The sequence below is a fragment of the Pseudomonas wenzhouensis genome, from assembly GCF_021029445.1.
Lineage (GTDB): Bacteria > Pseudomonadota > Gammaproteobacteria > Pseudomonadales > Pseudomonadaceae > Aquipseudomonas > Aquipseudomonas wenzhouensis.
Genome location: NZ_CP072610.1, coordinates 2976836 through 3090883, shown reverse-complemented (window position 1 = coordinate 3090883; position 114048 = coordinate 2976836). Strand labels below are relative to the sequence as shown.

Annotated in this window: 108 protein-coding genes and 3 pseudogenes (2 of these 111 only partly in view); 87 read left to right on the top strand and 24 right to left on the bottom strand. The window is 62.5% G+C overall.

What is annotated here, in order from left to right; genetic code table 11:
* The 4 genes in view from cyoB to cyoE are tightly spaced (at most 2 nt apart) and all read left to right on the top strand, a layout consistent with a single transcriptional unit that may run on beyond the window.
* A protein-coding gene (gene cyoB / locus J7655_RS14245) for a cytochrome o ubiquinol oxidase subunit I (protein WP_230925007.1) crosses the window boundary here: on the top strand, window positions 1-620 show its end. Its footprint begins 1369 nt before the window's first position; the window shows 620 of its 1989 coding nt (coding positions 1370-1989); its start codon lies off the left edge, out of view; its stop codon occupies window positions 618-620.
* Between the two features lie 2 nt (window positions 621-622).
* The gene (gene cyoC / locus J7655_RS14240; RefSeq protein ID WP_072426019.1) at window positions 623-1249 is read left to right on the top strand and encodes a cytochrome o ubiquinol oxidase subunit III; all 627 of its coding nucleotides are present in this window, start codon (window positions 623-625) and stop codon (window positions 1247-1249) included.
* The gene (gene cyoD, locus J7655_RS14235; RefSeq protein WP_230925006.1) at window positions 1249-1584 is read left to right on the top strand and encodes a cytochrome o ubiquinol oxidase subunit IV; all 336 of its coding nucleotides are present in this window, start codon (window positions 1249-1251) and stop codon (window positions 1582-1584) included. Before cyoC ends, cyoD begins: the two co-directional genes overlap by 1 nt.
* Window positions 1584-2540 carry a heme o synthase gene (gene cyoE, locus J7655_RS14230; protein ID WP_230925005.1) on the top strand — a complete coding sequence of 319 codons (957 nt, stop codon included), beginning with the start codon at window positions 1584-1586 and terminating at the stop codon, window positions 2538-2540. Before cyoD ends, cyoE begins: the two co-directional genes overlap by 1 nt.
* A 148-nt stretch (window positions 2541-2688) precedes the next feature.
* Here cyoE and J7655_RS14225 read toward each other — a convergent pair whose 3' ends face one another.
* Entirely contained in the window at window positions 2689-3243 is a 555-nt protein-coding gene (locus J7655_RS14225; protein ID WP_230925004.1) for a nucleotidyltransferase family protein, read from the bottom strand.
* Between the two features lie 216 nt (window positions 3244-3459).
* Here J7655_RS14225 and J7655_RS14220 point away from each other — a divergent pair, with 216 nt between their 5' ends.
* On the top strand, window positions 3460-4929 hold the full coding sequence (locus J7655_RS14220; RefSeq protein ID WP_230925003.1) for an alpha/beta hydrolase: 1470 nt from the start codon (window positions 3460-3462) through the stop codon (window positions 4927-4929).
* A gap of 56 nt (window positions 4930-4985) precedes the next feature.
* Here J7655_RS14220 and J7655_RS14215 read toward each other — a convergent pair.
* A pseudogene (locus J7655_RS14215) lies at window positions 4986-5342 on the bottom strand (methyl-accepting chemotaxis protein); the annotation flags it as partial.
* Between the two features lie 110 nt (window positions 5343-5452).
* On the opposite strand from J7655_RS14215, the gene J7655_RS14210 reads away from it, so the two are divergent.
* Both J7655_RS14210 and J7655_RS14205 read left to right on the top strand, forming a co-directional pair.
* Window positions 5453-5980: a DUF3087 domain-containing protein gene (locus J7655_RS14210; protein ID WP_230925002.1), complete on the top strand. Its 528-nt coding sequence runs from the start codon at window positions 5453-5455 to the stop codon at window positions 5978-5980.
* 145 nt (window positions 5981-6125) lie between these two features.
* Window positions 6126-7439 (top strand): CitMHS family transporter, encoded by a 1314-nt coding sequence (locus tag J7655_RS14205; RefSeq protein WP_230925001.1) that lies wholly within the window; start codon window positions 6126-6128, stop codon window positions 7437-7439.
* A gap of 74 nt (window positions 7440-7513) precedes the next feature.
* Here J7655_RS14205 and J7655_RS14200 read toward each other — a convergent pair whose 3' ends face one another.
* The 3 genes from J7655_RS14200 to J7655_RS14190 all read right to left on the bottom strand — a co-directional run bounded on the left by J7655_RS14200 (window position 7514) and on the right by J7655_RS14190 (window position 10113).
* Window positions 7514-8071 (bottom strand): COG3904 family protein, encoded by a 558-nt coding sequence (locus J7655_RS14200; protein ID WP_230925000.1) that lies wholly within the window; start codon window positions 8069-8071, stop codon window positions 7514-7516.
* A 65-nt stretch (window positions 8072-8136) separates the two neighbouring features.
* On the bottom strand, window positions 8137-9336 hold the full coding sequence (locus tag J7655_RS14195) for an MFS transporter (protein WP_230924999.1): 1200 nt from the start codon (window positions 9334-9336) through the stop codon (window positions 8137-8139).
* 75 nt (window positions 9337-9411) lie between these two features.
* Window positions 9412-10113, bottom strand: a complete 702-nt coding sequence (locus tag J7655_RS14190) for a glutathione S-transferase N-terminal domain-containing protein (RefSeq protein WP_230924998.1) — start codon at window positions 10111-10113, stop codon at window positions 9412-9414.
* 176 nt (window positions 10114-10289) lie between these two features.
* On the opposite strand from J7655_RS14190, the gene J7655_RS14185 reads away from it, so the two are divergent.
* Both J7655_RS14185 and J7655_RS14180 read left to right on the top strand, forming a co-directional pair.
* Entirely contained in the window at window positions 10290-10727 is a 438-nt protein-coding gene (locus J7655_RS14185; RefSeq protein ID WP_230924997.1) for an HIT family protein, read from the top strand.
* Between the two features lie 116 nt (window positions 10728-10843).
* Window positions 10844-11269 (top strand): 3-isopropylmalate dehydratase, encoded by a 426-nt coding sequence (locus J7655_RS14180; RefSeq protein WP_230924996.1) that lies wholly within the window; start codon window positions 10844-10846, stop codon window positions 11267-11269.
* A gap of 47 nt (window positions 11270-11316) precedes the next feature.
* On the opposite strand, the gene J7655_RS14175 is transcribed toward J7655_RS14180, so the two are convergent.
* Window positions 11317-12927: an FMN-binding glutamate synthase family protein gene (locus tag J7655_RS14175; protein ID WP_230924995.1), complete on the bottom strand. Its 1611-nt coding sequence runs from the start codon at window positions 12925-12927 to the stop codon at window positions 11317-11319.
* Window positions 12928-13164: 237 nt separating this feature from the next.
* Between J7655_RS14175 and J7655_RS14170 the strand changes: the two genes are divergently transcribed.
* From J7655_RS14170 to J7655_RS14135, 8 genes are all read left to right on the top strand, one after another.
* Window positions 13165-14286, top strand: coding sequence for a beta-ketoacyl-ACP synthase III (locus J7655_RS14170; protein WP_026041970.1), 1122 nt, complete (start codon window positions 13165-13167; stop codon window positions 14284-14286).
* 71 nt (window positions 14287-14357) lie between these two features.
* Window positions 14358-14960: an RNA polymerase sigma factor gene (locus tag J7655_RS14165; RefSeq protein WP_230924994.1), complete on the top strand. Its 603-nt coding sequence runs from the start codon at window positions 14358-14360 to the stop codon at window positions 14958-14960.
* Window positions 14954-15187, top strand: coding sequence for an anti-sigma factor family protein (locus J7655_RS14160; protein WP_041977963.1), 234 nt, complete (start codon window positions 14954-14956; stop codon window positions 15185-15187). Before J7655_RS14165 ends, J7655_RS14160 begins: the two co-directional genes overlap by 7 nt.
* A 217-nt stretch (window positions 15188-15404) precedes the next feature.
* Window positions 15405-16385 (top strand): IS5 family transposase, encoded by a 981-nt coding sequence (locus J7655_RS14155; RefSeq protein WP_230924993.1) that lies wholly within the window; start codon window positions 15405-15407, stop codon window positions 16383-16385.
* A 1165-nt stretch (window positions 16386-17550) separates the two neighbouring features.
* Window positions 17551-17844 (top strand): HvfA family oxazolone/thioamide-modified RiPP metallophore, encoded by a 294-nt coding sequence (locus tag J7655_RS14150; RefSeq protein ID WP_112210593.1) that lies wholly within the window; start codon window positions 17551-17553, stop codon window positions 17842-17844.
* 20 nt (window positions 17845-17864) lie between these two features.
* On the top strand, window positions 17865-18707 hold the full coding sequence (locus J7655_RS14145) for an HvfB family MNIO-type RiPP peptide maturase (protein ID WP_230924992.1): 843 nt from the start codon (window positions 17865-17867) through the stop codon (window positions 18705-18707).
* Window positions 18704-19414, top strand: coding sequence for an HvfC family RiPP maturation protein (locus J7655_RS14140; RefSeq protein ID WP_230924991.1), 711 nt, complete (start codon window positions 18704-18706; stop codon window positions 19412-19414). Before J7655_RS14145 ends, J7655_RS14140 begins: the two co-directional genes overlap by 4 nt.
* Before the next feature lie 5 nt (window positions 19415-19419).
* Entirely contained in the window at window positions 19420-20019 is a 600-nt protein-coding gene (locus tag J7655_RS14135) for an HvfX family Cu-binding RiPP maturation protein (protein WP_230924990.1), read from the top strand.
* Here the strand turns inward: J7655_RS14135 and gliR are convergent.
* Window positions 20016-21050 carry an AraC family transcriptional regulator GliR gene (gene gliR, locus J7655_RS14130; RefSeq protein WP_230924989.1) on the bottom strand — a complete coding sequence of 345 codons (1035 nt, stop codon included), beginning with the start codon at window positions 21048-21050 and terminating at the stop codon, window positions 20016-20018. The genes J7655_RS14135 and gliR overlap by 4 nt on opposite strands.
* Before the next feature lie 125 nt (window positions 21051-21175).
* Between gliR and J7655_RS14125 the strand changes: the two genes are divergently transcribed.
* The 3 genes from J7655_RS14125 (at window position 21176) to J7655_RS14115 (ending at window position 26269) form a co-directional block, all read left to right on the top strand.
* On the top strand, window positions 21176-22771 hold the full coding sequence (locus tag J7655_RS14125) for an FAD-binding oxidoreductase (RefSeq protein WP_230924988.1): 1596 nt from the start codon (window positions 21176-21178) through the stop codon (window positions 22769-22771).
* A 2-nt stretch (window positions 22772-22773) separates the two neighbouring features.
* Window positions 22774-24357: a glycerol-3-phosphate dehydrogenase/oxidase gene (locus J7655_RS14120; protein WP_230924987.1), complete on the top strand. Its 1584-nt coding sequence runs from the start codon at window positions 22774-22776 to the stop codon at window positions 24355-24357.
* A 352-nt stretch (window positions 24358-24709) separates the two neighbouring features.
* Window positions 24710-26269, top strand: a complete 1560-nt coding sequence (locus J7655_RS14115) for an FGGY-family carbohydrate kinase (RefSeq protein WP_230924986.1) — start codon at window positions 24710-24712, stop codon at window positions 26267-26269.
* A 120-nt stretch (window positions 26270-26389) separates the two neighbouring features.
* Here J7655_RS14115 and J7655_RS14110 read toward each other — a convergent pair whose 3' ends face one another.
* Window positions 26390-27088 (bottom strand): pirin family protein, encoded by a 699-nt coding sequence (locus J7655_RS14110; protein WP_230924985.1) that lies wholly within the window; start codon window positions 27086-27088, stop codon window positions 26390-26392.
* Window positions 27089-27265: 177 nt separating this feature from the next.
* Between J7655_RS14110 and yegS the strand changes: the two genes are divergently transcribed.
* The 3 genes from yegS (at window position 27266) to J7655_RS14095 (ending at window position 30147) form a co-directional block, all read left to right on the top strand.
* Complete coding sequence (gene yegS / locus J7655_RS14105; protein ID WP_230924984.1) at window positions 27266-28183, top strand: lipid kinase YegS; 918 nt, start codon at window positions 27266-27268, stop codon at window positions 28181-28183.
* A gap of 150 nt (window positions 28184-28333) precedes the next feature.
* The gene (locus J7655_RS14100) at window positions 28334-29266 is read left to right on the top strand and encodes a chemotaxis protein CheV (protein ID WP_230924983.1); all 933 of its coding nucleotides are present in this window, start codon (window positions 28334-28336) and stop codon (window positions 29264-29266) included.
* A gap of 74 nt (window positions 29267-29340) precedes the next feature.
* Window positions 29341-30147 (top strand): MOSC domain-containing protein, encoded by an 807-nt coding sequence (locus tag J7655_RS14095; protein ID WP_230924982.1) that lies wholly within the window; start codon window positions 29341-29343, stop codon window positions 30145-30147.
* 56 nt (window positions 30148-30203) lie between these two features.
* Here J7655_RS14095 and J7655_RS14090 read toward each other — a convergent pair whose 3' ends face one another.
* A complete protein-coding gene (locus J7655_RS14090) occupies window positions 30204-32132 on the bottom strand; it encodes a transglycosylase SLT domain-containing protein (protein ID WP_230924981.1) in 1929 nt (642 codons plus the stop codon).
* A 235-nt stretch (window positions 32133-32367) separates the two neighbouring features.
* Between J7655_RS14090 and J7655_RS14085 the strand changes: the two genes are divergently transcribed.
* Both J7655_RS14085 and J7655_RS14080 read left to right on the top strand, forming a co-directional pair.
* Window positions 32368-34293 (top strand): ATP-binding cassette domain-containing protein, encoded by a 1926-nt coding sequence (locus J7655_RS14085; RefSeq protein WP_230924980.1) that lies wholly within the window; start codon window positions 32368-32370, stop codon window positions 34291-34293.
* A gap of 18 nt (window positions 34294-34311) precedes the next feature.
* On the top strand, window positions 34312-34998 hold the full coding sequence (locus J7655_RS14080) for a DUF6901 family protein (protein WP_230924979.1): 687 nt from the start codon (window positions 34312-34314) through the stop codon (window positions 34996-34998).
* 63 nt (window positions 34999-35061) lie between these two features.
* Here J7655_RS14080 and J7655_RS14075 read toward each other — a convergent pair whose 3' ends face one another.
* Window positions 35062-35502 carry a universal stress protein gene (locus J7655_RS14075; RefSeq protein ID WP_230924978.1) on the bottom strand — a complete coding sequence of 147 codons (441 nt, stop codon included), beginning with the start codon at window positions 35500-35502 and terminating at the stop codon, window positions 35062-35064.
* 134 nt (window positions 35503-35636) lie between these two features.
* The gene (locus J7655_RS14070; protein WP_230924977.1) at window positions 35637-36458 is read right to left on the bottom strand and encodes a hypothetical protein; all 822 of its coding nucleotides are present in this window, start codon (window positions 36456-36458) and stop codon (window positions 35637-35639) included.
* A gap of 466 nt (window positions 36459-36924) precedes the next feature.
* On the opposite strand from J7655_RS14070, the gene fadB reads away from it, so the two are divergent.
* The 6 genes from fadB (at window position 36925) to J7655_RS14040 (ending at window position 44225) form a co-directional block, all read left to right on the top strand.
* Window positions 36925-39072 carry a fatty acid oxidation complex subunit alpha FadB gene (fadB, locus tag J7655_RS14065; RefSeq protein ID WP_230924976.1) on the top strand — a complete coding sequence of 716 codons (2148 nt, stop codon included), beginning with the start codon at window positions 36925-36927 and terminating at the stop codon, window positions 39070-39072.
* 30 nt (window positions 39073-39102) lie between these two features.
* Window positions 39103-40278, top strand: coding sequence for an acetyl-CoA C-acyltransferase FadA (gene fadA / locus J7655_RS14060; RefSeq protein WP_230924975.1), 1176 nt, complete (start codon window positions 39103-39105; stop codon window positions 40276-40278).
* Window positions 40279-40351: 73 nt separating this feature from the next.
* Complete coding sequence (locus tag J7655_RS14055) at window positions 40352-40594, top strand: DUF1653 domain-containing protein (protein WP_230924974.1); 243 nt, start codon at window positions 40352-40354, stop codon at window positions 40592-40594.
* Window positions 40595-40701: 107 nt separating this feature from the next.
* Window positions 40702-43308 (top strand): type I DNA topoisomerase, encoded by a 2607-nt coding sequence (topA, locus tag J7655_RS14050; RefSeq protein WP_230924973.1) that lies wholly within the window; start codon window positions 40702-40704, stop codon window positions 43306-43308.
* A gap of 81 nt (window positions 43309-43389) precedes the next feature.
* Window positions 43390-43908 carry a DUF6586 family protein gene (locus J7655_RS14045; RefSeq protein ID WP_230924972.1) on the top strand — a complete coding sequence of 173 codons (519 nt, stop codon included), beginning with the start codon at window positions 43390-43392 and terminating at the stop codon, window positions 43906-43908.
* 80 nt (window positions 43909-43988) lie between these two features.
* Window positions 43989-44225, top strand: a complete 237-nt coding sequence (locus tag J7655_RS14040) for a hypothetical protein (RefSeq protein WP_012018126.1) — start codon at window positions 43989-43991, stop codon at window positions 44223-44225.
* A gap of 67 nt (window positions 44226-44292) precedes the next feature.
* On the opposite strand, the gene sulA is transcribed toward J7655_RS14040, so the two are convergent.
* Window positions 44293-44766 carry an SOS-induced cell division inhibitor SulA gene (sulA, locus tag J7655_RS14035; protein WP_230924971.1) on the bottom strand — a complete coding sequence of 158 codons (474 nt, stop codon included), beginning with the start codon at window positions 44764-44766 and terminating at the stop codon, window positions 44293-44295.
* A gap of 9 nt (window positions 44767-44775) precedes the next feature.
* A complete protein-coding gene (gene lexA, locus J7655_RS14030; RefSeq protein ID WP_230924970.1) occupies window positions 44776-45390 on the bottom strand; it encodes a transcriptional repressor LexA in 615 nt (204 codons plus the stop codon).
* 228 nt (window positions 45391-45618) lie between these two features.
* Between lexA and J7655_RS14025 the strand changes: the two genes are divergently transcribed.
* Genes J7655_RS14025 through nagZ form a run of 3 tightly spaced genes read left to right on the top strand, consistent with a single transcriptional unit; the run spans window position 45619 to window position 47913 of the window.
* Window positions 45619-46326, top strand: coding sequence for a TetR/AcrR family transcriptional regulator (locus J7655_RS14025; protein WP_230924969.1), 708 nt, complete (start codon window positions 45619-45621; stop codon window positions 46324-46326).
* Between the two features lie 49 nt (window positions 46327-46375).
* A complete protein-coding gene (locus tag J7655_RS14020; RefSeq protein ID WP_230924968.1) occupies window positions 46376-46903 on the top strand; it encodes a L,D-transpeptidase in 528 nt (175 codons plus the stop codon).
* An 11-nt stretch (window positions 46904-46914) separates the two neighbouring features.
* Complete coding sequence (gene nagZ, locus J7655_RS14015) at window positions 46915-47913, top strand: beta-N-acetylhexosaminidase (protein WP_230924967.1); 999 nt, start codon at window positions 46915-46917, stop codon at window positions 47911-47913.
* 23 nt (window positions 47914-47936) lie between these two features.
* On the opposite strand, the gene J7655_RS14010 is transcribed toward nagZ, so the two are convergent.
* Together J7655_RS14010 and mfd are read right to left on the bottom strand one after the other, a co-directional pair.
* Window positions 47937-48461 carry a CsiV family protein gene (locus tag J7655_RS14010; RefSeq protein WP_230924966.1) on the bottom strand — a complete coding sequence of 175 codons (525 nt, stop codon included), beginning with the start codon at window positions 48459-48461 and terminating at the stop codon, window positions 47937-47939.
* Window positions 48462-48472: 11 nt separating this feature from the next.
* Complete coding sequence (mfd, locus tag J7655_RS14005; protein ID WP_230924965.1) at window positions 48473-51910, bottom strand: transcription-repair coupling factor; 3438 nt, start codon at window positions 51908-51910, stop codon at window positions 48473-48475.
* A 131-nt stretch (window positions 51911-52041) separates the two neighbouring features.
* On the opposite strand from mfd, the gene J7655_RS14000 reads away from it, so the two are divergent.
* The 10 genes from J7655_RS14000 to sthA all read left to right on the top strand — a co-directional run bounded on the left by J7655_RS14000 (window position 52042) and on the right by sthA (window position 62395).
* Complete coding sequence (locus tag J7655_RS14000; RefSeq protein WP_230924964.1) at window positions 52042-53508, top strand: glyceraldehyde-3-phosphate dehydrogenase; 1467 nt, start codon at window positions 52042-52044, stop codon at window positions 53506-53508.
* Between the two features lie 288 nt (window positions 53509-53796).
* Window positions 53797-55134 (top strand): Na(+)-translocating NADH-quinone reductase subunit A, encoded by a 1338-nt coding sequence (locus J7655_RS13995; RefSeq protein WP_230924963.1) that lies wholly within the window; start codon window positions 53797-53799, stop codon window positions 55132-55134.
* Between the two features lie 3 nt (window positions 55135-55137).
* Window positions 55138-56349, top strand: a complete 1212-nt coding sequence (locus J7655_RS13990) for an NADH:ubiquinone reductase (Na(+)-transporting) subunit B (protein WP_147812037.1) — start codon at window positions 55138-55140, stop codon at window positions 56347-56349.
* Window positions 56342-57130 (top strand): Na(+)-translocating NADH-quinone reductase subunit C, encoded by a 789-nt coding sequence (locus tag J7655_RS13985; RefSeq protein ID WP_230924962.1) that lies wholly within the window; start codon window positions 56342-56344, stop codon window positions 57128-57130. Before J7655_RS13990 ends, J7655_RS13985 begins: the two co-directional genes overlap by 8 nt.
* Window positions 57127-57801 (top strand): NADH:ubiquinone reductase (Na(+)-transporting) subunit D, encoded by a 675-nt coding sequence (locus J7655_RS13980; protein WP_230927730.1) that lies wholly within the window; start codon window positions 57127-57129, stop codon window positions 57799-57801. Before J7655_RS13985 ends, J7655_RS13980 begins: the two co-directional genes overlap by 4 nt.
* Window positions 57801-58409, top strand: coding sequence for an NADH:ubiquinone reductase (Na(+)-transporting) subunit E (nqrE, locus tag J7655_RS13975; RefSeq protein WP_230924961.1), 609 nt, complete (start codon window positions 57801-57803; stop codon window positions 58407-58409). The genes J7655_RS13980 and nqrE overlap by 1 nt, the downstream gene beginning before the upstream one ends.
* 15 nt (window positions 58410-58424) lie before the next feature.
* A complete protein-coding gene (nqrF, locus tag J7655_RS13970) occupies window positions 58425-59648 on the top strand; it encodes an NADH:ubiquinone reductase (Na(+)-transporting) subunit F (protein ID WP_230924960.1) in 1224 nt (407 codons plus the stop codon).
* A 2-nt stretch (window positions 59649-59650) separates the two neighbouring features.
* Window positions 59651-60676, top strand: a complete 1026-nt coding sequence (locus tag J7655_RS13965) for an FAD:protein FMN transferase (protein WP_420850885.1) — start codon at window positions 59651-59653, stop codon at window positions 60674-60676.
* Window positions 60673-60903, top strand: coding sequence for a (Na+)-NQR maturation NqrM (nqrM, locus tag J7655_RS13960; protein WP_230924959.1), 231 nt, complete (start codon window positions 60673-60675; stop codon window positions 60901-60903). Before J7655_RS13965 ends, nqrM begins: the two co-directional genes overlap by 4 nt.
* A 97-nt stretch (window positions 60904-61000) precedes the next feature.
* Complete coding sequence (gene sthA / locus J7655_RS13955; RefSeq protein WP_230924958.1) at window positions 61001-62395, top strand: Si-specific NAD(P)(+) transhydrogenase; 1395 nt, start codon at window positions 61001-61003, stop codon at window positions 62393-62395.
* A 261-nt stretch (window positions 62396-62656) separates the two neighbouring features.
* On the opposite strand, the gene J7655_RS13950 is transcribed toward sthA, so the two are convergent.
* The 3 genes from J7655_RS13950 to J7655_RS13940 are packed head-to-tail and all read right to left on the bottom strand — an operon-like array spanning window position 62657 to window position 64267.
* A complete protein-coding gene (locus J7655_RS13950) occupies window positions 62657-63376 on the bottom strand; it encodes a glycerophosphodiester phosphodiesterase (protein ID WP_230924957.1) in 720 nt (239 codons plus the stop codon).
* A complete protein-coding gene (locus J7655_RS13945) occupies window positions 63373-63681 on the bottom strand; it encodes a phosphodiesterase (RefSeq protein ID WP_230924956.1) in 309 nt (102 codons plus the stop codon). The genes J7655_RS13950 and J7655_RS13945 overlap by 4 nt, the downstream gene beginning before the upstream one ends.
* Before the next feature lie 19 nt (window positions 63682-63700).
* Window positions 63701-64267: a PilZ domain-containing protein gene (locus J7655_RS13940; RefSeq protein ID WP_230924955.1), complete on the bottom strand. Its 567-nt coding sequence runs from the start codon at window positions 64265-64267 to the stop codon at window positions 63701-63703.
* Window positions 64268-64557: 290 nt separating this feature from the next.
* On the opposite strand from J7655_RS13940, the gene J7655_RS13935 reads away from it, so the two are divergent.
* The 3 genes from J7655_RS13935 to J7655_RS13925 are packed head-to-tail and all read left to right on the top strand — an operon-like array spanning window position 64558 to window position 67755.
* Window positions 64558-65805, top strand: coding sequence for a lipoprotein-releasing ABC transporter permease subunit (locus J7655_RS13935; RefSeq protein ID WP_230924954.1), 1248 nt, complete (start codon window positions 64558-64560; stop codon window positions 65803-65805).
* A 19-nt stretch (window positions 65806-65824) separates the two neighbouring features.
* Complete coding sequence (gene lolD, locus J7655_RS13930) at window positions 65825-66511, top strand: lipoprotein-releasing ABC transporter ATP-binding protein LolD (protein WP_187272882.1); 687 nt, start codon at window positions 65825-65827, stop codon at window positions 66509-66511.
* The gene (locus J7655_RS13925; protein WP_230924953.1) at window positions 66511-67755 is read left to right on the top strand and encodes a lipoprotein-releasing ABC transporter permease subunit; all 1245 of its coding nucleotides are present in this window, start codon (window positions 66511-66513) and stop codon (window positions 67753-67755) included. Before lolD ends, J7655_RS13925 begins: the two co-directional genes overlap by 1 nt.
* 157 nt (window positions 67756-67912) lie before the next feature.
* On the opposite strand, the gene J7655_RS13920 is transcribed toward J7655_RS13925, so the two are convergent.
* Window positions 67913-68437 carry a DUF2062 domain-containing protein gene (locus tag J7655_RS13920; RefSeq protein ID WP_230924952.1) on the bottom strand — a complete coding sequence of 175 codons (525 nt, stop codon included), beginning with the start codon at window positions 68435-68437 and terminating at the stop codon, window positions 67913-67915.
* Window positions 68438-68575: 138 nt separating this feature from the next.
* On the opposite strand from J7655_RS13920, the gene J7655_RS13915 reads away from it, so the two are divergent.
* The 8 genes from J7655_RS13915 to murB are packed head-to-tail and all read left to right on the top strand — an operon-like array spanning window position 68576 to window position 75358.
* Window positions 68576-70789: a DNA internalization-related competence protein ComEC/Rec2 gene (locus J7655_RS13915; protein WP_230927728.1), complete on the top strand. Its 2214-nt coding sequence runs from the start codon at window positions 68576-68578 to the stop codon at window positions 70787-70789.
* A 56-nt stretch (window positions 70790-70845) separates the two neighbouring features.
* Entirely contained in the window at window positions 70846-71478 is a 633-nt protein-coding gene (locus J7655_RS13910; protein WP_037000321.1) for a MotA/TolQ/ExbB proton channel family protein, read from the top strand.
* A complete protein-coding gene (locus J7655_RS13905) occupies window positions 71475-71903 on the top strand; it encodes an ExbD/TolR family protein (protein ID WP_230924951.1) in 429 nt (142 codons plus the stop codon). Before J7655_RS13910 ends, J7655_RS13905 begins: the two co-directional genes overlap by 4 nt.
* Window positions 71904-72905, top strand: coding sequence for a tetraacyldisaccharide 4'-kinase (lpxK, locus tag J7655_RS13900; RefSeq protein ID WP_230924950.1), 1002 nt, complete (start codon window positions 71904-71906; stop codon window positions 72903-72905).
* 22 nt (window positions 72906-72927) lie between these two features.
* The gene (locus tag J7655_RS13895; protein WP_003245207.1) at window positions 72928-73113 is read left to right on the top strand and encodes a Trm112 family protein; all 186 of its coding nucleotides are present in this window, start codon (window positions 72928-72930) and stop codon (window positions 73111-73113) included.
* Window positions 73114-73878, top strand: a complete 765-nt coding sequence (gene kdsB, locus J7655_RS13890; RefSeq protein WP_230924949.1) for a 3-deoxy-manno-octulosonate cytidylyltransferase — start codon at window positions 73114-73116, stop codon at window positions 73876-73878.
* Window positions 73878-74342: a low molecular weight protein-tyrosine-phosphatase gene (locus tag J7655_RS13885; RefSeq protein ID WP_230924948.1), complete on the top strand. Its 465-nt coding sequence runs from the start codon at window positions 73878-73880 to the stop codon at window positions 74340-74342. Before kdsB ends, J7655_RS13885 begins: the two co-directional genes overlap by 1 nt.
* Window positions 74339-75358: a UDP-N-acetylmuramate dehydrogenase gene (murB, locus tag J7655_RS13880; RefSeq protein ID WP_230924947.1), complete on the top strand. Its 1020-nt coding sequence runs from the start codon at window positions 74339-74341 to the stop codon at window positions 75356-75358. Before J7655_RS13885 ends, murB begins: the two co-directional genes overlap by 4 nt.
* A gap of 116 nt (window positions 75359-75474) precedes the next feature.
* On the opposite strand, the gene rne is transcribed toward murB, so the two are convergent.
* Window positions 75475-78519, bottom strand: coding sequence for a ribonuclease E (gene rne / locus J7655_RS13875; RefSeq protein WP_230924946.1), 3045 nt, complete (start codon window positions 78517-78519; stop codon window positions 75475-75477).
* A 578-nt stretch (window positions 78520-79097) separates the two neighbouring features.
* On the opposite strand from rne, the gene rluC reads away from it, so the two are divergent.
* Genes rluC through sppA form a run of 3 tightly spaced genes read left to right on the top strand, consistent with a single transcriptional unit; the run spans window position 79098 to window position 81706 of the window.
* Window positions 79098-80051 (top strand): 23S rRNA pseudouridine(955/2504/2580) synthase RluC, encoded by a 954-nt coding sequence (gene rluC, locus J7655_RS13870; RefSeq protein WP_230924945.1) that lies wholly within the window; start codon window positions 79098-79100, stop codon window positions 80049-80051.
* Window positions 80044-80739 carry an HAD-IA family hydrolase gene (locus J7655_RS13865; protein ID WP_230924944.1) on the top strand — a complete coding sequence of 232 codons (696 nt, stop codon included), beginning with the start codon at window positions 80044-80046 and terminating at the stop codon, window positions 80737-80739. Before rluC ends, J7655_RS13865 begins: the two co-directional genes overlap by 8 nt.
* Window positions 80729-81706 (top strand): signal peptide peptidase SppA, encoded by a 978-nt coding sequence (gene sppA, locus J7655_RS13860; protein ID WP_230924943.1) that lies wholly within the window; start codon window positions 80729-80731, stop codon window positions 81704-81706. The genes J7655_RS13865 and sppA overlap by 11 nt, the downstream gene beginning before the upstream one ends.
* Before the next feature lie 65 nt (window positions 81707-81771).
* Here sppA and J7655_RS13855 read toward each other — a convergent pair whose 3' ends face one another.
* Entirely contained in the window at window positions 81772-82353 is a 582-nt protein-coding gene (locus J7655_RS13855; protein ID WP_230924942.1) for a Maf family protein, read from the bottom strand.
* A 110-nt stretch (window positions 82354-82463) separates the two neighbouring features.
* Between J7655_RS13855 and J7655_RS13850 the strand changes: the two genes are divergently transcribed.
* From J7655_RS13850 to plsX, 3 genes are read left to right on the top strand one after another with little or no spacing between them, the layout of a single operon-like run.
* A complete protein-coding gene (locus J7655_RS13850) occupies window positions 82464-82991 on the top strand; it encodes a YceD family protein (protein ID WP_230924941.1) in 528 nt (175 codons plus the stop codon).
* A 13-nt stretch (window positions 82992-83004) separates the two neighbouring features.
* Entirely contained in the window at window positions 83005-83187 is a 183-nt protein-coding gene (rpmF, locus tag J7655_RS13845) for a 50S ribosomal protein L32 (protein WP_003245185.1), read from the top strand.
* Between the two features lie 3 nt (window positions 83188-83190).
* The gene (gene plsX, locus J7655_RS13840; protein ID WP_420850882.1) at window positions 83191-84201 is read left to right on the top strand and encodes a phosphate acyltransferase PlsX; all 1011 of its coding nucleotides are present in this window, start codon (window positions 83191-83193) and stop codon (window positions 84199-84201) included.
* A 54-nt stretch (window positions 84202-84255) separates the two neighbouring features.
* Here the strand turns inward: plsX and J7655_RS13835 are convergent, their stop codons facing one another.
* A complete protein-coding gene (locus tag J7655_RS13835; protein ID WP_230924940.1) occupies window positions 84256-84489 on the bottom strand; it encodes a hypothetical protein in 234 nt (77 codons plus the stop codon).
* On the opposite strand from J7655_RS13835, the gene fabD reads away from it, so the two are divergent.
* From fabD to J7655_RS13785, 10 genes are all read left to right on the top strand, one after another.
* On the top strand, window positions 84488-85426 hold the full coding sequence (fabD, locus tag J7655_RS13830; protein ID WP_230924939.1) for an ACP S-malonyltransferase: 939 nt from the start codon (window positions 84488-84490) through the stop codon (window positions 85424-85426). The genes J7655_RS13835 and fabD overlap by 2 nt on opposite strands.
* A 15-nt stretch (window positions 85427-85441) precedes the next feature.
* Complete coding sequence (fabG, locus tag J7655_RS13825) at window positions 85442-86185, top strand: 3-oxoacyl-ACP reductase FabG (protein WP_230924938.1); 744 nt, start codon at window positions 85442-85444, stop codon at window positions 86183-86185.
* Window positions 86186-86413: 228 nt separating this feature from the next.
* Window positions 86414-86650, top strand: coding sequence for an acyl carrier protein (gene acpP / locus J7655_RS13820; RefSeq protein WP_003245177.1), 237 nt, complete (start codon window positions 86414-86416; stop codon window positions 86648-86650).
* 244 nt (window positions 86651-86894) lie between these two features.
* The gene (gene fabF / locus J7655_RS13815) at window positions 86895-88139 is read left to right on the top strand and encodes a beta-ketoacyl-ACP synthase II (RefSeq protein WP_230924937.1); all 1245 of its coding nucleotides are present in this window, start codon (window positions 86895-86897) and stop codon (window positions 88137-88139) included.
* On the top strand, window positions 88139-88954 hold the full coding sequence (gene pabC, locus J7655_RS13810; protein WP_230924936.1) for an aminodeoxychorismate lyase: 816 nt from the start codon (window positions 88139-88141) through the stop codon (window positions 88952-88954). The genes fabF and pabC overlap by 1 nt, the downstream gene beginning before the upstream one ends.
* Window positions 88955-88957: 3 nt before the next feature.
* A complete protein-coding gene (gene mltG / locus J7655_RS13805) occupies window positions 88958-90013 on the top strand; it encodes an endolytic transglycosylase MltG (protein ID WP_230924935.1) in 1056 nt (351 codons plus the stop codon).
* A gap of 9 nt (window positions 90014-90022) precedes the next feature.
* Window positions 90023-90655, top strand: a complete 633-nt coding sequence (gene tmk, locus J7655_RS13800) for a dTMP kinase (protein ID WP_230924934.1) — start codon at window positions 90023-90025, stop codon at window positions 90653-90655.
* Window positions 90648-91640 (top strand): DNA polymerase III subunit delta', encoded by a 993-nt coding sequence (locus J7655_RS13795; protein WP_230924933.1) that lies wholly within the window; start codon window positions 90648-90650, stop codon window positions 91638-91640. The genes tmk and J7655_RS13795 overlap by 8 nt, the downstream gene beginning before the upstream one ends.
* Window positions 91641-91765: 125 nt before the next feature.
* Entirely contained in the window at window positions 91766-92122 is a 357-nt protein-coding gene (locus J7655_RS13790) for a PilZ domain-containing protein (RefSeq protein ID WP_003245164.1), read from the top strand.
* Window positions 92123-92235: 113 nt separating this feature from the next.
* Complete coding sequence (locus J7655_RS13785; RefSeq protein WP_230924932.1) at window positions 92236-93018, top strand: TatD family hydrolase; 783 nt, start codon at window positions 92236-92238, stop codon at window positions 93016-93018.
* Window positions 93019-93324: 306 nt separating this feature from the next.
* Here the strand turns inward: J7655_RS13785 and J7655_RS13780 are convergent, their stop codons facing one another.
* On the bottom strand, window positions 93325-94458 hold the full coding sequence (locus tag J7655_RS13780) for an aminotransferase class V-fold PLP-dependent enzyme (protein WP_230924931.1): 1134 nt from the start codon (window positions 94456-94458) through the stop codon (window positions 93325-93327).
* A gap of 75 nt (window positions 94459-94533) precedes the next feature.
* Between J7655_RS13780 and J7655_RS13775 the strand changes: the two genes are divergently transcribed.
* The 5 genes and pseudogenes from J7655_RS13775 (at window position 94534) to J7655_RS13755 (ending at window position 99250) form a co-directional block, all read left to right on the top strand.
* The gene (locus J7655_RS13775; protein WP_230924930.1) at window positions 94534-95157 is read left to right on the top strand and encodes a TetR/AcrR family transcriptional regulator; all 624 of its coding nucleotides are present in this window, start codon (window positions 94534-94536) and stop codon (window positions 95155-95157) included.
* 317 nt (window positions 95158-95474) lie between these two features.
* Window positions 95475-96369: pseudogene (locus J7655_RS13770) on the top strand (radical SAM protein).
* Between the two features lie 71 nt (window positions 96370-96440).
* Complete coding sequence (locus J7655_RS13765; protein ID WP_230924929.1) at window positions 96441-97043, top strand: DUF4823 domain-containing protein; 603 nt, start codon at window positions 96441-96443, stop codon at window positions 97041-97043.
* Between the two features lie 198 nt (window positions 97044-97241).
* A complete protein-coding gene (locus J7655_RS13760) occupies window positions 97242-97811 on the top strand; it encodes a DUF1285 domain-containing protein (protein WP_230924928.1) in 570 nt (189 codons plus the stop codon).
* Window positions 97812-98110: 299 nt separating this feature from the next.
* Window positions 98111-99250, top strand: coding sequence for an acetyltransferase domain-containing protein (locus J7655_RS13755; protein ID WP_230924927.1), 1140 nt, complete (start codon window positions 98111-98113; stop codon window positions 99248-99250).
* A gap of 673 nt (window positions 99251-99923) precedes the next feature.
* On the opposite strand, the gene J7655_RS13750 is transcribed toward J7655_RS13755, so the two are convergent.
* Entirely contained in the window at window positions 99924-101984 is a 2061-nt protein-coding gene (locus J7655_RS13750; RefSeq protein WP_230924926.1) for a TonB-dependent receptor, read from the bottom strand.
* Between the two features lie 315 nt (window positions 101985-102299).
* Between J7655_RS13750 and J7655_RS13745 the strand changes: the two genes are divergently transcribed.
* From J7655_RS13745 to aruF, 11 genes and pseudogenes are all read left to right on the top strand, one after another.
* The gene (locus tag J7655_RS13745) at window positions 102300-103955 is read left to right on the top strand and encodes a sensor domain-containing diguanylate cyclase (protein WP_230924925.1); all 1656 of its coding nucleotides are present in this window, start codon (window positions 102300-102302) and stop codon (window positions 103953-103955) included.
* 28 nt (window positions 103956-103983) lie between these two features.
* Window positions 103984-104729, top strand: a pseudogene (locus J7655_RS13740) (phytanoyl-CoA dioxygenase family protein).
* A gap of 172 nt (window positions 104730-104901) precedes the next feature.
* On the top strand, window positions 104902-105543 hold the full coding sequence (locus J7655_RS13735) for a Suppressor of fused protein (SUFU) (RefSeq protein ID WP_230924924.1): 642 nt from the start codon (window positions 104902-104904) through the stop codon (window positions 105541-105543).
* Between the two features lie 182 nt (window positions 105544-105725).
* On the top strand, window positions 105726-107426 hold the full coding sequence (locus J7655_RS13730) for an amidase (protein ID WP_230924923.1): 1701 nt from the start codon (window positions 105726-105728) through the stop codon (window positions 107424-107426).
* A 518-nt stretch (window positions 107427-107944) separates the two neighbouring features.
* A complete protein-coding gene (locus tag J7655_RS13725) occupies window positions 107945-108718 on the top strand; it encodes an ABC transporter substrate-binding protein (RefSeq protein WP_197855872.1) in 774 nt (257 codons plus the stop codon).
* A gap of 163 nt (window positions 108719-108881) precedes the next feature.
* Window positions 108882-109571 carry an ABC transporter permease gene (locus J7655_RS13720; protein WP_230924922.1) on the top strand — a complete coding sequence of 230 codons (690 nt, stop codon included), beginning with the start codon at window positions 108882-108884 and terminating at the stop codon, window positions 109569-109571.
* Between the two features lie 10 nt (window positions 109572-109581).
* Window positions 109582-110280 (top strand): ABC transporter permease, encoded by a 699-nt coding sequence (locus tag J7655_RS13715; protein ID WP_230924921.1) that lies wholly within the window; start codon window positions 109582-109584, stop codon window positions 110278-110280.
* A 28-nt stretch (window positions 110281-110308) separates the two neighbouring features.
* Window positions 110309-111073 (top strand): ABC transporter ATP-binding protein, encoded by a 765-nt coding sequence (locus J7655_RS13710; RefSeq protein ID WP_230927726.1) that lies wholly within the window; start codon window positions 110309-110311, stop codon window positions 111071-111073.
* Between the two features lie 55 nt (window positions 111074-111128).
* Window positions 111129-112109, top strand: coding sequence for a transcriptional regulator ArgR (gene argR / locus J7655_RS13705; RefSeq protein WP_230924920.1), 981 nt, complete (start codon window positions 111129-111131; stop codon window positions 112107-112109).
* 350 nt (window positions 112110-112459) lie between these two features.
* A complete protein-coding gene (locus J7655_RS13700) occupies window positions 112460-113680 on the top strand; it encodes an aspartate aminotransferase family protein (RefSeq protein WP_230924919.1) in 1221 nt (406 codons plus the stop codon).
* A 164-nt stretch (window positions 113681-113844) separates the two neighbouring features.
* Window positions 113845-114048, top strand: the 5' portion of a protein-coding gene (aruF, locus tag J7655_RS13695; RefSeq protein ID WP_230924918.1) for an arginine/ornithine succinyltransferase subunit alpha. It continues 813 nt past the right edge of the window; 204 of the gene's 1017 nt are visible here — the first part of the coding sequence; the start codon lies at window positions 113845-113847; the stop codon falls past the right edge of the window.

The following is a 114048-nucleotide window of genomic DNA, read 5'->3' as shown; positions in this document are numbered from 1 at the left end:
TCTGGTGCTGGCTGCTGGGCTTCTACTTCGCCTTCATGCCGCTGTACGTGCTGGGCTTCATGGGCATGACCCGTCGCCTCAACCACTTCGACAACCCGGCCTGGGTGCCATGGGTGCAGGTGGCCGTGGTCGGTGCGGTGCTGATCGGTATCGGCATCGTCTTCACCGTGGTGCAGTTCGTCACCAGCTACATCAAGCGCAAGGACAACGTCGACGTCACCGGCGACCCGTGGGATGGCCGCACCCTGGAGTGGGCAACGTCCTCGCCGCCACCGTTCTACAACTTCGCGGTCATCCCGACGGCGGACAAGATCGACGCCTTCTATGAGGCGAAGAAGAACGGTGTCGAGCTGATGCCAGCGCCGGAGCACTACGAGCCGATCCACATGCCGAAGAACACCGGCAATGGCCTGATCGTCTCGGCGTTTGTCATCGCCTTCGGCTTCGCCATGATCTGGCACATCTGGTGGCTCGCCATCGCCGGTCTGGTCGGCGCTGTGGTCAGCTTCATCGTGCGTTCCTACGACGAAGACATCGACTACTACGTGCAGCCCGAAGAGATCGCGCGGATCGAGCAGGCGCACCACCAAACCAAAGCCAACGCAGTCGTACAGGCCTAACCATGACCGCTTACGAACCCCATTTTCCACATGACGCTCATGGCCACGGCCATGAGCACCACCACGACACCAGTGGAATCAAGCTGTTCGGCTTCTGGGTTTACCTGATGACCGACCTGCTGATCTTCGCCACGGTGTTCGCCACCTTCGCGGTGCTGAGCAACTCCTTCGCCGGTGGCCCCACCGCGAAGGAAATGCTCAGGCCGGGCCTGCATCTGGTGCTGGTGGAAACCTTCGCGCTGCTGTTCTCCAGTATCACCTACGGCATGGCCATGCTCGCCACCTACCGTGGCGACAAGGGCGCGGTGCTGCGCTGGCTGGGCATCACCTTCCTGTTCGGTGCGGCCTTCATCAGCATCGAGCTGTACGAGTTCCGCCACCTGATCCATGAAGGTGCCGGGCCTCAGGTCAGCGCCTACTGGTCGGCGTTCTTCACCCTGGTCGGCACCCACGGCCTGCACGTCAGTGCCGGTTTGCTGTGGATGCTGGTGCTGATGTTCCAGGTTGGCAGCCGTGGCCTGACCGACACCAACAAGACCCGCGTCGGGCTGCTCAGCCTGTTCTGGCACTTCCTCGACGTGGTGTGGATCTGCGTGTTTACCGTCGTCTACCTGATGGGGGTGCTGTAATGGCTCACCAAGACAATCACGCCGCTCACGCTGTGGGCTTCAAGGATTACCTGATTGGTTTCATCCTGTCGGTGATCCTCACCGTGATCCCTTTCATGCTGGTCATGCATCCTGACGTGCTGGGCCTGAGCCGTGGCGCAACCCTGATCACTGTGGTGCTGTTCGGCCTGGCGCAGGTGCTCGTCCACCTCGTGTACTTCCTGCACATGAAGACCGACGCGGAAGGCCGCTGGAACGTCGTTTCGATGATCTTCACCGTGTTGATCATCGCGTTCGTGGTCGGCCTGTCGGTCTGGATCATGTGGAGCATGCACTATCACATGATGATCAACTGATGCTGGCGCTCCTGAAGCAGTACCTTAACCTCGCCAAGCCGGGCATCGTCTTCGGCAATCTGATTTCCGTGACGGGTGGTTTCTTCCTGGCTTCGCGTGGCGATGCCGACCTGGCGCTGTTCCTCGCGACAGCGCTGGGGGTTTCCCTGGTGATCGCCTCAGGCTGCGTGTTCAACAACTACATCGATAGGGACATTGACCAGAAGATGGAGCGCACCCGTAACCGGGTGCTGGCGCAGGGGTTGGTGTCCCCTGTGCACGCCATCGTCTATGCCTGCGTGCTCGGGGTAGCGGGGGTGGCGTTGCTGTACGCCGCCACCAACACCCTGGCGGTGATGCTGGTGCTGATGGGTTTCATGGTCTATGTCGGCCTCTACAGCCTGTGGCTCAAGCGTGGCTCGGTGTACGGCACCCTGGTCGGCAGCCTGTCCGGGGCGGCGCCGCCCGTGGTCGGCTACTGCGCGGTGAGCAACGAGTTCGATGCTGGCGCGGCCATCCTGTTGTTGATCTTCAGCCTGTGGCAGATGCCGCATTCCTATGCCATCGCCATCTTCCGTTTCAATGACTACCAGGCCGCGAACATTCCGGTGCTGCCCGTCATCAAGGGGATCTCGGCTGCCAAGCGGCAGATCGTGCTGTACATCGCCGCCTTCGTGGTCGCGACCCTGATGCTGACGCTCAGCGGCTACGCCGGTTACAGCTACTTCGTGGTCGCCGCGCTGAGCGGTGCCTACTGGCTGTGGATGGGCGTATCGGGCTACAAGGCCGTCGATGATCGAGTGTGGGCGCGCAAGCTGTTCACCTTCTCCATCGTCACCATCACCATGCTCAGCGTGATGATGTCGGTGGATTTCATCTCCTCGCCCGAGCAGGTATTGGTGACTTCCATCAATCACCTGTGCAGCCAGTTCGCCGGCAGCGCGCAGGGCTTCTGCGCGGTGGTCGCCGGTATCTGACCTTGGCTCTGTGGGAGAGGCTTCAGCCTCGATTGTCGCCGCTGAAGCGCCTCGCACGGAACCACGCCTTATCGACCGTAGGAGCCCCGCCCCGGGGCGAAGCTTTGCTGACACCTGCCAGTCTGTCGCTACTGAAGCCCGATCTACCCTACGCAATCACCTGCAACTTTGGCCAGGTGGCCAGCCAGTTCTTGTCATGCAGGCGCTGTTGGTAGATCTGACTCTTCTCGTTCTGAAAGCGCCCGGCCGGGCGCACGATAAGGCCGAACAGATCCTCAAGGCCGAGCGGCGCGGCGACTTCCAGCCTGTCTTGTTCATCGAGCCTTACGGCCACCGCCGTCGCGGTTTCCGGCCAATGCCGCATCGCTTCGGTAGCCGAGGCGTAAGGCGCATCGCCATTGCGCAGATGCATGCGCGCTTGATTCTTCACCGACCACTGCAGCGATTCGTCTCTGTGGCGCAGGATCGTCTCCAGTTCAGCGTCGCGAGCGGGGGCGGTTTGGCTGCGGTCGAACCAGATCACGTCGATATCTTCCGGCAGCGGGGATGGTGTGCGTTGGTGCAGGTGATCCCAGACTGCGCTGCGCACGAAACCAGCGGCCACCCAGCAATCGGGCAGGTCGAGCTCGCGCACCTGCTGCAGGATGCGCAGACGCTGTGGGTCGCTGGCAATGAGTATCTGGAGTTGAGCGGCGAGATTCATGTGCGCAGCCTATCAGCGGTGCCCGTTGCTTGCCTGCTCAGTTCATCCAGCGCTTCTGGCCTGCTTCCAGATCACGCAGCCTGCTGAATCGCATGGCACTGATACTGACCTTAAAGGCCAACCCAGTGGTGGTGGGGCGTCGCTTTGCACTACAGTCCCCCGAGCCGGTCGCCGGGACGGTTTTCCCGGCCAGAGATTTCCTTGGGGAGGCGCTGGATGCGTTTACCGCGCATGCGTGATGTGATTGCCTGGACGCTGGTGGTGTTATTGCTGATCGTGGCGGCCCTGCTGGGCATCCGCATCGCCGGGCTGTCAGCGTTGCCCGAGCTGGAGCCCTGGCACCGTCTGGTGCCGCAGGAGCTGGAGACTGGCGAGCTGGACGAGGGCGATTGGCAGACCTATGTGGCTGCCGAGGCGGCCCTGTTCAAGCGCCTGCAGGGTGAGTTGATCGAGCCGGTCACGACCTCGGGTACGGCGCCGTATAGCCGTTACGCCAGCGACAGCCCGGTCTATCCCGGCAATCTGCCGCGTGACTGGAACCGCTCCTTTATCCTGCAGCCGCCAGGTACGGCGCGTGGCGTGGTGGTGGTGCTGCACGGCCTCACCGACTCACCCTACAGCCTGCGCCATATCGCCCGGCACCTGAGCGAGCAGGGCTTGCTCGCGGTGGTACCGCGCATGCCTGGACATGGCACGGTGCCGGCGGCGCTCACCGCTGCGCACTGGGAGCAATGGCTGGCCGCCACCCGTCTGGCTGTGCGCGAAGCGCGGCGCCAGGTGCCAGACGGGCCGCTGTATCTGATCGGTTATTCCAATGGTGGGGCGCTGGCGCTGCGCTATAGCCTGGCGGCGCTGGAGGACGAGCGTCTGGCCATGCCGCAACGCCTGGTGCTGATTTCACCGATGATCGGTGTCACCAGCTACGCGCGTTACGCAGGCTTGGCTGCCTTGCCAGCCGTTTTACCGGCCTTCGCCAAATCGGCGTGGATGAGCGTGCTGCCGGAGTTCAATCCGTTCAAGTACAACTCCTTTCCGGTACACGCGGCGCGGCAGACCTACGAGCTGACGCGCGAGGTGCAGAATGCTTTCGATGCCGCCGAGGCCGATGGCCGCTTGTCCCGACTGCCGCCGGTGCTGGCCTTTCAGTCGCTGGCCGACAATACGGTGAGCACGCCGGCCGTGGTACGCAATCTGTTCCAGCGTTTGCCGGCCAATGGCAGTGAGCTGGTGATCTTCGACATCAATCGTTCGCAGGCGGCCGGCTCGTTGTTGCGCGCCGACATGAGCGGCTTGCTGGAACAGCTATTACCCCCGGCCAAGCGTGACTACGATCTGACCGTGGTCGTTGTGGCGGCTGAGCAGGGCCGTGCGGTCGAAGCCCGCCGCATCCCCGCCGGCAGCCAGCAGATACAGCGTGTATCGCTGGGCGTGGAGTACCCGAGCCAGCTGTTTTCGCTGTCGCATGTCGCCTTGCCGTTCCCGCCTGACGATCCGCTGTATGGCAGTGATCCGGCCGCGGGTGAGACCTACGGCGTGGCGCTGGGTACGCTGGCACCGCGAGGCGAGCATGGCGTGCTGGTGGTGGGGCTGGACAGCCTGCAGCGGGCGACGTCCAACCCCTTCTATGACTACCTGCTGCAGCGCATCGACGAGGATCTGTTGGTGCGCTCTGCCAGGTCGCAATAGCGTCCCGGTTACAGCCGGAATCGCCCGACCAGATTGTCCAGTTGCATCGACAGCGCGCTTTGTCGTTGGCCCTTGGCCATGGCCTCGACGGCTGAGCGTGACTCGTTTTGCAGACGATCGATGACTTGCTGGATTTCTTCGGTGGAGGCGCCGAAGCGGCTGGGCAAGGTACGTACCTCATCGGCCACCCCGGCGAAGCCTCGGCCCTGTTCACCAGCCCGCGCCGCCTCGATGGCGGCGTTCTCGGCATTGCGGGCGATTTCGTTGACGATCGAGCCCAGCTCGTTGATCGCGGTGGCCACCTGCACTGTGCGGTCGCTTTGCGTCAGACGCGCGCGTGCGGTCACGTCACGGGCCATTCCCAACAGTTGCTGCGAGTTGTCGGTGAGCTGGCCCAGGCTGCTCTGCACCTCCATATCTAACTCCAGAGGTAATGTCGTGAACGATAAAGACGATGGACAGGTATGGCCTTGCGCCCTATAAGGCTTTCCCCACCACCTGCCATCATCGGAAGCCTTTGCGCATGTTCGAGATTCAGCCTATCGATCCGTCCTTTTACCGTCAGCAGACGCGTCGCAGCACGCTGATCATTGCCCTGATTTTCTTGGCGTTGGCAATGCTCTGCGCCACCGCCAGCACACAGGTATTCGGCACGCCAGGCGGCGATAACTTCACATGGAACCTGCTCGGGGTACTCGTCGGCCTGGGCCTGACCATCGCCCTGGTACGCCAGCAACTCTGGTCGCGGCCGTTCATGGCGCCTGCCGTGTATGGCTGGCGTCTCAAACGCAGCCTGATGCGTGTCACCAATGTCATGCATCACGTCAAGGCGGGTGTGGAGCAGGGCGATGAAAGCGCGATGAAGCTGCTGCGCTTCTATCACCTGGGGGTGACCCAGATGCACCAGCTCGATGGCAACTCCAGCGAGTTGAGTCAGATGGTGCGTGAGATCGACAGCCATCGCGAGGCAATGCAGCAGCAGGGGCTGGACATCGAACAGACGCGGCTCGATCCAGCCTGGCTGGAACGGGTCAAGGCGTTCAAGGGGTAGGCCAGCCTCCTGCTTGCGCGCACGTAATATCCCCTGACATTTACCCCAGCCCGGTGGTCAACGCCTAAAGGTTACTGAAAGGTTCGCCTCTTAGCCTCCGCACGCGCCTTTCGCGTGCCTGACAAGAAAAAGAGGAGAAAGCGGTTTGTTGACTCTAATCGGTCTGTTGACCATCGGCTGCCTGGTTGTGCTGCTGCTCGTCGGGCGTATGTCGCCCGTTCTGCCGTTGATCGTGGTACCACTGCTGGGCGCCTTGGCCGCAGGTTTTGGCCCCGAGGCGATTTCCGGTTTCTTCACCGATGGCATCGGCCGTGTGACGGCCATCGCCACCATGTTCGTGTTTGCCATCACCTTTTTCGGCGTGCTGCAGGACACCGGACTGTTCCGCCCGCTGATCAATGGCATGGTGCGTCTGACCCGTGGCAATGTCATTGCTGTGACCGTGGCCACGGCCATCATCGGCATGCTGGCGCACCTCGACGGTGCCGGCGCCACCACCTTCCTGCTGACCATTCCTGCATTGCTGCCGCTGTACAAGCAACTGCGCATGAGCCCTTACCTGATGCTTCTGCTGCTGGCGCTGGGGGCGGGCATCTTCAATATGCTGCCCTGGGCCGGCCCGCTGGGCCGCGCTGCGGCGGTGACCGGTATCGAAGTCACCGAGCTCTGGCGTCCGTTGATCATCATTCAGGGCCTCGGCGTGGTGTTGTTGATCGCCCTGGCAGTCTTGCTGGGCTGGCGTGAGCAGCGCCGTATCGCCGCTGGCAAGGCAGGTGATGATGAAGGCGTACTGGTAGAAACCGTCAGCACCCTGCACGCGCCGAGCGCCGAGGAGCTAGAACTGGAGCGCCCGCGCCTGCTCTGGGTCAATGCCGGGTTGTTCCTGACCGTATTGGTGTCGCTGTTCTCGGGCGTATTGCCGGCCGGCTATATCTTCATGATCGGCCTATGCCTGGCGCTGCTGATCAACTACCCCGGTGGCAAGGTGCAGATGCAGCGCATCTCGGCGCACGCACCCGCGGCCTTGAGCATGGGCATGATCATCCTGGCGGCGGGTTCGATGCTCGGCATCTTCGCCGGCACCGGCATGCTCACCGCCATCGCCCAGGATCTGGCGCAAGTACTGCCTGAGCCGATGGTCGGGCAGATGCATATCGTGCTGGGCCTGTTCGGCTTGCCGATGGAGCTGTTGCTGAGCACCGACGCCTATTACTTCGGCCTGCTGCCGGTAACCCTGGAAGTGGTCGGCGCGCAAGGCGTCGAGCCGGCCAGCGTGGTCTACGCGCTGATGATCGGCAATATCATCGGCACCTTTATCAGCCCGTTCTCGCCCGCGCTGTGGCTGGCGCTGGGCCTGGCCGGGCTGGATCTGGGCCGGCACATCCGTTACTCGCTGTGGTGGATGTGGGGCTTCTCCCTGGTGCTGTTCGGCGCAGCCTGGGGGCTGGGGCTGTTCTAGCCACCCATGCCTCACGGGCAAACCAGAACGCCGCAAGCCTTGCAGGGCCTGCGGCGTTTTTCTTGGCGGTGACCTTAGCGCAGGCGATAGCGCGCCAGATCCTCTTTGCTCAGCAGATGCAAACGACCGGGCGGGGCCTGGTAGATCGCTTCGGCCAGGCGCACGTCGACGCCCATGTCGCGAAAGTACGTGGCCGGGCTGAACGGTTGGCGGCCATGGGCGGCCTGCGCCAATGCCGAGTCTCCGGCCGGGAAGGGCGGGCGGCGCAGGGCGACATGGCCGTTGATGGTGCGCTTTTTGCCGGCAGCCAGCAGGTAGATGCAACTGCCCTGGCATAGGCCACCGGAGGGCACCAGCACCTCGAAGCCGGTTTCGCGCAGCAGGCGACCCATGCGGATGGCCTCCGGCGCGCTGCCGCCGATGCTGTCGAGCAAGGCGACCTTGCGCTTGTGCTGGCCCGGGTTGGCGCGCAAGCCCTGCAGTAGTTTTTCGTAATCGCCCGGCACGATTTCTTCGGAAATCTTCACGGCCAGCAGGCCGGCATTGGCTTCGACCTCTACCTGTGCCTGGACGGTCATAGCGCTGAATAGAGTGGTGGCGATCAGGGCGACGCGTAAACGCTGAACAATCATCGGGCGGGTTCGTTGGTGGCTCGGGAGGTAGAAGATACCTTGCCCGAGACACCTCACGCACCTGTTCAGATCGCTGCGTTTTTCTGCTGCACCTGCCACGCCCAGACAAACAAAATCAGGCCGCCGATGGCTGTGGCAGCGCCGATGTACCCGGTCACCGTCCAGCCCATACCGGCGCTGATGGCCAGGCCGCCGAGCCAGGGGCCGAGCGCGTTGGCGACGTTGAACGCGGCGTGGTTGGAGGCGGCAGCGAGCGTCTGCGCGCCAGTGGCAACGTCCATCAGGTGAGTCTGCAGCGCCGGGCCGAGGGCGATCATCGTGCCGAGGGCGAAGATCGCTGGCAGGATGGTCCACAGGCTGTGCGCGGCGAACGGGAAGACCAGCAGCACCAGCGTGCTCCAGGCCAGAATCCAGGCCACGGCGCGCAGGCGCAGGCGGTCGAACAGCCAGCCGCCAGCGCTGTTGCCGACGATGCAGCCGGCGCCGAACACGCCCATGGCCAGCGGAATCCAGCCGGGGCCGACCTGGGTGACGTGGAGCAGGGTCGGTGCCATGTAGCTGAACACGCAGAACATCCCGGCAAAGCCGATGGCGCCGATGCCCAGCGCCAGCCAGATCGGTGCACGGTTGAAGGCGCGCAGCTCGCCCAAGGGGCTGCTGCGCTGCTCGTTGGGGTCAGCCGGGAGGAAGATCGCCACCATGGCGATGGTGCTGATGGCGATGATGCCGACCAGGGCAAAGGCGTAGCGCCAGCTCATGAACTGGCCGAGCCAGGTGGCCAGCGGGTTGCCGATCAAAATGGCCACGGTCAGACCGGCCAGCACCCGGCTCACCGCCTTGGCGCGCTTGTGCGGCGGCGCCATGGAGGCGGCCACCAGCATGGCGATGCCGAAGTAGGCGCCGTGCGGCAGACCGGCGATGAAACGGAAGATCAGCAGCGGCTCGTAACTCGGCGCCAGGGCGCTGGCGAAGTTGCCGAGGGCGAAGCAGCCCATCAGCAACAGCAGCAGGATGCGCCTGGGCAGGCGCGCACCGAGCAGGGCCAGCAGCGGTGCACCGACCACCACGCCGAGGGCATAGGCGCTGATCACGTGGCCGACCTGCGGCTCGCTGACGCCAAGATCGGCGGCGACGTTGGGCATCAGGCCCATGATGGCGAACTCGCCGGTGCCGATGGCGAAGCCGCCGAGGGCCAGGGCGAGTTGAATGAGAAGGATCGCGCCCGGCGACAACGCGGCCGCAGGGTTGGAGGAAGGAGGACTCATGGTAAACCTGAATGGACGAGCGGGCGCCGAATTATAGGCCTCCGGCGCCTCGGGCGAAGGCGTTATCTGGGTGAATCAGTCGCGTGCGGGAATGTTCAGGCCGCGCTGCACTGCCGGCCGCGCGAGGAAGGCATCGAGTACGCGGCGTACGTTGCCGAAGCGTTCGAATTGCACCAGCTCACCGGCCTTGTAGAAGTCCACCAGGCAGCGAATCCAGGGCAGCACGGCAATATCGGCGATGCTGTACTCACCCATGATCCAGTCACGCCCCTGCAGGCGTTGATCGAGCACGCCGAGCAACCGTGCGGATTCGGCGACGTAGCGGTCGCGCGGGCGTTTGTCCTCGTACTCGGCTCCCGCGAATTTATGGAAGAAGCCGAGCTGACCAAACATCGGCCCGACTCCGCCCATCTGCCACATCAGCCATTGAAGGGTCTCGTAGCGGGCAGCGGCATCCTGCGCCAATAGCTGGCCGGTCTTCTCCGCCAGATAGAGCAGAATCGCCCCGGACTCGAACAACGCCAGCGGCTGGCCGCCCGGCCCGTTCGGGTCGAGGATGGCGGGAATCTTGTTGTTCGGCGTCAGCGAGAGAAACTCGGGGCTGAACTGCTCGTTACGCTCGAAACTGACCAGGTGCGCCTCATAGGGCAGGCCGGTTTCTTCCAGCATGATCGACACCTTGACGCCATTGGGCGTGGGCAGCGAATACAGCTGCAGACGCTCGGGATGCTGGGCGGGCCATTTGTGGATAATGGGGAAGGAGCGGATGTCGGTCATGGCGATTCCTGGTCGAATGGGCCGAAGAAGTGGCAATCAGAGCACGAGTGGACTGCGCTCGGGAAATCGATGCCACTGCTAATAGTCATCGACTTGGACAATCCTGCCTGGTTCCCTGTGTGCGAGCGAGGCGGTATGGTGCGAGTTTTCTTCCACCCGGCACGGAGCCCATCGGCATGAGCCTGCATGGTACTTACGATTCCCAGAACATCTTCGCCCAGATCATTCGCGGCGATCTGCCCTGCTACAAGCTGTACGAAGACGACGATGTATTGGCCTTCCTCGATCTGTTCCCGCAGTCCAGGGGGCATAGCCTGGTCATTCCCAAGCGTGCTGCTGCGCGCAACATTCTCGAGATCGACGATGCCAGCCTGGCCAAGGTCATGGCCGTGGTGAAGAAGGTCGCCCAGGCCGTGGTCGACGAACTGCAGCCGGCTGGCGTGCAGGTTGCGCAGTTCAACGGCGCGCCTGCCGGGCAGACAGTGTTTCATATCCACATGCACGTGATCCCGCGTTTCGAGGGCGAGGGGCTGGGCATTCACGCCGCCAGCAAGGCCGACCCGGTCGAGTTGGAGGCGCTGCAGGCGCGACTGATCAAACGCCTGCAGGGCTGAGGCGCGTGTGCCCTGGCCGAGCGCTCGGCTCAGGGCTGATGCAGGCGGGTTTGTCTTGCCCGCCGGCTTTCCTGCACCAATACTCAGGCGGCACTCATTTACCCATGGAGGGCTTCATGCGCTCGCTTCTTATCGCACTACCGTTGCTGCTGCTGACGGCTTGCTCGTCGTATCGCGGGGATCCCGAACACGTCAAACCCGTGCCGGATGATCGCCTGCTGGCGTTTCAGCAGGCGCCGGCCAATGGTGCGCAGATCGTGGTCAACCGCGACTTCGGCATGATGGGCGGCGGTTGCTACGTGGCCATCGAGGTGGATCGCAAGGTCGCTGCGCGCATCGGTGTCGGCGAGGTCGCGACCTTCCAGGTGCCGCCTGGCACGCGCGTCGTCGGCATCACCCCGGATCGCATGGACGACACCCTCTGCGGTATGGGCCGCCTGCTGCGTGAAGTCGCGGTGCCGGTAAAAGCCGGGGAAACCCAGTACCTGCGCATCGTCAGCCAGAACAAGGGCGGCTTCGACATTCGCCCCGATACGCCCTGATCCACGCGCTGCGCGGGTCAGCACCGGCAACCTGTGTCAGTGCCCCGTCAGGCCGGTGCCGGCTCGAAACTGTCGGCGCGGGCCATGCGCCACATGCGCTGGTAGAACTCACCGCCGATCTCGCCGCTGAGCAATTCACCCGGCGCGAGGAATACGTGCTGTTGGGCGAACAGCTTGATCTCGGTCGCTGACAGGCGCTGCACCAGATGCTTGGCATCGATCTGTGAAGGATGGTCGAGGCCGGCGGCGGCGAGCATCTCGGCCAGCGCCTTGAGCGTGTTGCGGTGGAAGTTATAGACGCGCTGGGCCTTGTCCTCGACCACCAGTGCGCGCTGGCGCAGTGGGTCCTGGGTCGCCACACCGGTCGGGCACTTGTTGGTGTGGCACGACTGCGACTGGATGCAGCCGATGGCGAACATGAAGCCGCGCGCCGAATTGGCCCAGTCGGCGCCGATGGCCAGCACGCGGGCGATATCGAAGGCACTGACGATCTTGCCGCTGGCGCCGAGTTTGATCTTGTCGCGCAGGTTGCTGCCGACCAGGGTGTTGTGCACGAACAGCAGCCCTTCGCGCAGCGGCACGCCGAGGTGATCGGTGAACTCCAGCGGCGCCGCGCCGGTACCGCCTTCCTTGCCATCAACGACTATGAAGTCGGGCAGGATGCCAGTCTCCAGCATGGCCTTGACGATACCCATGAACTCCCAGGGGTGACCCAGGCAGAACTTGAACCCCACCGGCTTGCCGCCTGAAAGCTCACGCAACTGGGCGATGAACTGCAGCAGCTCGGTCGGCGTGGAGAAGGCGCTATGGCGTGACGGCGAGATGCAGTCCTCGCCCATGGGCACGCCACGGGTGTTGGCGATTTCCTCGGTGACCTTGTGCTTGGGCAGGATGCCGCCGTGGCCCGGCTTGGCGCCCTGGCTGAGCTTGATCTCGATCATCTTCACCTGCGGGCTGGCTGCCTGCGCGGCGAAACGCTCGGGGTCGAAGCGGCCGTCCGAGGCGCGGCAGCCGAAGTAGCCGCTGCCCAGTTCCCACACCAGATCGCCACCGTGCTCCCGATGGTAGGGGCTGATGCTGCCCTCGCCGGTGTCATGGTAGAACTCGCCGAGCTTCGCCCCCTCGTTGAGGGCGCGAATCGCATTGGCGCTAAGCGAGCCAAAGCTCATCGCCGAGATGTTGAACAGGGAGGCCGAATACGGCTGACTGCATTGCGGCCCGCCGATCTCCACGCGAAAACTGCACGGATCGGTGAGCGGCGCCGGGCGCATCGAGTGGCTGATGAACTCGAAGCCGTTCTGGTACACGTCGCTCAGAGTGCCGAAGGGTTTGTCCGAACCTTCGTTCTTGGCGCGGGCGTAGACCAGCGAGCGCTGGGCGCGGGAGAAGGGCAGCTGTTCGGCATCGCCTTCGAGCAGGTACTGGCGAATCTCCGGGCGGATGCCTTCGACCAGATAGCGGATATTGCCCAGGATCGGGTAGTTGCGGCGCACCGCATGGCGGGTCTGCAACAGATCGCCGATACCGATCAGGCTGAGCACGCCGCCGAGCAGGGTGAACGGCCATATCCATTCATGAGCGAGGAAGGGCAGGCTGGCCAGGGTGAACAGCACGCAGAACGCAAAAAATGCATAGCGGCTGAGCAGAGAAAGGTTCATTCAAGCTCCAGGTAGGTAGATCGAGATAAGACTTTAGACCAAACGGCTATATCGGGTCATGTTCTGTCCATATAGACACTCGTGAGGGCTGAGGACGAACCCCTTTGCCCTGTGGCACACTCAGGGGCCCGGAGCCAACCATCGTCAGAGCTTGGCCCTAGTCCCCCGATTTTCGGCCGGTGCCATTGTCGCCGGCCTACTGCCTGAGGCCGCCAGCGGCCAAGAAGAGGAATGACCGTGCATAACGTCGTGATCAGTGGTACCGGCCTGTACACCCCGGCCAACAGCATTTCCAACGACGAGCTGGTGGCGTCCTTCAATGCCTACGTGCAGCAGTTCAACGCCGACAACGCCGAGGCCATCGCCCGTGGCGAGGTCGAGGCGCTGAGCGAATCGAGCACGGCCTTCATCGAAAAGGCGTCGGGCATCAAGAGCCGCTTCGTCATCGACAAGGACGGCATTCTCGACCCGCAGCGCATGGTGCCGCGCATTCCCGAACGTGATAACGAGCAGTGGGGCATCCTCTGCGAGATGGCTGTGGGCGCTGCCAAGCAGGCGCTGGAGAGGGCCGGCAAGACCGTTGCCGATATCGACGGGGTGATCGTCGCTTGCTCGAATCTGCAGCGCGCCTACCCGGCGGTGGCCATCGAAGTGCAGGCTGCGCTGGGCATTCAGGGCTGGGGCTACGACATGAACGTCGCCTGCTCGTCGGCCACCTTCGGCATCCAGGCCGCGACCACCGCAATCCAGACCGGCCAGGCCCGCGCCATCCTGATGGTCAACCCGGAAATCTGCACCGGCCATCTCAACTTCCGTGACCGCGACAGCCACTTCATCTTCGGTGATGCCGCCACCGCCGTGATCATCGAGCGTGCCGACCAGGCCACCTCTAAGCACCAGTTCGACGTGGTCGGCACCAAGCTGCTGACTCAGTTCTCCAACAACATCCGCAACAACTTCGGCTTCCTCAACCGCGCGGCGGAAGAGGGCGTGGGCGCGCGCGACAAACTGTTCGTGCAGGAGGGCCGCAAGGTGTTCAAGGACGTTTGCCCGATGGTCGCTGAGCTGATCGCCGCACACCTGGCGGAAAACCAGCTCAACGTCGCAGATGTGAAGCGCTTCTGGCTACACCAGGCCAACCTCAATATGAACCTGCTGATCGCGCGCAAGCTGCTGGGGCGCGACGCCGAGCCGCACGAGGCGCCGGTGATTCTCGACACCTACGCCAACACCAGCTCGGCCGGCTCGGTGATCGCCCTGCACAAGAACCAGGACGATCTGCCGGCGGGCAGCCTGGGTGTTCTAAGCTCCTTTGGTGCCGGTTATTCGATCGGCAGTGTAATTTTGCGCAAGCGTTGAACTCTCTGTAGGAATGCCTGACATGCACGGGGCGTTCGGCTTCGTGCGCAGGCTTGACCTACGGGAGTTCCATGTCCGATTCCGATCTCTTGGGCCGCCTGCTCGCCGGCGAGCAAAAGGCCTACCGCGAGCTGGTGGCTCGTTATCAGGGTGCGATGCGGGCGGTGGCCTACGCCATCGTCGGCAGCCGCCATGCCGATGAGGTGGTGCAGGATGCCTGGTTCGCCGTGGTGCGCAACCTGGCAGGTTTTCAAGGCCGCGCCAGCCTCAAGACCTGGCTGCTGACCATCACCGCCAACACCGCCAAGACCCGTCTCAAGCACAACCGTCGCGAGGTACTGCTCGACGACCTGGCCGCGCCCCATGGCACGGTAGGCGAAGAGCGTTTCTCCGATGACGGCCACTGGCTGCTGGCGCCACATGCCTGGCATCAGGACAGCCCCGAAGCCCTGCTCACCGAAGACGAATTGCGCGAGTGCCTGGAGCACACCCTGGCCAGCCTGTCCGAGTTGCAGGCCAGCGTGCTGGTACTGCGCGAGCGTCAGGGCCTGGAGTTGGAGGCGATCTGTAATCTTCTCGACATCTCGCTCTCCAATGCCCGTGTGCTGCTGCACCGGGCACGCCTGAAAGTCTTTGCCACCCTGGAACATTTCGAGGAGACAGGCCAATGCTGACCTGCAAGGAATTGGTCGCTCATTCCAGCGATTATCTCGACGGCCAACTGACCCTGCGCCAGCGCCTGGCCGTACGCGCGCACCTAGCCATGTGCGGCAACTGCCGGCGTTTTATCCGCCAGATGAAACTGACCCAGGCGGTGATCCGGCAGATGCCGGATGAGGAGTTACCCGAACTCGACGCCCTGGCCGAGCGCCTGGCGCAGGATCGGCGTAATCAGGGGTGAGCCGTGTGCTTGCTGGACGGCTTGGTTGCGTTCTCAGGCGTAGGGTGGATCGGGGCGCGTAGCCGACGCTTTTTTCATCCACCGTTTGCGGTGGTTGTTCGGGTTGCTTGCTGTGCCATAAATAAATCTGTCCTCTTTTCCTGCATTGTTAGGGAAACCCTGAAGAAGACTCCCCGTTTCTGGTGAAATACGCCGATTCCGTTGCCCGAGTATCCCGATGAAGCAGATGACCTTCGCCGACGCCGAGTACGCAGGTAAGCGCAAGCAGACCCGCAAGGAGCTGTTCCTGATCGAGATGGATCGGGTGGTGCCATGGAAGGGCTTGATTGCGCTGATCGAGCCTCACTACCCCAAGGGTGACGGTGGCCGGCCAGCCTATCCGCTGATAGCGATGCTGCGTGTCCATCTGATGCAGAACTGGTTCGGCTACAGCGACCCGGCGATGGAAGAGGCGCTTTATGAGACCACCATTCTGCGCCAGTTTGCGGGCTTGAGCCTGGAGCGCATCCCTGACGAAACAACCATTCTCAACTTCCGGCGGTTGCTGGAAAAACACGAGCTGGCGGCAGGAATCTTGGCCGTCATCAATGGCTACCTGGGCGACCGCGGTCTCTTTCTGCGGCAAGGCACGATCGTCGACGCCACGCTGATCAACGCACCGAGCTCGACCAAGAACAAGGACGGCAAGCGGGACCCGGAGATGCACCAGACCAAGAAGGGCAATCAGTACTACTTCGGCATGAAGGCGCACATCGGCGTGGATGATGAGTCGGGGCTGGTACACAGCGTGGTAGGCACGGCAGCCAACGTGGCGGATATCACCCAGGTCGACAAACTGCTGCACGGTGACGAGAACGTCGTCTGCGCCGATGCCGGCTACACCGGCGTCGAAAAGCGCCCCGAACATGCTGGCCGCGAAGTGATCTGGCAGGTCGCAGCACGCCGCAGCACCTACAAGAAGCTCGATAAACGCAGCGCCCTGTACAAAGCCAAGCGCAAGATCGAGAAGGCCAAGGCACAAGTGCGAGCGAAGGTCGAGCACCCGTTTCGAGTGATCAAGCGCCAGTTCGGTTGCGTGAAGGTGCGCTTCCGTGGCCTGGCCAAGAACACCGCTCAACTGGTGACGCTGTTCGCGCTGTCGAACCTATGGATGGCGCGCCGACATTTGCTGACTACCGCAGGAGAGGTACGCCTGTAATGCGGAAAATGGCTGCTGCGAGGTGCTCGCGGCGGCCAAAAACGGAGAACTGAGCGGGTTACCTGGTCGATTTTGATCGACGGCCCGCTTTCAAAAGCAGCGAGGGCTGAAGTTGACCGGAAATACAGGGCTACTTCAGACCTTCCCTAATGTCCCCTGCAGACTGGAAATGCTCATTCAGGACATCACAAACTTCAACGGCTTTCAGCGCTCTCATGCCGTCTAGAGCATCGGTATTACCGTTTCGACATATCTCATCGAGGTGGACGTGCGAATAAACCCAAATGAAACGTTCCGGATCGACAAAGGAAATATCACCACAAGCGACGTACCGAAAAACGTTCATGTCAGCATAGATAGTTGGCCGCTGCGTTACCAAATGAGAGTTCATAGTCAGATGCCCAAATTCTTCCTCAAACATAGCAGTGATTAGATAGTCTTCCGTGCTAATCCAATAGTATGGAAGGCGGTATAACTCCGAAAAATGACAGCTTTAAACTCAGGGAAATTTAAACCTTTCAATGACTTAGAGCGTGAAGCATGCGCCAGCGCGTATTCGCTTGACCTTCAAACTTCACGCTTTCATTACTACTGGATACGTATACACAAAGGCACTGGAAAGGTGCAAGGCACGCGAGGGAACGTGTCGACATCAACGGTCGATACCGAGCTGCAGCGCATAGGGTGGATGACGCTTTTTTCATCCACCGTTTGCGCTGGCTGTTCGGGCTAATGGTTATCGAAAGACTCGCCGCTGAAGGGCGCCTCTAAAAACGTAGGCGAGGCAGTCAGCGCAAGGCACAAACAGGCGAAGAAGGCGCTGGGCCCGCATTCGGGTTTACGTGTTGTAAATGAGCATTCTGAGCCTGTTTTTAACGCAGCGATGGCAACGCAGGTAGTTTCTAGAGGTGCCCTTCAGCGCCTCCCACGGTGCGGTGAATGTTCCTGTGCCTGTGGGAGGGGCTTTCGGCTCTGGCATCCTGCTTCGCTCTACCTCCTGCATCCATGCAGTCGTAGCCGCGACTAGTAGCGGGCAAAGCGCTCCCGGATTTCATCCGGGCTGCGAAAAACTTTTTTCGCCCGCTGTAACGCCCGCATCTCTGCCTCGTCAATTGCTGCGAGGGCGCCAACCTGGCGTCGTATTCGAAACTGATGGAGATATGCCATGAAACAACTCAATACCCTGACTGCCACCCTGGGCGCTGCGCTGCTGACTTCCATGGCGTTCACTGCCCATGCCGCGAGCAACCCCTTCGCTGCGCAGGAACTGGCCAGCGGCTACAGCCTGGCTGCTGCCGAAAAGGCTCAGGAAGGTTCTTGTGGCGAAGGAAAATGCGGTGGCGAGATGAAAGCCGACAAGGAAGGTAAGTGCGGCGAGGGCAAGTGTGGTGCCGAGAAGAAGGCCGATGCCGAGGGTAAATGCGGCGAAGGCAAGTGCGGCGGCGAGAAGAGCGAGTAAGGGCGAGGGTAGGGCGGATCATGCACCTCGTAAACCTCACCGGCGCCGGTCTCGGCCTGCGTCGCGGACTGCTCGCTGAGCTGATCGGCGATGAGGCCAGCGGCGCCGACTTTCTCGAAGTGGCGCTGGAGAACTGGATCGGTGTCGGTGGCCGGTTGGGCAAGCAACTGCGTGCTCTGAGTGAGCGTCGGCCGTTGCTGTGCCATGGTCTGTCCCTCAATCTTGGCGGCTTCGCGCCGCTGAATCTGGAGTTGTTGCACGCCATCAAGGGCTTTCTCGACGAGCATGGTGTGCTGGCCTACAGCGAGCACCTGTCGGCCTGTGCCGACGAGGGGCAACTGTATGACCTGATGCCGCTGCCGTTTTCCGAAGAGTCGGTGCTGCGCATCGCCGAGCGCGTGCGCGTCGTTCAGGACGTGCTGGAGCGGCCGCTGATCATCGAGAACGTCTCGGCCTATGCGCGCCTGCCCGGCGAGCTGGACGAGGCAGACTTCGTTCGCGCGGTGCTGGAGCGTGCCGACTGCCAGCTGCTGCTCGACGTCAACAACGTCTACGTCAACAGCCTGAACTTCGGCTTCGATGCTGAGGCCTACATCGCCGCGATGCCGAGCGAGCGCATCGCCTATCTGCACGTCGCCGGGCATTACGACCAGGCGGTAGACCTGAAGATCGACACCCACGGCGCGCCGGTGATCGACCCGGTGTGGGCACTGCTGAGCAGCGCTTATGCGCAGCATGGCGTACGCCCGACGCTGCTGGAGCGCGACTTCAACTTCCCGCCGCTGACCGAGCTGTATGCCGAGCTGGCGCATATCCGCAGCCTGCAGCAGGCTGCGCAACCGCTGAGCAGATACGGCACATGAAAGGCGTGCAATCGCAGCGCGATTTTGCCGCGCGTATTCGCCGGCCCGAGGCGCAGCCGCCGTTGCCGGGCATTAGCGGCGAGCGCATGGCGATCTACGAGGAGCTGTTCTTCAACAACGTCGCCAGCCTGGTCGGCGGCGCCTTTCCGGTGCTGCGCGGGGTTCTCGGAGCCGAGCGCTGGCAGCGGCTGCTGCGCGCCTTCTTCGCCGAGCATCGGGCGAGCACACCGTACTTTCTGGAGATCAGCCAGGAGTTCATTGCCTGGCTGCAGCAGGGTTATCGCGCCGAGCCTGACGACCCAGCGTTCATGCTGGAGCTGGCGCACTACGAGTGGGTCGAGCTGGCGCTGGATGTCAGCGACGCGCAGTTGCCCGCGCAAGGCTGGTCGCCACTGGCCTGGCCGCTGGCCTATTGCTGGCCGGTGCAGAGGATCGGTGCCGATCATTGCCCGACGCAGCCACCGGCCGAGCCGACCTGCCTGCTGGTCTGGCGTGATCGTCAGGATCAGGTGCGCTTCATGCAGTTGGCGCCATTCGCCTATCAACTGGCGTTGCGCCTGCAGGCTGGCGAGCCAGCTGTGCAGGCGCAGCTGGAGTTGGCCACGGCCCATGGCCTGGCCGCTGATCGCAATTATTTCGCTAACGCCCGCGCGCTGCTGGATGACTGGCAGGCGCGCGATATCTGGTTTCCGTTTTCCGAGGACTGACCGCCATGATCACTTTGCTCAATCGCTTCCAGGATGCACTGGAGGCTAGCCGGCGCCTGGATTTTCTCGGCCCGCTGTTGCTGCGCCTGTATCTGGTGCCGGTGTTCTGGATGGCCGGCATGCAGAAGCTCAAGGACATCGACGCCACGGCCGCCTGGTTCGGCAATCCGGATTGGGGGCTCGGCCTACCGTTTTCCGAGCTGCTGGCCTGGGCGGCGGCGCTGACCGAGGCCGGTGGCGCCATCCTGCTGCTGTTCGGATTTGCCGTGCGCTGGATCAGCATCCCGCTGATCGTCACCATGCTGGTGGCGATCTTCGCCGTGCACTGGCCCTACGGCTGGCAGGCGATTGCCGACCCATCCGCGCCCTTTGCCAATGAGCGCGTGCTGGCGGCGGCGGAGAAGCTCGAACGGGCGCGGGCAATTCTGCGTGAGCACGGCAATTACGACTGGCTGACCGGCAGCGGCAAGTTTGTGGTGTTGAACAATGGCATCGAGTTCGCCGCTACCTACCTGGTGATGCTGGTGGCGTTGTTCTTCAGCGGGGCAGGGCGCTGGTTGAGCCTGGATTACTGGCTGGCGCGGCGTTTCCGACCATCGCGCTAGCCCAGCGCGTTGTCCCGGCGCCGGCTCTCGCGAAACTCGCCCGGCGTCTGCCCGGTCCAGCCCTTGAAACTGCGGTGGAACGAGCGTGACTCGGTGAAACCCAGGTAGCTGGCGATGTCCTGGATCGCCAGGTCGCTGCGCAGCAGGTAATGCTCGGCTAGCTCCTGGCGCAGCTCGTCGAGAATTTGCTGGTAGCTGGTGCCGGCCTGCTGCAGGTGTCGTTGCAGGGTGCGCACGGTCATGTCGAACTTTTCCGCCACCCGTTCCTTGCGCGGCAGGCCGTCCTTGAGCAGCAGGCGCAGGGCATTCTTCACTCGGCGCGGTAGTGGCTCGTTGTCGTCCAGCCCGGCCATCAGGGTCAGGGCGTGTTCTTCCAGCGTGCGCAGCAGGTTGGCGTCGGCCTGGCGCAGCGGCACGCCGAGGTAGTCCAGCGGCACCAGCAGGGCGTTGCAGGGCTGTTCGAACCGCACCGGGCAGCCGAACAGTTGCTGGTATTCGGCCAGTTCGGTGGCGGCCGGTTGCGCGTGCTCGAACCAGACTTCGCGCGGCGAATGTTCGGAGTCGGCGATCCAGCGGGCGTACAGCAGCCAGGAGGCGAGCACGTTCTCGACCATATGGCGGCGCACGTCCGGTGCCTGATGACGGCAGCTCCAGATCAGCCGCACGTGATCCTCGGCGGCTTCGATACGGCTGGTGCCCATGTCGCCCACCAGTTTCTCGTAAGGCACGATGCGGCCCATGGCCTCACCCAGGGTGGCGCAGTTCATGGCGATGTAGCCGAGTACGCTCCACGAGCCGGGCTGGACGAAACGCGCCGAGTGCAGACCGAACAAAGGGTCGCCAGACACCTCGATCAGATGCGCCAGCAGACGCTCATGCACCTCGCTGGGCATGCGCTTGCCATTATCGGCCAGGTCCTGCGCGGCAATCCCGGCAGCGGCCAGGGCACGGTCGATGTCCAGGCCGAGCTGTTCGGCCTGGCGCAGGTACTTGAGCAGGGCGGGAACCGAGGTATAGCCGAGGTTTTCCATGGATTCTTCTTGTTCTGCGATGCCTGTCTTGATTGGCGATAACGCTTGTCCCGATTCGACAGTGACGGAGATCGGCGGCTGGCTAGTATAGGCAGCCATAAGTACTGATCGGAATGGGGGATGCGATGCGACGCTGGAACGGATGGGGAGACGAGGCGACCGAAGTGGAACTGCCGGCCCATGGCGAGGCCTTTCTCGCCGAGCTGATCGGGCCGGGGCAGCGCCTGGCCGACGCCAGCCTGCAGGACGCGCTGGCGCGTGTGCCGGCCTCGCGTCTGGCCCCAAACCCGCTGATCTGCGTTGATGCCGAGGTGCGCGTGCGCCATGCCCGTGGCCAGAGCCTGCCGGACTGGCTGGCGATGCGCTCCGGCGAGTTCGGTCTGTTTCCCGATGGCGTCGCCTGCCCGGAAAGTGCCGAGCAGATCCGCGAGCTGCTGGCCTGGGCGCAACAGCATGACGTGGCCCTGATTCCCTACGGTGGCGGCACCTCGGTGGCTGGCCACATCAACCCGCAGGCCGGCCAGCGCCCGGTGCTGACCCTGTCGCTGGAGCGCATGACGCGCCTGCTGGATATCGACGAGGACAGCCTGATCGCCACCTTCGCCCCCGGCGCCAATGGCCCGCAGGTGGAAAGCCAGCTGCGCGCCCGTGGCTACACGCTGGGCCACTTTCCGCAGTCCTGGGAGCTGTCGACCCTCGGCGGCTGGGTCGCAAGCCGTTCCAGCGGCCAGCAATCGCTGCGCTACGGGCGCATCGAGCAACTGTTCGCCGGCGGCAAGCTGGAAACCTTTGCCGGTACTCTGGAGATTCCCACCTTCCCGGCGTCGGCCGCCGGCCCCGATCTGCGCGAGCTGGTGATGGGCTCGGAAGGGCGCTTCGGGGTGATCTCCGAGGTGCGCGTGCGCATCAGTCGCCTGGCCGAGCAGGAGCGTTTTTACGCGGTGTTCCTGCCCAACTGGCAGCAGGCGCTGAGTGCCATTCGCAGCCTGGCTCAGGCACGCGTGCCGCTCTCCATGCTGCGCCTGTCCAATGCCATCGAAACCCGCACCCAACTGGCCTTGGCCGGCCACCCGCAGCAGATCGCCTTGCTGGAGAAATACCTGGCTCTGCGCGGCGCCCGTGACGAGAAATGCATGCTGACCTTCGGCGTCACCGGCAGCCGGGTGCAGAACGCCGCCTCGCTGAAACAGGCGCGGCGCCTGCTGAAAGGCTTTGGCGGCGTGTTCACCGGCACCCTGCTGGGCAAGAAGTGGGAGCAGAACCGCTTTCGCTTCCCTTACCTGCGTCATGGCCTGTGGGAGCGCGGCTACCTGGTGGATACCCTGGAAACCGCCACCGACTGGTCGAATGTCGACAACCTGCTGAACAAGGTTGAGGCCAGCCTGCGTGACGAGCTGACCAGTGACGGCGAGCGGGTGCACGTGTTCACCCATCTGTCGCATGTCTACGGTGAAGGTTCGAGCATCTACACCACCTACGTGTTCCGCCCCGGTACCGACTACGCCGAGGCCATGGCGCGCTGGCAGCGCTTGAAAGCATCGGCCAGCCGCACCATCGCCGAGAATCGCGGCACCATCAGCCACCAGCACGGCGTCGGTCGTGACCACGCCCCTTATCTGGCAGCAGAGAAGGGCGAACTGGGTATGGCCACGCTGCGCAGCCTGGCCACGCATTTCGACCCCGACCAGCGCCTGGCGCCTGGCGTGTTGCTGCAGGATTGAGCATGGAGCCCTGGAACGCCACCTGGCGCACGCGCGCGCTGCCTGAACTGGCCGCGCGCGATTGGGATCTGCTGGTGATTGGCGGCGGCATCTGCGGCGCCGGCATCCTGCGTGAGGCGGCGCGGCGTGGTTGGCGCTGCCTGTTGCTGGAGCAACGCGACTTCGCCTGGGGCACCTCCAGCCGCTCGTCGAAGATGGTGCATGGCGGCCTGCGCTACGTTGCCAAGGGCCAACTGGGGCTGACCCGCGATTCGGTGCGCGAGCGTCAGCGCCTCCTCGGCGAGGCACCGGGGTTGGTGGAGCCGTTGAGCTTCGTCATGCCGCATTACCGCGGCGGTTTTCCCGGGCCGAAGGTATTCGGTGGCCTGCTCAGCCTGTACGACGCCCTGGCCGGCAAACGTAATCATCTGTTCTACCCGCTGCAGCAACTGCGTTACCTGGCTCCCGGTATTCGCGAGGATGGCCTGCTCGGTGGCACGCGCTTCTTCGATGCAGTGACCGACGATGCCCGTCTGGTGCAGCGCGTGCTGGGCGAAGCACGCGCCGATGGCGGCGAGGCGCTCAATGGCATGCGCGTGGTGGAGTTGTTGCGTGAGGCGGGGCAGGTGGTCGGTGTGCTCGCCGAGGATGTGGAAACGGGCGAGCAATACCGCCTGCGTAGTCGCGCCGTGGCCCAGGCCACCGGAGCCTGGGCCGATCGTCTGCGCCAGCCCGGCAATGGCCGTATCCGTCCGCTGCGTGGCAGTCACCTGCTGCTGCCGAGCTGGCGTCTGCCGGTGGCGCATGCCTTCAGTTTTATGCATGCCGCCGATGGTAGGCCGGTGTTCGTCTTCCCCTGGGAGGGCGCGACGGTGATCGGCACCACCGATCTCGATCATGCTGACGAGCTCGATCATGAAGCCGCCATCAGCGCCGAGGAGGTCGACTATTTGCTGGCCGCCTGTGCTCAGCAGTTTCCTACTGCGCAGGTGAGCCGCGCCGATGTGCTGTCGACCTGGGCCGGCGTGCGTCCGGTGGTGAGCGATGGTGGCAGCGCTCTGAAACCCTCTGATGAGAAGCGTGAGCATGCACTGTGGGTCGAGCCGGGCAGCGTGACCCTGGCCGGCGGCAAGCTGACCACCTTTCGTCTGCTGGCGCTGGAGGTGCTGCGTGCCTGTGCCGGGTTCGTCGGCAAGCCGGTGGACGATCAGGGCGGCGCGGTCTTCGCTTCCAGTAAGCCGACACCGATGCCGGCATTGAGCCCTGCGCAGCAGCGTCGTCTGGCTGGGCGTCATGGTCGTCAGTTGGATGAGGTACTGCGCTTGATCGATGACATCGGCGCTGATTGTGTCGCGGGCACTGACACCTTGTGGGCCGAACTGGCCTGGGCCGCCGAAGGCGAGCTGGTGCTGCACTTGGACGACCTGCTGCTGCGCCGCACCCGCCTGGGTCTGCTGCTGGCCGAAGGCGGCCGCGCCGAGCTGTCGCGTATCCGCGTGCTATGCCAGCCGCGCATGGGCTGGAGCGATGCGCGCTGGCAGCAGGAGGAGACGGATTATCTGGCACTGTGGCAGCGTTGTTACAGCCTGCCGGATGACAGCGAATGATGTACGTAGGGTGCGCCGTGCGCACCGGCAATCCGCTGCCACCCGGTTGTAGCCCGGATGCAATCCGGGGATGAACGACGATGCAGCTCCCGGATGTCATCCGGGCTACGTAGCTAGATTGCGGCAACTCCGATTAGGTTCCTCTCCCGCTTGCGGGAGAGGGTTGGGGAGAGGGAAAACGTTTATCCGCAGGCCGCTTGGCATAAGACGAACCACCCTCTCCCCCGGCTCCCGCTCTGCGCCCCAGCCCTTCGCAGAGCTCAGGGCGCTTCAGCGGGCGAAGCAGTGCTTCGCTATTTCCGCTTACGCCCCATAAATGGGAGAGGGGAGACATAACGAAAAGGACAAAACCTTGAACGAACCAAGCTACCTGCTGAGCATCGACAACGGCACCCAGAGCGTGCGGGCGCTGCTGTTCGATACTCAGGGCAACCTGCTGGCCAAGGGCAAGGTGGAGCTGGACCCGTATTTCTCCAGCCAGCCGGGCTGGGCCGAGCAGGACCCGGAATATTACTGGGCCAGCCTCGGCGAAGCCTGCCGTCTGCTGTGGCAGCAGGTTGATATCGACCGCAGCCTGATCAAGGGCGTCGCCGTCACCACCCAGCGCGGCAGCATCATCCATGTCGACGAGCTGGGCGCGCCGCTGCGCCCGGCGATGCTCTGGCTCGACCAGCGCCGCGCCGAGGTGCAGGGACGGATCAAGGGCCTGTGGGGCTGGCTGTTCAAGCTGGTGCGCGCCGAAGAGGCGGTCGATCACTTCCGTGGTCAGGCCGAGGTCAACTGGGTTGCCCAGCACCAACCGGACATTGCGGCACGCACGCACAAGGTGCTGTTGCTCTCGGGGTTTCTCACCCACCGTCTGTGTGGCCGCTTCGTCGATTCCACCAGCAGTTGCGTGGCCTACCTGCCGTTCGACTACAAGCGCCTGCGCTGGGCGGCGCCGGGCGACTGGAAATGGCAGGCGCTGAAGGTGCGCCCCGAGCAGTTGCCAGAGCTGTTCAAGCCGGGTGAGCGTCTGGGTAGCATCACGTCCGCCGCCAGCCGCCATACCGGTATTCCAGAGGGCCTGCCGCTGATTGCCGCCGGGGCTGACAAAGCCTGCGAAGTGCTTGGTTCTGGTGCGCTGGAGCCCGGTACGGCGTGCCTCTCGTACGGCACCACCGCGACCATCAACACCACGCGCAGCCGTTACCTGGAAACCATCCCGCTGATTCCGCCGTACCCGGCGGCGCTGCCGGATCACTTCAATACCGAAGTGATGATCTACCGCGGTTTCTGGATGGTCAGCTGGTTCAAGCGCGAGTTCGGCCTGCGCGAGATGCAGCGTGCCGAGGCGCTGGGTGTAGCGCCCGAGGCGCTGTTCGACGAGCTGGTCAACGCCGTGCCGCCCGGCTCCATGGGGCTGATGCTGCAGCCGTACTGGACGCCGGGCATCCGTGAGCCGGGCCTGGAGGCCAAGGGCTCGATCATCGGTTTTGGCGACGTGCACACCCGCGCGCATCTGTATCGGGCGATTCTCGAAGGCCTGGCGTATGCGTTGCGTCAGGGCAAGGAACGCATCGAAAAACGCTCCGGTACGCGCATTGAGCGCCTACGTGTTTCCGGTGGCGGGTCACAAAGCGATGCGGCAATGCAACTGACGGCCGATATCTTCGGCTTGCCGGCTGAGCGACCGCACCTCTACGAAACCAGCGGGCTGGGGGCGGCGATCAATTGCGCGGTGGGTCTGGGCTTACACCCGGATTACCCGAGCGCCATCGCCGCCATGACCCGTGTCGGCCAGGTGTTCCAGCCCAACCCGGAGGCCCAGCGCGTGTATCAGCAGCTCTACGCGCAGGTCTATCAGCGCATGTACCGCCAGCTCAAGCCGCTGTACCAGCGCATTCGCAAGATCACCGGTTATCCGGCGTAGGGTGTCAATTTGTAGCCCGGATGAACTCCGGGGCGGCTTATCCAGATTTCCCGGATTTCATCCGGGCTACTTCATACAGAAACAGGCCGCCCTCCAAGTGGAGGGCGATTGGTTTGTGCATCAGGCGACGTCTACCAGCACGATCTCGCTGTCTTCTGTTGCCTCGATGCGGATCAGCGCTTCATCGGCAATGGCCACGCCATCACGGGCCTTGGCCGCTACGCCATTGACCGTGAAGGCACCTGTGGCGCCGACCAGATAGGCCTTGCGCCTCGGTTGCAGGCTGTATTCGGCGCTCTGTCCGGCCTTGACGGTGGCAGCCACCAGCCGTGCATCGGTGCGGATGCGCAGGGCGTCGACATCCTCCTCGTAACCACTGGCCAGGGTGACGAAAGCCCCGGCGCGATCCCCTTTGGGGAACGGTTTGGCGCCCCAGGAGGGTGGCAGGCCGGCCTGGTTCGGCTGAATCCAGATCTGGAAGATCTTGGTGGTTTCATCCTCCAGGTTGTACTCGCTGTGGGCGATGCCGGTACCGGCGCTCATTACCTGCACGTCGCCGGCCTCGGTACGGCCTTTGTTGCCCAGGTTGTCCTCATGGCTGATGGCACCTTCGCGAACGTAGGTGATGATCTCCATGTCGCGGTGCGGGTGCGGCGGGAAGCCCGAGTGCGGGGCGATCTCGTCGTCGTTCCAGACGCGCAGGCGGCCCCAGTTCATCCGCTCGGCGTCGTAGTATTCGGCGAAGGAAAAGTGATGGCGCGCGTTGAGCCAGCCGTGGTGGGCACTGCCGAGTTGTTCGAACGGACGTACATCGATCATGGTCAATTCTCCTGTCGTGCAGGGGCTCAGTCCCGTGCAGCATCGATGCGCGCATGATCCATGTGGTTTGATCGATTTAAAAGCGCAATATTTTTGAATTTAATATCTATTTATTTGATTAATTTTTGCGAGGGCCACGCACTAGGCTTTCTCGGGTTCGTTTCAAGGAGCACTGCAATGCGCGAACGCAAAGCCTGGCTGATACTGCATGGCAAGCAGGCGCCGAACGCTGATGTGAGGGCCGCCGTGAACCGCCTGCGCGAGCACGGCTGGGAGCTGGCCGTGCGCTTGACCTGGGAGGGCGGTGATGCCGAACGGCTGGTGCATGAGGGGCTGGCAGCCGGTTATCCGACGCTGATCGCCGGCGGCGGCGATGGCACCCTGCGCGATGTGGTTGAGGCCATGGTCAAGGCCCGCAGCGACGCCAGCCTGGCACTGCTGCCGCTGGGGACGGCCAATGACTTTGCGCACGCGGCAGGTGTGCCGCTGACGCCGGCTGCCGCACTGGCATTGCTCGAGACGCAAGCGCAGGCGGTGGATATCGGCATGGCCGGCGAGCGTGCTTTCCTCAATATGGCGACGGGAGGTTTTGGTTCCAGCGTCACGGCCAATACGTCGGAAGACCTCAAGAAAGTCCTCGGTGGCGCCGCCTATCTGCTGACCGGGCTCAGCCGCTTTGCCGAAGTGCGCGCGGCAGCCGGTCATTTTCATGGGCCTGGCTTCGAGTGGCAGGGCGAATTTCTTGCCCTTGGCATTGGCAATGGCCGCCAGGCCGGGGGCGGGCATGTGCTGTGTCCGAATGCCGTCATTAATGATGGCTTGCTCGATGTCTGTATCGTGCCCGCCGCGCAGGATGTGGTGGGCACCTTGGGCACGCTGTTGTCTGGCGGTATGCTGGGTTTGCAGAGCGTGGCCATCACTGCACGGCTGCCCTGGCTGGAAGTCGAGGCGTTGGAGGGGCTGGATCTGAATCTCGACGGCGAACCCATGGCAAGCACGCGCCTGCGTTTTTGCGCCGAGCCGGCTTGCTTGCGCCTGCATCTGCCGGCGCACTCGCCCTTGCTCGCTGGCCAGGGGCATGGGGCTGATGCATGATGGCGCGATAGTGGCAGGCTTCAGTTTGCCCACCCTGTGCCGATAGAGCAGGCAGAACCAAGTCTGTCTGACGTTTTGCAACACCGTACAACGAGCGCTGGCACTTCCCATAGATGGCCTAGACTCAACACATACACCCTGGAGTACATGATGGCCAGCATCCTCGATTCAGTAGATCAACGTACGCAACTGGTCGGCGAGAACCGCCTGGAAATTCTCATGTTCCGCCTGGTCGGCCGGCAGTTGTTCGCCATCAACGTGTTCAAGGTGCAGGAAGTGCTGCAGATGCCCAAGCTGACGCTGATGCCGCAGCGTCACCGCTTCGTCTGCGGTGTGGTCAACCTGCGTGGCCAGACTCTGCCAGTGATCGATCTGTCCCAGGCCATCGGCATGCGTCCGCTGGTGCCGGATGAGCGCAGCACCATCATCGTCACCGAGTACAACCGCTCCGTGCAGGCCTTTCTGGTCGGCAGCGTCGACCGCATCCTCAACCTCAACTGGGAGTCGATCCAGCCACCACCCGGTGGCGCCGGGCGTCAGCATTATCTGACCGCGATCACCAAGGTCGATGACCAGATCGTCGAGGTCATCGATGTGGAAAAAGTCCTGGCCGAGATCGTGCCGATGAGCACCAAGGTCTCCGAGGAAAAACTCGCCGATCCATTGCTGGAGAAGGCGCGCGGCCGTGAAGTGCTGCTGGTGGACGACTCCAACGTGGCGTTGACTCAATTACGCGACACCCTCTCGCAACTGGGTATTCGTCTGCATATGGCCAGTGACGGCCTGAAGGCACTCAACCTGCTGAAAAGCTGGGCTGATACCGGCGAGGTGATGACCGACAAGCTGTTGATGATCTTCACCGATGCCGAAATGCCCGAGATGGACGGTTATCGCCTGACCAGCGAGATTCGCAACGACCCGCGCCTCAAGGATCTCCACGTCGTCCTGCATACCTCGCTGTCAGGCAGCTTCAACGAGGCCATGGTGAAGAAAGTCGGTTGCGACAACTTTCTCTCCAAGTTTCAGCCGGACAAGCTGGTTGATGTGGTGCGCCAGCGTCTGGCTCTGGACGAACCCAGCTAAACCCGTCATCCCGAGTGCTTGTGAGCATCGCCATCAGCTCGTATAACGGCATTTTGCCGACAGGAAGCTGACCCATGCCGAGTCTCTCGGGGCTGTACCGTTATCCGCTCAAGTCTGGCCGTGGCGAGATTCTGCAGCGCAGCGCCGTCGATGGCCTCGGCCTGCAGGGCGACAGGCGCTGGATGCTGGTCGATGCCGACAGCGGCCGCTTCATCACCCAGCGCCTGTTGCCGCAGATGAGCCAGTTGAGCGCGCTGTACGATGCGCGTAGTGGCCTGACCCTCAGCGCGCCTGGGCGTGACGATCTGTCCGTGGCGCTGCCTGACCCCGAGCAAAACCTGCGTGGCGTCATCGTCTGGCGCGACACCCTGCGCGTACCGGATGCCGGTGATGAAGCAGCTGAATGGCTCAGCGCTCTGCTCGGCAAGCCCTGTCGCTTGGTGCAGGTGCCGGAAGGGCGTACCCGCCAGGTCGATACCGCCTATGCCCAGCCGGGGGATCGCGTGGCCTTCGCCGATGGTTTCCCGTTGTTGCTGATCAGCCAGGCCTCGCTGGACGACCTGTCTCAGCGTGTTGGCCAGCCGCTCTCAATGCTGCGTTTCCGCCCCAATCTGGTCGTCACCGGCACCGAGCCCTACGCCGAAGACAGCTGGAAGCGCATTCGCATCGGTGACGTGGAGTTCGAGGTGGCCAAGGGCTGCTCGCGCTGCATCCTCACCACCATCGACCCACAGACCGGCGAGCGCAACGCCGAGCGCGAGCCGCTGGCCACGCTCAAGACCTATCGTGAACGCGAGGGTGACGTGTTCTTCGGGCAGAACCTGTTGCCGCGTGGTGTCGGTGAGTTGCAGCTGGGCATGACGGTGGAAGTGCTGGAATAGCGGGGCGGGTTTCATGGCAAGCCCCGATCAGACGCTGTCTGATCGGGGCTTTCGTTTTACTGGTCGTCGAAGAAACGCTCGTTCCACGCCACCAGCGGATGGGGGGCGCCCAGCTTCTGGCCGTAGATCACCGAGTAGGACAGTACGTTCTGCACGTACTGGCGGGTTTCGTCGAAGGGAATGTTTTCCACCCAGACGTCGTAACTCAGGTGATTGGCGCCGCGCAGCCACTGGCGCACACGACCGGGGCCGGCGTTATAGGCGGCCGAGGCGAGCACGCGGTTGCCGTTGAACTGGCCGTACACCTGGCTCAGGTAGGCGGCGCCCAGCTGGATGTTGGTGTCCGGGTTGAGCGCCTGCTGTGGCGACGCCAGCGGGATACCGAACTTGCGTGCGGTTTCCTTGGCGGTGGCCGGCATCAGCTGCATCAGGCCCATGGCGCCGGCATGCGAGCGTGCGTCGGCCATGAAGGCGCTTTCCTGGCGGGTGATGGCGAATACCCAGCTCGAGTGCAGGTCTCGGCGCTTGGCTTCGCGCACCAGCTCGTTGCGGTGGGCCATGGGGAAGCGCACTTCCAGGTCGTCCCAATACTGGGCCTGGCTGATGGTGCGGATGGCCGGGAAGTACCACTCCATTTCGTAAGCCAGGCGCGCCTGGGCGACCAGTTCGTCACGGCTGAACAGGCGGCTGACGTGATACCACTCGCGACGCCCGTCGACGATCTGGCCGCGCGCATGAAACTCCATGGCGCGCTTGATGCCGGCGGTATTACGGACTTTTTGCACCACCTTGGAATCGAGGGCCAGTGGCTGGTTATTCAGTGCATAAGGCGCATTGACCTTGTCAGCCGCCATGAAGCCGTAGAAGTCTCGCTCCTTGGCCAGCGCCTGGAACAGCACCGCCGGCTGCTGACTGTTGGGTTGCGCCAGTTGCAAGCTGCGTGCATTCCAGTAGCGCCAGCGGTTGCTGCTGGCCAGGTCGGCAGGCATGTTCTGGGTCAGTTGATAAGCCTCTTCCCAGCGACCATGGCGCAGCAACAGACGCGCACGCCACTCGCTGACGGTGTTGTCACGCAACTGCGGGTCATACTTGGCCATGACCTGCAAGCCGCGCAGGTCGAAGCGCTGCGCCAGGCGCAGGCCGATCTGGCGGGCAATGGCGACCTGTTCGTCGGCAGAGAACTTCATGCGCTGGGCATAGCCGTCGAGCAGGGCCAGGGCATCTTCCGGGTTCTGCCGGGCCAAACGACGCAGGCCGAGGCCGACCACGTCGCTCATGGCCGCGTCGGCGGGTGCGAAGCGGGCGGTGTTTTTCAGCAGTTGCGGCTTCTGCGCCACTTCGACCATCAGCTTGCCGCGTTCACCGAGCGTCGGCATGCCCTTGATCAGGAAGTTGGCCAGGCCGTAGTTGCCGCTTTCCACCGCCAGCTTGGTGCGTTGCCAGCGGCGCTGCTCGGTGAGCTGGCCATTGGCGGCCCAGCGTTCGAACAACGGATCACAGGCATTGGGCTGGGACTTGCCAACCAGCCAGAGCTTTTCGGCAGTGGCGTTGCCTTCGGCGGTCAGGCCCTGACTCATCTGATACTGACCATACAGGCAGTCCAGTTCGGTGAAGTTGAGCGCCGGGTCGTAATGGTCGAGAAAGGGTTTCCACTCGCCACGCTCGGCCAGCCAGCGCAGCCAGCGCAGTTTCATCCAGCTGGCCTGGGGCAGGTCGCCATGCTCGGCAAGAAACTTTTCGATTTCGGCGTTGCTGGCCGACTTGAGACGGTTGGTCAACTCGTCGTAGGCCAGATGTGGAGTCAGCGGATAGTCGCGCAGGGCGCTGGCGTACTGGCGGTAAGGGCCGCTATCGCCCTTGGCCAGGGCACGCTTGGCCTCATCGTAGTACTGGCGCTGCTGGGCGAGGCTGGCGGCTTCGACACTGGTGATACCGGTGGCGGTAAGAATCAGGCAGGAAACTACAGAGAGAAAGCGACTGCGCATGGCATTTCCAGGAGAAGCAGAGGTAAGGGGCAACACTATCCGTGTCGTTGCATACCTCTAGCTTAGCCTTTCACAAGGGCGCGGTGAATGCCGTCGGAGCAGATGGACACATGCGGCAAAAATGCGCCTGCCTGCGCCGATGGGCGTATTGGCGCTGCACCTGCTGCCTCGGCGGAAACGGCAACAGCCGGCTTGCATCTCGGGTAGAATGCGCCGCCTGTTTCCGGAGATGCCCATGACCCTGCTCAAGTTTGCCGATGTTTCCCTCGCCTATGGCGCCATGCCCCTGCTCGATGGAGTGTCCTGGCAGATCGCACGGGGTGAGCGGGTGTGCATCATCGGCCGTAATGGCACCGGTAAATCGAGCATGCTCAAGCTGGTCAAGGGCGAGCAGATGGCCGATGACGGCGAAATCTGGCGTGCGCCGGGGCTGAAGATCGGCGAGTTGCCGCAGGAACTGCCGCGCGCCGACGAGCGGACGGTATTCGACGTGGTGGCCGAGGGCCTGGCAGGCGTCGGTGAGTTGCTGGCGCGCTATCACCATCTGGCGCAGAACATCCACGGCGATGACGACCTCGAACAACTGATGCATGTGCAGCAGGAGCTGGAAGCCAAAGACGGCTGGCGCCTGCAGCAACTGGTCGACAGCACCCTCAGTCGCCTGCAGTTGCCGGCCGACAAGACCCTGGCCGAACTCTCCGGTGGCTGGCGCCGCCGCGTGCTGCTGGCTCAGGCGCTGGTTTCCGAGCCGGATTTGCTGCTGCTCGATGAGCCCACCAACCACCTTGACATCGGTGCCATCGCCTGGCTGGAAGAGGCGCTGAAGGACTTTGGTGGCGCCGTGCTGTTCATCACCCACGACCGCTCCTTCCTGCAGAACCTGGCTACGCGCATCCTTGAACTGGACCGCGGCGGCCTGATCGATTGGAACGGCGACTACGCCAGCTTCCTGGTGCACAAGGAGCAGCAACTGGCTGCCGAGGAAACTGCCAACGCCTTGTTCGACAAGCGTCTGGCCCAGGAAGAAGTGTGGATTCGCCAGGGCATCAAGGCCCGTCGCACCCGTAACGAAGGGCGCGTACGCGCGCTCAAGGCCATGCGCGCCGAACGTGCCGAGCGCCGTGAACGCCAGGGCAAGGCGACCATTGCCCTGGAAACCGCAGACAAGTCCGGCAAGCAGGTGATGGTGGCGGAGAACGTCAGCTTCGCTCACGCCGGTGGCCCCTTCCTGGTCAAGGACTTCTCCATGGTCCTGCAGCGTGGTGACCGCATCGGCCTGCTTGGCGCCAACGGTACCGGCAAGACCACGTTGCTCAAGCTGTTGCTCGGCGACCTGCAGCCCACCAGCGGCAGCATCGAGGTGGGCACCAAACTGGAAGTGGCGTATTTCGACCAATTACGTCACCAGCTCGAGCCGGAAAAGACAGTGATCGACAACGTCGCCGAAGGCCGCGATTTCATCACTATCGATGGCCAGAATCGCCATGTGCTGAGCTATCTGGGCGATTTCCTGTTCAGCCCGCAGCGTGCGCGTACACCGCTCAAGGCGCTGTCCGGCGGAGAGCGGGCACGACTATTGCTCGCCAAATTGTTCAGTAAGCCGGCCAACCTGCTGGTGCTCGACGAACCGACCAACGATCTGGACGTAGAAACCCTGGAATTGCTCGAAGAGGTGCTGCTCAGTTTCCCTGGCACCGTGCTGATGGTCAGCCACGACCGTGCCTTCCTCGACAACGTGGTCACCAGCACGCTGGTCTTCGAGGGTGACGGCAAGGTGCGCGAGTATGTCGGCGGTTATCAGGACTGGCTGCGCCAGGGCGGCTCGCCGCGCCTGCTCGGCGTGGGTGAGAGCAAATCCGGCAAGGCCGAGCTGGCCACGGCCATCGTCGAAGTGCCGGCCCCGGCCGTAGTGGCTCCCGTTCAGGAGAGCGCAGAGCCTGCGAAGAAGAAACTAAGCTACAAGCTGCAGCGTGAGCTGGAAGCGATTCCCGGACGAATCGATGCGCTGGAGCAGGAAATGGCTGCGGTACAGGAGCAGGTGTCCGATCCTGCCTTCTATCAGCAGCCGGTGCAGGTCACCACGGAAGTATTGGCGCGTCTCGAGCGCTTGCAGAAGGAAATGGACGCGTTGCTCGAGCGCTGGGCAGAGCTGGAAGACTGACGAAGGAACGAACGGGCAATGGCCATCGAGTACCGCATTACTCTCGACGACAATCATCAGTTCAGCTACCGGATCGAGCTGAATCGCGAATATGACTCCGCGCAGGCGCAACAGGCTCCGGCCTGGACGCGCCTCGGGCATCAGCAATGCAGCAATTGTCCGTTGAGCCGCGAGCAGTTCAGCCATTGTCCGGCTGCTGTGGATCTGCATCGGGTGATCGAGGACTTTCGTGGCCTGCCGGCGTTCAAGAAAGCCAGCGTCTGGGTGCGCACGCCAGAGCGTGAGTACACCAAGCACGTCGGTCTGGAGGAAGGGCTGCGTGCGCTACTCGGGGTGATCATGGCTACCAGCGCCTGCCCGGTGCTGGCACGCCTGAAACCTATGGCGCAGCAACATCTGCCTTTCGCCAATAATCAGGAGTTCATCCTGCGTGCCGTATCGCTGTACCTCACGCGGCAGTATTTCAACATGCGCGAGGGGCGTCTGGCCGATTGGGAGCTGAAGGGACTGGTGCGCCTGTTTCAACAATTGAAACTGGTCAATCAGGCGTTCTGGCAGCGCATTCACGATACCTGTGAAGGCGACTCCAATCTCAAGGCCTTTCTTACCTTCTTTTCGATGTCGTCGAGCATGACGGTATCGCTGGAGACCCAGCTGCAGAAGATTCGCCCGCAAGTCATGAGCGCGGGCGATTCCTTCGAGTAAGGCAACGGCGACCTGCCCACGGAGCCGCCAGGCTGGCCGTGCCCTGTCCGGTGCGTTTGGCTTTTAAGCGCCTTTCTTCAGGCGTACTGCGAGCACATCGCAGGGCGCACCGTGCAGCACGTCATTGGCAGTGGAGCCCAGCAGCAGCGCCAGACCATGGCGACCATGGCTGCCGACCACGATCAGATCGCAACCCTGCTCCTCGGCCAGGCGGTGGATTTCCTGGCGCGGCTGGCCGTAAGCCAGATGACGCTGGTCGGCGGTGAGTTCCGGGTATTTGCCAGTGAAACTGTCCAGGCGCTCACGGGCCTGCTCGAATTGCTGTTGCTGCAGCATCGACAGGTCCATCGGCACGTCACCACCGAAAGCCATGGCCATCGGTTCGACGATATGCACCAGGGACATCTTGGCGCCACTGGCCTGAGCCAGCTTCTGTGCGCGAACCACGACAGGGTCGCATTCCTCGGTCAGGTCGACGGCGACCAGAATATGCTGGTAGGGCATGGTGAGTTTCTCCTGAAGGGGGCAAATGGCTCTGCCTCAAGTATGGCCCCATTCTGTGGGCGAGGGCGACAGGTCATTAACAGGCCAGGAAAGGCCCGGTGCGAATACCGGACAGTGGCCAAGCTCAGGCGATATCAGAACTGGCTGGCCGCGTACTGGGCAGCAACGCCTTCCAAGCCTTCAATGATGCTGTCGGAATATTTGCTGATCAGGAACGGTACGGTGTTCTCGTTGTAATTACGCAGGGATTTCTCGATATAGCGCCATTTGGTGCCGATGGCGTTCAGCGCCGCACTGATTTCCGGTGTGTTCTGTTGGGAGCTGCTGAGGCTGTCCAGTTGGCTGGCAAATTCACCGGCCAGCTCGTCGATGGCGCGCTCTTCGCCGCCCCCGAAGAAGCTGGCGCCGACCGAAGCGCTGCGAGAGGCATAGTCCAGGGCGATGGTCTGCATGAGCAGGCTCTGCTCACGGCTCTTCTGCGTCAGTTGCGGGACGCTGAACGCGCTCTCCTGCTGGATTTTCTGATATAGCTCCTGACTGATGGCCATGATGCGCTGGTTGCTCTCGGCCAGGTCGGCGATCGGTTGCAGGTCGGTGTAACCCTGGCTGCGCATGGCGTCCATCAGCGCCAGTAAGCTGTTGCGATAGCCTTGCCAGTTGGTCTGCAGTTGCGCATGCAGGGCCTTGCTCGCTTCGCCGGGCATTGCGCCAAGACCATCAAGATGCGCCTGGCCTTCCTGCAGGGACTCACCAATCATCCGCGCATAGCGCTGGTCGCCTTCCATGCCGTTGTACATATAGAAATCGCCCAGGCTCTTCTGCGTTGCCAGGCGCAACTGGTGCAGGCGCAGCAGATCCTCGGCCGGGGCGGCGCTGAGCTTGACGGAAGAGAGCGATACGAGAAGAAACAGCAGCAGGGTGCTCAGAGGAAATGCAAGCGAACGGCGGCTCGACATTGGCGACTCCGTGTGGCCCGTCGTGGGGCTCGATTTGTTGTTGTAATGCTTTCGCATGGCCCAGTGCCAGCCGAAAGTGAGACGACTGTACCGCTAGGCTGGTTATTTGACTAGGCGCTTGGGTCGTTTGCCGGCAGGCTGTGCTGCATGCGCAATGGTGTGGTATTGACGCGCTTTATTGCGGAGGGCTGGAGGCCAGGAATGACCCGCCTTGCAGAAAGGGTCGCGAAATCGACGAAAACAGGCCAATTGACAAGTGCAGGCTTTTCCCTGAAGGTGTGCACACCCAAATCAAACGGGCGTATGAATTGAGCGTTTGCCTTGTCAGGCGCGCCACTACAGCCCGAATATCGCGTCGGTGGGTGTGTCGTACCGATTGGAGTTATGCTCGCGGCTATGCTGTGAGCTGGCTTGCCGGTTGGCTCCGATGTGTACTGTTCAGCTTCCATACCGTGGAGATCAGTTGATGATTTACGAAGGTAAAGCCATCACGGTTAAGGCTCTTGAGAGCGGCATCGTCGAATTGAATTTCGACCTCAAGGGTGAGTCCGTCAACAAATTCAACCGTCTTACCCTCAACGAGCTGCGCGCCTCCGTCGACGCGATCAAGGCTGACGGTTCGATCAAGGGCGTGATTGTCACCAGTGGCAAGGACGTGTTCATCGTCGGCGCCGATATCACCGAGTTCGTCGACAACTTCAAGCTGCCCGACGCAGAACTGGTGGCTGGCAACCTGGAAGCCAACAAGATCTTCAGTGATTTCGAAGACCTCGCCGTGCCGACCGTCGTTGCCATCAACGGCATCGCCCTGGGTGGCGGTTTCGAGATGTGCCTGGCTGCCGACTACCGCGTCATGAGCGCCAGCGCCAAGATCGGTCTGCCGGAAGTCAAGCTGGGCATCTACCCGGGCTTCGGCGGTACCGTGCGTCTGCCGCGTGTGATCGGTACCGATAACGCTGTCGAGTGGATCGCCTCCGGCAAGGAAAACCGTGCCGAAGACGCGCTGAAAGTGGGCGCCGTCGATGCCGTGGTCGCTCCGGACAAACTCAAGGATGCTGCTCTGGATCTGGTCAAGCGCGCCATCTCCGGCGAGCTGGACTACAAGGCCAAGCGTCAGCCCAAGCTGGAAAAGCTCAAGCTCAACGCCATCGAGCAGATGATGTGCTTCGAGACCGCCAAGGGCTTCGTCGCTGGCCAGGCCGGCCCGAACTACCCGGCGCCGGTCGAGGCGATCAAGACCATTCAGAAAGCCGCCAACTTCGGCCGCGACAAGGCGCTGGAAGTCGAGGCCGCCGGCTTCGTCAAGTTGGCCAAGACCTCGGTTGCCGAGAGCCTGATCGGCCTGTTCCTCAACGATCAGGAACTGAAGAAGAAGGCCAAGCACCACGACGAAATCGCCCGTGACGTGAAACTGGCTGCCGTGCTCGGCGCCGGCATCATGGGTGGTGGTATCGCCTACCAGTCGGCCTCCAAGGGCACCCCGATCCTGATGAAGGATATCCGTGAAGAGGGTATCCAGATGGGCCTGAACGAGGCGTCCAAGCTGCTTGGCAAGCGCGTCGAGAAAGGCCGCATGACCCCAGCGAAGATGGCCGAGGCGCTCAACGCCATCCGTCCGACCATGTCCTACGGTGATTTCGGCAACGTTGACATCGTCGTCGAAGCCGTGGTCGAGAACCCCAAGGTCAAGCAGATCGTGCTGGCCGAAGTGGAAGCTGCCGTGCGTGAAGACGCCATCCTGGCCTCCAACACCTCGACCATCTCCATCTCCCTGCTGGCCCAGGCGCTCAAGCGTCCGGAAAACTTCGTCGGCATGCACTTCTTCAACCCGGTGCACATGATGCCGCTGGTGGAAGTCATCCGTGGCGAGAAGTCCAGCGAAGTGGCCGTGGCCACCACCGTTGCCTACGCCAAGAAAATGGGCAAGAACCCGATCGTGGTCAACGACTGCCCGGGCTTTTTGGTCAACCGCGTGCTGTTCCCGTACTTCGGCGGCTTCTCCAAGCTGCTGGGCTTCGGCGTCGACTTCGTGCGTATCGACAAGGTGATGGAGAAGTTCGGCTGGCCCATGGGCCCGGCTTATCTGTCCGACGTGGTCGGCATCGACACCGGCCACCACGGCCGTGACGTGATGGCCGAAGGCTTCCCGGATCGCATGGCTGTCGAAGGCAAGACCGCCGTCGACGTGATGTACGAAGCCAACCGCCTGGGCCAGAAGAATGGCAAAGGCTTCTACGCCTACGAAACCGACAAGCGCGGCAAGCCGAAGAAGGTCTCCGACCCGGCGGCTTACGAGCTGCTCAAGTCCATCGTGGTCGAAGAGCGCGAAGTCACCGACGAGGACATCATCAACTTCATGATGATCCCGCTGTGCATGGAAACCGTTCGTTGCCTGGAAGACGGCATCGTCGACACCGCAGCCGAGGCCGACATGGGCCTGATCTACGGTATCGGCTTCCCTCCCTTCCGTGGCGGTGCGCTGCGCTACATCGACTCCATCGGTGTGGCTGAATTCGTCGCCCTGGCCGACAAGTATGCCGAGCTGGGCGCCCTGTACCACCCGACCGCAAAACTTCGCGAGATGGCCGCCAAGGGCCAGAAGTTCTTCGGTTAATCGTGCAGCGAACAGAGCGAGAGTAGAAATATGAGCCTGAATCCTAGAGATGCAGTGATCGTCGACTTCGGTCGTACCCCGATGGGTCGTTCCAAGGGCGGCATGCACCGCAATACCCGCGCCGAGACCATGTCCGCGCACCTGATCAGCAAAGTGCTGGAGCGCAACGCCAAGATCGACCCGGCCGAAGTCGAGGACGTGATCTGGGGTTGCGTTAACCAGACCCTGGAACAGGGCTGGAACATCGCGCGCATGGCGTCGCTGATGACCCAGATCCCGCACACCAGTGCCGGCCAGACCGTCAGCCGTCTGTGCGGTTCGTCCATGAGCGCCCTGCACACTGCCGTGCAGGCGATCCAGACCGGTAACGGCGATGTGTTCGTTGTCGGCGGTGTGGAGCACATGGGCCACGTCGGCATGATGCATGGCGTCGACCCGAACCCGCACCTGTCGCTGTACGCCGCCAAGGCGTCCGGCATGATGGGCCTGACCGCTGAAATGCTGGGCAAGATGCATGGCATCAACCGCGAGCAGCAGGACGCCTTCGGTGAGCGTTCGCACCGTCTGGCGCACAAGGCCACCGTCGAAGGCAAGTTCAAGGATGAAATCATCCCGATGCAAGGCTACGACGAGAACGGCTTCCTGAAGATGTTCGATTTCGACGAAACCATTCGTCCGGAAACCACCCTGGAAAGCCTGGCTGCGCTGAAGCCTGCCTTCAACCCGAAAGGTGGCACCGTGACTGCGGGTACATCCTCGCAGATCACCGACGGCGCTTCCTGCATGATCGTCATGAGCGCCCAGCGTGCTCAGGATCTGGGCATCCAGCCGATGGCCGTGGTTCGCGCCATGGCGGTGGCCGGTGTCGATCCGGCAATCATGGGCTACGGTCCGGTGCCGTCCACGCAGAAGGCGCTCAAGCGTGCCGGTCTGAGCATGGCTGACATCGATTTCGTCGAACTCAACGAAGCCTTTGCGGCCCAGGCTCTGCCGGTGCTGAAGGACCTGAAGCTGCTCGACAAGATGGAAGAGAAGGTCAACCTGCACGGCGGCGCGATCGCCCTGGGTCACCCCTTCGGTTGTTCCGGTGCTCGTATCTCCGGTACCCTGCTCAACGTCATGAAGCAAAACGGTGGCACTTTCGGTGTCTCCACCATGTGCGTGGGCCTTGGCCAAGGCATCACCACTGTCTTCGAACGCGTTTAAGCGTCAGCGGATAGAAACCGGGGCCCAGTGCCCCGGTTTTGCTTTTTACGGCTTTTTATATCGGGAACCGCTCATGCAGTTGCAGCCAGGACTCTATCGTCACTACAAAGGCCCGCAGTACCGTGTATTCGGTGTGGCACGCCATTCCGAGAATGAGGAAGAGGTGGTGGTCTACCAGGCGTTGTACGGCGAGTTTGGCTTGTGGGTGCGGCCACTCGGCATGTTCTGCGAAGAGGTCGAGGTGGACGGCAAGCGCGTTCCGCGCTTTGCTTTGATTCAGGCCGAAGTCAGCCCTATCGGCGGTTCGCACGCCTGACTGCGCAGCCCCCTGCGCTTGACCTTCGCTTGGTCACCACTATATATAGCGGGGCCTCAAGGCTTCCCGCCTTTTATATTTCGCAATTTTTAGGAATTCTCTGATCCATGGGCAAATCGCTGGTCATCGTGGAATCCCCGGCCAAGGCCAAGACCATCAACAAGTACCTGGGCAGCCAGTACGTGGTGAAGTCGAGCATCGGCCACATCCGTGACCTGCCTACCAGCGGCTCGGCAAGTGCCAGCAAGGAACCGGCCAAACGCGGCAAGGCCGCTGCCGAGGCGCCTGCACTGTCGCCCAAGGAAAAGGCCAAGCGTCAGCTATTCGCGCGCATGGGTGTCGATCCCGAGCACGGCTGGAAAGCCAAGTACGAGATCCTGCCCGGCAAGGAAAAGGTGATCGAAGAACTGCGCCGCCTGGCCAAGGATGCTGACACCATCTATCTCGCAACCGACTTGGATCGCGAGGGGGAAGCCATCGCCTGGCACCTGCGCGAATCCATCGGTGGCGATGATAGCCGCTACAAGCGCGTGGTGTTCAACGAGATCACCAAGAAGGCGATTCAGGAAGCCTTCTCCAGGCCGGGCGAGCTGGATATCAACCGCGTCAACGCCCAGCAGGCGCGGCGCTTCCTCGACCGCGTGGTGGGCTACATGGTCTCGCCGCTGCTGTGGGCCAAGATTGCCCGTGGGCTGTCTGCCGGTCGCGTGCAGTCGGTGGCGGTGAAGCTGGTGGTGGCGCGCGAGAAAGAAATCCGCGCCTTCGTTCCGGAAGAATACTGGGAAGTGCACGCCGATCTCGGCACCGCGAAGAACGCCAAGGTGCGCTTCGAGGTGGTGCGCGAAGGCGGTGCTGCCTTCAAGCCGGTCAACGAAGCACAGGCCATGGCCGCGCTGGAGAAGCTCAAGGCGTCCAGCTACAGCGTGGTCAAGCGCGAAGACCGTCCGACCAGCAGCAAGCCTTCGGCGCCTTTCATCACCTCCACCCTGCAGCAGGCCGCGAGCAACCGCCTGGGCTTCGGCGTGAAGAAAACCATGATGATGGCCCAGCGTCTCTACGAGGCCGGCTACATCACCTATATGCGTACCGACTCGACCAACCTGTCCAACGACGCGGTGGAGATGGTGCGTGGCTTCATCGGCAGTGAGTACGGCGACCAGTACCTGCCGGGCAAGCCGAATCAGTATTCGAGCAAGGAAGGCGCGCAGGAGGCGCACGAAGCGATTCGTCCGTCCGACGTCAACCTGCGTCCGACCCAGCTGTCCGGCATGGAACGTGACGCCGAGCGCCTGTATGACCTGATCTGGCGCCAGTTCGTCGCCTGCCAGATGCCGCCGGCCGAATACCTGTCCACCAGCGTGACTGTCGCCGCCGGCTCGTTCGAGCTGCGTGCCAAGGGGCGTATCCTCAAGTTCGACGGTTACACCCGCGTGCTGCCACAGCAGAGCAAGCCAGGCGAGGACGATGTCCTGCCGGAAATGAAAGAGGGCGAGGGCCTCAAGCTGATCCAGCTCGATCCCAGCCAGCACTTCACCAAGCCGCCGGCGCGCTACTCCGAAGCCAGCCTGGTCAAGGAACTGGAAAAGCGCGGTATCGGTCGCCCATCCACCTACGCGGCGATCATTTCCACCATCCAGGATCGCGGCTACGTCACGGTGCACAACCGTCGTTTCTATGCCGAGAAGATGGGCGACATCGTCACCGAGCGTCTCGACGAGAGCTTCGCCAACCTGATGGACTACAGCTTCACCGCCACCATGGAAGAGCATCTCGATGATGTGGCCCAGGGCGAGCGTGAGTGGAAGCACCTGCTCGATGAGTTCTACGGTGACTTCAAGAAGAAGCTTGAGGCCGCCGAAGCAGGCGAGGGCGGCATGCGCGCCAACCAGCCGACCCTGACCGACATTCCCTGCCGTGACTGCGGTCGGCCGATGATGATCCGCACCGCCTCCACTGGCGTGTTCCTCGGCTGTTCCGGCTATGCGCTGCCGCCGAAGGAGCGCTGCAAAGCCACCATCAACCTGGTGCCGGGCGATGAGATCGCCGCCGATGACGAGGGTGAGTCCGAGTCTCTGGTACTGCTCGGCAAGCATCGCTGCCCGATCTGCGCTACCGCCATGGATGCCTACCTGCTGGATGAAACCCGCAAGTTGCACATCTGTGGCAATAACCCCGATTGCACCGGCTACGAGATCGAGCAGGGCCAGTACCGCATCAAGGGCTATGAGGGGCCGAGCCTGGAGTGCGACAAGTGCGGCAGCCAGATGCAGCTCAAGACCGGCCGTTTCGGCAAGTTCTTCGGTTGCACCAATGCCAGTTGCAAGAACACCCGCAAGTTGCTCAAGAACGGTGAAGCGGCGCCGCCGAAGATGGACAAGGTGGAGATGCCCGAACTCAGATGCGAGAAGGTGGACGACACCTACGTGCTGCGCGACGGCGCATCGGGCCTGTTCCTCGCTGCCAGCCAGTTCCCTAAGAACCGTGAGACGCGTGCGCCGCTGGTACTGGAAATCGTCCCGCACAAGCATGAGATCGATCCCAAGTACCACTTCCTCTGCGATGCCCCGCAGAAGGATCCGGATGGGCGTCCGGCCGTGATTCGCTACAGCCGCAAGACCAAGGAGCAGTACGTGCAGTCCGAGGTCGATGGCAAGCCGACCGGCTGGCGCGCGTTCTACGATGGCGGCAAGTGGAAGGTCGAAGACAAGCGCTGATCTCTGCGCTCTGACGAGAAGCGCGTCTGACTTTGGTGCGACGCGCGTATCATGACCCGGTCTGCTGTGGAGGTCGCCGTAATGGCCAAAGAAATCTACACCCGTACCAATCAGAAGATTTTCTTCGCCGGTATTGCCCTGGATAACTGGCGCAAGGCCGAGGCGTCCTCCGCGTTCAATGTTCAGGCGCTGGTGCAGGCCGAGCGCGAGGCCGCACTGTTTCACCTGTACGGCGGCCTGCTCGGGTTGTGTCACGAGATCGCTGGCTACTACCGCATGAGCGATGCCGCGCCTTCGCGTGTCGAGGCCTTCGTGCAGCAGGCGGTACTCGAGGGTTCGCCCAGCCCTGAGCTGGCTGAACTGGTCGAGTTGGCGCAGCAGCGTGAGACCTGGCTGGCCGAGTTGCTGGCCGCCTATGCTGCGCTGTTCCAGCCGCCGCGTGAGGAGCGCAAGGCCAAGGTCGACCCATCCATGCCCTTGATCACGGCCGTCAGTGTTGGCGAGGAGCCAGTCGAGTTGAGCCTCGATGATATCGATGCCTGGCGCCAGCAGCTCAAGGCCCTGGTATTGCGCTTCCGTGAAGGGCTCAGCGAGTGCTGATTGGGTTTAACTGGACCAGTGGGCTGGGGATGACCTCAGCGGACTGTTACAATGTCGTGTTTTTGCACAGAGACTGAGCCATGCCTACATCCTTTCTGGAAATCGTCGAACTGCCCGATGGGCGTATTGCCCTGCGCCGTGCAGAGGATGAAGAGGCACTGGTGACTCTGGATTTCTCCGCCGATGCCAAGGCGTTCCTGCAGGGCCAGCATATTGAAGTGGCCAAGGCCATGCTCAATGTCGGCGTGCAGATGGCCGGTCGCATGGCTGAAGGTGATTTCAGCAGCGAGGAAGAAGGGCCGCGCGTCCTGCACTGACGTTGCTACGGCACAAAGCAAAACGGGGCTCCAGTGGAGCCCCGTTTTTATTTGCGAGAATGCACCTTTAGCCCAGGCTGATATTCAGGCTTTGCGCGCTGCCGAGATTGGCGGCGTGCGCCAGGCGTTGGCGCGTGCTGTGCTCGACCGGATGCAGCCAACTGACCACAGTATGGCTGCGGCCCAGTTTGAGTGCCTCCTCAGCCAGCTCCAGAGCGCTTTGCCCTTGTCGCGGCTGCAGCAGTAGGATGCGTTCACGATTCAGGCCGGCATCGCGTAGCCAGCTTTGTGTGAGGCTGGCGGGTGGCGCCACCAGGGTCAGCCAGCGTGCATCCTGATTCTGGCTCAGCTCACGCAGAATCGGCGCCAGCAGGTGCAGGCAGTGGCCGGCGGCACCACGCAGAGCCAGTTCACTGAACGTCTGATCATCCTCGCCACGCGGGATATCATTTGTGGCTAGCAGCGGCTCTTCAGGCGTTCGGCCAAGGAACGCGTCGAAAAGTGGGAGTTGTGGGCGCTCGAACGACTGCTGCATGTGCATGGCGTTTCCTCAGCGGCGGATTACACCGACACTCAAACCTTCGATGATCAGATCCTGGTGTTCCAGGTCCACTTCGATCGGGGCAAACTCGGGATTTTCGGCAATCAGCCAGACCTTGTTGCCCTCGCGTTTGAAACGTTTGACCGTCACTTCGTCATCGATACGGGCGACGACGATCTGGCCGTTGCGTGCTTCGCGGGTGGTGTGTACGGCGAGCAGATCACCATCGAAAATACCGATGTCCTTCATGCTCATGCCGCGTACGCGCAACAGATAGTCGGCTTTGGGTTGAAAGAAGGCGGGGTTGATCTGGCAGGATTCCTCGACGTGTTGCTGGGCGAGAATCGGCGCGCCGGCTGCGACGCGGCCAATCACCGGCAGGCCTTCGTCCTCGTTTGCTGCGCCAGTTTCGAAGCCGGGAATGCGGATGCCGCGCGAAGCGCCTGGCGTCATCTCGATGGCACCCTTGCGGGCGAGGGCCTTGAGGTGTTCTTCTGCGGCGTTGGGTGACTTGAACCCCAGTTCCTGAGCGATTTCCGCACGGGTGGGAGGGTAGCCGTTGTCTTCCAGGCAGCGTTTGATGAAAGCGAGAATCTCGGCTTGGCGTGGCGTCAGTTTCAGCATGGCTGGGCTCTGTCTTTTTATACAGTGACTGGAATTATATACAGTAAAGAGTGCTTGGCAACGACCATTTTTCAAGCCTATGCCGTTTGCTGTGTTACCTGTTGCGGGTAATCGGCGTCTTTGCTTGCTGTTAGCTGTGACCGGCCAGCCAAAAGACGGCTCATGCGGCTTGACAATCAAGCAGGCTGAAACGTATGTTTCAAACGAGTGTTTGTCAGGTGAGAACTCATGGCTCAGTCGGAAACCGTTGAACGCATTCTCGATGCTGCGGAACAGCTGTTCGCGGAAAAAGGCTTCGCAGAGACCTCGCTGCGTCTGATTACCAGCAAGGCTGGGGTCAATCTGGCAGCCGTCAATTACCACTTCGGTTCGAAGAAGGCGCTGATTCAGGCTGTCTTCTCGCGTTTTCTCGGGCCATTTTGCGCCAGCCTTGAGAAAGAACTGGATCGTCGTCAGGCCAAGTCCGACACGCAGTTCTCGCTGGAGGAGTTGCTGGAGTTGCTGGTCGAGCAGGCGCTGGCGGTGAAGCCTCGCAGTGGCAATGACCTGTCGATCTTCATGCGTCTGCTCGGTCTGGCGTTCAGTCAGAGCCAGGGGCATCTGCGTAAATACCTGGAAGAAGTTTACGGCAAGGTGTTCCGCCGCTACATGCTGCTGGTGCATGAGGCGGCGCCGCGCATTCCGCCGCTGGAACTGTTCTGGCGCGTGCACTTCATGCTGGGGGCGGCAGCCTTCAGCATGTCCGGGATCAAGGCCTTGCGCGCCATGGCGGAGACGGATTTCGGCGTCAACACCTCGATCGAGCAGGTGATGCGCATGATGGTGCCGTTCCTGGCAGCCGGTATGCGTTCGGAAACCGGGGTCAACGACCCGGCGCTGGCCACTGCGCAACTCAAGCCGCGCAGCAAGACGCCAGGCACGGCACCCAAGGTCTGAGCGATCAGCCGGTGGGCTTGGGTGCAGCCTTCGGCTAAGCTAGCGGCCCATGGCCGAACTCGATCTCCTGCATATCTCCATCGCCGATCAGGCGCTCTACGGTTTCACTGGCGGGCAACTGAAGTTGCGTCTGCCCGTTTCCACTGCACTCAATGGCCCCGGTGAGCGTAACGGCTCGGGCTGTACGCCGCGTGGGCTGCATCAGGTGCGCGCGAGGATTGGCGCCGGTTTGCCTGTGGCTGCGGTGCTGCGCGGCCGTCGCTGGACGGGCGAGGTCTGGTCGCCGCAGTTGCATGAGCAGTTTCCAGGCCGCGACTGGATTCTCACCCGCATTCTCTGGCTAAGCGGTCTCGAGCCCGGGCGCAACCGTATGGGTGAGGTCGATACCTTCCGCCGCTACATCTATCTGCATGGCACGCCGGATACGGAACCCATGGGCGAGCCGTTGTCCCATGGCTGCATCCGTTTGCGTAACGCGGACATGCTGATGCTCTTCGACCGCGTCCCGCATCACTGCAAGGTGCGCATCGATGAGGCGCCGTGTTCGCAGTGGGCGGCAAACCAGGATTTCAAATAAGGAATAGCTTCATGCAAGGCTCTTTGATGATGGACATCGCCGGTACCTGGCTGACTGCCGAGGATCGCCAGATGCTGCGCCAGCCCGAAGTGGGCGGTCTGATCATTTTTGCCCGCAACATCGAATCGTCGCCCCAGGTGCGCGAGCTGTGCCAGAGCATTCGCGCCGTGCGCCCGGATCTGCTGCTGGCGGTGGATCAGGAGGGCGGCCGGGTTCAGCGGCTGCGTCAGGGTTTTCTGCGGCTGCCGGCGATGCGTGCGATTGCCGATAACCACAACGCCGAAGCGCTGGCCGAGCAGTGCGGCTGGCTGATGGCGACCGAGGTGCTGGCGGTTGGGCTGGATCTGAGTTTCGCCCCGGTGCTGGATCTTGACCACCAGCGCAGTGCGGTGGTTGGCAGCCGCGCCTTCGAGGGGGATCCGCAGCGGGCCACCACGCTGGCTGCCGCGTTCATTCGTGGCATGCATCAGGCGGGTATGGCGGCGACCGGTAAGCACTTCCCCGGGCATGGTTGGGCCGAGGCCGATTCCCACGTTGCAATCCCGGTTGACGAGCGCAGTCTCGATGAGATTCGTGCCTGCGACATGCAGCCATTCAAGCACCTGGCGAGCACGCTCGATGCGGTGATGCCGGCGCATGTCATCTATCCGCAGGTCGATGAGCAGCCAGCGGGCTTCTCCCGTCGCTGGCTGCAGGACATCCTGCGCGGTGAGTTGGGTTTCGACGGCGTGATCTTCAGCGATGACCTGTCCATGACTGGAGCGCATGTGGTCGGCGATGCCGGCAAGCGTATCGAGGCGGCCCTCGCAGCCGGCTGTGACATGGGCCTGGTATGCAACGACCGGGGCTCAGCCGAACTGGCCCTCAGCGCACTGCAGCGCCTGCAGGTCAGGCCAGCTGAGCGCCTGCAGCGCATGCGTGGGCGTGTGCATGCCTGCACCGATTACCGCCAGGTACCGCGCTGGTCGGCGGCTGTTGCGGCGCTCAGGGCTGCACAACTGATTGACTGAGGCAATAAGCGTAAGCGGCTCGCTCAAAGCGGGCTGATGCGTACCAGTGCGCCCAGGCTGCCATGATCCAGATAGGTCAGGCTGTTGTCCTTCAGGCGCTGGGCGACTTTCATGTGCTCGCTGCTTTCCAGCAGACCGTCAGCGCTGAAGCGATTGATCCACAGTTCCAGATCCAGATCGGCAAAGCGATCCTGGGTGAAGGCGAGGGTGCCTTCGACCGGATAGTGGCCCAGGTGCGCCTCGCCACTGCTGACCGCGACGCGGCTTGGCGTGCTGCTCAGTGTCTGGCTCCAGGCCTTGTGCAGCAGCACCTGATAGCCGTTGCCCGGATTGAGTTTGGCGGCTTCATTATCGAGACTGGTGGGGCGTTCGCTGCCGGCGATTGGCAGGGCGGTGCCGGCCCAGTCGTCCGGCGCGATTTTCGGTGCGATGACCGCATCCCCGGCCTGGCGGAATACCAGCAGTTCGACCTGGTACAGGCGTTCGGCGAAGGCGCTCGGTGCGAGCAGGCAGAGCAGCAGGGCAATCAGGTGCAGTGGGCGCGTCATGGGAGAGTCCTTCAGGTGGTGGGCGCGAGGCGCTCGAACAGGGCTTCCAGGGTGTTGAAGCGTTCTTCCGCGCGCTCCATCGGTACCTGGATCTTGAAGACAGTGGCGCCTTCGAACTTGTAGCGTTTCGGCTGGGCCTGGATCAGCTTGATCAGGGTCAGCGGGTCGACGCAGGTCTCTGCGGCGAACTCGATGCGCCCGCCCTGCGGGCCGGCGTCGACCTTGCTGATGCCCAGCTTGTCGGCCTGCAGTTTGAGCAGGGTCAGGCGCATCAGGTTCTTGGTTGGCTCCGGCAGCAAGCCGAAGCGGTCGATCAACTCCACCTGTAGCTCCTTCAGGCCATCCTCGTCGCTGGCGTTGGCGATGCGCTTATAGAGAATCAGACGAGCATGCACGTCGGGCAGGTAGTCCTCGGGGATCAGCGCCGGCACGCGCAGGTTGATTTCCGGGCCGCCGCCCAGTGGCTGGTCGAGGTTGGGCTGTTCGCCTTTCTGGATGGCCTTGACCGCGCGCTCGAGCATTTCCATGTACAGGGTGAAGCCGACGGCCTGGATTTGCCCGCTCTGGCCGTCGCCGAGCAGTTCGCCGGCGCCACGGATTTCCAGATCGTGCGTGGCGAGAATGAAGCCGGCGCCGAGATCCTGCGCGCCGGCGATGGCTTCCAGGCGCTTCTGCGCATCCTCGGTCATGCTCTTGCGCGGCGGTGTGAGCAGGTAGGCGTAGGCCTGGTGGTGGCTACGACCGACACGGCCGCGCAGTTGGTGCAGCTGGGCCAGGCCGAACTTGTCGGCGCGCTCGATGATGATGGTGTTGGCGCTGGGTACGTCGATGCCGGTTTCGATGATGGTCGAGGCTACCAGCACGTTGAAGCGCTTGTGGTAGAAGTCGCTCATCACCTGTTCGAGATCGCGCTCGCGCATCTGCCCGTGGCCAATGCCGATGCGCGCCTCGGGCACCAGTTCGGCCAGGTCGGCGGCGCATTTATCGATGGTCTTCACATCGTTGTGCAGGTAGTACACCTGGCCGCCGCGCAGCAGTTCGCGCAGCAGCGCTTCCTTGATGGTCGGCTTGTTCTCTTCCATGACGAAGGTGCGAACCGACAGGCGTCGCGCCGGCGGCGTGGCGATGATCGACAGGTCACGCATGCCGGCCACGGCCATGTTCAGGGTGCGCGGGATCGGCGTGGCGGTGAGGGTGAGGATGTCGACTTCGCTGCGCAGCGCCTTGAGCTGCTCCTTCTGGCGCACGCCGAAACGGTGTTCCTCGTCGATGATCACCAGGCCCAGGTTGTGGAATTTCACATCCTCCTGCAGCAGCTTGTGCGTGCCGATGACGATATCCACCTTGCCTTCAGCCAGTTGCTGCACGGCGCCTTCGACTTCCTTGGCGCTCTTGAAGCGGCTCATCACCTCGACCTTCACCGGCCAGTCGGCGAAGCGGTCGCGGAAGCTGTTGTAGTGCTGCTGGGCGAGCAGGGTGGTGGGCACCAGCACCGCCACCTGCTTGCCGCTGTGCACGGCGATGAAGGCAGCGCGCATGGCCACCTCGGTCTTGCCGAAGCCGACGTCGCCACAGACCAGGCGATCCATGGGCTTGCCGGCGAGCATGTCGCTGCGCACGGCGTCGATGGCGGCCTGCTGATCCGGGGTTTCCTCGAAGGGGAAGCCGGCGCTGAAGGTGGCGTAGTCGACGGCCGGGTCCTGGAAGGCGAAGCCTTCGCGGGCGGCGCGGCGGGCGTAGATGTCGAGCAGTTCGGCGGCGACGTCGCGCACCTGCTCGGCGGCCTTGCGCTTGGCCTTTTGCCAGACTTCCGAGCCGAGGCGGTGCAGTGGGGCCAGGGCGTCGTCGCTGCCGCTGTAGCGGGCGATCAGGTGCAGGCTGGCTACCGGCACATAGAGCTTGGCCTCGTCGGCGTACTGCAAGGCGAGAAATTCAGCGGCCTGGCCGTCGAACTCCATGGTCACCAGGCCCAGGTAGCGGCCGACGCCGTGATCGATATGCACCACCGGCGCGCCTTCGCGCAGTTCGGTGAGGTTCTTGATCACGTTGTCGCCGCCTTCGCGGCCTTTCTCGCGACGACGACGCTGCATCACGCGCTGGCCGAACAGCGGGTTCTCCGGGATCAGCGCCAGTTGGTCGAGCAGCAGGCCTTCATCCAGAGGCGCGACGCAGATATTCAGGCGTTCGCCGCTTTCGACGAACGCCGGCCAGCCGTCGACTTCCTTCGGCTTGAGCTTGAGGCGGGCGAGCAGTTCCAGCAGCACTTCGCGGCGACCGGCGGATTCCGCGCAGAACAGCACGCGGCCCTGGTATTCCTCGATGAAGCGACGCAGCGCCGCCAGCGGCTCGCCGGCCTTGGCCTGAATTGCCAGGTCGGGTAGGGCGCGCGCGTCGAAGCGGGTCTGGCCGACACCGGCTTCGATGTCGTCCTGGTTGACCACCACGCGCGGCCAGCTCTTCAGGCGGGCGAAGCAGTCCTCCACCGGCAGGAAAATGTCTGCAGGTGGCAGCAGCGGGCGCTCGGGGTCGACCCGGCGGTCCTCGTAGCGGTTGCGCGCATCCTGCCAGAACTGCTCGGCGGCCTTCTCGATGCCGGGCAGGGAGAACACCTGGGTGTCGCCCGGCAGGTAGTCGAACAGGGTGCCGGTTTCCTCGAAGAACAGCGGCAGGTAGTACTCGATGCCGGCTGGGGTGATGCCCGAGGACAGGTCCTGATAGATCGGGCAGCGGCGAAAATCGACGTCGAAACGTTCGCGAAAGCGCCCGCGGAAATCGGTGACAGCTTTTTTCTCCAGTGGAAACTCACGCGCCGGCAACAGGCGGATCGACTCGACCTTGTCCACCGAGCGCTGGTTTTCCGGGTCGAAGGTGCGCAGGGTCTCGATCTCGTCGTCGAACAGATCGATGCGGTAGGGCACCTCGCTGCCCATGGGGAAGAGGTCGATCAGCGCGCCGCGCACGGCGAACTCGCCATGTTCGTACACTGTATCGACGCAGCGGTAGCCGGCGGCCTCCAGACGCGTGCGCATCTGCTCCACATCCAGTTTCTGGCCCACGTCCAGCACCAGGCTGCTACCCAGCAGGAAGCGCTTCGGCGCCAGGCGGTGTAGGGCAGTCGCGATCGGCACTACGAGAATGCCGCGGCTCAGTTGCGGTAGCCGGTACAGCGCGGCGATACGCTGGGAGATGATGTCCTGGTGGGGCGAGAAGACGTCGTAGGGCAGGGTTTCCCAGTCGGGGAAATGCAGCACCGGCAGGTCCGGGGCGAAGAAGGCCAGTTCTTCCTGCAGGCGCTCGGCGCTCTGGCTGCCCTCGGTCAATACCAGGGTGAAGCGCCCGGCATTGCTGGCCGCTTCGGCTATCGCCAGAGAGAGGGCGGCGCCGGGCAGATTGCCCCATTGCTGTTTGCCGGCGCTGGCCGGCAGAGACGGAAGACGCAGTACGGACACGGGCGGCTCACGATCATTACGAAGGGCCGGGAATTGTAGCGGGGCTTGCTGGTCAATGTCAGTCACGACAGGCGCGCATTGCTCCCACGAGCGCACGCCGTCATAATGTAGCCCCTTTTTTCAGCCCCTACATGTGGAAGGTACTGCCCGTGACTCAGAAGCCCGACCAGTGTCTCGGTGAATGGATAGATCGTGAAGCTCTCGCGGAAGCGATGATTCCGCTGATTGGTCAGCTCTATCGCAACAACAATGTGGTGACCTCGATCTACGGCCGCGGCCTGATCAACCGTTCGGTCATCGACATCCTCAAGGCTCACCGTTTCGCCCGTCACCGCCTGGCTGAAGAAACCGAGCTGTCGGTGCACGACACCTTCCCCATGCTCAAGGCCATGAGCGAGCTCAAGCTGGGCGCCGCCTCCGTGGACCTGGGCAAGCTGGTTGCCAAGTTCAAGGCCGAAGGTGCTGGTCGCGCTGTCGAGCAGTTCGTCAAGGACGAGCTGGCCGATGTAGTCGGCAAGCAGAACGGTGCAGGCCGTGAAGGCACTGACGTGGTGCTCTACGGTTTCGGCCGTATCGGCCGCCTGCTGGCGCGCATCCTGATCGAGAAGACCGGTGGCGGTGACGGCCTGCGTCTGCGTGCCATCGTCGTGCGCAAGGGCGCCAGCAATGATCTGGTCAAGCGTGCCAGCCTGCTGCGTCGTGACTCGGTGCATGGCAAGTTCAACGGCACCATCACCATCGATGAAGAGAACAACACCCTTACGGCCAACGGCAACCTGATTCAGGTGATCTACGCCAAGGACCCGAAGGAAGTCGACTACACCCAGTACGGCATCAAGAACGCACTGCTGGTGGACAACACCGGTGTATGGCGTGACGCCGAGGGTCTGGGCCAGCACCTGGCCTGCCCGGGCGTCGATCGCGTCGTTCTCACTGCACCTGGCAAGGGTGCGCTGAAGAACATCGTGCATGGCATCAACCACAGCGAAATCACCGTCGAGGACAAGATCATCTCTGCGGCTTCCTGCACCACCAACGCCATCGTGCCGGTGCTCAAGGCGGTCAATGATCAGTACGGCATCGTCAACGGTCACGTCGAGACCGTTCACTCCTACACCAACGACCAGAACCTGATCGACAACTTCCACAAGGGCAGTCGTCGTGGTCGTAGCGCCGCGCTGAACATGGTCATCACCGAAACCGGTGCCGCCACCGCAGCCGCCAAGGCGCTGCCGGTTCTGAAAGGCAAGCTGACCGGCAACGCCATTCGCGTGCCGACGCCGAACGTGTCCATGGCCATCCTCAATCTGAACCTGGAGAAGGCCACCACCCGCGAAGAGATCAACGAGTACCTGCGCCAGATGGCCATGCACTCGGATCTGCAGAAGCAGATCGATTTCGTCAGCTCGCAGGAAGTGGTATCGACCGACTTCGTTGGTTCGCGTCACGCCGGCGTGGTCGATGCCGAAGCCACCATCGCCAACGATAACCGCGTCGTGCTGTACGTCTGGTACGACAACGAGTTCGGTTACAGCTGCCAGGTGGTGCGCGTGATGGAAGACATGGCCGGGGTCAACCCGCCGGCTTTTCCGCGCTGATGGCCGCATAGCGTAAAAAGGAACGGGAGCCTCGGCTCCCGTTTTTTATGCGCAAGAATTGACGCGAATCAGCGCCGGGATTGTTGCGTCCTGTTACCGAAAGGCCAAAAAAAGCAAGCGCTTGGGTGGTCAGTGCAGGGGGGGGTCTTTATAATCAAGCGGATTTTTTACCCAGGTTTGGCACCTTCCTCCACGCCCGTATCGTATCGGTGTGGTCGGGTCTATTAGACCTTCGGTAGTGTCGCCTGTCCTATAAAAAGCTTTCTAAATCAGTGGTTAGGCAAACCTATGATCAAACTAAAGCATGGGCTCGATTTGCCCATAACGGGTGCGCCGGCACAGCGTATCGAGGCCGCCAGGCCCGTGCGCAGTGTCGCCGTCATCGGCTTCGACTATCACGGGATGAAGCCGACGATGGAAGTGCAGGTCGGTGACCGGGTCAAGCTCGGGCAGTTGCTGTTTACCGACAAGAAGACACCCGGCGTGCGTTACACTGCCCCTGCGGCTGGCGTGATCAGCGCCATTCACCGCGGCGAGAAGCGGGTTCTGCAATCCGTGGTCATCGATCTCGATGGCGACGAGCAGGAGACCTTTGCCCACTACGCTGTCGATCAGCTCGAAGCGCTGAGCAGCGAGCAGGTTCGCGAGAACCTGCAGCAGTCCGGTCTGTGGACTGCCCTGCGTACGCGTCCGTTCAGCAAGGTGCCGGCGCTCGATGCCGTGCCCCGGTCGATCTTCGTCACGGCCATCGACACGCATCCGCTTGCCGCCGATCCTGCGGTGATCATCGGCGAACATGCCACTGATTTCGAAAATGGTCTGAAGGTGCTCGGCAACCTGGCCAAGGTGTTCCTGTGCAAGGCCGATGGCGTCAGCCTGCCTGGCGAGAAACTGGCCAAGGTACAGAGCGAAGCCTTCGCCGGCCCGCACCCGGCAGGCCTGCCAGGTACTCACATCCACTTCCTCGACCCGGTCAGCATCGGCAGGAGCGTGTGGCAGATTGGTTATCAGGACGTGATTGCCGTCGGCAAACTGTTCACCACTGGCCAGCTGTTCGTCGAGCGCGTGGTCGCTCTGGGCGGCCCGGTTGCCGAGCAGCCGCGTCTGCTGCGCACACGCCTGGGCGCCAACCTGGAAGAACTCACCGCAGGTGAGCTCAAGCCCGGCGTAAATCGGGTGATTTCCGGTTCGGTATTCGGTGGCCGTACCGCGCAGGGCGCTTTCGCCTTCCTCGGTCGTTACCACAATCAGGTGTCCTGCCTGAGCGAGGGCAATGAGCGCGAGATGATGCATTACCTGCGTGCTGGCGTGAACAAGCACTCGGTCATGAATATCTTCGTCTCCAAGCTGGCCAGCGCCAAGCTGTTCAATTTCACCACCACCACCAATGGCAGCCCGCGCGCCATGGTGCCGGTGGGTAACTACGAAGCAGTGATGCCACTGGATATCCTGCCGACTCAACTTTTGCGCTACCTGATCGTCGGTGACACCGAGATGGCCCAGAAACTGGGTTGCCTGGAGCTCGACGAAGAAGACCTGGCGCTGTGCACCTACGTGTGTGCCGGCAAGTATGAATATGGCCCGATCCTGCGGGATAACCTCACCCGCATCGAGAAGGAGGGTTGACTCATGGGTATCCGTGCATTCCTCGACAAGGTCGAGCACAACTTCGAAAAGGGCGGCAAGTACGAAAAGTGGTACGCCCTTTATGAAGCCATCGATACGTTCTTCTACCGTCCTGGCAGCGTGACCAAGACCACCGCTCACGTGCGTGATGGCATCGACCTCAAGCGCATGATGATCACCGTGTGGCTGTGCACCTTTCCGGCTATGTTCTTCGGCATGTGGAACACCGGCTACCAGGCCAACCTGATCTTCGCCCAGAGCCCCGAGCTGCTGGCGAGCCAGGAAGGCTGGCGTTTCGCCCTGATCGGCTCGCTGGCCGGCTTCGACCCGAACAGCCTGTGGGACAACTTCATCCAGGGCGCGGCCTACTTCCTGCCGGTCTACGCGGTGACCTTCATCGTCGGCGGTTTCTGGGAAGTGCTGTTCGCTTCGATCCGCAAGCATGAAGTCAACGAAGGTTTCTTCGTCACCTCCGTGCTGTTCGCCCTGATCCTGCCGCCGAGCATTCCGCTGTGGCAGGTCGCGCTGGGTATCAGCTTCGGTGTGGTGATCGGCAAGGAAGTGTTCGGCGGTACCGGCAAGAACTTCCTCAACCCGGCGCTGACCGGCCGTGCCTTCCTGTTCTTCGCCTACCCGGCGCAGATGTCCGGTGATGCGGTGTGGACTGCAGTGGACGGCTTTGCCGGTGCCACTTCGCTTAGCCTCGCCGCTTCCGGTGGCATCGAGAACGTGATCAACAACGGCATCACCTGGATGGACGCTTTCTTCGGCACCATTCATGGTTCGATGGGTGAGACCAGCACCCTGGCCATCGCCATCGGTGGCCTGGTACTGCTGATCACCAAGATCGCCTCGTGGCGCATCGTGGCCGGTGTGATGCTGGGTATGATCGGCCTGAGCCTGCTGTTCAACCTGATCGGCTCCACTACCAACCCGATGTTCGCCATGCCCTGGTACTGGCATCTGGTCGTCGGTGGTTTCGCTTTCGGCATGTTCTTCATGGCCACCGACCCGGTGTCGAGCTCCATGACCAATACCGGCAAGTGGATCTTCGGTGCCCTGATCGGTGTGATGGTGGTGCTGATCCGTGTGGTCAACCCGGCCTTCCCCGAGGGCATGATGCTGGCGATTCTGTTCGCCAACCTGTTTGCACCGCTGATCGACCACTTCGTCGTTCAGGCCAATATCAAGCGGAGGCTGGCACGTAATGTCTAGTCAAAAAGAATCCACCGTTCGTACGCTGACGGTGGCCCTGCTGGTGTGTCTGGTGTGCTCGGTGTTCGTCGCCGGCGCCGCCATCGCACTGAAGCCAACCCAGGTGGAAAACCGCCTGCTCGACAAACAGCGCAGCATCCTGGCCATTGCCGGCCTGGGTGAGGCGGGTATGAGTGCGGCACAGGTCAAGAGCCTGTTCGATGAGCGCATCCGCGCACGCATCGTCGATCTGGACAGTGGCACCTTCAGCGATGTGCAGGATCCCCTGACCTTCGATCCACTGGCGGCTTCCAAGGATCCGCAGCTGTCCAAGGCCCTGCGCGGTGCCGAAGACATTGCTTCGATCAAGCGCCGTGAGCGCTACACCACGGTGTACATGGTCGAGCGTGACGGTGAGTTGGAGACGCTGGTTCTGCCAGTACGCGGTTATGGTCTGTGGTCGACCCTGCACGGTTTCATGGCGCTCAAGGGCGACCTCAACACTGTCGCCGGCCTTGGCTTCTACCAGCATGCCGAGACCCCCGGTCTGGGCGGTGAGGTGGATAACCCGAAATGGAAAGGCCTGTGGCCGGGCAAGACCCTGTTCAACGACAAGGGTGAACTGGCCATCCAGATCATCAAGGGCAACGTCGACGCGCAGAGTTCGCAGGCCAAGCACCAGGTCGATGGCCTGGCAGGTGCCACCCTGACTCAGAATGGCGTGAACAATCTGTTGCATTTCTGGCTCGGTGAGAACGGCTTCGCGCAGTTCCTCGCCAACTTGCAGAAAGGGGAGGCCTGATCATGTCGCAGCCAACCATTAAAGAAGTCCTGCTCAACCCGATCTTCAACAACAACCCCATCGGCCTGCAGATCCTTGGCATCTGTTCGGCGCTGGCGGTGACCTCGAACCTGAAGACCGCGCTGGTGATGTCGATCGCCCTGACGTTGGTGACCGGCTTCTCCAACCTGTTCATCTCGATGATCCGCAGTCAGATTCCGAGCAGCATCCGCATGATCGTGCAGATGGTGATCATCGCCTCGCTGGTGATCGTGGTCGATCAGGTGCTCAAGGCCTATGCCTACTCGCTCTCCAAGCAGTTGTCGGTGTTCGTCGGCCTGATCATCACCAACTGCATCGTGATGGGCCGTGCCGAAGCCTTCGCCATGCAGAACCCACCGCTGGTGTCGTTCTTCGATGGTATCGGCAATGGCCTGGGTTACAGCGCCATGTTAGTCGCCCTGGGCATCATTCGTGAGCTGTTCGGCGCCGGTAAACTGCTGGGCTACGAGATCATCCCGGTAATCAATGACGGTGGCTGGTATCAGCCCAACGGCATGCTGCTGCTGCCGCCTTCGGCCTTCTTCCTGATCGGCCTGTTCATCTGGGCACTGCGTAGCTGGAAGAAAGATCAGGTCGAGCAGCCGAGCTTCAAGATGGCGCCTCAGGTGTCGAACAAGGAGGCCTACTAATGGAGCACTATCTCAGCCTGTTGGCCAAGGCCGTGTTCGTCGAGAACATGGCGCTGGCCTTCTTCCTTGGCATGTGTACCTTCATCGCCATCTCCAAGAAGGTCGAGACCGCCATCGGTCTTGGCATCGCGGTGGTCGTGGTGCAGGTCATCACCGTGCCGGCGAACAACCTGATCTACACCTACCTGCTCAAGGATGGCGCACTGGCCTGGGCCGGTCTGCCCGAAGTCGATCTGAGCTTCCTCGGTCTGCTCAGCTACATCGGCGTGATCGCTGCCATCGTGCAGATTCTCGAGATGCTGCTGGATAAGTACGTACCTGCGCTGTACAACGCGCTCGGTATCTTCCTGCCGCTGATCACGGTGAACTGCGCCATCATGGGCGGCACCCTGTTCATGGTCGAGCGTGACTACAACCTCGCCGAAAGTACCGTTTACGGTCTGGGCTCGGGGCTGTCCTGGGCGCTGGCGATTGCCGCGCTGGCCGGTATTCGCGAGAAGCTCAAGTACAGCGACGTACCCGCCGGTCTGCAGGGGCTGGGCATCACCTTCATCACCATCGGTCTGATGTCGCTGGGCTTCATGTCCTTCTCCGGCGTGCAGCTGTAAGGAAAGGATGAACAGATGAATTACGAAATCCTACTCGCCATCGGCATGTTCACCGCCATCGTGCTTGCGCTGGTGCTGGTCATCCTCGCGGCACGCGCCAAGCTGGTCTCCAGCGGTGACGTGAGCATCGAAATCAACGGCGAAAAAACCATCGTGGTGCCGGCCGGCGGCAAGCTGCTGCAAACCCTGGCCGACAATGGCATCTTCCTGTCCTCCGCGTGCGGCGGCGGCGGTACCTGCGCGCAGTGCAAGTGTGTCGTCGAGTCCGGCGGCGGCGAGATGCTCTCCACCGAAGAATCGCACTTCACCAAGCGCGAGGCCCGTGAGGGTTGGCGCCTGTCCTGCCAGACGCCAGTCAAGCAGGACATGAAGATCGAAGTCCCGGAAGAAGTGTTTGGTGTCAAGAAGTGGGAATGCACCGTGGTGTCCAACCCCAACGTCGCCACCTTCATCAAGGAACTGACCTTGAAGCTGCCGGAAGGCGAGAACGTCGACTTCCGCGCCGGTGGTTACGTGCAGCTGGAATGCCCGCCGCACACCGTCAACTACAAGGACTTCGACATTCAGGAGGAATATCGCGGCGACTGGGACAAGTTCAACCAGTGGAAGTACGTGTCCAAGGTCGACGAGACCGTGATCCGTGCCTATTCCATGGCCAACTACCCGGAAGAGCGCGGTCTGGTGAAGTTCAACATCCGAATCGCCTCGCCGCCCCCCGGCAAGGATGATCTGCCGCCGGGCAAGATGTCGTCCTACGTGTTCAGCCTCAAGCCGGGTGACAAGATCACCGTGTACGGGCCGTTCGGTGAGTTCTTCGCCAAGGACACCGACGCCGAGATGGTCTTCATCGGCGGTGGTGCCGGCATGGCGCCGATGCGTTCGCACATCTTCGACCAGCTCAAGCGCCTGAAGTCCAAACGCAAGATCAGCTTCTGGTACGGCGCGCGCTCCATGCGCGAGTCGTTCTACAACGAAGAGTACGATCAGTTGGCAGCGGAGAACCCGAACTTCGAATGGCACCTGGCGCTGTCCGACCCGCAGCCGGAAGACAACTGGACTGGCCTCACCGGCTTCATCCATAACGTGTTGTACGAGAACTACCTGAAGGACCATCCGGCTCCGGAAGATTGTGAGTTCTACATGTGCGGCCCACCCATGATGAACGCCGCCGTGATCAAGATGCTCACCGACCTGGGCGTCGAGCCAGAGAATATCCTCCTCGACGACTTCGGCGGCTAAGCATGAGGTCTGCTGTACTCCAGCCCGTTATCGCTGTCGCCCTGGCGGCAGCCCTAACGGGCTGCTTGCATTCTGAACGGATCGAAGAGTTCGGCGGCCCGACCATGGGCAGCACCTATTCGGTCAAATACGTCCGCAGTGAAGGTGTCGCGCCGCAAGCCGAACTCAAGGCCGCGACCGAGGCGATCCTCGCCGAGATCGATCTGCAGATGTCCACCTATCGTGATGATTCGCTGATCGAGCAATTCAACCGGGCGCCGGCAGGTACCTGCCAGGCCATGCCCAGGGGCGTGCTGGACCTGGTGCGTGCCGGTGATCGCCTGCATCAGGAGAGCCAGGGTTATTTCGACCTGACGCTGGAGCCGTTGCTCGATCTTTGGGGCTTCGGCCCCAAAGGGCAGGGCGAGGCCGTGCCGGACGATGGGCGTCTGGCCGAAGTGCGCCAGCGGGTTGGCCAGCAACATTTGCGGATCGAAGGCCAGCAGCTGTGCAAGGATGCCGACGTACAGGTTGATTTCAACAGCATCGCGGCAGGCTACGCTGTCGATCAGATCGTCGCGCGTCTTGCAGAGCTGGGTGTCACCAGCTATCTGGTGGAGGCTACCGGCGAGCTCAAGGCGGCTGGCTTCAAGCCTGACGGCAGCCACTGGCGTATCGGCCTGGAAGCGCCGCGCGACGATCAGCGTGTGGCCCAGCGCATCCTGCAACTCGATGGTTACGGTATTTCCACCTCGGGTGATTACCGCAATTACTTCGAAGAGAACGGCCAGCGCTACTCGCACACGCTCGATCCGCTGACGGGTAAACCGGTCAACCACAAGCTGGCAGCCGTGACGGTGGCGGATCCATCGACCTTGCGCGCCGATGGCTTGTCTACCCTATTGATGGTGCTTGGGCCGGATGCCGGCATGGCTTTCGCCGAGCGCAACGGTATCGCGGCGTTTTTCGTGACGCGTGAGGGCGAGGGTTTCGTCACACAGGGCACGGCCGCATTCGAGCAGCTATTCGCTGCAGGAGATGAGCAATGACGTTTCTGGTTGTATTTCTGGTTATGGTTCTGGTCGTCGGCATGATGGCTATCGGTGTGATCATGGGGCGTAAACCCATCGCCGGTTCCTGCGGCGGTATCGCCAACCTGGGCATCGAGAAGGAGTGCTCGATCTGCGGCGGTAGTCGTGAGAAGTGCGAAGAGGTCAATCGCGACAAGAGCGAGGCGCCGAACACTGACCTGGCCTACGACGCGGGCAAGCGTTAAGCCAGGCAGCATGCTTTGATAGTCGGTGGCCACTATCCGCTGCCGACCCTGCCGAGGGTGCGCCACAAGCGCTCCGGCCTGATCTGAAGGAGTAAACATGGCGGTCTACAACTACGATGTGGTGGTGCTGGGCTCCGGCCCGGCGGGCGAGGGCGCGGCGATGAACGCGGCCAAGGCCGGGCGCAAGGTGGCCGTGGTGGACAACCGTCCGCTGGTCGGCGGCAACTGCACCCACCTGGGCACCATTCCCTCCAAGGCGCTGCGCCACTCGGTGCGGCAGATCATGCAGTTCAACACCAACCCGATGTTTCGCCAGATCGGCGAGCCGCGTTGGTTCTCCTTTCCCGACGTGCTGAAAAGTGCGGAGAAGGTGATCGCCAAGCAGGTCACCTCGCGCACCGGCTACTACGCGCGCAACCGCATCGACACCTATTTCGGCACCGCCAGCTTCGCTGACGATCAGACGGTCGAAGTGGTCTGCCTCAATGGCGTGGTGGAAAAGCTGGTGGCCAAGCAAATCGTCATCGCCACCGGTTCGCGTCCCTATCGTCCGGCTGACGTCGATTTTCGCCACCCGCGTATCTATGACAGCGACACCATTCTCAGCCTCGGCCATACGCCGCGTCGCCTGATCATCTACGGAGCCGGGGTGATCGGTTGCGAATACGCCTCGATCTTCAGTGGTCTGGGTGTGCTGGTCGACCTGATCGACAACCGCGATCAGTTGCTGAGTTTCCTCGATTCGGAAATCTCCGACGCGCTTTCCTATCACCTGCGCAACAACAACGTGCTGATTCGTCACAACGAAGAATACGAGCGCATCGAAGGGGTGGAGAATGGTGTGGTCCTGCACCTGAAATCGGGCAAGAAGATCAAGGCCGATGCCCTGCTGTGGTGTAACGGTCGTACCGGCAACACCGATCAGCTGGGCCTGGAAAACATCGGCATCGCGGTCAACAGCCGTGGCCAGATCCAGGTCGACGAGTACTATCGCACCGAGGTCAGCAATATCTACGCCGCCGGTGACGTGATCGGCTGGCCGAGCCTGGCCAGTGCCGCGGCTGACCAGGGTCGTTCCGCGGCCGGCAGCATCGTCGACAACGGCAGCTGGCGCTTCGTCGATGACGTGCCGACCGGCATCTACACCATTCCGGAGATCAGCTCGATCGGCAAGACCGAGCGTGAACTGACCCAGGCCAAGGTGCCTTACGAAGTGGGCAAGGCCTTCTTCAAGGGCATGGCCCGCGCGCAGATCTCGGTCGAGCCGGTGGGCATGCTGAAGATCCTCTTCCACCGTGAAACCCTGGAAGTGCTGGGTGTGCACTGCTTCGGCTATCAGGCTTCGGAGATCGTCCACATCGGTCAGGCGATCATGAACCAGAAGGGTGAAGCCAACAGCATCAAGTACTTCATCAACACCACCTTCAACTACCCGACCATGGCCGAGGCCTATCGGGTTGCCGCGTTCGACGGCCTCAACCGGCTTTTTTGAGCGGCTCCGGCCGGCGGCCTGAGCCGGTCGGGGAGGCAGGCTGGGTAGTGGCTTCCGAGTGGCGCTGGCCGAATCGGGAGAGCTTCTAGCGTCTCAGGCGGCAGCAACGACAAGACCGGCCATTGGCCGGTTTTGTCGTTGTTGGGCGCTGTATTCGTAGCCCGGATGCAATCCGGGGACATCCTCGCTCCAGCTCCCGGATTGCTTCCGGGCTACGCGGCGGGATCGCGGATAAATCCGCTCCTACGGAAGGTGAGTGCCTCAGCCGCGCAGCGTCTGCTCCGCGATGCCGGGGAAGTCGGTGATGAGGCTGTCGACACCAAAGTCGGCCAGGCGGCGCATCAGCGCCGGCTCGTTGACCGTCCAGACCGAGACATGCAGCCTCTGGTTCTGCGCCTTGAGCAGACGCTCCGGGGTGCACAGTGTCCAGTTCAATGCGAGCAGATGGCACTGGTAGTGCGCTGCCACTTTCAACGGGTCGAGCCAGGCGTACTCGGCCACCAGGCCCAGTTGCAATTGCGGGGTCAGCTCGCGTGCGGCCTTGAGCACTTCGCGCGAGCTGGAGGTGATGGTGATCTGCTCGCGCAGACCGAAGCGCTCGACCAGTTCGGCAATAGCCAGCACGGTACGTGCGGCGCGCACTTTCGAGGCGCTTTTTACTTCCAGTTGCCAGTGCTCGAACTGGCATTGCTCGAACAATTCCTCCAGGCGTGGAATGGGGCAGGGGCGTACCCAGCCCGGGCCGCCCTTGCGCGCGTCGTACTTGGCCAGCTCGGCGGCGTCGTGCTCGACCACCTTGCCGCGCAGGCCGGTGGTGCGCTTGAGGGTTGGGTCGTGGATGACCATCAGTTCGCCGTCGCGTGACAGGTGCAGATCCAGCTCGCAGCGATTGACGCCGTGCTCCAGGCAACGCTGGAAGCTGACGAGGGTGTTTTCCGGGGCTTCGCCTTTGGCGCCGCGATGGCCGTAGATAAGGGTCACTGTTGCTCCTTGGCGGTGTCGAGGTGACGTGGCTGGTGATGGCGCACGCTGTTGATCACGTGATCGTATTCGAAATAGACGCTGAATTCGCGGTAGTCCCAGCGTGTGATCGGCGGCTGGCCGACGGGCTTGTGCTCTTCATCGGCCAGGCCGAAACGCTCCAGTACCGAACGCTTGGACTGGCCTTTATGCGGCAGGTTGCTGGCGTCGAGTTCCGCGCCCTGGCTGCCGAGTGGAATGCTCAGGGTCTCGGCAAGCGAGGGCAGGGGCATCAGCAGGGCGAATAGCAGGGCGAGTCGATACATGGCAATTCCTTGGTAGAGGTCATTCACGAGCCTGGCGACGTTCCAGAGCCTGTTTCTGCAGGATATGCCGAGCCAGCAACTGGCGCTGTGCGTCGGTCAACGCTTCGAACTCGGTACCGACTTCATATTGGCCATCTGCACGCTGGCTGCAATGCACGACCTTGGCCCGTAGCAGCAGACCGAGCGCCTGGGGCATCAACACCATCTTGATCGCCAGATGGCTGCCCGGCGCCACGGCCTGGGCGTTATTGAAGCTGATGCCGCCTTCGGACAGCGACACCTGACGCGGTGCGCCGATATCGCGCAGCAGGCTCTGGGCGACCGCCTGACCGAGCAGGTCGATGCGCTTGTTGATGACCTTCAGGTAGTTGGCCAGGGTGCGGTCACGCTCGCTGATGTGGCGCAGCAAGTGCTGCGATTCGAAGTCCATCAGGTGCAGGTCGCTGAGCAGATTGAACAGCGGCGAGGTGTCGTGAAGCACGTCGCTGGCATAGGCTTCGGCCCCGGACAGCAGGCTGAATTCCAGTGCGATCGTATCCTCGATACGATAGTATTCGCGGCGATCATCTACATCGTTAGTCGACATGGCGAACCCATGAAAGCAGTGGTGGTCGAAGACCCTGTTGAAAGCCTCGTGAACGCCATGCGTGCCGGCCATGACTGCCTGGCAGGCGCCGGTTACGAATGGTAAAGGCGTAATACTCGCATCGCCCGCTCCATTGGCGTCACACTGCAATGTGTCAGCCACTGGTGGCTTTCCAGGTGTTTTAACGCAGCAGGCCCGATGCACAGCAAGCGTTGACTTGCCTGTGAGTGTAAGGCTGCTGATCCGGCCCTGCCACAAGGACGTTTTTCTTTCCTCCGAATCTCTCCGACATGTTCAGACCTCTGTTCGTATTCATCGGTACGCGCTACACGCGGGCCAAGCGTCGCAACCACTTCGTCTCCTTCATTTCCCTGACGTCCATGCTCGGCCTCACCCTGGGGGTGATGGTGATGATCCTGGTGCTGTCGGTGATGAATGGCTTCGATCACGAGATGCGCACCCGTGTGCTGGGCATGATTCCGCATGCCACAGTCGAGTCGGCCACCCCGGTCAGCGACTGGCCGGCACTGGCGCGTCAGGTCGAGCGTCATCCGCGCGTCGAGGCGCTGGCCCCCTTCACCCAGATGCAGGGCTTGCTGACGCACGACGGCAAGGTGCAGAAGGTGCTGATCAATGCCATCGATCCCGAGCAGGAACGCAAGGTCTCGATCATCGATGGCTTCTTCCAGCAGGGCGGGCTCGACAGCTTGCAGCCCGGTGATTTCGCCATGATCATCGGCGACAAGGCAGCGGCCAAATTGGGCGTCAAGCTCGGAGACAAGGTCACCTTCGTCGCCCCTGAGGTCACCGTGACCCCGGCCGGCATGTTTCCGCGCCTCAAACGTTTTACCGTGACCGGTATCTTTCATGTCGGCGCCGGTGAGATCGACGGTGCCCTGGCTCTGGCCAATATCAGCGACTTGGCGCGCCTGCAGCGCTGGCAGCCGGATCAGGTACAGGGCCTGCGTCTGAAGTTCGATGACCTGTTCCAGGCGCCGCGCAGCGCCTGGGAAATCGCCCAGACCCTCGACGGCGATTTCTACGCCCGCGACTGGACCCGCACGCATGGCAATCTGTATCAGGCCATTCGCATGGAAAAGACCATGATCGGCCTGCTGCTGTTGCTGATCGTCGCCGTCGCCGCCTTCAACATCATCTCCACCCTGGTGATGGTGGTGACCGACAAGAAGGGCGATATCGCCATCCTGCGGACCCTAGGCGCCACGCCGCGGCAGATCATGGCCATCTTCATGGTACAGGGCACGGTGATTGGCGTAGTCGGCACCTTGATCGGCGCCGTCCTGGGGATTCTCGCGGCGCTGAACATCAGCAGCCTGATCGCCGGCATCGAGCGGCTGCTGGGCATCAAGTTTCTCAATGCCGATGTCTATTTCATCGATTACCTGCCCTCGCAATTGCAGACCGCAGACGTGGTCATGGTCTGCAGCGCAGCACTGCTGCTGAGCTTCTTTGCCACCCTGTACCCTGCCTGGCGTGCTTCGCGTACCCAGCCTGCCGAGGCCCTGCGTTATGAGTGAGTCCATGAACCCGAACGCCATGAAACAGCACAATGCCGTGCTCAGCTGCCGCAACCTGAGCAAGCGTTACGACGAAGGCCCCGAGTCTGTGGTGGTGCTCGACGGGCTCGAACTGGAACTGCTGCCTGGTGAGCGCGTGGCCATCGTCGGCAGCTCCGGCTCCGGCAAGAGCACCCTGTTGAACATGCTCGGTGGCCTTGATACGCCCAGTGCAGGCAGCGTGTGGCTGGCCGGCGAGCAACTGTCGGCGCTGAGTGAAACCGCCCGCGGCCTGTTGCGCAACCGTGCACTGGGCTTCGTTTATCAGTTTCATCATCTGCTGGCCGAATTTACCGCGCTGGAAAATGCCTGCATGCCGCTGCTGATCGGCAAGACGCCGATTGCCGAAGCGCGCCAGCGTGCGACCGCTCTGCTGGAGCGAGTCGGCCTGGGCCATCGCCTGCACCACAAGCCGGCTGAACTGTCCGGTGGTGAGCGTCAGCGCGTAGCCATTGCCCGTGCCCTGGTCAACCGCCCCGGGCTGGTGCTGCTCGATGAGCCCACCGGCAACCTCGATCAGCACACTGCCGAAGGCATTCAGGAGCTGATGCGCGAACTGAGCCGCGACTCCAATACCGCATTTCTGGTGGTGACTCACGACATGCAGCTGGCGCGCCAGATGGATCGCGTGCTGAGCCTGCAGGACGGCAAGCTGGTGACCCTCTAATGTTTCGTCCGCTGAGTATCTTCATCGGCGCTCGCTACACGCGGGCCAAGCGCCGCAACCATTTCATCTCCTTCATTTCGCTGACTTCGATGATCGGCCTGGCGCTCGGTGTGCTGGCGATGATCGTGGTGTTGTCGGTGATGAACGGTTTCCAGAAGGAAATGAGCTCGCGCATTCTCGGCATGGTGCCGCACGCCATGCTCTATGGCGCCGAGCCGGTTGCCGACTGGCGCGCACTGGCAGACAAGGCCATGGCCAATCCGCAGGTGCAGGCAGCTGCGCCCTATGCCCAACTGGAAGGCATGCTCTCGCATCGCGGGCTGATGCAGCCGATTCAGATTCACGGCATCGACCCTGCGGAAGAGGGCAAGGTGTCGATCCTGCCCGAGCACATCCGTCAGGGCAGCCTGAACAACCTGCAACCCGGTGAGTTCGGCGTGGTGATCGGTGATATCACCGCGCGTCGCTTTGGCCTGCAGGTGGGCGACAAGCTGACGCTGATCATTCCCGAGCTGAGCAGCGCGCCTGGTGGCGTCACCCCGCGCATGCAGCGGCTGAACGTGGCGGCGGTGTTCAAGGTCGGTGCCGAGCTGGACAGCTCACTGGCCCTGATCAACGTCGCCGATGCGGCTGCCATGCAGCGTTTGCCGCAAGGAACGGTGCCGGGTATTCGTCTGGCGCTGAAGGATCTTTACCAGGCGCCGCAGGTGTCCAAGGCGCTGGTCGCCGAACTGGGCGCAGGGTATCGCGCCGACGACTGGACGCACACCCAGGGCAGCCTGTTCAGTGCGATGAAGATGGAAAAGACCATGATCGGGCTGCTGCTGCTGCTGATCGTTGCCGTGGCGGCGTTCAACATCATCGCCACGCTGATCATGGTGGTGGCCGACAAGGGTGGGGATATCGCCATCCTGCGTACCCTGGGCGCAACGCCACGGCAGATCATGGCGATTTTCATGGTGCAGGGCTCGGTGATCGGTCTGGTCGGCACGCTGATCGGTACCGTACTTGGCGTCCTGGCGGCGCTCAATGTCAGTGCGCTGGTAGCCTGGCTGGAGTCGTTCGCCGGGCAGCAGGTGATGAGTGCCGATGTGTACTTCATCAGCAGCCTGCCGTCTGACCTGCAATGGCTGGATGTGGCGCTGATCTGTTCGGCGGCGCTGATTCTCAGTTTCCTCGCCACACTTTATCCGTCCTGGCGTGCGGCACAGGTGCAGCCGGCCGAGGCGCTACGTTACGAATAAAGTCGAGGTGCAGCCTAGATTCTGTACGAAAAGTGCCTGCGCTCGGTGATGCTTCGTTAAAAATAGGTTCGGAATGCTCATTTACAGCTCGTAAACTCCGCTTCCTCACCCATTTTTGCCTCGCCTGACCTTCGCTCGACGACTTTTCGTACAGAACCTAGCGCTGCGTCTGCCTGCTTTGCTGGCGCTTTCGCCAGCTACGTTGCACCCACCAGCGCCAGTAGAGCATGGTCAGCGCATAGCCCATGATCGAGAAGCCGACTGCCGCCACGAACGAGCCGACATACAGCGGTTTCCACAGCACTGCCAGTTCGGCCGAGATCCATTCCAGGCTGAGCGTTTCCGGCATGCTGACCGGTGGCGTCTGCAAGATCCATGTGCCCAGTTTGTAGGTGCAATAGAACACTGGTGGCATGGTGATGGGGTTGGTCAGCCACACCAGGCCGATGGAAATCGGCAGGTTGGCGCGCAGTGGAATGGCCACGGCAGCGGCGGCCAGCATCTGCATGGGCATGGGAATCATCGCCCAGAACAGTCCGATGGCCATGCCGCGCGCTACCGAGTGGCGATTGAGATGCCACAGGTTGGGATCGTGAATCAGCTTGCCGAGAAAACGCAGGGACTTGTTAGTCTTGATGCTGTCGGGGTCGGGCATGTAGCGTTTGAATAAGCGACGCGGCATGAAGAGTCTCTGAGCTGGCAAAAGCGCCGGTATTATGCATGCTTTGCGCATGAGCGGCGTTTCCATATTGTGACCGGAGGTGAGCGTCGGACGCGCCCGCCGTAGCTCGATGAGCAGGGAGGATGGATGCGAACAGGGATGTTGGCGCTGGCCCTGGGCTTGCTCACGCTGCGTTTTTTGCCGGCTTTGCCGCCAGGCTGGCTGTTAGCGATTGCAGCCTGTGCCGGCCTGGCACTGTTGCTATCGCGCCTTTATCCGCTGGGCTTCTTTCTGCTCGGGCTGGCCTGGGCGTGCAGTTCGGCGCAATCGGCGCTGGATGATCGCCTCGCTGCGCAACTCGATGGTCGTACCCTATGGCTGGAGGGACGGGTGGTGGGCTTACCCGAAGTCTCCGAGGGTGTCGTGCGCTTTTTGCTGGAGGAGGCCCACTCGCGACGTGCCGAGTTGCCGCAAAGGCTGCGCGTGGCCTGGTATGGCGGGCCGACGGTGCAAGGCGGCGAGCGCTGGCGGCTGGCGGTCAATCTCAAGCGCCCGCATGGTCTGGTCAATCCGCAGCGTTTCGACTACGAGGCCTGGCTGTTGGCGCAGCGTATCGGCGCTACGGGTACGATCAAGTCAGGTGAGCGCCTGTCATCCGCGACAGGATTGGGCAGTTGGCGTGACAGCCTGCGTCAGCAATTGCTGGCTGTGCCGGCCTTTGAGCGGCAGGGCGCCATTGCGGCGCTGGTTCTGGGTGATGGTTCGGGTCTGAGCACGACAGACTGGCGCCTGCTGCAGCACACCGGAACGGTGCATCTGATGGTCATCTCGGGGCAGCACATTGCGCTGCTGGCCGGGTTTCTCTATGGCCTGGTGGCACTGCTGGCGAAGCTCGGTGCCTGGCCCAGGCGCCTGCCCTGGCTGCCCTGTGCTTGTGCCTTAGCCCTGAGTGGAGCCTTGCTCTACGGTTTTCTGGCCGGTTTCGAGGTGCCGGTGCGCCGAGCCTGTGTGATGGTCGCGCTGGTGCTGCTATGGCGTATGCGTTTTCGCCATCTGGGCGCCTGGTGGCCGCTGCTGCTGGCCTTGATCGTGGTTCTGCTGCTGGAACCACTGGCATCCTTGCAGCCGGGGTTCTGGCTGTCGTTTTCGGCAGTGGCGATTCTGGTGCTGGTATTCGCTGGTCGTCTCGGTCTCTGGGGGTGGTGGCGTGGCCTGACGCGCGCGCAGTGGACCATGGCCATCGGCCTGTTGCCGATGATGTTGATCCTCGGTCTGCCGGTGAGCAGTAGCGGGCCACTGGCCAATCTGATTGCCGTGCCCTGGGTTGGCTTGGTGGTCGTGCCTCTGGCGTTGTTGGGCACTTTGCTACTGCCTGTCCCGCTGCTGGGTGAAGGCGTGCTGTGGCTGGCCGGTGGTGCATTGCACCTGTTGTTCGAACTGCTCGGCGTCATCGCTGCCTGGCTACCGGCCTGGCTGCCCAGCAACCTGCCGCTGTGGGCCTGGCTATTGGCTGCGGCTGGCGCGTTGCTGCTTCTGCTGCCGGCTGGTGTGCCCTTGCGCTGGCCCGGCATCGCGCTGCTATTGCCGGCATTGTTTCTGCCGGCGCCACAGTTGGACGACGGGCGTGCCGACATCTGGGTGCTGGATGTCGGGCAGGGGCTGGCCGTGCTGGTGCGCACCCGGGAGCATGCTCTGCTTTACGATGCCGGGCCGCGTTTCGGCGATTTCGATACCGGTGAGCGTATCGTCCTGCCTTCGTTGCGCGCGCTGAATGTGCGACGTCTCGATCTGCTGCTGCTCAGCCATGCCGATAACGATCATGCCGGTGGTGCGGCCGCGATCAAGGCCAGGATGCCGGTATCGAGGGTTGTCAGCGGTGAACCGCAAAGGCTGGCCGATGCCCTCGGCGCCGAAGCGTGCGCGTCAGGGCAGAGCTGGCAATGGAACGAGGTGACCTTCAGGTTATGGCAATGGCAGCAGGCCAGCTCCGGCAACCAGTTGTCCTGTGTACTGCAGATAGAGGCGGCGGGCGAACGCCTGCTGTTGACCGGCGATATCGATGCACAGGCCGAGCAGGCGTTGATGCAGGCCGACTTGCCTCTGGCCTCGCAGTGGCTACTGGCTCCCCACCACGGTAGCCGCACGTCATCCAGCCAGGCGTTCATCGATGCCGTCGCAGCGCAGCATGTGCTGATCACCCGCAGTCGCCACAACGCCTTCGGCCATCCTCACCCACAGGTGCTTGCACGCTATCGCGCTGCGGGCGTCGAGGTGCATGACACGGCGTTGCACGGCGCCCTGCATATTCGCCTGGGGCTACATGGCACGGCGCGAGGGTTGCGAAGCGAGCCACGTTTCTGGCGGGAAAAATGAGAACGGCGGCGCCCTATGCTAGAGTGGCGCGACTTTTTCGAGGGGGATTCTCTACCGTGTGGGAACTGGTCAAAGCTGGCGGCTGGATGATGCTGCCGATCATTCTCTGTTCCATCGCTGCTGCCGGTATCGTTGCCGAGCGCCTGTGGACCCTGCGGCCTGCCCGGGTCACTCCGGCCAATCTGCTGGCCCAGGTATGGCGCTGGATCAAGGACAAGAAACTCAACAACCAGAAGCTCAAGGAGCTGCGCGAGCATTCGCCGCTGGGGCAGATACTCGCTGCCGGCCTGGCCAACTCCAAGCATGGCCGCGAGATCATGAAAGAGTGCATCGAGGAGGCTGCCGCGCGCGTCATCCATGATCTGGAACGCTACCTCAATGCGCTTGGCACCATTGCCGGTATCGCCCCGTTACTCGGCCTGCTTGGCACCGTGCTGGGCATGATCGAAATCTTCAGCTCCTTCATGGGCTCTGGCATGGCCAACGCGCCGATGCTCGCCGGCGGTATCTCCAAGGCGCTGATCACCACAGCAGCCGGCCTGATGGTGGCGATCCCTGCGCTGTTTTTCCACCGCTACCTGCAGCGACGCGTCGACGAGTTGGTGGTCGGCATGGAGCAGGAAGCGATCAAGCTGGTGGAGATGGTGCAGGGTGATCGCGATGTCGACCTGGGCGAGGGCAAGGCGTGAAATTCCGGCGTAAACCGCGGGAGAACGTCGAGATCAACCTGGCCTCGTTGATTGACGTGGTATTTATCCTGCTGCTGTTTTTCGTGGTCACCACCACCTTCACCCGTGAGACCCAGCTCAAGGTCGACCTGCCGGAGGCCGCCAGCGGCACGCCGCCGGAGCAGACCGAGCTGAAGCAGGTCGAAGTGCTGATCGCTGCCGACGGTGCGTTTTCGGTCAATGGCAAGACGCTGCTGGAGAGCAACCTGAGCAATCTCATGGCTGCGCTGCAGAAGGAGTCCGACGGCGACAACAGCCTGCCGCTGATCATCAGCGCCGACGGCAAGACGCCGCACCAGGCGGTGATCACGGCCATGGACGCTGCCGGCAAGCTGGGCTTCTCGCACCTGCGCATCACCACGGTGGAAGCACAGGAAGCCCCTTGAGTGAGCGCCGCTGATCGCCTGCTCGAGGCCTGGTATCGCGGCCATCCGGCGCTGGTGCTGTTGCGCCCGCTGGAGTGGCTGTATCGCCGCGTAGTGCAGGGCAAGCGCGCACGCTTCTTGGCGGGCGAAGGCAACATCTACCGCGCGCCAGTGCCGGTGCTGGTGGTGGGCAACATCACCGTCGGCGGCACCGGCAAGACACCGCTGATCCTCTTCCTTATCGAACATTGTCGTGCCCGTGGCCTAAAGGTCGGTGTGGTCAGCCGTGGCTATGGCGCCACGCCGCCCAGTCTGCCCTGGCGCGTGCGCGCGGAGCAGCCGGCGAGCCAGGCCGGCGATGAGCCGCTGCTGATCGTCCAGCGCACGGGCGTGCCCTTGATGATCGACCCGGACCGTAGCCGCGCCGTCCATGCTCTGCTGGCTGAAGAATCGGTTGACCTGATCCTCTGCGACGATGGCCTGCAGCACTACCGGTTGGCGCGTGATCTGGAGCTGGTATTGATCGACGCCGCCCGTGGCCTGGGCAATGGGCGCTGCCTGCCCGCTGGGCCATTGCGCGAGCCAGCCGAGCGTTTGGCCGAGGTGGATGCCGTGTTGTTCAACGGCGCCGAAGCCGATAGTACCGAGGGCTATGCCTTTCGCCTGCAGCCAACCGCGCTGGTCAACGTTGCCAGTGGTGAGCGTGTCGGCCTTTACCATTTTTCTCCCGGCCAGGCCATGCATGCGGTGGCCGGCATCGGCAACCCGCAACGTTTCTTCAATACCCTCGAAGCGCTAAACTGGCGGCCGGTTCCGCACCCCTTCGCCGACCATGCTCAGTACGACCTGGCGCAGCTCAGTTTCGAGCCGCCGCTGCCGCTACTGATGACGGAGAAGGATGCGGTGAAATGCCGGGCCTTCGCTGCTGCCGACTGGTGGTACCTGGCCGTCGATGCCGTGCCCACGCAGGCGTTCGTCGACTGGCTGGATGGCGCGTTGGCCCGCCTCATACCGGGGTCCTGATGACCCCAGCAAGGATTCCACCATGGACCTTAAACTGCTCGACATTCTCGCCTGCCCGATCTGCAAGGGCCCGCTGCAGCTTTCCGAAGACAAGACCGAGCTGATCAGCAAGGGCGCCGGCGTGGCTTACCCGATCCGCGACGGCATCCCGGTGATGCTGGAAAGCGAAGCACGCACCCTGACCACTGACGAGCGTCTGGACAAGTAAATGAGCGCAGCCTTCACCGTCGTCATTCCCGCCCGTTACGCCTCCACCCGCCTGCCTGGCAAGCCATTGCAGGACATCGCCGGCAAACCCATGGTGCAGCACGTCTGGGAGCAGGCGAAAAAAAGCTCGGCCAGCCGCGTGGTGATCGCCACCGACGATGCGCGCATCGTCGAGGCCTGCCAGACCTTTGGCGCCGAGGTGCTGCTGACTCGCGAGGATCACAACTCCGGCACCGACCGCCTGGCCGAAGTGGCCACCCAGCTCGGTTTGCCGGCCGATGCCATCGTGGTCAACGTGCAGGGTGACGAGCCGCTGATTCCGCCGGTGATCATCGATCAGGTCGCGGTCAACCTGGCGGCCAACCCGCAGGCCGGTATCGCCACCCTGGCCGAGCCCATCGAGGACGTCACCGCGCTGTTCAATCCCAATGTGGTCAAGGTGGTTGCGGACAAGACAGGCCTGGCCCTGACCTTCAGCCGTGCGCCGCTGGCCTGGGCGCGCGATGCCTTCGCCAAGAGTCGCGATGTACTGCCGCAAGGCGTGCCGTACCGCCGTCATATCGGCATCTACGCCTACCGTGCCGGTTTCCTGCATGACTTCGTCGCCTGGGGCCCCTGCTGGCTGGAAGACACCGAATGCCTGGAGCAACTGCGCGCGCTGTACAACGGTGTGCGTATCCATGTTGCCGATGCGCTGGAGGCGCCGGCTGCCGGCGTGGATACCGCTGAAGACCTGGAGCGGGTACGTCACCTGCTGGGGGCCTGATGAAGGTTCTGTTCGTGTGCCTAGGCAACATTTGTCGTTCGCCCACGGCTGAAGGCGTGCTGCGCCACAAGCTGCGTGCGGCAGGGCTGGATGATCGCGTACAGGTGGATTCCGCCGGTACTGGTGATTGGCACGTCGGCAAGGCGCCGGACAGTCGCACCCGTCAGGCGGCCCTACGCCGTGGTTATGATCTGTCCGCGCAGCGTGCGCGCCAGGTCGAGGCTGCCGACTTTCAGCGCTTCGATCTGATCCTGGCCATGGATCAGAGCAATCTGCGTAATCTCAAGGCGCTGCGTCCGGCGGCTGCTCGGGCTGATCTCGACCTTTATCTGCGTCGCTATGCGTTGGCCCTGGATGAGGTGCCTGATCCCTACTACGGCGGCGACGATGGTTTCGAGCAGGTACTGGATCTGATCGAGCAAGCCAGTGACGCGCTGCTGGTGGAAATCAAGGGGCGCCTGTGAGCCTGAATCTGCAACGTGATGTGTCGCTCAGGGTTTTCAACAGCTTTGGCGTCGATGTACGCGCACGCTGTTTCGCTGAGGCCCACAACGATGACGAAGTGCGCGAGGCGCTGCGTCTGGCCGAGCAGCAGGGCTTGCCGCTGCTGGTGATCGGTGGTGGCAGCAACCTGTTGCTGACCCGCGATGTCGAGGCACTGGTGCTGCGTATGGCCAGCCGTGGCATTCGCATTCTCGAGACCGACGGCGAGCAGGTGCTGGTGGAGGCCGAAGCTGGCGAGCCCTGGCATCCCTTCGTGCAGTGGAGCCTGGCACAAGGCCTCAATGGTCTGGAAAACCTCAGCCTGATTCCCGGCACCGTTGGCGCCGCGCCGATGCAGAACATCGGTGCCTATGGCGTGGAGATCAAGGATCTGTTCGCCGGCCTGACCGCCCTGGATCGGCACAGCGGCGAATTACGAGACTTCGGTCTGGAGGAATGCGCTTTCGCTTACCGCGACAGCCTGTTCAAGCGCGAAGCCGGGCGTTGGCTGATCCTCCGTGTGCGTTTCCACTTGAGCCGTCTGGCTGCGCTGCGTCTTGACTACGGCCCGGTGCGCCAGCGCCTTGCTGAGATGGGTGTCGAAGTGCCGACTGCCACCGATGTCAGCCGAGCGATCTGCGCCATCCGCAGCGAAAAACTGCCAGATCCTGCCGAACTGGGTAACGCCGGCAGCTTCTTCAAGAATCCGCTGGTGTCGTTCGAGCTGGCCGAGCGCATTCGCGCCGAGCATGCCGATCTGGTCAGTTATCCGGCGGGTGATGGTCTGGTCAAACTGGCGGCTGGCTGGTTGATCGAGCGGGCAGGGTGGAAAGGTTTTCGCGAGGGCGATGCCGGCGTGCATCGTTTGCAGGCGCTGGTGCTGGTCAATTATGGCAAGGCCACGGGGGCGCAACTGCTGCAGCTGGCGCAGCGTATCCAGGCCGATGTGTTCGAGCGCTTCGCTGTCGAGCTGGAGATCGAGCCCAACGTGCTTTGATTTGACCGCCTTGGTGCTGTTGTCCCGGATTGCATCCGGGCTACGCATCTGAAACGGGACATGCGGACATGAAAAAGGGGATGCCTAGGCATCCCCTTTTCGTACCTCCAGAAGGATCAAGCCTGAGGCTTGATCTCTTCCTTGTCGACGGCTGGTACGTTTTCTTCCGGCTGCGCTTGCTCTACCGCTTCGCTCGCGCCTTGTTCGCTGACGACAGGGGTGGCTTCGGCTTCAGCGACCGGCTCGACTACAGGAGCTGTTTCGACTACGGCGGCTTCGGCTTCTGCCGGGACGCTTACTTCAGCGACCGGAGCGGCGTCGACTGCTGGGGCAGCCTCTACAGCCGGGGCTGCAGCGGCGGCCTGTGCGGCTTCGCGGGCCAGGCGCTCGGCTTCACGCTGGCGACGACGCACTTCGCGCGGGTCGTTCGGCGCACGGCCAGTGGCATTGGCTGGAACCGGTGTAGGTGCCGGAGCAGGTGCTTGCTCGACCGCAGCCGGAGCAGGCTGCTCGGCGACTTCAACAACCGGTTCTGCTTGAACAGCAGGCTCGGCGACTGGAGCCTCAGCGACAACCGGCGCTTCGACTGCGGCGGCAGGTTCTGCTTGCGTCACATTTTCCACGACCGGAGCGCTTTCGACTGCTGCGCTTACGACAGGCTCGGCCTGTACGTCGACCGACTGAACAGCAGGGGCTTCTTCAGTCTGAGTAGTCGGAGCTTCGACGACCGCCGCTTCGCTGGCAACGGTTTCGCTGCTTTCAACGCTTTCAGCAACCACGGTGGCAGCAGAGGCTACCGCAGCGGTGACAGCCGCTTGTGCTTCTTGCCCGGCAGCTTCGCTGTTCTCGGCGCTTTCGATCAGGTTGCCATCGGCATCACGCTGACGCTCGCGACGATTGCTGCGGCGACGCTGGCCACGCGAACGACGACGCGGACGCTCGCCGTCGTTGTTGTCCTGCTCGTCATCCTGCAGCTGCTCCTCGTTCGGCAGCGCTTCGTCCTGCACAGCTTCGGCCTGTTCGGCGCGCGGCTGGCGCTCTTCGCGCGGTGGACGCTGACGCTCGGCGCGGGGCTGACGCTCGGCACGCTCTTCGCGTTGTTCGCTGCCGGCAGCGTCCAGCGGCTCACGCAGTTCGCGTACGCGCTCTTCACGCGGGGCACGCTCTTCGCGCGGCTTGCGCTCGCGGCGGTTTTCCTGGCCTTCGCGCGGCTCGCGTGGCGCGCGTTCTTCACGCGGGGCACGCTCTTCACGTGGCTGGCGCTCTTCGCGCGGCTCGCGGGCCTGACGCTCTTCACGCGGAGCACGTTCTTCGCGCGGCTTGCGCTCTTCGTCGCGACGACCGCCGCGATTACGGCTCTGCTGACGACCATTGCGGCGTTCTTCACGCGGCGGACGCTCGTTGCTTTTCTTCTCGACGACTGCGGGCTTGGCTTCTTCTTCCTTGCCGGCGAACAGGCTGACCAGCGACTTCACCAGGCCTTTGAACAGGCTTGGCTCGGGTGCCTTACTCGGTGCCAGCGGAGCCGGTTGTGGCTCGGCAGCGACCGGAGCGCTGCTACGCGGTGCGGCCTTGATCGCGGCTTCCTGGCGAACCAGGGTGCGCGTGGCGGCACTCGGATGCGCGGCCGCTTCTTCGTGTTCTGCGGTGGCAGCGATTTCGTAGCTGCTCTGGCCGCTCAGGGCTTCCGGGCTGTCGTCACGCAGGCGCTGCACTTCGAAATGCGGGGTTTCCAGGTGATCGTTCGGCAGGATCACGATGCGCGCACGGGTGCGCAGTTCGATTTTGGTGATCGAGTTGCGCTTCTCGTTGAGCAGGAAGGCGGCGACCGGGATCGGTACCTGAGCGCGGACTTCGGCGGTGCGATCCTTCAGCGCTTCTTCTTCGATCAGGCGCAGGATGGCCAGCGACAGGGATTCGACGTCGCGGATGATGCCTTGGCCGTTGCAACGCGGGCAGACGATGCCGCTGGTCTCGCCCAGCGACGGACGCAGGCGCTGACGGGACATTTCCAGCAGACCGAAGCGCGAGATACGGCCGACCTGTACGCGGGCACGGTCAGCTTCCAGGGCTTCACGCACCTTCTCTTCGACGGCGCGCTGGTTCTTGGCCGGGGTCATGTCGATGAAGTCGATGACGATCAGGCCGCCGATGTCACGCAGGCGCAGCTGGCGGGCGATTTCTTCGGCCGCTTCCAGGTTGGTCTGCAGCGCGGTTTCCTCGATGTCGCTGCCCTTGGTGGCGCGCGCCGAGTTGATGTCGATGGAAACCAGGGCTTCGGTCGGGTCGATGACGATGGAACCACCGGACGGCAGCTTCACTTCGCGCTGGAAGGCGGTTTCGATCTGGCTTTCGATCTGGAAGCGGTTGAACAGCGGCACGCTGTCTTCGTACAGCTTGATCTTGCTGGCGTACTGCGGCATCACCTGCTGGATGAAGCTCAGGGCTTCTTCCTGGGCTTCGACGCTGTCGACAAGCACTTCGCCGATGTCCTGGCGCAGGTAGTCGCGGATGGCGCGGATGATGACGTTGGATTCCTGATAGATCAGGAACGGGGCAGGGCGGCTGGTGGAGGCTTCCTTGATGGCGCTCCACAGTTGCAGCAGGTAATCGAGGTCCCACTGCATTTCTTCGCTGCTACGACCCAGGCCGGCAGTGCGCACGATCAGGCCCATGTCGGCCGGGGCGTTGAGGCCGTTCAGCGCTTCGCGCAGTTCGTTGCGCTCTTCGCCTTCGATGCGGCGGGAGATGCCGCCGGCACGTGGGTTGTTCGGCATCAGCACCAAGTAACGACCGGCCAGGCTGATGAAGGTGGTCAGGGCTGCACCCTTGTTGCCGCGTTCTTCTTTCTCGACCTGGACGATGACTTCCTGGCCTTCCTTGAGCACGTCCTTGATGTTGACGCGGCCGCCTTCAGGGGCTTTGGAGAAATATTCGCGGGAGATTTCTTTGAGAGGGAGGAAACCGTGGCGTTCGGAACCGAAATCGACGAAAGCGGCTTCAAGGCTGGGTTCAACGCGGGTGATGCGGCCTTTGTAGATATTGGCCTTTTTCTGTTCGCGGGCGCCGGACTCGATGTCCAGATCGTAGAGTTTTTGGCCATCTACCAGGGCGACACGCAACTCTTCGGGCTGAGTTGCGTTAATGAGCATTCTTTTCATGTGGTACCAATGGGTTCCGGGCTAGCGGAAGCCACGTTAGGCACACACGACTCTCAGGGTCGGTGTCAGGCGCGTCAGAAACGGTCGTAAATCGTTCCACTGTCGAGCGACGGTCAGCCAATACCAGGCTGCGGTCGCGACGGACGTCTCCTGCTTGCTGTGGTGACAGAAAGCACTCAGTCAGGAAGAGGAATCAACTGGCGGTAGCGGACGAGATGAGGCGTCTTTGATCAAGCGGTGTGCTACGCAGTCCGACAGTTGTACATCTCCACCCTACACGTATCGCTGAAAATCGGGTGCCGCGCGCGGATTCCGCAGCGGTTGTCATTTATCGCGACCGCCCGGCGGGCGAATCGCGCATCATACTCAAGGCTTTATTTCCGAAGTCTTCGTAGCCAATGGTGGCCTTTCTAAGCTGAAGAATCCGTCGGACGGCCTCACGTCCCAAAAGGTTTGCGCGGGCAGGGGATGGCAAGTTTGGCGATCATCCGCAAGCCAGGCCGCTTTTGGCGGCGTTCGCGACTATAGCAGCAATGATTAAGTGCTTCAATTCCATAAAAAATTGTTATGATTGCGCGATGACTACTCCTGCCTCTCCAACCTCCGGCGTTCAGCTGATCGAGGTTGCACCGGAACTCGCCGGCCAACGCATCGACAACTTCCTGCGGACACAGCTCAAGGGCGTGCCCAAGACCCTGATCTACCGCATCCTGCGCAAGGGCGAAGTTCGGGTGAACAAGGGGCGGATCAAGCCCGAATACAAGCTCCAGGCCGGTGATGTGGTGCGCGTGCCGCCGCTGCGCCTGGCCGAGCGCGATGAGCCTGAGCCGCTGGCGCAGGGGCTTTTGCAGCGCCTCGAGTCTGCCATCGTTTATGAGGACAAGGCGCTGATCGTGCTGAACAAACCGGCCGGTATCGCCGTGCATGGTGGCAGTGGTCTCAATTACGGGGTGATCGAGGCGTTTCGCCAGTTGCGTCCCGATGCCAAGGATCTGGAGCTGGTGCATCGCCTCGATCGTGATACGTCCGGCCTGCTGATGATCGCCAAGAAGCGCAGCATGCTCCGACACCTGCACGAAGCGCTGCGCGGCGACGGCGTGGACAAGCGCTATATGGCGTTGGTGCGCGGTCACTGGGCGACTGCCAAGAAGCAGATCGCCGCGCCGCTACTGAAAAGCAACCTGCGCTCCGGCGAGCGTATGGTCGAGGTGAATCCCGAGGGCAAGGAGGCGCTCACGGTATTTCGTGTGCTGCGCCGTTTCGGTGAGTTCGCCACGCTGGTCGAGGCCAGCCCGATCACTGGTCGTACCCACCAGATTCGTGTGCACGCGCAATATGCAGGTCATGGTATTGCCGGCGACAGCAAATACGGCGATGACGACTTCTCCCGTGAGATTCGCGAGCTGGGCGGTAAACGCCTGTTCCTGCATGCCTATGAGTTGCACGTGCCGCTGCCCGATGGTGGCGTGCTGAAGCTCGAGGCTCCGGTGGATGAGATGTGGGCGAAGACCCTGGAGCGTCTGAGTGCCTGATTATCAGCTACTGATTTTCGATTGGGACGGCACGCTGGTGGATTCCATCGGCCGTATCGTCGAGGCCATGCACCGTGCTGCCGATGTGGCATGTGTGCCGCGCTGCAGCGATGTCGCGGTGCGCGGGATTATTGGTCTGGAACTTGGGGTTGCGATTCGCACGCTGTACCCGGAACTCGATGAGCCGCTGCGAATCGAAACCATCCGGCGCGCCTATAGTGAGCAGTATCTGGCGCTGGAGACCGAGCCGTCACCGTTGTTCGAGGGTGTGCGCGAGTCGCTCGAAGTCTTTCGTGATCAGGGGTATCAGCTGGCTGTGGCGACCGGCAAGGGGCGCAGGGGGTTGCATAGGGTGCTGGCTGACAAGGGTTGGCTGGATTACTTCGATATCACCCGTTGCGCTGACGAGACGGCAAGCAAGCCGGACCCGCTGATGCTGCACGAAATTCTCGCGCATTGCCGGGTGCAACCCGAGCGCGCGCTGATGGTCGGGGATTCGACCTTTGACCTGCTGATGGCGCGCAATGCCGGGATGGACGCGGTGGCGGTAGGTTTCGGTGCGCAGCCGCTGTCGGTGTTGCGCGAGTGCTCGCCGCGTTTGGCTATCAACGAATTCAATGAGCTGCGTGCGTGGCTGGAAGTCGGTCGTGCGCAGCGTTCAGCAGAGGTGAGTGAATATGTCGGATGAGTGGAAGTCATCGTCTTCGTCAGGCGAGGATGCCAAGAGCTGGAAGTTGCTGGAAAAGGCACTGCTGTCCAGTGTTCAGGAGCAGCGTCGTTCGCGTCGCTGGGGTATTTTTTTCAAGCTGCTGACCTTTATCTACCTGTTCGGTGCGTTGGCGCTGGTATTGCCAGTGCTCGATCTGAAGAAAGCCTCGACCGCCGAGGCGCATACGGCGCTGATCGAAATTCGCGGCATGATCGCTGATCGAGAGGAAGCCAGTGCCGATAAGGTGGTGGGCAGTCTGCGTGCCGCCTTCGAAGATACCAATACCAAGGGCGTGATCCTGCGTATCAACAGCCCGGGCGGTAGTCCGGTGCAGTCCGGCTACATCTATGACGAGATTCGTCGCTTGCGTGGCGAGTATCCGCAGACCAAGGTCTATGCGGTGATCAGTGATCTGGGTGCATCCGGCGCCTATTACATCGCCAGCGCGGCCGATGAGATCTATGCCGACAAGGCCAGTCTGGTCGGCTCCATTGGTGTTACGGCAGCCAGTTTCGGTTTTGTTGAAACCATGGACAAGCTCGGTGTCGAGCGTCGCGTCTATACCTCGGGTGAGCACAAGGCATTTCTCGATCCGTTCCAGCCGCAGAAGGAAGAGGAAACCCGCTTCTGGAAAACCGTGCTGGACACCACTCATCGTCAGTTCATCGACAGCGTGAAGAAGGGTCGTGGTGATCGTCTCAAGGCTGATGAGCATCCCGAGTTGTTCTCGGGGCTGGTCTGGTCTGGCGAGCAGGCGCTGCAGCTGGGCTTGGTCGATGCGCTGGGTAGTGCCAGCTATGTGGCGCGTGAGGTGATTGGTCAGAAAGAGATGGTCGACTTCACTCAGCGTGATACGCCGTTCGATCGCTTTGCCAAGCGCCTGGGTACCAGTGTCGCGGACCGCATTGCGCTGTGGATGGGCTTTCAGGGGCCGACGCTGCGCTGATATATAAAAGAAGCCCCGTAGGGCGGGTGCAACCCGCCGACCGAGATTGGCGGGTTGCGCCCGCCCTACGGCACTTCTATTTCTTCGTTGATCAGCATGTCCACCAGTCGAATGAGGGGCAGGCCGACCAGACTGGTGGCGTCTTCGCCCTCGGTGCTGCGAAACAGGCTGATGCCCAGACCTTCGGACTTGAAGCTGCCGGCGCAATCGAATGGCTGCTCGCGTTGCAGGTAGCGCAGGATCTGCTCGTCGCTCAGTGGGCGAAAATGCACGGTGAAGGGTACGCATTCGACCTGGCATTTGCCGGTGCTCGAATTGAGCAGTGCCAGTCCGGTCAGAAAGGTGACGCTGCTGCCGCTGGCGGCGCGCAACTGTTGCTGGGCTCTCGGCAGATCGTGGGGTTTGCCGAGTATCTGTCCGTCGCTGAGTGCGGCGACCTGGTCCGAGCCGATGATCAGGTGGTCTGGGTTGTTGGCGGCGAGGGCGCGGGCCTTTTCTTCAGCCAGGCGTCTGACCAGGTCGATGGCGGCTTCGCCCTCGCGGCGGGTTTCGTCGATGCTCGGCGATTGCCAGGTAAAGGGCAGTTGCAGGCGTTCGAGCAGCTCGCGACGGTAGGGTGAGCTGGAGGCGAGCAGCAGCGCGGGCATGTTCTCTTCCTTTATATAGGTGGGCGAGAAATTCTACTGATCGTCGCCATTCGAAAACAGGCCGAATTTCCTTTGACAGGGGCAGGGTGCATCCCTAGAATGCTGCGCCTATGTTGAATGGGCCGATTCCACCTCACGTTGATCCGCGCAAGCTCGCCGACCGCGAAGCTACCCTTGAAGGGCAGCTCGAACTGGCCAGCCTGCAGCGTCTCTGCGACCCGCTTGCCGAAACGGCTGGCACGGTGCAGGCGAAATTTCATTTCGCCCGTGACGAGCAGAAAACTGTGGTTATCCGCAGTGAGCTTGAGGTTGAGGTCAAAATGGTCTGCCAGCGTTGTCTGGAGCTGGTCGCGCTACCCATCCGCAGCGAATGTGAATACGCCGTGGTTCGGGTTGGAGCGAACACTCAGTCCTTGCCCAAGGGCTACGACGTGCTGGAAGTGGGCGAAGAGCCGCTGGAGCTGCTTGGTCTGGTCGAGGAAGAGTTGCTTCTCGCCTTGCCCATCGTTCCTGCTCATGCCCCAGGTGATTGCCAGCAGCCGGACGGTCTCGATGAGCCCGAGCCAGGCGAGGACGAGGTATCGCGGTCCAACCCGTTCAGTGTATTGGCGCAGTTAAAGCGTGACCCAAACGTTTAGGAGTTAATGAGTTATGGCTGTTCAGCAGAACAAAAAATCCCGTTCCGCCCGCGACATGCGTCGTTCGCACGACGCCCTCGAGGCCAGCACCCTGTCCGTAGAGAAGAGCACCGGTGAAGTTCACCTGCGCCACCACGTTTCTCCGGAAGGCGTGTACCGCGGTCGCAAAGTGATCGACAAGGGCGCTGACGAGTAATCCTTGTCTGCCTCGATCATCGCGATTGATGCAATGGGTGGGGACTTCGGTCCCCACTGCATTGTTCCGGCCTGCATTTCCGCGCTGGCCGAATTCCCCTCGCTGCATCTGGCCCTCGTCGGCCAAGCTCCCCTCATCGAAGAACAGCTCGCTCGCCAGTCCGGCGTCGACCGCTCGCGTCTGCAGGTTCATCACGCCAGTGAAGTCATCGCCATGGACGAACGTCCGGCGCAGGCCTTGCGTGGCAAGCCGGATGCCTCGATGCGCGTGGCGCTGGAGCTGGTGCGTCAGCGTCAGGCGCATGCCTGCGTCAGTGCCGGCAATACCGGGGCGCTGATGGCGCTGTCGCGTTACGTGCTGAAGACGCTGCCGGGGATCGATCGGCCGGCCATGGTCAGCCCGATTCCGACTGAGCGTGGCCATTGCTACCTGTTGGATCTGGGTGCCAACGTCGACTGCAGCGCCGAGCACCTCTATCAGTTCGCGATCATGGGCGCGGTTGCGGCCGAAACCCTGGGTGTATCTCGGCCGCGCGTGGCCTTGCTCAATGTCGGTACCGAGGACATCAAGGGCAATCAGCAGGTCAAGCTGGCGGCCAATATGCTGCAGCAGGCCCATGGGCTGAATTTCGTCGGCTACATCGAGGGCGATGGCATGTATCGCGGTGAAGCCGATGTGGTGGTGTGCGACGGCTTCGTCGGCAACATCCTGCTCAAGTCCAGTGAAGGCCTGGCCAGGATGATCACCGGGCGGGTCGAGGCGCTGTTCAGCGATGGGTTGTTCGCCCAGGCAATCGGTGCCTTGGCGATGCCATTGCTGCGCCGCCTCAAGGCCGATCTGGCGCCGGCGCGGCACAATGGTGCGAGCTTTCTCGGGCTGCAGGGCATCGTGGTCAAGAGTCATGGCGCGGCAGGGCAGGAGAGCTTTCAGAGCGCCATTCGTTGTGCGTTGCGCGAGGTGCAGGAAAATCTGCCGCAGCGACTGCATGGTCGACTTGAGGACTTGTTGCTGTAGACTCGTCGCGTTTTCAGGGCGCCTCTAAAAACTACCTGCGTTGCCATCGCGGCGTTAAAAACAGACTCGTGCGCGAGTTCGATCAAAATGCTCATTTACAGCGCGTAAACTGCGCTTTTTCGTCTGTTTTTGCCTTGCGCTGGCTGCTTCGCCTACGTTTTTAGAGGCGCCCTGCAGGGCGTGGGCTGTGGTGGAATGTGACCGCGGCACGCGGCCTGTCATCCAACTGTCAGTTTGCTGCGCCAGGCTCGCCTGGCGCTGGTTTTTCGACTCAAGGGACTTATTCATGTCTGCATCCCTCGCATTCGTCTTTCCCGGTCAGGGTTCGCAAGCCCTGACCATGCTCGCCGAGCATGGCGCCCAGCAGAAGCTGGTGATCGACACCTTCGGTGAAGCCTCCGAAGCGCTCGGCTACGACCTTTGGGCGCTGACCCAGCAAGGCCCGGAAGAGCAATTGAACCAGACCGACAAGACCCAGCCGGCCATCCTCACCGCTTCCATCGTCCTGTGGCGTTTGTGGCAGGCCGAGGGCGGCGCCAAGCCGGCGTTCGTCGCCGGTCACAGCCTGGGTGAGTACTCCGCGCTGGTCGCCGCGGGCAGCATCGGCTTCGTCGACGCCGTGAAGCTGGTGGAGCGCCGTGGTCAATTGATGCAGCAGGCCGTTCCGGCCGGGCAGGGCGGCATGGCCGCCATCCTCGGCCTGGAAGATGCCGACGTGCTGGCCGCCTGCGCCGAAGCGGCGCAAGGTGATGTGGTTAGCGCAGTGAACTTCAATGCCCCCGGCCAGGTGGTGATCGCGGGTAGCGTCGCAGCGGTGGAACGTGCCATCGAGGCGTGCAAGGCCCGTGGCGCCAAGCGCGCCATGGCATTGCCGGTCAGCGTGCCGTCGCACTGCGCGCTGATGAAGCCGGCTGCCGAGCGTTTCGCCGAGTCGGTGGAAGCGCTGAACTGGCAGGCGCCGCAGATCCCGCTGGTGCAGAACGTCAGTGCAGCCGTGGTATCCGACCTGGCCACCCTGAAGGCTGACCTGCTGGCGCAGCTCTACAGCCCGGTACGCTGGGTCGAGTCGATGGTGCGCCTGTCCGAGCAGGGCGTGACTGATCTGGTCGAATGCGGCCCGGGCAAGGTGCTCAGCGGCCTGAACAAGCGCTGTGTCAAAGGCATCAGCACTTACAACCTGGATACCCCCGATGCTTTCGCCGCTGCTCGTGCTGCGTTGGCTTGAGAAAGGAGAACGAACATGAGTCTGCAAGGTAAGGTCGCGCTGGTCACTGGCGCCAGCCGTGGTATCGGTCAGGCAATCGCCCTGGAGCTGGGGCGTCAGGGCGCCATCGTCATCGGCACTGCCACGTCGGCATCCGGTGCCGAGCGCATCGCCGCCACGCTGCAAGAACACGGCATCAGCGGTACCGGTATGGAGCTGAACGTGACCAGCGCCGATTCCGTCGAGGCCGTGCTGGGCGCCATCGCCGAGCAGTTCGGTGCGCCGGCCATTCTGGTCAATAACGCCGGTATCACCCGCGACAACCTGATGCTGCGCATGAAAGACGACGAGTGGTTCGATGTCATCGACACCAACCTCAACAGCCTGTATCGCTTGTCCAAGGGTGTGCTGCGTGGCATGACCAAGGCGCGCTTCGGTCGCATCATCAATATCGGTTCCGTGGTCGGTGCCATGGGCAATGCCGGGCAGGCCAACTACGCGGCCGCCAAGGCCGGCCTAGAAGGTTTCAGCCGCGCGCTGGCGCGTGAAGTCGGCTCGCGTGGTATCACCGTCAACTCCGTGGCCCCCGGCTTTATCGACACCGACATGACCCGTGAGCTGCCCGAAGCACAGCGCGACGCGCTGCTGACGCAGATTCCGCTGGGCCGTCTGGGTCAGGCCGAAGAGATCGCCAAGGTCGTCGGTTTCCTGGCTTCCGATGGCGCAGGCTACGTCACTGGGGCTACTATTCCGGTGAACGGCGGTATGTACATGAGCTAAAAAGTGAGCCTCCGACTGTCCGGGGGCTCTCGAATGTGACGCGAGCCATCAGAAAACTGTCATAGTGGCTGTCTAAAATCCGTTATAAAGCTGCAACAGGTTTATAGACAGATCGTTGAAGTGTTCCTGGGGGCTCCCCGGCATTCAGCTTGAAATGCTAAAAACCCTTTCTATACACTTGGCCGCTACCAGCTGCCTGGATTTGTCCAATAGGAGTGAAAACAAGGTATGAGCACCATCGAAGAACGCGTCAAGAAAATCGTTGCCGAGCAACTTGGCGTCAAGGAAGAGGAAGTGACCAACAGCGCTTCCTTCGTTGAAGACCTGGGTGCCGACTCTCTTGACACCGTTGAGCTGGTGATGGCTCTCGAGGAAGAATTCGAGACCGAGATCCCGGACGAGCAAGCCGAGAAGATCACCACCGTTCAGGAAGCCATCGACTACGTGACTGCCCACGCGCAATAAGTCACCGTCAGCTTTCTGACCGAGAAAAGCCGCACTGCCCTAATCAGGCGTGCGGCTTTTCTTTAGCGTGGAAGTCGCGCAGCGACGACTTCTGATGACCTTCTCCCGCTGGGAGAAGGTGGCGCGTAGCGCCGGAAGAGGGAGGCGGACATGCCGCGAAGGCTTCCATCATTCGGGGTTCTCGCGGCGTGTCCGTTACGTGCAAGGCGCATGTGGCGCCTGAGTAGAACAAGAGGAGATTGCTGTGTCGCGTAGACGCGTCGTGGTTACCGGTATGGGCATGTTGTCGCCGCTGGGTAACGATGTGCCGAGCAGCTGGCAGGGCATTTTGGCCGGGCGCAGTGGCATCGGTCTGATCGAGCATATGGACCTGTCGGCCTACTCCACCCGTTTTGGCGGGTCGCTCAAGGGCTTCAACGTCGAGGAGTACCTCTCTGCGAAAGAGGCGCGCAAGCTCGACCTGTTCATCCAGTACGGTCTCGCTGCCTGCTTCCAGGCGGTGCGTGATTCCGGGCTGGACATCACCGACGCCAACCGTGAGCGGATCGGTGTGGCCATGGGCTCCGGCATCGGCGGCCTGACCAATATCGAGAACAACTGCAAATCGCTGCATGAGCAGGGGCCGCGGCGTATTTCGCCGTTCTTCGTGCCGGGCTCGATCATCAACATGATTTCCGGTTTCCTGTCGATCCACCTGGGTCTGCAGGGGCCGAACTACGCCATCGCCACCGCTTGCACCACCGGCACTCACTGTATTGGCATGGCTGCACGCAACATCGCCTATGGCGAGGCCGATGTGATGGTCGCCGGCGGTGCCGAAATGGCGGCCTGCGGCCTGGGCATGGGAGGTTTCGGTGCGGCGCGTGCGTTGTCGACGCGCAACGACGAGCCGACCAAGGCCAGCCGTCCGTGGGACAAGGGCCGTGACGGCTTCGTGCTGTCCGACGGCTCCGGCGCCCTGGTGCTGGAAGAGCTGGAACACGCCAAGGCGCGTGGCGCCACCATCTATGCCGAGCTGATCGGTTTCGGCATGAGCGGCGATGCCTTCCACATGACTTCGCCACCCGAAGATGGCGCCGGCGCAGCGCGCTGCATGGCCGCCGCCCTGCGTGATGCGGGTATCAATGCCGATCAGGTGCAGTACATCAACGCGCATGGCACCTCGACGCCTGCGGGCGACAAGGCTGAAGTTGCTGCGGTGAAAAGCGTGTTCGGTGATCACGCCTACAAGTTGTCGGTCAGCTCGACCAAGTCGATGACCGGTCACTTGCTGGGTGCTGCAGGCGCCGTGGAAGCGATCTTCAGTGTGCTGGCGATCCGCGATCAGGTCGCACCACCGACTATCAACCTGGACGAGCCGGACGAAGGCTGCGATCTGGACTTCGTGCCGCATCAGGCCAAGGCCATGCCGATCGAGATCGCCCTGTCGAACTCCTTTGGCTTCGGCGGTACCAACGGCTCGCTGCTGTTCCGTCGGTATCACGGCTGATGCTGAGCTGGGTCAACGGCGCGCCCGGCGAGCAGTTGTCGGTTCGCGACCGTGGCCTGGCTTACGGTGATGGTCTGTTCGAGACCATCGCCGTGCATGGCGGGCGCATCCCCTTGCTGGCGCGGCATATGGCGCGCCTGGCCGAGGGCTGTCGGCGCCTGTCCATGCCTCTCGATCTGGTGTTGATGGAAAGCGAGTTGCAGGCCTTTGCCGGGCAACTGGGCGAGGGCGTGGCCAAGCTGATCGTCACCCGCGGTGAGGGCCAGCGCGGCTATGCGCCGCCGCAGCCCTGCCAGCCGCTGCGCATCCTGCAGGCGGCACCGTTGCCGCTGTATCCTGCTGCGCATGCCGAGCAGGGTGTGCGGCTTTTTCCCTGTGTGACGCGTCTGGCCGAGCAGCCCTTGCTGGCCGGGCTCAAGCACCTCAACCGCCTGGAGCAGGTATTGGCGCGTGCCGAATGGCAGGACGTCGAGTGTGCCGAAGGGTTGATGCGCGACAGCCACGGCCGGGTCATCGAGGGCGTGTACAGCAACCTGTTCCTGGTCATCGAAGGCGGGCTGGTCACGGCCGATCTGTCGCGCTGTGGCGTGGCCGGGGTGATGCGTGCCGAAATTCTGCAGCAGGCGCAGATGCTCGGGCTGGCCATCGAGTTACGTGATGTTTCCTTCGACGAACTGCTGAGTGCCGACGAAGTCTTTCTCTGCAACAGCCTTTACGGCATCTGGCCTGTGCGGGCGCTGCAAGAGCGACACTGGTCGGTCGGGCCGCTCACCCGTAAACTGCAGGCCATCGTCTGCGACCTACTGAGTAAATAACTGGTGCTACGCAAGATCTTGGTGCTGCTCGAGTGCGGCGTGCTATTGGCTGCCCTGCTAGTCGTGGGGGCCGCCTGGCAGCAACAGAGAGCGCTGGAACAGCCTCTGCATCTGACTGAAGAAATGCTCCTGGAAGTGCCGTCCGGCGCCACCCCGAGCGGCCTGCTCAATCGTCTGGAAGCCGAGGGGGTGATCGACAACGCCTTCTGGCTGCGTCTGTATTGGCGTTTCAACCTGCGTGCGCCGGCCATGCACAGCGGCGAATATCGCCTGCTGCCCGAGCACAGCGCGCGCGACATGCTCGGCTTGTGGCAGCGCGGCGAAGTGGTGCAGTACAGCCTGACCCTGGTCGAGGGCTGGAACTTTCGTCAGGTGCGTGCGGCTCTGGGGCGTCAGGAACGCCTGGAGCAGCGTCTAGCCGACTTGACCGATGCCCAGTTGATGGAGCGCCTGGGCTTGGCTGGGCAGAATCCGGAAGGGCGCTTCTTTCCCGATACCTATCGCTACGTGCGCGGCATGAGCGACGAAGACCTGCTCAAACAGGCCAATGCGCGTCTTGAGGCGGTGCTCGCCGAAGAGTGGCAGCAGCGCGCCGAAGGCTTGCCCTATCGCGAGCCCTATGACGCGCTGATCATGGCCTCGATGATCGAGAAGGAAACCGGCGTGCCCGAGGAGCGCGGCGAGATCGCCGGGGTGTTCGTGCGTCGCCTGCGCATCGGCATGCGTCTGCAGACCGACCCCACTGTCATCTACGGCATGGGCGAGCGCTATAACGGCCGTATCACCCGCGCCGATCTGCGCACGCCAACGCCCTATAACACCTACACCATCGACGGGATGCCGCCAACGCCGATCGCCATGGTCGGCCGTGAGGCGATTCACGCCGCGCTCAACCCGCGCGATGGCACCACCCTGTATTTTGTCGCGCGCGGCGACGGCAGCCATGTGTTCTCCAACACCCTGGCCGAGCACAACCGCGCGGTGCGCGAATACCAGCTCAAGCGTCGCGCCGACTACCGCTCCAGCCCCGCGCCCCGTGCGGCGGCCGAAACCGAATAAGGGCAATCCGTGACCGGTCTGTTTATTACCCTGGAAGGCCCGGAAGGCGCCGGCAAAAGTACCAACCGCGAATACCTGGCCGTGCGCCTGCGCGAGCAGGGCATCGATGTACTACTGACCCGCGAGCCCGGCGGTACGCCCCTGGCCGAGCGCATCCGCGAATTGCTGCTCGATCCGAGCGATGAGTCGATGGCAGCCGATACCGAGTTGCTGCTGGTATTCGCCGCCCGCGCCCAGCACCTGCAACAAGTGATTCGTCCGGCCCTGGCCAGGGGCTGTGTGGTGCTGTGCGACCGTTTCACCGATGCCACCTACGCCTACCAGGGCGGCGGTCGGGGGCTGTCCGTCGAGCGCATCGCGCAACTGGAGCAGTTCGTTCAGGGCGAGCTGCGCCCGGATCTGACGCTGATTTTCGACCTGCCGGTGGAGATCGGCCTGGCGCGTGCCGCCGCTCGCGGGCGCCTGGACCGTTTCGAGCAGGAAGGCCGTGGCTTCTTCGAGGCGGTGCGTGAGGCCTATCTGCAGCGCGCTGCGCAGGCGCCGCAGCGTTATCGCGTGCTCGATGCCGGGCAGAGCCTGGCGCAGGTGCAGGTCGATATCGACACCTTGCTGCCGACGCTGCTGGAGGCGTGCCGTGGCTGAGGTTTATCCCTGGCAGCAAGCGCTCTGGCAACAACTGGCCGGGCGCAGCCAGCACGCCCATGCGTATCTGCTGCATGGTCCGGCCGGCATCGGCAAGCGCGCGCTGGCCGAGCGCCTGATGGCGCGCCTGTTGTGCCAGAGCCAAAATGGGCTGGATGCCTGTGGCAACTGCAAATCCTGCCATCTGCTGGCTGCCGGTACTCACCCGGACAACTACGTGCTGGAGCCCGAGGAAGCGGACAAGCCGATCAAGGTTGATCAGGTGCGCGAGCTGGTCGACTTCGTGGTGCAGACCGCGCAGCTCGGCGGGCGCAAGGTGGTGCTACTGGAGCCGGCCGAGGCGATGAACCTCAACGCCGCCAATGCGCTGCTGAAAAGCCTGGAAGAGCCGTCCGGCAATACCGTGCTGCTGCTTATCAGCCACCAGCCCAGCCGCCTGTTGCCGACCATCAAGAGCCGCTGCGTGCAACAGGCCTGCCCCCTGCCGAGCGAGGCATTGAGCATGGCCTGGCTGGCCCAGGCGCTGCCTGAACTGGGCGACGATGAGCGCGCCGATTTGCTGACTCTGGCAGCCGGCTCACCACTGGCCGCTGTGCGCCTGCAGGCGCAGGGCGTACGCGAGCAGCGCGCGCAGGCGGTGGAGGGGGTGAAGAAGCTGCTCAAGCAGCAGGTTTCACCCAGCCAACTGGCGGAAAGCTGGAACGCGCTGCCGCTGAACCTGCTGTTCGACTGGTTCTGCGATTGGGCGCAACTGATGCTGCGTTACCAGTTGACCCAGGACGAGGAAGGCCTCGGTCAGGCGGATATGCGCAAGGTGGTGCAGTACCTGGCAGACAAGAGTGCGCAGGCCAAGGTGTTGGCCATTCAGGAATGGCTCCTTGCGCAAAGGCAGAAGGTGATCGGCAAGGCCAACCTCAATCGTGTACTGCTGCTCGAAGCCTTGTTGGTACAGTGGGCCGCACTGCCTGCGCAGGAGCGTCGCTGAGCGCCAGGGTGGCGGATTCGGCAGGGCGTCACATTCTGCTGGTTGCATGCCGCTCGGTGGTTTGCGCATGAGCATGAACAAGCCCTAGAATCAGCCATTAAGCAATAAATGCTAGGAATGTGCTGATGAGCTTGCCACCCAATCTGGGGCCCCGTAACGGAATTCTGTCCCTGACCATCAAGGACAAGTCCGTGCTGTACGCGGCCTACATGCCTTTCATCAAGAACGGCGGGCTCTTCATTCCCACCAACAAGAGCTACAAGCTCGGTGACGAAGTGTTCATGTTGCTCAACCTGATGGATGAGCCGGAGAAAATCCCGGTGGCCGGCAAGGTGGTGTGGATCACCCCGAAAGGTGCCCAGGGCAACCGCGCTGCCGGTGTCGGCGTGCAGTTCAACGACGGCGACAACACCGCGCGCAACAAGATCGAAACCTACCTCGCTGGCGCGCTGAAGTCCGACCGCCCGACTCACACCATGTAACTGCTGGCCGCGAGCTTACCGCCTTCGCGGCCGTAGTATCGTCCCCAGAGCGTCCAGGCATCGGCCGCTTTCGATTACAATTCGGGCTTTCCCTTTGCCCGAGTTCTCCCGCTGTGCTGATCGACTCCCATTGCCACCTTGATCGTCTCGACCTCGCTGCCCATGGCGGCTCGCTGGATGCTGCCCTGGATGCGGCGCGCGCCGCTGGCGTCGGCCATTTTCTGTGCATCGGTGTCAGCGCCGACAACGCCGCCACGGTCAAGGGGCTGGCCGAGCGCTATGCGGATGTAGATTGCTCGGTAGGCGTGCATCCACTGGATCTGGAACCAGGCGCCGAGCCTGCGCTGGACTGGCTACTCGGTGAGCTGGCGCACCCGAAGGTGGTGGCCATTGGTGAAACCGGTCTGGATTACCACTACGAGCCGGAGTCCGCTGCGCTGCAGCAGGCCTCTTTCCGTCTGCACCTGGAGGCGGCGCGTATCACCGGCAAGCCGGTAATCGTGCATACCCGCGAGGCCCGCGCCGACACCCTGGCGTTGTTGCGTGAAGCGGCGCTGCCGCAGGCCGGGGTGCTGCATTGCTTCACCGAAGACTGGGAAATGGCCAAGGCCGCGCTGGATATCGGCTTCTATATCTCGTTGTCCGGCATCGTCACCTTCCGCAATGCCGAGGCGTTGCGCGACGTGGCGCGTCAGGTGCCGGCTGACCGTCTGCTGGTCGAAACCGATTCGCCTTACCTGGCGCCCGTGCCGCATCGCGGCAAGCCCAACCTGCCGCAATACGTGCGCGAAGTGGCCGAATACCTGGCGGTGCTGCGTGGGGTGAGTTACGAAGCGCTGGCCGAGCAGACCTCGAACAACTTCAAGCGTCTGTTCCCGCTGGCGGGTGTGGCCTGAAAGCATGGCGTGGCCCGGATGTAGTTCGGGGGCGTCGGTAACCATTTCCCGGATTGCATCCGGGCTACGGTTCGCACTTCTGTCATCAGACCAGGCAAAAAAAACCCGGACTCTGGGGGATGAATCCGGGTTAAGACCATTAGGAGTAAATCAAGGTACGCGGTCCACGGTACCTTGGCTGGCGGGGCACTTGGGGGGAGATGCCGCACACCAGTAAGTTCCAGTATTGGTCATGATCAGCGAGCGTCCAGGCCAAAGCCTGAGTTTTTTAAACGGATTTGGAATACTGCGGACGCTGCTGAGTCCTCACCCTTTTGCCAGCTGGGTTAGCAGGCTCAGCGTTTCCTCGATCACCTGCTCGCGGGTGTAAAAATGTGGTGACAGGCGCACGCCTGGTCCGCGTTGCACGCAGATCACCTGTTCCTCGCGCAGACGTTGATACAGCGCAGCGTTGTCCCAGCCTGCCAGGCTGAAGTTGAGGATGCCGGCACGGCGCGCCGGGTCGAGCGGGCTATGAATCACCGCACCGGGTAATGCGCGAATGCCGTCGTCGAGGCGCTGAATCCGTTCCTCCAGCAAGGCGCCGACCCGCTCCATACCCACGTCTTCGAGCAACGACAAACTCGCCTCCAGGGCGAAAGCGCCGAGCATGTTCGGGCTGCCGCATTCGAAGCGCCGCGCACTGCGGGCCGGTTGCCAGTCCCGACGGGTGTAATCGCCGGCGTGCTCGAGCATGTGCCAGCCATACTCATGCAGTTTCAGCTGATCGCGTACCGCACTGCGGCAATAGAATACGCCCAGCCCTTCCGGGCCGAGCATCCACTTGTGGCCGTCGGCCATGGCGAAGTCGCAGTCATAGGCCTGGACATCGAAGGGCAGGGCGCCCAGTTGCTGGATGGCATCGATGCAGAACAGCACGCCATGCTGGCGGCAACCGCGGCCGAGACGCGGCAGATCCAGGCGCAGGCCGCTGGCGAACTGCACGGCGCTGATCGACAGCAGGCGTGTTCGCGGGGTGAAGGCGGCGAGCAGAGCAGCCTCCGGGTCATCGCCCTTGAGGCTGACTTCGACCACCTCCACACCCTGGGCCGCCAGTGCCAGCCAGACGATGCGGTTGGACGGAAATTCCTCATCGCTGATGATCACCTGGTCGCCGGCTCGCCAGTCCAGGCCGAAGGCCACGAAGGACAGTGCTTCGGATGTATTCTTGACCAGTGCGATATCGCCGGTGCTGGGTGCGTTCATCAGGCGCGTCAGGCGTTCGCGCAGGCAGCGCTCCAGTTTCAGCCAGTCCGAATAGTCACGTGCGCCACTGCTCACGTTCACCTCGGAGAACCTCCGCACCGCTTCAGCACTGCGTTTTGGCCAGGGAGCGACCGCTGCGTGGTTCAGGTAGCGCAGTCCGTTTTCCTGGGGAAACTCATCATGAAACACGTACATGGTCGGATGATCCGTGCAATTTGGCCGCATTTGGGCATAATAGTCGGCTTCGATTTTTGACCCCGTAGTCCCTTTATGCAGAAAGAACCCCGTAAGGTCCGCGAATTCCGTCGCCGCGAGCAAGAAATTCTCGATACCGCGCTGAAACTCTTCCTCGAGCAGGGAGAAGACAGTGTGACCGTCGAGATGATCGCTGATGCGGTCGGTATCGGCAAAGGCACTATCTACAAGCACTTCAAGTCCAAGGCGGAGATTTACCTGCGCCTGATGCTCGACTACGAGCGCGATCTCAACGAGCTGCTGCATTCGGCCGACGTGGATCGGGACAAGGAAGCGCTGTCGCGTGCGTACTTCGAATTCCGCATGCGCGATCCGCAGCGTTATCGCCTGTTCGACCGCCTGGAAGAGAAGGTGGTCAAGGGTAATCAGGTGCCGGAACTGGTCGAGCAACTGCACAAGATCCGTGCCTCCAACTTCGAGCGCCTGACCCAGCTGATCAAGGGCCGTATCGCTGAAGGCAAGCTGGAAGATGTGCCTCCGTACTTCCACTATTGCGCCGCCTGGGCGCTGGTGCATGGCGCCGTGGCGCTGTATCACTCGCCGTTCTGGAGCAATGTGCTCGAGGATCAGGAAGGCTTCTTCCAGTTTCTCATGGACATCGGCGTGCGCATGGGTAACAAGCGCAAGCGCGACGCCTGATGCCAGACATGTCGGCCGCTACACTACGCCGTGGCCGGCATGACGATAGCGCACGCGTCGGCCGTGCAGCCGAGGCGTTAGGCCGAAAAATATGAGTGGTACTTCTGAAACACCACGCTAAGGCTGATGAACGTTTCGGTCCACCTCCAGCAAGTGGGCTTTAGCCCATCTTCAGCATCAATGCGCTGAAGCAGGGCTTCGCTGCGCCAGGCCTCAGCGCAAACCGATGCGGTCAAGGTGTTGAAGCTCAGTGGCTCGGCAGTCATGTTTGGCACGGCTACACTGCCGCTGCGTCAATCAACCGAGCGTTCCTAGCCATGCCCGCCACCTTTCCCATTGCTTATATCGAGCCAGTGTTTCGTCCGCCAAGCGAGGCACAGTCGCTGATTCTGCCGGTTACCAACGGTTGCTCCTGGAACCAGTGCACCTTCTGATGAGATGTACACCGCGCCGCAGAAGAAATTCCGCGCCCGCGACGAGGCGCTCGTGCTGGAGGAGATCCGTCGCGCCGGTGAGCAGTTGATCGTCAACCGTGTCTTTCTTGCCGATGGTGATGCGCTGGTCTTGCCGACCCGGCGCCTGCTGACGATTCTGCAAGCCATTCGCGAATACATGCCCGAGGTTCGTCGAGTTTCCAGCTACTGCCTGCCGCGCAACCTGCGCAAAAAATCGGTGGGTGAGCTCAAGGAACTGGCCGATGCCGGGTTGAAAATGGCCTATGTCGGCTGCGAGTCGGGCGACGATGAAGTGCTGGCGCGGGTCAACAAGGGGGAAACCTTCGATTCCAGCCTCAGTGCTCTGGACAAGCTCGGTCAGGCCGGGATCACCCGCTCGGTGATGATTCTCAATGGGCTCGGCGGCCAGGCGCTCAGCGCTCAGCATGCGGATAATTCGGCACGATTGATGAACGAGGCTCAGCCCGAATATCTGTCTACGCTGGTGGTCAGTTTCCCCATGGGTGAGGCACGTTTTCGCCAGCAGTTCGCCGATTACCAGCCGCTGACGCCACTGCAGTTGTTCACTGAAGTCGAGCGTCTGCTGCAGGGGCTCGAACTGCAGCAAACGGTGTTTCGCAGCGACCATGCCTCCAATTATCTGGTGCTCAAGGGTAACCTCGGGCGTGATAAAGCACGCCTTCTGGCTCAGGTGCGCAGTGCCATCGAGCGGCCGCAACAGGCGAACCTGCGTCAGGAATGGCAGCGTGGGCTTTGACCTGGCTGGCGCAGAATCTGCATCTGCTTCTCGTCCGCCGGATTTCCGTCACCGGCGAGGAGGATCGATTCATGCGTAACCTGCTTCTACTGGTGGCGCTGCTGGGGCTGGCTGGCTGCATGAAGGTCAGTGATCTGGCCAGCGGCGCCGAATATCATCTGCGCGATGCCGGTGTGCTCGACCATGGCCGCACCGAGCGCATGGCGTCGCGGCGTCTGCAGCAGGACTCTTTCATCTACATCGCCCAGGGCCATTTCGTGCCGCCTGGTCACGGTTATCCGCGCCCCAATGTGGTGGCCGAAGAGGCCTTCAAGGGCTTCGTCGAATACTTCCCGCTGGTACGCCGCGCACGTCAGCCGTCAGGGCTGGATGAAGCCATGGCTGAAGCACGCAGCGCTGGCGCGCATTACCTGCTGTATGCGCGCTTTGCCTACAGTGACGACCGTATCGGCACCCTGGAAGAATGGGAGGATCAGGAGGCTGTGGATCGTCTCGGTACCGACCGGGCATCGATTCAGTTGATGCTGATCGAAACCAATACCCGCTTTCTGGTGGACACCGCACGGATCCGCAGCCGTGGCGGATTCCTGACGTTTTACGATGCCCAGCCGCAGGATCTGATCGGCCCACCCCTGCACGACTATGCACGCAGCCTGATCGGCGTCGGGCGTTAAGAACGCCCTAAAACGCGCGGCCGTCAGTGCGGTGCTGATGACGGTACGGGAAGGTCATTGCGTCTGGATGATGCCCTTCCGGGCTGGCGCAAGCACTGTTCAGCGATGAAGCCCGATTTCAGGCGCGCGGCCCTTTAGTCGCGACAGGCGCCACGGTGTATCCTTTTCGGCTGGCAGTGACGTGGACGAGGACAGAGCATGAGTGATCCAGGCAAGGCCGGCGACCTGCTGGCGCAGATCCCCAAGAGTGAAGGCAAGGGCCTGCCCCCTGTGCACCTGTGGAACCCGGATTTCTGTGGCGATATCGATATGCGTATCGCCCGCGATGGTACCTGGTACTACCTGGGCACGCCCATCGGCCGCAAACCCATGGTGCGGCTGTTTTCCACCATCATCCGTCGTGACGGCGACGACTACTTCCTGATCACGCCGGTGGAAAAGGTCGGCATCCAGGTCGAGGACGCGCCCTTCGTCGCGGTGACCCTGCAGGTTGACGGTGAGGGCGAGGCGCAGGTGCTGCGTTTCACCACCAACGTCGAGGATGAAGTGGTGGCTGGCGCCGAGCATCCTCTTCGCGTCGAGATCGACCCTGCGACACTCGAACCTTCGCCCTACATTCGGGTGCGGCATAACCTCGATGCGTTGATCCATCGCAACGTGTTCTATCAGCTGGTGGAGCTGGCGGTGGAACGCGAGATCGACGGAGAGCCCTGGCTGGGTGTTTGGAGCAGTGGAGTGTTCTACCCCATCGGGCTTTCCCCGGCCTGAGCCGGCGATGTTCAGGTCGCGCCGGTGCGCACGGTACATCCTGCGGACGCGACCTGCGTTGCTCATCTGCCTCGGTTCAGTCGATGGCGTCAGCAGGTTGCGAATCCAGTGGTTCCAGCCAGTGCAAAGAGGCAGTGAGGGGCGTTTCATCACGCAGCCTCTTCTGCGTGGTTGCTTATGGCTATTACGGCGCTGTTGCACTGTGCTGGGTTTAAGCGCTGGTTCAGGCGCAGGTGCATGGGCTTTATGTGAAAGGTTATAGTATTGCGTTTATTTGATAGCGCTATGCGAAGCCTTTCATGTCCTCCAATCGTCTGCTCTCCATCGATGCCCTGCGTGGCTTGGTCATCCTCTTCATGTTGCTCGATCACGTCCGCGAAACCTTCTACCTGCATCAGCAGGTCGGGGATCCGATGGACGTGACGGCTACCGAAGCTGCGTTGTTTTTCAGCCGCACGCTGGCGCACCTGTGTGCGCCGGTATTCATTCTGCTCACCGGACTCTCGGCCTTTCTCTACGGCGAGAAACAGATGAGCAGGGCGGCGACCAGCGCCTTCCTGTTCAAGCGCGGACTGTTTCTGGTGGTGCTGGAGTTCAGTCTGGTCAACTTCGCCTGGACCTTTCAGTTGCCGCCCACGGTGATCTACCTGCAGGTGATCTGGGCCATCGGCCTGAGCATGCTGGCGCTCTCCGTGCTGCTGTGGCTGCCGCGAACGCTGCTGGCTGTGCTGGGGCTGGCGCTGGTGGCGGGGCATAACCTGCTCGATGGGCTGCACTTTCCAGTCGAGTCGACCATGCACATCCCTTGGGCGGTGTTGCATGACCGTGGCTGGATCGAGTTTTCCGAATCGCTGCGGCTGCGCACCTCTTATCCGGTATTGCCGTGGATCGGCGTAATCGCCCTGGGCTATGTGATCGGCCCCTGGTTTCGCTGGTCGAGCGTGCCCGAGCAGCGTTTGCAGTGGCTGCGTCGTAGCGGTTTCGCTGCGCTGGCGCTGTTCGTGGTACTGCGCTTGGTCAATGGCTACGGTGAAAAGCCCTGGGTGGTCGGGGAGAGCGGACTGCAGACGCTGATGAGCCTACTTAACATCACCAAATACCCGCCGTCGCTGCTGTTCCTGGCGCTGACGCTGGGTATCGGTTTATTGCTGCTGGCCTATTTCGAGCGCCGCAATGACGGGCGCATGGTGCGCACGCTGGCGGTGTTCGGCAGTGCGCCGATGTTCTTCTACCTGCTGCACCTGTATGTGCTGAAGCTGCTCTATGTCACCGCTTTCGCCATCTGGGGCGCCAACCAGGGACATTACTTCGGTTTCGAGACGATGGGCTGGATTTGGGCGGCGACCTTGGCTCTGGCCGTGCTGTTGTTCCCGCCTACGCAATGGTTCGCCCGGCTCAAGGCGCGGCGTCGGGATATACGTTGGTTGAAGTATTTCTGATTCGTGGTCATGCCACGAATGAAGCGTCTAGCGCTATCTTGTGTGGGAGCCCCGCTTCGGGGCGAAATGTTGCGAGGCCGTGATGGCCAGATTCGCGGCGGGGCGCCGCTCCTACAGCATCGCAGGAGGCGTGGAGCAAGGCGAAACCTGTCTGATAGTCCCGTGTTTCGCTGTGCTTAACCCAGGCTAACTGCTGAGTCGTGGCCATGCCACGAATGAAGCGTCCAGCGCTGTCTTGTGTGGGAGCCCCGCCTCGGGGCGAAACGTAGCGAGGTCGTGCTGGCCAGATTCGCGGCGGGGCGCCGCTCCTACAGCATCGCAGGAGGCGTGGAGCAAGGCGAAACCCGTCTGATGGTCCCGGGTTTCGCTGTGCTCAACCCAGGCTAACTGCTGAGTCGTGGCCATGCTACGAATGAAGCGTCTAGCGCTATCTTGTGTGGGAGCCCCGCCTTGGGGCGAAATGTTGCTAGGCCGTGATGGCCAGATTCGCGGCGGGGCACCGCTCCTACAGCATCGCAGGAGGCGTGGAGCAAGGCGAAACCCATTAAGGCGATCCCGGTTTTCGCTGTGCTCAACCCAGGATACATACTCGCAGGGTATGCCTGTAGGAGCCCGCTTGCGGGCGATGGCTGGCGTGATCGCCGGCAAGCCGGCTCCTACAGGTTGTGTTGCGCTACAGCTTCATGTTCACCGACACATAGGCCGAGCGGCCCGGCGCGGGGGAGAACATCGGTTGTTCATCGCCAGCGGCCCAGAAGAAGTTGTCGAACCATACGTACTCGTATTTACGGTCGGTGAGGTTCTTCAACTGCAGGTCGAGGCTGGTGGTGGCTGAAACCTGATAGCGCACGTTGGCATCGAGCACCGCGAAGCCGCCGTACTTGCCTTGCTCGTTCAGCTCGTCGATGTAGTAATCGCCCTGCGCGCGCGCCGACAGGCCGAAGCGCCAGGCGTCGTTGAACTGGTAGTCGACCCCGGCATTGCTGATGTAGCGCGGGGTGGAGAACACTTCCTTGCCAGCCAGCGACTGGCCACCAGCGGTGAAGGCGCTGACGACCTTGGCTTCCTGAATGGCGTGCGAGCCCCACACCGTCCACTGCTCGTTCAGTTGTGCGGTGAGCTGCATGTCGATGCCGCGACGCTTGGTTTCACCCAAACCGACGGTGGTGCCGGTGCTGGGCATGTTGGCCACTTCATCGGTGGCTTCCTGCTGCCATACGGCGATGCGTGCTTCCGAACCGGCGAACGGCTTGAATTTCACCCCCACTTCCTTGCCGGTGTTGATCGACGGTTTGTACGCCGCCTGGCCTGCGGTCAGGTAGGCCGGTGCGGTGGAGCCGGTAAGAATCTGGAAGGTACGGCCCCAGTTGGCGTAGAGGTTCACGTCCGGGGTGAGGCTGTACACCACACTGAGCTTGGGCTGCTCGATCCAGCCATAGTCTTGCAGTTCGGCCTTCTCGCCGTTCATCAGCTCGGTATTGCCGGAGAAGGTGTCGACCCGATACGCCGGGATGATCTTCAGCTGTTCGATGGGCTGGATGATCGCCTGGACGTAGGCACCCGTGTTGTACAGGGTGTAGCTATCGTCGTTCTGCGTGCGGGCCGGCGGCGCGTCGAAGTCGGTGGGGATACCGAAGTTGTAGCGATAACGGCGGTATCCGTTGTTCTGCTGCTCGTAGTTGACGCCACCATCGAGGGTGAGCATGTCGTGGGCGCGCCAGGTCAGGTTGCTCAGCGCACCGATCTGCCGCTCCTGCCATTGGCGGCGCTGGCGCGGGGCGTTGCCGTCCGGGTAGTCGGTGAAGGTCACGGTGCGGTCATCGTCGTAGCTGTTGTAGTACAGCTTGTTGCTCAGGCTCAGGCTCAGGTCGTCGCTGAGCTGGAAATCGGCATGCCCGCTGAGGTGCTTCATGTCGCGGTCGTCGCCGTCGTTGGCGTTCTTCGCCGGCGACTGGGTGCGGCTGGCGGCCAATTGCCGGGCGGTGAGAAAACCCGGCTCCTCGGCCTCGTGGTGGTAGAGGCGGGCGACCACGCCGAGCTTCATGGTCTGCTCGTCATCGCTGACGAACCACTTGCCGCCCAGGGAATACTTGTTGGAGTCGCTGTGGTCGCGGAAGCCGTCGGAGTCCTGCTTGGCCAGGAAGTAGTTTTGCGCGAAGTTGCCTTCCTCGTGGCCGACCGCCAACTGCAATTCGCGGGTATTGAAGCTGCCGTAGGTCAGACGGCCATCGGTGTAGTTGCCGCCCTGGCGGGTGACGAAGTTGATGTTGCCGCCGATGTTGTGCAGGCCATAGCGCGGGTCGTTGGTGCCGCGCACCACCTCGATGTAGTCGATGTCCAGCGGGAAGACCATGTCGATGAAGCGCTGGTTGCCGCTGTTGACGTTACTCGGTACGCCGTCGATCAGGGTTTTGATGCCATTGATGTAACCCTCACCGTTGAAGGCGCGGAAGGTCACCTTGCCCGACTCGGCGCCCATGCGCGTTTCGGTCAGCTGGATGCCGGGCATCTGGCCTACCAGCTCCCAGCTGTTCATCACGGTTTTGTCCTCGATCTTGTCGCTGCCCATGATGTCGACTGACGTCAGGATGCTGTCGGTGCGCAGCGTGCCGCTGGCCTCCGGGGTGACGTAGACCGAGCCGAGCGAAACGGTGGAGTTGCCGGATGAGGCAGCGTGAATCTGAGGCGTGACCAGGGCGGTCATGACGGCGAGGGAGGCCGAGGTGGCTTTCATGGGTATTCCTAATGTTGCGTTGTCTGAGAGTCGGGAGGTGGTTGTGTTGGCTGGCCAGAGAGCGTTTCGCCCATGACAGGCAGTAGCGGGTTGGTCTCGATAAAGATGTTATATCATAACGATTATTGGGCGATCGACCAGCCTGGAGCGTGCGTAGTGAGGCTGGCGAGTGACTGCCTGAAGTGCCTGCTGATCCACCATGCTGGGCAACGGCCTGCTGGTACAGGCTTAAGCTGCATGCACGATTAGACGTCAGCCTGACAATGGCGTATCAATATCAGGCGTCTTTCGCGTTTCTATCCCGGCAGAATCACTATGCAGTCCCTGTGTTCAGTCAATGCGCCCGGCAGCGCCAACGATGAGCGGCTCGAAGGCCTGCTGCGTCTGCTTGGCCGGTATTTCCATGCGGTCGCCGTACTGAGTGCCGGCACTGGTGCATCGCGGCGCATCTGGGCCAGCCATGCGCTGAGCGATGGGCAACGGACGGCGATTGACCAAGCCGGCACGCTTGCCTGGCCATTGCCGACACACGAGGGCAGGTCGCTCGGCACGCTGTACCTCGTGCGCGAGCAGCCGCTCGAGCTTGACGCCCGAGCGCGTGAAGCACTGCAGGATTTTGCCAACCTGGCCCACGACCTGATGGCGTGCGTCGCAGACCAGGCCTTTCAGCAGCATGAGATCGCCGCCCTGCGCGACAGTGAACGGCGCATGGCGCTGGCCATCGCGGGCAGCGGTACCGGCATCTGGGATCGCAACATCAGCACTGGCGAGATTCATTACTCCAGCAGCTGGAAGGCGCTGCTCGGCTATGCCGACCACGAGATTGGCAACCGCATCGAAGAGAGCTACGGCCGTGTGCATCCGGCTGACCTCGATTACGTGCGGGCCACCATCCAGGCGCATCTGGATCAGCGCACGGCGGCCTACGAAGTCGAGCACCGCCTGCGCTGCCGCGACGGCCACTACAAATGGGTGTGCAGTCGCGGCAAGGTGGTCGAGCGCGACAGGCAGGGTAAGCCACTGCGCATGGTTGGCACCACGACCGACATTACCGCCATGCGACGGTTATCCGAGCAGGTGCAGCAGACCGCCGCCCTGATGACCGATCTGACCACCGAAATTCCCGGCATGGTCTTCCAGTACCGCAGGCAAGCCGATGGAGAGTCGGCCTTCACCTACGTCAGCGCTGGCGCACAAGCCATCTGTGGCCTCAGCGCAATGCAACTGATGGCCGATGCCAGGACGCTCACAGAGGCTGTCCATCCGGATGACCGCATGGCCTTCATCGACTCCTTCGAACTGTCGGCCGAAGAGCTGACGCCCTGGCATCTGGAATTTCGCGTACAGGTCGCGGGGCAGGAAATCTGGTGCCTGGGGGAGGCCCGTCCGCGTCGTGAAGAGGATGGCAGCGTGATCTGGCACGGCTTCATGACTGATGTAACCACGCGCAAACAGATCGAGGCCGAGCTACAGGCTTTTGCCACCACCGACTTTCTCACTCAGCTCGCTAACCGCCGGCACTTCATGCGGCAGCTCGAGGCGGAACTGGCCCGCCTGCAACGTAACCCCGGGCAGAGTGCAGCGGTTCTGATGTTCGACCTGGACTACTTCAAGGCCATCAACGACCGCTGGGGGCACAACGTCGGCGACCAGGCCTTGCGTCACTTTGCGGGCATTCTCAGAGGTCAGCTGCGCAAGACCGACACCGCTGGCCGCCTGGGTGGCGAGGAGTTCGCCGTGGTGCTCAGCGAAGCGAATCTGGACAAGGCCATGCACTTCGCCACACGCATCCAGAGCGAGCTGGCCCGCACGCCCGTCCCGCATGCAGGCGAGCCGATCTTTTTGGCGGTCAGCGTTGGCATCTCCTCGCTCGATGCCAGCGATGCCAACGTAGAGGCCGCCCTGTCGCGCAGTGACATCGCCCTGTACTGTGCCAAGCGCGGCGGGCGCAATCGCATCGAACATCACTGAAACCCGGCCACCAGGAAGGGCAGAACTCATGGATGAACGCCAGCGACTGCAACGTGATGGTTATGTCCTGCTGCGCCAGGCCATTGCGCCCGAGTGGCTCGCTGGCCTGCGCAGCGCGTTCGATGCCGGCGTCAAACCAGCGGACCAATGGCCCGTACCGCGCAGCATGGATTACCGCCACTCGTTGCTGGACGACAATCCGAGCGTGCAGGCGGTGTGCCGTTTGCCGCAGGTATTGGCGGCGGTGGGGGCGTTGATCGGCGAAGTCTTCTTCCTGGCGCAAGTGGAAGGCCGCGAGCCTCTGCCGGGGCGTGGTCACCAGCGCCTGCACCGCGATCTTTCCATGCGCCGACCGGGGGATATCGCCAACGCCATGGCTTACTTCGACGACTACGGCCCCGACAATGGAGCGACCCGCCTCGTGCCCGGCAGCCACCGTCCGCAAGCAGCTTCGCCGGCGTTCGATTTCGACGATGAATCGGCTGTCATTCAGTTATCGGGCCGCGCGGGCGACATCCTGCTATTCGATGTCGACCTGGTGCATGCCGGCAGCCTCAACCCCAGCGGTGCCGCAGCATTCTGATCAGCTATTTCGCCGCGAGCCTGTATGAGGCACATCTGCAGAGCATGGCCCTGCGCGGTGTACGGATGGACACCCGCGAGCGCTTCGACCCCGCGAACATCATCTGGCCTCGAGCGGGTCGCTGCGCGCCGAGCTTGCCTGCTCAAGCCTTGGCTGGCACTTCATCAGGCGTAAGTGCAGAACTTCATTGAAGTCAGGCCACAGCACTCGCGGCCAGCACTGCACTGAGTGAGCCCCCGGTAACAGTTATGGCGCAGGTTGCCGTGCGATGATTGCCGCCTGTCTCGACGGGGGCGGTGTACACCTGTGGCCCACTGATTCACCCATTGGCCTGCATGCCAGGCAAACCTGCAGGGAACGCCCATGAAATTTCTGAAAAAACTGTTTGGACTCTCAGCCAAAGCGGCCCCCGAGATCGAACAAACGCCGGCCTCCGCGATGCCCATGACCGAAGGCGATGACCCCAACGCAGCCGCCAACCTGGTCGCCAGACTGGCCACTGGCGAATGCCTTGATCGACACTGGCAAACCGTCGGCAGCGTTGAGCGCGATGTGCTGACGTACCTCATCAGCCCGGCCTTCTCCGGTGGTGCGCAGTGGCCCTCGACACGCCAGGCGTACCGCATCGTACGCCGGGGCGAAGCCATCATCCTGGCGACCGAAGGCCTGTGCGATCCGTTCGACGATGTGCAGGACATGGGCAACGGCTTCGAAATGGAGCTGTTTCTGGAAAGCGCGGATATCCCCGAGCATGCCCGTGGCAAACCTGGCGAGGTCGACCCGCTGAAGGGCAGTTGGGCTTTCGAGCTGATCGAACATGTGGCCGCTACCGTGGCCGACGCTGGCGGCATCGTCCGGCAGATCGAGCAAGGCAGCTTGCACTGTGATGCGATCAAAACCTGCCACCTGGCGGGCGATAAAGCTGTAGTCGACCGGGTTGTCGACGAACACCTCGGACAATACCGACCACAGCCGGATACGTTCTGCGCGGGTCATGAGTCCTGATCCTGTATGCCGTGCCGCGACTGTATAGGCGCGTGCGCTGACTGGCCATCGTCGTTGGCTGCTGTGAAGTCGTGGCGGCATGTATCATCGTCGCCATGGCTGCGCGGCGCTGTCTGCGCGCGAGTAGTGTTTTCGTATCCGGGCCGCTTCAGGCAGGCCCGCTTTCTGCGAGTGATGACACCATGATCGAGGTAACCGAAGTTTCCATTGCCGAGCTGCGCGCCGCGCTGGAGTCCGGCCGCACCACGGTGGTCGAGCTGGTCAAGGCCTACCTGGCGCGTATTGACGCCTATGACGGCGCGGATACGCCGACCCGGCTCAACGCGGTGGTGGTGCGCAACCCCGATGCCTTGAAAGAGGCCGAAGCCTCCGATGCGCGCCGCGCCCGTGGTGAGACGCTGAGTCCGCTCGATGGCATCCCTTACACCGCCAAGGACAGCTACCTGGTCAAGGGCATGACGGCTGCCTCGGGCAGCCCGGCATTCAAGGATCTGGTGGCGCAGCGCGATGCCTTCACCATCGAGCGCCTGCGCGCGGCTGGCGCCATCTGCCTGGGCAAGACCAATATGCCGCCGATGGCCAATGGCGGCATGCAGCGCGGCGTCTATGGCCGTGCGGAAAGCCCCTATAACGCCGATTACCTGACCGCGCCGTTCGCTTCCGGCTCGTCCAATGGCGCCGGTACCGCCACCGCTGCCAGCTTCTGTGCCTTCGGCCTGGCCGAGGAAACCTGGTCCAGCGGACGCGGCCCGGCCTCGAACAACGGCCTGTGCGCCTACACACCGTCGCGCGGGGTGATCTCGGTGCGTGGCAACTGGCCGCTGACACCGACCATGGATGTGGTGGTGCCCTATGCCCGCAGCATGGCCGATCTTCTGGAAGTGCTGGATGTGGTGGTGGCCGATGATCCGGATACGCGTGGCGACCTCTGGCGCATGCAGCCCTGGGTGCCGATTCCGCGCGCTTCCGAGGTGCGCCCTGCGTCCTACCTGGCGCTGGCCGCCAAGGCCGACGCACTGCAAGGCAAGCGCCTCGGCGTGCCGAAGATGTTCATCAACAAGGATGGCCTGGCCGGCACCAGCGAGAATCCGGGCATTGGCGGGCCGACCGGCCAGCGCATTCATACCCGGCCAACGGTGATTGCCCTGTGGGAGGCGGCGCGCGAGGCGCTGGAAGCGGCCGGCGCCGAGGTGGTGGAGGTGGATTTCCCGCTGGTGTCGAACTGCGAGGGCGACCGACCCGGAGCGCCGACCGTGTTCAATCGCGGCATCGTCACCCCTGAGTTCCTCCATGACGAGCTGTGGGAGCTGAGCGGCTGGGCCTTCGACGACTTTCTGCGCGCCAATGGCGACCCCAAGCTCAACCGTCTGGCCGATGTCGATGGCCCGCAGATCTTCCCCCACGATCCGGGCACGCTGCCGAACCGCGAGGGCGATCTGGCGGCGGGGATGGACGAATACGTCAACATGGCCAAGCGCGGTATCAAACAGTGGGACCAGATCGCCACGTTACCCGATGGCCTTCGCGGTCTGGAGTACACGCGCAAGATCGACCTGGAGGACTGGATGGCGCAGCTGGGCCTGGATGCGGTGTTGTTCCCCACCGTGGCCGATGTCGGCCCGGCCGATGCCGACGTCAATCCGGCGTCCGCCGATATTGCCTGGAGCAATGGCGTGTGGGTGGCCAACGGCAACCTGGCGATTCGTCACCTGGGTGTGCCGACCGTCACCGTGCCGATGGGGGTGATGGCCGATATCGGCATGCCAGTCGGGCTGACCTTCGCCGGCCGTGCCTATGACGATTCGGCGTTGCTGCAACTGGCGGCAGCCTACGAATCCACCGGCAACAAGCGTCTGGTGCCGCCGCGTACGCCGGCGTTATGAGGTGACCGGTCGCCTGGGGTTGTAGGCCTGGTGCCCTCGCCGCGAAAAATTTTGCTCGAGCGTTGTGCAGGCGCGAGTGTGTCGGCCGGTTGCATGACCCGGGGAGGGCGCTTGCGGCGGTAACATCGCGCAGCCGAATGGGCGATTAGGGAACGTTGGTGCGCTGCGGCGCGGCCATTTCAGCGCCCAATAGAATGCTCGAGAAGCTTTGAGGCCAATGAATCGGGCTTTTGCTGTTTCATGGCCTGAGTATTGCTGCAGACATCCGTTTACCTTTTTGTGCTTGATCACTCCTTTTGCAGGCTGTCAATATCCGCGCCCTGAGCAGTCTGTGCTTCTGTAATTAGTTGTCGCATTGAGGAAATATCGCCTCATTGCCTGCCGCTAGAATGCCGCACACCCAGCCAAGGCCCCTTTGCCGCCCTCCACCACGACGGCGCAGCACCGCCTTCTACAATCCATAAAAGGCCCGGGCCCTCACTGCCATCGATGCCATACCCAATTCGAAGGAGCAAAGAATGAAGAAGATCGCACTGCTCGGCGCCCTGGCGCTGTCCCTGATGTCGCCCCTGGCCCTGGCTGAAAAACCGCTGCGCATTGGCATCGAGGCGGCATACCCGCCCTTCGCATTCAAGACGCCCGATGGCCAGATTGCCGGTTTCGACTACGACATCGGCAACGCCCTGTGCGAAGAGATGAAGGTCGAGTGCAAGTGGATCGAGCAGGAGTTCGACGGTCTGATCCCGGCACTGAAAGTGCGCAAGTTCGACGCCGTGCTGTCGTCCATGTCGATCACCGAAGACCGCAAGAAGTCCGTCGACTTCACCGGCAAGTACTACGCCACCCCAGCCAAGCTGGCGATGAAAGCCGGCACCGAGCTGAAAGATCCGCTGGTCGACCTGAAAGGCAAGAAGATCGGCGTGCAGCGCTCGTCCGTGTATGACCGTTACGCCACCGACATCTTCGCCCCGGCCGGCGCCGAAATCGTGCGCTACAGCTCGCAGAACGAAGTGTTCCTGGACATGCAGTCCGGCCGTCTGGACGCCACCCTGGCCGACTCGGTGAACATCGATGACGGTTTCCTCAAGACGGATGGCGGCAAGGGCTTTGCCTTCGTCGGCCCGGACTTCACCGACGTGAAGTATTTCGGCGAAGGCCAGGGCATCGCCGTGCGCAAGGGCGACAAGGCACTGGCTGACAAGATCAGTGCGGCCATTCTGGCCATTCGCGCCAACGGCAAGTACAAGGAAGTGCAGGACAAGTACTTCGACTTCGACGTTTACGGCGAGTAAACGCACCGAGGCAGATGAAGTGGCACTAACCTTTGCCGAGGTTGTGCCACTTTTTTCTTGGTTAGTCCGTAGGGCTCCGCTGCTCGCCTGAGCTGGCGGGCAGACAACATCCATTTTCTTTGTGCGATACGGCGCCACTCTGGTGCCTGAGAGGTATTGGCGCATGCTTCAAGGCTACGGCTCGACCATTCTCGACGGTGCCTGGCTTACCGTGCAGTTGGCGTTGCTGTCGATGGCGGTCGCCGTCGCGCTTGGCCTGCTTGGCGCGGCGTTTCGTCTGTCGCCGGTGAGATGGCTGGCGCTGCTGGGTGAGACCTATGCCACGGTGATTCGTGGCATTCCCGAGCTGGTGCTGATCCTGCTGATTTTCTTTGGCGGTCAGGATCTGGTGAATCGCATCGCTCCGTTACTGGGGCATGAGGACTACATCGACATCAACCCGTTCGTGGCCGGTGTCGGCACCTTGGGCTTCATTTACGGCGCCTATCTATCGGAGACCTTTCGTGGCGCCTTCATGGCGATCCCGAAAGGGCAGGCCGAGGCGGGGCAGGCCTATGGCATGAGCCCGCTGCGGGTGTTCTTGCGCATCCTCGTGCCGCAGATGATCCGCCTGGCGATTCCCGGCATCACCAACAACTGGCTGGTGCTGGTCAAGGCCACCGCGCTGATTTCCCTGGTCGGCCTGCAGGACATGATGGCCCGCGCCAAGAGCGCCGGTGATGCCACCCGTGAGCCGTTTACCTACATCCTCCTGGCGGCAGCGGTGTACCTGGCGATCACCAGTGTCTCGCTGCTGGTGCTGCGCTATCTCGAACGGCGCTATTCGGTCGGCGTGAAAGCCGCCGAACTCTGAGGGAGTGACCATGCTTTTCGATTACAACGTGGTACTCGACAGCTTGCCGCTGTATTTCGGCGGCGTGCTGGTGACCCTCAAGCTGCTGATCATCGCGCTGGCCGTGGGCCTGCTGCTGGCGGTGCCGCTGGCGATCATGCGCGTGTCCAGGCAAAAGCTGATCAACTTCCCGGCCTGGCTCTACACCTACGTGATCCGTGGCACGCCGATGCTGGTGCAGCTGTACCTGCTGTACTACGGCCTGGCCCAGTTCGAGGCCGTGCGCGAGAGTTTCCTGTGGCCTTACCTGTCCAGCGCCACCTTCTGCGCCTGCCTGGCCTTTGCCATCAACACCAGTGCCTACACTGCGGAAATCCTCGCGGGCAGCCTCAAGGCCACACCGCCCGGCGAGATCGAGGCGGCCAAGGCCATGGGCATGTCGCGCAGCAAGCTGTATCGGCGCATTCTGCTGCCGTCGGCGTTGCGCCGTGCGCTGCCGCAGTACAGCAATGAGGTGATCATGATGCTGCACACCACCAGCCTGGCCTCGGTGGTGACCCTGATCGACATCACCGGCGCGGCCAAGACTGTCAGCTCGCAGTACTACCTGCCGTTCGAGGCCTACGTCACTGCCGGCCTGTTCTACCTGGTACTCACCTTCATCCTGGTGCGCCTGTTCAAACTGGCCGAACGCCGCTGGCTGGCTTATCTGGCACCACGCAAGGCCTGATGCCATGACGATTGAAGAGAACCCGAACATGTACAAACTCGAAGTTCAGGACCTGCACAAGCGCTACGGCAGCCATGAGGTGATCAAGGGTGTGTCGATGGCGGCCAAGGCCGGCGACGTGATCAGCATCATCGGCTCCAGTGGCTCGGGCAAAAGTACCTTCCTGCGCTGCCTGAACCTGCTGGAACAGCCGCATGCCGGCAAGATCCTGCTCAACAACGAAGAACTGAAGCTGGTGCCGGCCAAGGATGGTTCCTTGCGCGCCGCCGATGCCAGGCAGTTGCAACGCATGCGCTCGCGCCTGGCCATGGTGTTCCAGCACTTCAACCTGTGGTCGCACATGAGCGCCCTGGAGAACGTCATGGAAGCGCCGGTGCATGTGCTGGGCATGAACAAGGCCGAAGTCCGTGACAAGGCCGAGCACTACCTGGCCAAGGTCGGCGTGGCGCACCGCAAGGACGCCTACCCGGCGCACATGAGCGGCGGCGAGCAGCAGCGCGTGGCCATCGCCCGTGCCCTGGCGATGGAGCCGGAAGTGATGCTGTTCGATGAGCCGACTTCGGCGCTCGACCCGGAGCTGGTCGGCGAAGTGCTCAAAGTGATGCAGGACCTGGCCGGTGAAGGCCGCACCATGGTGGTGGTGACCCACGAAATGGGTTTTGCCCGCGAGGTGTCGAACCAGTTGGTGTTCCTGCACAAAGGGCTGGTGGAAGAACGCGGTTGCCCGAGGGAAGTGCTGGCCAATCCGCAATCCGAGCGGCTCAAGCAGTTTCTTTCCGGCAGTCTCAAATAATAAGAAGCTAGACTGCGCACTTAACTGGTGCGTTGAACCTATTGAATAGACGCTAATGACCCCCCATCGAATCGGCTTTTTGTATTGGCCTGGCACCAAAGCCCTGACCCTGTCCCTGGCGGAGGAAGCGCTGCGTGTCGCTCAGCGCGTACACCCCGAAGTGGTGTACGAACTGGTGTTTCTTCAGGCCGAGCCGCTGGCGGCCGGTGACTGGCGTCTGCCGGGCGAGCCCTGGGCCGGGCATATGGACGGCCTGGACAAGCTGTTCCTGCTGGCCGATGCGCCGCCGGCGCAGGTGTCTGCTGGGCTGGCCGCTGCACTCAAGCAGCAGGTGCGCAGCGGCTGTGTGATTGGCGGGCTGTCAGCCGGGGTCTATCCGCTGGCGCAGCTCGGTCTGCTCGATGGTTACCGCGCGGCGGTGCACTGGCGCTGGCAGGATGATTTTTCCGAGCGCTTCCCCAAGGTCATCGCCACCAGCCATCTGTTCGACTGGGATCGTGATCGCCTGACCGCCTGCGGCGGCATGGCCGTGCTCGACTTGCTATTGGCGGTGCTGGCGCGTGATCACGGCGCCGAACTGGCCGGCGCGGTGAGCGAGGAACTGGTGGTCGAGCGTATTCGCGAGGGCGGTGAGCGCCAGCGTATTCCGCTGCAAAATCGCCTCGGCTCCAGCCACCCCAAGCTGACCCAGGCGGTGCTGCTGATGGAAGCCAACATCGAGGAGCCGCTGACCACCGACGAAATCGCCCAGCATGTCTGCGTGTCGCGTCGGCAACTGGAGCGCATCTTCAAGCAGTACCTCAATCGTGTGCCCAGTCAGTATTACCTGGAGCTGCGCCTGAACAAGGCACGCCAGCTCTTGATGCAGACCAGCAAGTCGATCATCCAGATCGGCCTCTCCTGCGGCTTCTCCTCGGGGCCGCATTTCTCCAGTGCCTACCGCAACTTCTTTGGCGCCACGCCGCGTGACGACCGCAACCAGCGCCGCAGCAACAGCCCGTTCGAGCTGACCTCGACGCCCGTCGAGCGCGGTTGATCCAGCTCGCTTCCATGCTGCGGTAGCCCGGATGAAATCCGGGGCGATCTGGTGCCGGCTCCGGATTTCCTCCGGGCTACGCGAGCAGGTTTTTCGATACCGACCGGTCAGCCTGCGGAGATTTTTTCCTACGGCGTGCTCCAGGTGGTGATCTGCGATTAAACTGCGCCTTTCCGACGCTTTCTGTCGCTTCGACGAAAACCCGTGGAAATCCTGGGGTGGCGCTGTAAGAAGTTGTCGCATGGCGACAATGCCGGCCCTGATTCAGTCCCTACAATCCTTGCATTCCCTGTCGTTTCGGGCGTTTTTTCGTCTGCCAACGGCCGGTATTTCTCATCAGGAGAGCTTTGATGTCCGTTCAGCACGATGCGGTGCAACGCGCCGACTTCGACCAGTTCATGGTCCCCAACTACGCCCCTGCTGCCTTCGTCCCCGTGCGCGGCCTGGGTTCGCGAGTCTGGGATGAGAGCGGTCGCGAGCTGATCGATTTCGCCGGCGGCATCGCCGTCAACGTGCTCGGCCACTGCCACCCTGCGCTGGTCGCCGCGCTGACCGAGCAGGCCAACACCCTCTGGCACATCTCCAACGTGTTCACCAACGAGCCGACCCTGCGCCTGGGCAAGAAGCTGGTCGAGGCGACCTTTGCCGAGCGCGTGTTCTTCTGCAACTCCGGCGCCGAGGCCAACGAAGCCGCGTTCAAGCTGGCGCGGCGTGTTGCCCATGACCGTTTCGGCCCGGACAAGCACGAGATCATCGCCGCCACCAACAGCTTCCACGGCCGCACCCTGTTCACCGTCAGCGTCGGTGGTCAGCCGAAGTATTCCGACGGTTTCGGGCCGAAGATCCAGGGCATCACCCATGTGCCGTACAACGATCTGGAGGCGCTGAAGGCTGCCATTTCCGACAAGACCTGCGCCGTGGTACTGGAGCCGATCCAGGGCGAGGGCGGCGTGCTGCCTGCCGAGAAGGCCTACCTGGAAGGCGCCCGTGCGCTGTGCGATGCGCACAATGCGCTGCTGGTGTTCGATGAAGTGCAGAGCGGCATGGGCCGCAGTGGCGAATTGTTCGCCTACATGCATTACGGCGTGGTGCCGGACATTCTCTCCAGCGCCAAGAGCCTGGGTGGCGGCTTCCCCATCGCGGCCATGCTCACCACCACCGAACTGGCCAAGCATTTTTCGCCTGGCACCCACGGCACCACCTACGGCGGCAACCCACTGGCCTGTGCGGTCGCTGAGGCGGTGCTGGACATCGTCAACACCCGTCAGACGCTGGACGGCGTCAAGGCCAAGAGCGAACAGTTCAAGACCCGCCTGCTGGCGCTCGGCAAGCAATACGGTCTGTTTGAGCAGGTACGTGGTATGGGCCTGCTGCTCGGCTGCGTGCTCAATGACAAGTGGCAGGGCAAGGCCAAGCAGGTGCTCGATGCTGCCACGGCCGAAGGCCTGATGATTCTGCAGGCTGGCCCGGACGTACTGCGTTTCGCCCCGAGCCTGGTGGTCGAAGACGCCGATATCGACGAAGGCCTGGCCCGTTTCGAACATGCGCTGAGCAAACTGACAGCGGCCTGAGGCCTTGCTGACTTATTGTGGGAGGGGCTTTAGCCGCGACGATCGTCGCTGCGACTGCATGGAGGCAGGCGATAGAGCGAAGCAGGATGCCCGAGCCGAAAGCGCCTCCCATGGTTGTTTGCCCGACCCGGGCTACGAATACCCTGTTTAGAAGGAGTGACCCCATGCTGGTGATGCGCCCCGCGCAAATGGCAGACCTGGCTCATGTGCAGCGTCTGGCTGCTGACAGCCCGGTCGGCGTCACTTCGCTGCCCGATGACGCGGAGCGCCTGGGTGACAAGATCGTCGCATCGGAGTCGTCTTTCTCTGCCGAAGTCAGCTTCAATGGTGAGGAAACCTACTTCTTCGTCCTCGAGGACACGACCAGC

Coding starts and splice junctions, on each gene's coding strand:
- cyoC (WP_072426019.1), top strand. CDS start 623: ATGACCGCTTACGAACCCCATTTTCCACATGACGCTCATGGCCACGGC.
- cyoD (WP_230925006.1), top strand. CDS start 1,249: ATGGCTCACCAAGACAATCACGCCGCTCACGCTGTGGGCTTCAAGGAT.
- cyoE (WP_230925005.1), top strand. CDS start 1,584: ATGCTGGCGCTCCTGAAGCAGTACCTTAACCTCGCCAAGCCGGGCATC.
- J7655_RS14225 (WP_230925004.1), bottom strand. CDS start 3,243: ATGAATCTCGCCGCTCAACTCCAGATACTCATTGCCAGCGACCCACAG.
- J7655_RS14220 (WP_230925003.1), top strand. CDS start 3,460: ATGCGTTTACCGCGCATGCGTGATGTGATTGCCTGGACGCTGGTGGTG.
- J7655_RS14210 (WP_230925002.1), top strand. CDS start 5,453: ATGTTCGAGATTCAGCCTATCGATCCGTCCTTTTACCGTCAGCAGACG.
- J7655_RS14200 (WP_230925000.1), bottom strand. CDS start 8,071: ATGATTGTTCAGCGTTTACGCGTCGCCCTGATCGCCACCACTCTATTC.
- J7655_RS14195 (WP_230924999.1), bottom strand. CDS start 9,336: ATGAGTCCTCCTTCCTCCAACCCTGCGGCCGCGTTGTCGCCGGGCGCG.
- J7655_RS14190 (WP_230924998.1), bottom strand. CDS start 10,113: ATGACCGACATCCGCTCCTTCCCCATTATCCACAAATGGCCCGCCCAG.
- J7655_RS14185 (WP_230924997.1), top strand. CDS start 10,290: ATGAGCCTGCATGGTACTTACGATTCCCAGAACATCTTCGCCCAGATC.
- J7655_RS14180 (WP_230924996.1), top strand. CDS start 10,844: ATGCGCTCGCTTCTTATCGCACTACCGTTGCTGCTGCTGACGGCTTGC.
- J7655_RS14175 (WP_230924995.1), bottom strand. CDS start 12,927: ATGAACCTTTCTCTGCTCAGCCGCTATGCATTTTTTGCGTTCTGCGTG.
- J7655_RS14165 (WP_230924994.1), top strand. CDS start 14,358: ATGTCCGATTCCGATCTCTTGGGCCGCCTGCTCGCCGGCGAGCAAAAG.
- J7655_RS14160 (WP_041977963.1), top strand. CDS start 14,954: ATGCTGACCTGCAAGGAATTGGTCGCTCATTCCAGCGATTATCTCGAC.
- J7655_RS14155 (WP_230924993.1), top strand. CDS start 15,405: ATGAAGCAGATGACCTTCGCCGACGCCGAGTACGCAGGTAAGCGCAAG.
- J7655_RS14150 (WP_112210593.1), top strand. CDS start 17,551: ATGAAACAACTCAATACCCTGACTGCCACCCTGGGCGCTGCGCTGCTG.
- J7655_RS14145 (WP_230924992.1), top strand. CDS start 17,865: ATGCACCTCGTAAACCTCACCGGCGCCGGTCTCGGCCTGCGTCGCGGA.
- J7655_RS14140 (WP_230924991.1), top strand. CDS start 18,704: ATGAAAGGCGTGCAATCGCAGCGCGATTTTGCCGCGCGTATTCGCCGG.
- J7655_RS14135 (WP_230924990.1), top strand. CDS start 19,420: ATGATCACTTTGCTCAATCGCTTCCAGGATGCACTGGAGGCTAGCCGG.
- gliR (WP_230924989.1), bottom strand. CDS start 21,050: ATGGAAAACCTCGGCTATACCTCGGTTCCCGCCCTGCTCAAGTACCTG.
- J7655_RS14125 (WP_230924988.1), top strand. CDS start 21,176: ATGCGACGCTGGAACGGATGGGGAGACGAGGCGACCGAAGTGGAACTG.
- J7655_RS14120 (WP_230924987.1), top strand. CDS start 22,774: ATGGAGCCCTGGAACGCCACCTGGCGCACGCGCGCGCTGCCTGAACTG.
- J7655_RS14110 (WP_230924985.1), bottom strand. CDS start 27,088: ATGATCGATGTACGTCCGTTCGAACAACTCGGCAGTGCCCACCACGGC.
- yegS (WP_230924984.1), top strand. CDS start 27,266: ATGCGCGAACGCAAAGCCTGGCTGATACTGCATGGCAAGCAGGCGCCG.
- J7655_RS14100 (WP_230924983.1), top strand. CDS start 28,334: ATGGCCAGCATCCTCGATTCAGTAGATCAACGTACGCAACTGGTCGGC.
- J7655_RS14095 (WP_230924982.1), top strand. CDS start 29,341: ATGCCGAGTCTCTCGGGGCTGTACCGTTATCCGCTCAAGTCTGGCCGT.
- J7655_RS14090 (WP_230924981.1), bottom strand. CDS start 32,132: ATGCGCAGTCGCTTTCTCTCTGTAGTTTCCTGCCTGATTCTTACCGCC.
- J7655_RS14085 (WP_230924980.1), top strand. CDS start 32,368: ATGACCCTGCTCAAGTTTGCCGATGTTTCCCTCGCCTATGGCGCCATG.
- J7655_RS14080 (WP_230924979.1), top strand. CDS start 34,312: ATGGCCATCGAGTACCGCATTACTCTCGACGACAATCATCAGTTCAGC.
- J7655_RS14075 (WP_230924978.1), bottom strand. CDS start 35,502: ATGCCCTACCAGCATATTCTGGTCGCCGTCGACCTGACCGAGGAATGC.
- J7655_RS14070 (WP_230924977.1), bottom strand. CDS start 36,458: ATGTCGAGCCGCCGTTCGCTTGCATTTCCTCTGAGCACCCTGCTGCTG.
- fadB (WP_230924976.1), top strand. CDS start 36,925: ATGATTTACGAAGGTAAAGCCATCACGGTTAAGGCTCTTGAGAGCGGC.
- fadA (WP_230924975.1), top strand. CDS start 39,103: ATGAGCCTGAATCCTAGAGATGCAGTGATCGTCGACTTCGGTCGTACC.
- J7655_RS14055 (WP_230924974.1), top strand. CDS start 40,352: ATGCAGTTGCAGCCAGGACTCTATCGTCACTACAAAGGCCCGCAGTAC.
- topA (WP_230924973.1), top strand. CDS start 40,702: ATGGGCAAATCGCTGGTCATCGTGGAATCCCCGGCCAAGGCCAAGACC.
- J7655_RS14045 (WP_230924972.1), top strand. CDS start 43,390: ATGGCCAAAGAAATCTACACCCGTACCAATCAGAAGATTTTCTTCGCC.
- J7655_RS14040 (WP_012018126.1), top strand. CDS start 43,989: ATGCCTACATCCTTTCTGGAAATCGTCGAACTGCCCGATGGGCGTATT.
- sulA (WP_230924971.1), bottom strand. CDS start 44,766: ATGCACATGCAGCAGTCGTTCGAGCGCCCACAACTCCCACTTTTCGAC.
- lexA (WP_230924970.1), bottom strand. CDS start 45,390: ATGCTGAAACTGACGCCACGCCAAGCCGAGATTCTCGCTTTCATCAAA.
- J7655_RS14025 (WP_230924969.1), top strand. CDS start 45,619: ATGGCTCAGTCGGAAACCGTTGAACGCATTCTCGATGCTGCGGAACAG.
- J7655_RS14020 (WP_230924968.1), top strand. CDS start 46,376: ATGGCCGAACTCGATCTCCTGCATATCTCCATCGCCGATCAGGCGCTC.
- nagZ (WP_230924967.1), top strand. CDS start 46,915: ATGCAAGGCTCTTTGATGATGGACATCGCCGGTACCTGGCTGACTGCC.
- J7655_RS14010 (WP_230924966.1), bottom strand. CDS start 48,461: ATGACGCGCCCACTGCACCTGATTGCCCTGCTGCTCTGCCTGCTCGCA.
- J7655_RS14000 (WP_230924964.1), top strand. CDS start 52,042: ATGTGGAAGGTACTGCCCGTGACTCAGAAGCCCGACCAGTGTCTCGGT.
- J7655_RS13995 (WP_230924963.1), top strand. CDS start 53,797: ATGATCAAACTAAAGCATGGGCTCGATTTGCCCATAACGGGTGCGCCG.
- J7655_RS13990 (WP_147812037.1), top strand. CDS start 55,138: ATGGGTATCCGTGCATTCCTCGACAAGGTCGAGCACAACTTCGAAAAG.
- J7655_RS13985 (WP_230924962.1), top strand. CDS start 56,342: ATGTCTAGTCAAAAAGAATCCACCGTTCGTACGCTGACGGTGGCCCTG.
- nqrE (WP_230924961.1), top strand. CDS start 57,801: ATGGAGCACTATCTCAGCCTGTTGGCCAAGGCCGTGTTCGTCGAGAAC.
- nqrF (WP_230924960.1), top strand. CDS start 58,425: ATGAATTACGAAATCCTACTCGCCATCGGCATGTTCACCGCCATCGTG.
- J7655_RS13965 (WP_420850885.1), top strand. CDS start 59,651: ATGAGGTCTGCTGTACTCCAGCCCGTTATCGCTGTCGCCCTGGCGGCA.
- nqrM (WP_230924959.1), top strand. CDS start 60,673: ATGACGTTTCTGGTTGTATTTCTGGTTATGGTTCTGGTCGTCGGCATG.
- sthA (WP_230924958.1), top strand. CDS start 61,001: ATGGCGGTCTACAACTACGATGTGGTGGTGCTGGGCTCCGGCCCGGCG.
- J7655_RS13945 (WP_230924956.1), bottom strand. CDS start 63,681: ATGTATCGACTCGCCCTGCTATTCGCCCTGCTGATGCCCCTGCCCTCG.
- J7655_RS13940 (WP_230924955.1), bottom strand. CDS start 64,267: ATGTCGACTAACGATGTAGATGATCGCCGCGAATACTATCGTATCGAG.
- J7655_RS13935 (WP_230924954.1), top strand. CDS start 64,558: ATGTTCAGACCTCTGTTCGTATTCATCGGTACGCGCTACACGCGGGCC.
- lolD (WP_187272882.1), top strand. CDS start 65,825: ATGAAACAGCACAATGCCGTGCTCAGCTGCCGCAACCTGAGCAAGCGT.
- J7655_RS13925 (WP_230924953.1), top strand. CDS start 66,511: ATGTTTCGTCCGCTGAGTATCTTCATCGGCGCTCGCTACACGCGGGCC.
- J7655_RS13920 (WP_230924952.1), bottom strand. CDS start 68,437: ATGCCGCGTCGCTTATTCAAACGCTACATGCCCGACCCCGACAGCATC.
- J7655_RS13915 (WP_230927728.1), top strand. CDS start 68,576: ATGTTGGCGCTGGCCCTGGGCTTGCTCACGCTGCGTTTTTTGCCGGCT.
- J7655_RS13895 (WP_003245207.1), top strand. CDS start 72,928: ATGGACCTTAAACTGCTCGACATTCTCGCCTGCCCGATCTGCAAGGGC.
- kdsB (WP_230924949.1), top strand. CDS start 73,114: ATGAGCGCAGCCTTCACCGTCGTCATTCCCGCCCGTTACGCCTCCACC.
- J7655_RS13885 (WP_230924948.1), top strand. CDS start 73,878: ATGAAGGTTCTGTTCGTGTGCCTAGGCAACATTTGTCGTTCGCCCACG.
- rne (WP_230924946.1), bottom strand. CDS start 78,519: ATGAAAAGAATGCTCATTAACGCAACTCAGCCCGAAGAGTTGCGTGTC.
- rluC (WP_230924945.1), top strand. CDS start 79,098: ATGACTACTCCTGCCTCTCCAACCTCCGGCGTTCAGCTGATCGAGGTT.
- sppA (WP_230924943.1), top strand. CDS start 80,729: ATGTCGGATGAGTGGAAGTCATCGTCTTCGTCAGGCGAGGATGCCAAG.
- J7655_RS13855 (WP_230924942.1), bottom strand. CDS start 82,353: ATGCCCGCGCTGCTGCTCGCCTCCAGCTCACCCTACCGTCGCGAGCTG.
- J7655_RS13850 (WP_230924941.1), top strand. CDS start 82,464: ATGTTGAATGGGCCGATTCCACCTCACGTTGATCCGCGCAAGCTCGCC.
- rpmF (WP_003245185.1), top strand. CDS start 83,005: ATGGCTGTTCAGCAGAACAAAAAATCCCGTTCCGCCCGCGACATGCGT.
- fabD (WP_230924939.1), top strand. CDS start 84,488: ATGTCTGCATCCCTCGCATTCGTCTTTCCCGGTCAGGGTTCGCAAGCC.
- J7655_RS13835 (WP_230924940.1), bottom strand. CDS start 84,489: ATGAATAAGTCCCTTGAGTCGAAAAACCAGCGCCAGGCGAGCCTGGCG.
- fabG (WP_230924938.1), top strand. CDS start 85,442: ATGAGTCTGCAAGGTAAGGTCGCGCTGGTCACTGGCGCCAGCCGTGGT.
- acpP (WP_003245177.1), top strand. CDS start 86,414: ATGAGCACCATCGAAGAACGCGTCAAGAAAATCGTTGCCGAGCAACTT.
- pabC (WP_230924936.1), top strand. CDS start 88,139: ATGCTGAGCTGGGTCAACGGCGCGCCCGGCGAGCAGTTGTCGGTTCGC.
- J7655_RS13790 (WP_003245164.1), top strand. CDS start 91,766: ATGAGCTTGCCACCCAATCTGGGGCCCCGTAACGGAATTCTGTCCCTG.
- J7655_RS13780 (WP_230924931.1), bottom strand. CDS start 94,458: ATGTACGTGTTTCATGATGAGTTTCCCCAGGAAAACGGACTGCGCTAC.
- J7655_RS13775 (WP_230924930.1), top strand. CDS start 94,534: ATGCAGAAAGAACCCCGTAAGGTCCGCGAATTCCGTCGCCGCGAGCAA.
- J7655_RS13765 (WP_230924929.1), top strand. CDS start 96,441: ATGCGTAACCTGCTTCTACTGGTGGCGCTGCTGGGGCTGGCTGGCTGC.
- J7655_RS13760 (WP_230924928.1), top strand. CDS start 97,242: ATGAGTGATCCAGGCAAGGCCGGCGACCTGCTGGCGCAGATCCCCAAG.
- J7655_RS13755 (WP_230924927.1), top strand. CDS start 98,111: ATGTCCTCCAATCGTCTGCTCTCCATCGATGCCCTGCGTGGCTTGGTC.
- J7655_RS13750 (WP_230924926.1), bottom strand. CDS start 101,984: ATGAAAGCCACCTCGGCCTCCCTCGCCGTCATGACCGCCCTGGTCACG.
- J7655_RS13745 (WP_230924925.1), top strand. CDS start 102,300: ATGCAGTCCCTGTGTTCAGTCAATGCGCCCGGCAGCGCCAACGATGAG.
- J7655_RS13735 (WP_230924924.1), top strand. CDS start 104,902: ATGAAATTTCTGAAAAAACTGTTTGGACTCTCAGCCAAAGCGGCCCCC.
- J7655_RS13730 (WP_230924923.1), top strand. CDS start 105,726: ATGATCGAGGTAACCGAAGTTTCCATTGCCGAGCTGCGCGCCGCGCTG.
- J7655_RS13725 (WP_197855872.1), top strand. CDS start 107,945: ATGAAGAAGATCGCACTGCTCGGCGCCCTGGCGCTGTCCCTGATGTCG.
- J7655_RS13720 (WP_230924922.1), top strand. CDS start 108,882: ATGCTTCAAGGCTACGGCTCGACCATTCTCGACGGTGCCTGGCTTACC.
- J7655_RS13715 (WP_230924921.1), top strand. CDS start 109,582: ATGCTTTTCGATTACAACGTGGTACTCGACAGCTTGCCGCTGTATTTC.
- J7655_RS13710 (WP_230927726.1), top strand. CDS start 110,309: ATGTACAAACTCGAAGTTCAGGACCTGCACAAGCGCTACGGCAGCCAT.
- argR (WP_230924920.1), top strand. CDS start 111,129: ATGACCCCCCATCGAATCGGCTTTTTGTATTGGCCTGGCACCAAAGCC.
- J7655_RS13700 (WP_230924919.1), top strand. CDS start 112,460: ATGTCCGTTCAGCACGATGCGGTGCAACGCGCCGACTTCGACCAGTTC.